This is a genomic window from Sulfurospirillum sp. E15m (assembly GCF_059415145.1).
The window spans coordinates 1-115,343 of the sequence record NZ_JCAHZS010000002.1 but is presented as its reverse complement, the minus strand read 5'-3'; the positions used below and the strand labels follow the sequence as shown (position 1 = coordinate 115,343).

Sequence of the window (115,343 nt, the reverse complement as noted above, 5' to 3'; positions counted from 1 at the left end):
ATGAGAAACATCTCTTTGCATAATGCCAGGAAAAAAGACAATAAACTCATCACCGCCATACCGTGCAAAGATATCACTTTCTCTTAATTGCCCGCGGACAAACTGGACAACATGCTGAAGGACATCATCACCCAAAATATGCCCATGCGAATCATTGATTTCTTTAAAGAAATCTATATCAATCATCATAATAGCAGAATACTTTTGATCGCAATCCATTCCTTGAAAACATGCTTGCACAATTTCTAAAAAATGTCTTCGATTGTAAATTTGAGTGAGGTCATCGTATTGGCTAAGCAATTTTAATTGCTTATTGTGTAACTTAAGGTTACCTATAATGTTTTTATAGTAAAAATATATCACTACAGTTGTTACCGTCAATAGCAAAATGATAACGAGCCATAGCACTTCTCTATCAATCATACACTTTAGCCAAAAATTTTATTTTTAATATTCACTATAGGGAATTTATAATTCATTCTAACCAGTATAAACTTAAATCATACTTCACTATAGGGAATACAATGCTAACATATAAAGAGTTTTCAGAGATAGAAATTCAAACTTTCTATCGACATATAGCGTATAATGTACAACGTATTCGTAAAATAAAAAAAGTAACACAATTAGATTTGGCACTTACCATTGGGCACAAATCTGTGAGTACCATAGCAAAGATTGAAGCGGGATTGGAAAACAAGCATTACAATATTGAACATCTCTACAAAATTGCAATAGCATTAGATGTAGATATCTGTGATTTTTTCAGACAGCCACACCTAAGCGATTAAAGTAACTCTTGGGTGTTATACTCTTTCAATAAAAGAGGTTTACCAAAATAATACCCTTGAGAATAATGCACCCCTAACGTTGTAAGAATATTAAAAATCACTTCATTTTCTACAAATTCCGCAATGGTCTTAATTTGATGCTCATTGGCAAAGCTGACAATGGTTTTTACAATAGAGATAGAGTAGTCATCACTTGCAATATTTTTAACTAAACTACCATCAATTTTAATAATATCCGGTTCATAGTCCAAAAGCCTTCCAAAATTCGAATAACCACTGCCAAAATCATCAATGGCAATGGAAACGCCTCGTGACTTAACCTCTTTAATAAACTGCTTAATCACTTCAAACTCTTTAATACTCGCATCTTCAAGCAACTCAAACGTGATGCGGTGTGCATGTTCTTTATGCATGTCTAAAAGACTCATTATCTTCCTGCGGGTTACATTTTCTTCTATATCCACAGCAGAAAGATTAATGCTAATGCCGGCATTGGTCTCATACAACGCTTTAAAAGAGTTATCTAAAACACGTTGCGTAATTTGTGTATAGTAACGTCCTTTTTTAGATATTTCCAAGAAGTCTGAGGGAAACCAGAGGTTGAGATGATCATCCACCAATCGAACCAAAGATTCAAATTTGACAATTTTTCGGGTTTTATTATCGACAATAGGCTGAAAGTAAGAGATAATCCCTGATGCGCTGAGTGCTTTTTTAACGGCGACAATAATGCCCATATTGACCTGTGCTTGTGCTTGCATCTCCAAAATCAAATCGGTGGCTAAAATAAAATTGATTTTTTTTCGTTCCGCTTTTTTCAAACCAAAATGAGCACTTTGATAGGGTTCTTTTCCACCATACGCCAAACTTGCTAAGAGAGAAACATTGTACTCAATTTCATTCAAATGAATGGTATCTGCTTCAATTTCTTTTAGAAGATGTTTGACTTTCTGCTTTAATGCATCCGCATCCAAAGGACACTTATTGATATCAAGCGCCAAGGCATATTCACCAAAGCCAAGGGCATAAATTTTTTCAAAAGGGCACTCTTTGGTAATAGTGTAAAATATCTTTTCTCCTAATTTTCGCTCCAACAACTCAACCAAATCGTTGCTATAAAATTCTTCAACCGTAGCAAAATCTTCAATTTTCAATAAAACAATGACGGTTTCTGGGGTACTGCTAATGTAATCAAAAAGCTGTTTTTTTGGATTCATAACTTCTGTAATATCATTGTGCAACGCGATATACTCTACAATTTCACCTTTACTATTTAATATAGGCTTAATGGCTGTCTTAGTGTAATAACTGCTACCAGTTTTACAACGATTTTTAATGATTCCTTGCCAAAGCTCACCTTGGGTAATCGTCTCCCACAACTCTTTGAAAAGTTCTGTTGGCATATCTTTATGGCGAATAATGGAGTAATTTTTGCCAATAATTTCATTACGGGCAAATCCTGAAATGGCACAAAAAGCATCATTGACATAAGTAATAATGCCATCTTTGTTTGTTTTAGAAACAATGGCACTTTTATTGGTAACTTCTAAGTATTGCGTTAATAAATCTTGTAATTTATCATGCTCGGCTTTAAGATGTATTTTTTCGATAATACTTCCTAAAACCTCCATAAACTGCCCTATTTCTATCGGCTTGAGTAAATATCCTGCTACACCTAAACGTATGCATTCCATAAAATAGTGTGTTTCATTGTAAGCTGAAAGAACAAGAACGGGTGTTTTTGGACTCAGATGGCGGATTTTTTCAGTCATTTCCAAACCATTCATTTTTGGCATATTGATATCTGTAATGACAAGATCAACATCGTTCTGTTTAAATTTTTCTAATGCATCTTCTCCATCGATGGCTTCAATAACATGTCCAAAAAATTCTTCGAAGATTAGCATAGAGCCTGCACGAGCTCCGATATTGTCTTCTACATATAAAAGTGTTAAATTACGTGCATCAGCAATACATTTTTTAAATACAGATTCCATCTCGTTCCCTTTATCCTAGTTCTAGTGTGTTCATCGTTGCAATATAATGGTAAAAACGGCACCATCAGCACTATTAGATGCTTTTATTATGCCACCACAATGCTCTTCAATAATTTTTTGACTCATATATAACCCTAAACCTGTTCCGTCTTTTTGCGTTTTCGTACTAAAGTAAGGATCAAAAATATGCGGAATAATTTCATCAGGTATCCCTCCTCCATTATCAGAAACTTCTAATATCAATGTTATGTCCGTTTTTCTTGTCATAATCTTTATCCAAGGATGTTGAACATGATTTTCTACGAGTATATCTTCGGCATTTTTAATTAAATTCAGTAACACTTGCATCAATTCATTAGAATAGGTTTTGAGAGGTTCATGGGATTGAAAGTTCATTTCAAGCCGAATGTTTTTATTTTCCAAGGTTACATTAATGATGCCAAGCACTTTTTCAATCACCTCTTCTAATGTCACCTCTTGTCGCTCTTTACTCGTTTTGAAAAATTGCCTAAAATCATCAATCGTTTGACTCAAATATTGAGAATAACGATTAACGTCATTGAGTTTTGCAGCAAAAAGTTCAGCGTCAAATTTATTCAAAGAGAGCTTTAAATCTAGCCCTTGAACGGTTGAGCTTATGGCACTGAGTGGTTGTCGCCATTGATGTGCGATCATACTAATCATTTCACCCATGGATGCCAAACGCGATTGTTGCACAAGCTGTTGATCTTTTTGTCTATTTTTTTCAACCTCATCAGCGATACGCTCCTCTAATGTAAGATTGAGTTCATGCAAGGCTTTTTGTGCCGCAAGTTTTTCATTTTCTCTTTTTTTATCCATACGTATAACGACGATTAAGATCATAAAAACTAACAATAAGAATGGAACCATCATTTGAAGAAAGGTTTCAAGCCCTTCCAAAGATGAGACCACTTTTTGGTAATGCTCTTTTGAAAAATCCAATGCCAACAAAGCAACATCGCCATTTTTTTGGACGATTGGAAATAAATACGTCGCCCATAACGCATCTACTTTATTGGCTTGGTAAATCACTTTTGGCGTACGTGTTTTTATCACTTCATTCCAAACGGTATCTTCTGGTTCGAAAAGCTCTTTAAAATTCAACTTGTTTTTTTTCTCTTTATCGCCATCAAGTAAAACTCGAAACCAGATAGAATTCATGTCTGGCTTATCAACAACGAAGATATTTTGAACTTTTTGGGTTTGAAACGTTGAGAGAAATCGTTCAAAAGCTTCTCGTTGCATACTATTCTCATTTAACGTGCTATACAACCCTTGCGATGGTTTTACATGTAAAAGATATTGGGCAATATTTGAAGCGATTTCATTGACTTCCTCAACGCCGGTTCTTTCAAAACTTGCCACAATATCTTTCTTGGTCTGTGAAAAGAAACTATAAAAAAGGATAATCCCTGCTAATAAAAAGACAGTGATAAATGTCAAGAAATGTGAAAAGGTTATTTTATTGAACATAACGTACCAACTCAGAAGGAAGAAAAATATTAAAATGCTCGCATCTGTCTTTATCAAAACGTAATTGAGGCCTGCCTTTACGCCAGTAAAAAGCACCTATTGTCTTCTCATCTTTTTGAAATACATCATAATTTGTCGTAAAGCGAGCAATTGCCTGACACTCTTTGGGCAGTGTTTCAAAGGTAGAGCCATAGATGATATCCGCATGAGTACATTGTGTGATAAGATTGTTAAAGGAACTGCCTTGTAATGAAATCGTCGGTTTTAACTCATAAATCAACAAAGGAATATCATTGATAGTAATCAGTTTAAACACTTTAGCGATAAGTTCTTGTTCGGGTGTTTGAGCAAAGGTAAGGCTACATACCCCTATGCATCCCATAAAATATCTTAAAAAAACCACTCGAAACCTAACATAATTTGTCGTTCTTGCACAGGGATGCTCAATGATTCCAAAGGTGAAAATGTTGAAAAATCAAACCGTGAGATGTACTGTTTTTCAGCATTGGCAAGAAGATTTTGACCTTTTAAAGAGATCACCAAGTTATCGCTGACGTTATAACGTATACCCAATGTTACATCAAATCCTGTATCATTATAATATTCACTGCGGGTGAAAAACAGCTCCTCAAAAAAGTCATACTTACGATAACGATTTTGATTGCGTAGTATGATTTGATGATTTCTATACTCCTTGTCATAGCCGGCATGATCAATCTGTTTATAACGATATGCCAGTAAAATTTTATTGAGCGTAGCATAATGATAGGTGTATTGGATATAAGAACTGAGGTGTTCCGTTGTCCCATCGGCAGTTTCAATACGTAAATTAGCATTGACATAGGGTGCATTTTGTATCCATGCATAACTCATAAAGAGTTCATAAAGTGATGGACCATCTTCAAACTTAAACTCTTGCGCCAATGAGTCAATAATTTGATTCTTAGGATACCCTGATGTCATATAAAAAGAACCGATAAGATAAGGCTCGACATAGCTTTCTGTATGGAAAGCAAAACTCTTGGAGGTCCAATGATCATTTGTATACGTTATCCCAGCGCGAGCCATTTGAACGTCATCATCACTATAACCACCATTATTATAGACTTGACTGGTTTGCACACCTAACGTTGCTACTAAAGTATCAGATAAAGCATAGCTGTCTTCCAAAAAGAGTGAGCCTATGGATTGCCTTGTTAGCCCACTGGTTGGCACATCACTTCCATTCATACGAACAAAATCAAAATTGATAACTTTATAACGAAGTTTTACACCTGTAATGAGATGATGGTCACCGAATTGAGTTGTATATTTCAGTTCAGAAGAGAGTGCTGAACTCGTGCTTTTGCTATCAATACTATTAATAGGGCTTCCTTTGTAGTAAAACAAAGGTGTATCGTTATAAGCAACATGGTCTTTTAACCCATCATAAGCAACTGAAAATTTCACATCTTCAAACGATTTTGAATATCCAACATGCGCATCTTCTGTAGTAATGGTAGATGCATCTAAGCTGGCATCAGCACTCAGACCTATCCATCCGCCTTTGTCCGTTTTAGAAGCATTAATCAAAAGACTTTGTGTTTCATCTCTCACGCTTGAAAAGACATTATAACGCTTTACATCACGGTTTAAATCATCTTTACTTGTCTCATATTCTTTGCGATTATCATTGGACGAGGAAAAGCGGGCAAGGTAATCTGTCTCATTCTCTTTCCCAATATATTGTACATTTTGCGTTGAGCCTTTTCGGCTTGTTACAATACCTTGAATACTCCCTCCGACATCTCTGTCTGCCTTTTTAGAAAAAATTCGTATTAAAACCGATGTTGGTTCACTGGAATACTCAAAAGAAGTAGAGAGGTTATAGACCTCAATATGATCAGCAAAGCCTAAATCAAGATCACCAAGGATAATGATACCGCTACCGTACATGGCCGTTGTAATTTCTTGATCGTCGATATAAACACGAATGAGACTTGAGGCAAAAGGGATAGGACCAAAAGAGAGAGGATCAGGTAATCCATAACGGCTCTCTCTGTACCCATCAAGCGTATACTTTAAAATATCACGCAAGTATTTCACTTGCATCATATCTAAATCTTGACGTGTATAGATAGTAGAAAAACCACTGTTTTCTAATTTTGTTTTTTCCGAAAGATCGTTTTTTTTCTCAATGGTACTTAAAAGGTTTTCAATGGAAGTATCTGCAAATAAATCTTGGCTCAACCACACTAACATAACACTGGCACAAACCAATTCTCGCATCCAAACTCCACATAAAGCTATTTTTTTCCAAATAATCCTATCATATTACCAATTAGTTAATAATTATATTATTAATTTTTATGAAAATAGTATGTTCTTATTACTGAACATTATATTTCTGAATCCAGCGCCTCAAATCTTTTAAACTCATAGGCTTGGCATATAAATAACCTTGTCCTTGTTCACAACCATATTCTGCTAAGAATTTTTCTTGCTCATGATGTTCTATGCCTTCTGCAAGCGTTGTAATTTTCATATTTTGCGCTAAATTGATAATGGAACGAACAATTGCACAGGCATCTTCTTGTTTGGGGATATCTTTGACAAATGACATATCTACTTTCAGTTTATTGATAGGCAATTTACGAAGATAACTCAGTGATGAATACCCTGTTCCAAAATCGTCAATAGCAATACTAATGCCAAGTTTTTGCATCTTTTTCAATAATGCAATCCATCGTTCTGGGTCATGCATAATGAAAGATTCTGTCACTTCCATTTCAATGACTGATGGTTCAATTTTGCTCTCTTCGATAACATCTTTGAGTGTTTTAATAAAATCACTAAATTCAATTTGAACACCGGAGATATTAATCGAAACAGTCCCTTCAAAAAGCCCTTCTTGATGCAAACTTACAATATCAAGGCAGGTCTGTTTTAGCACCCATGCACCCATTTCAATAATCAAGCGTGTCTCTTCCGCATAAGCGATAAAACGACTTGGAGGTAAAATACCTTCTAAAGGATGATTCCACCGTACAAGAGCCTCAAGTCCAATCAACGATTTTGTTTTTAAATCAATCTGAGGTTGATAATAGACTAAGAACTGCTGTTCTTTTATCGCATCTCGTAGGGCATTTTCCATACCGATACGCTCGTATGATGCGATGGTCATATCTAGAGTATAAAACGCATACGTATTTTTACCGGCATCTTTGGCTCGATACATTGCTGCGTCCGCATTTTTGATGAGCGTCTCGCCATCGGTTCCATGGTCAGGATAGATGCTAACCCCCATACTTGCAGAAAGAAAGAATTTTTGTTCTTTATTTACAAAGGGCTCTTCAAAAATGGCTTGTATTTTTTTGAGAATTATTTCAATTTCATGGCGCTCTTTGATATTTTCGACCAACAAAATAAACTCATCGCCACCAATACGTGAAAGCGTATCACAATGTCGAATTTTACTCTGAACACGCAAAGCAAATTGTTTTAAAATTTCATCACCATAACTATGGCCATAACTGTCATTGACTTTTTTAAAGTTATCTAAATCAATAAAACACACAGCAATCATCCCGCCTTGGCGCTTGCTGTTTTCAATTCCATGGGTAATGCGATCACCAAGTAATAAACGATTGGGCAATCCAGTTAATGCATCATTATGTGCTAAAAATTCCAACTCTTTTTCAGAAGCGATTAAACGGTCTTCATTTGCTTTTTTTTCGGTATTATCTCTTGCGGTGATAACATAAGCAATGGGTAAAGCATCTCCCTCATTCTCATAGTAAGGAAAATATTTTGCATGTAAAAAACGCTTGCCAAAGGCAGACAATGCCCAAAATTCACTTTCGAATGTCTCACCGCTCAGTGCGCGATCACTCATATGCTTGATATTTTCGACAAAATACTGTTCACCAAACAGCTCTGGCATAGCATGGCCTAAAACTTCTTCTTTTTCTTTATTAAAGAATTTCTGATACGCTTCACTAATTGCAAGATAAGTATAATTTCGATCAACCAATGCTAAAAAATCATCAGAGCTTGAAACAATCTTCTTATATTGTTCTAAATGTTTATTGCTCGATATCTTAGAGGATAACATAGCATTAGCATGTGCTGCTAAGTCCGTGAATTCTTTAAATTTTAAAGCCGATATGTCAATAAACTGATCATTATTCGCTAAGGAGTCAAAAAACGCAATAAACACTTGAAAGTCCTTGCGCATTCGGCGATTAAGGTACAGATATAAAAGACCTAGACAAACACCTATAAATACCATCCACGTTAAAATTGAATAAAACGTACGTTTTAAATCTGCATACATCTTATCTTCAAGCACTTTGATATTTCGATTCATATCTTCCACATAAATGCCAGCACCTATGTACCATTTCCAATCTTCATAGGAGCGAACGTAACTTAGTTTTTTTTGTGGCTTTTCATTTTTGAGATTTGGCATAACGTATTCTACATACCCGCCACCGTGTTGCGCCGTTTTAATCAACTCACGCACAAGGTATTTGCCATTTAAATCTTTTAAATCATACATATCTCTATTCTTTGCAGGATACGAAAGTGCAAACCCTCCCCATGTACCCATAAAAATATAACCATCGTGGTCTAAATCAAATTGTAATTCTTTTTCATCGTCGATAATCTCTTGTTGGACTTTTCGCTGCATATCATCGAGATAATACCCCGTTCCAATCAGCCATCCATAAGGCTCAAACAGTTTAATATAGGCTATCTTTTTATGGTTTTCATCTTCCACGGAGGGTTTGCTCCACGCATACTCATAGTACCCTTCTTTCGTTGCATTGGCAATATCAATCATCCCTTTAACAACACAACGCCCTTCATAATTTAGAAAATGAAGCATGTTGTGACCTTCCATTTCAGGATGATCGCTAAAAAGCATCTCGACACCATCAAGCCGTGTAATGAAATAATAGCCTTTGTTATCTTCATAGCGTAAAAGACGAAGTGTTTCAATAATCATAGATTGGATTTGTGAATCAGGAAGTTTACCTTTGTATTTTTCATACATCTTAGTAGCAAGGTCGTACGCTTCATAGACTCTTGTTCGCACTAATGCTTGTGTCGTTGCATAGGCCGCTTGGCGTTTTTGGTTGATATGTTCGATAAAATGATTGACTTCTTTTTCAAGAAGCGCTTTTTGAGATGCAACATACGTTTCTTGAAGCGTACGTACATCTTCGTTAAATTTCTGTTTTGCCTTGTAAACACTCAAACTAAAAAAAATAATAGCAAACGATATGAAAACCAAAAAAGCAATCAGATGGAAGTAATGAAAAAGACTGAGTTTTTTGTGTATCACGTAACGTTTCCTAATGAGTATTTTCGTTGGCTCTTCTTTCATAACGGGTAAATAAGAACATCAACACTTGAATTAAAACCATAATGACAATACCTTCAATGAGCGCTGCAACGATAAAAGAAGCATACTCATCGGTTCCAATAGCTCCATTTTTAGCCGCAATGGTTGCTACGGCAACTAAAAAAGTTAAAGGCATGGAACTGCTTAAGCTGAAGAAAATCGTATCTTTAAATTTGAGAGAGCTGTAATAGGCAATGAATGAACTAATCATTCGTACACCAACCATCGCAACGACAATCCACAAAGCATGACTCAAAATATGCTTCGTAAACACCAGGTTAAGATTGAGCGTCGTTCCGACAAAGACAAAAAACAGAGGAATTAAAAAGCCAAAACCAAAGAGTGATAATTGATGAGGCAGCTCTGTTTTATGCGCAAAAAAGTTGGAGATGAAAATACCTGCAATAAAAGCGCCTAGAACCATGTCGATGTCAAGCCATTGCATGGTTGCCAGTAGCACAAAAAAGAGTGCAATACTGATACGAAGGCTTTGCTGCATACTATCGTCATGTGGCATAATGAGCGATTTTAAGCCAGGATACCACCAAAAAAGAATCCGCAATAAACGAAATAAAATATAAGAAGAAAAAAACACTGTACACAACATCACAATATTTTTAAAAAAATACCAACCCAAACCATGCGTCATAGCACCGTCAAACACCACGAAAGAACCAATACTCAGCAGTTCACCAAAGGCACCAATCACGAGTGAAAATTCAAGCCACGGCAACTCTTTTCCGTATTGGTTTATAAGTGCCATCACCATACCCAATGAGATAATAGGAAGTGCTACGATATAGACAAATGGCAATTTAAAAACAACATAAATGAGAAAAGACAACCCATACAAGCAGATAAAATAAATAATCGTTTTTTTGAGAAATCGCTCTTTATAATGCAATAATCGTGGAATATCAATTTCAAGTCCTGCCAAAAACATCAAATAGAAAAATCCTATTTTTGCAATGTTTTTAAACACTTCATTATCGGTATGTAATAGACCGGCCCATGCGGCAAAAGAGCCCAGTAAGATTTCGACCACGGGCGTAGGAATGCGAAAAACTTTAGAAATCATTGGAGAGAGAACAATAAGAAGCACAACATGCGCTAAAAAGATTAAATTCTCCAAATAGATCCTTTTTTAGGCTTGTGACAAAAGGTACAGCGATAAGCCGGGTTCTGTCGTGGGTGATTATTTATCTACGCACTATTTTACAATAGGGCTCTAGCGAAGGGTTTATAAGACGTGAGACCAAAACCATCCCTTCTTGCTGCAGGTTGGGTTTACATAGCCGCTATGATTACTCAAAGCGCTGGTGGGCTCTTACCCCACCGTTTCACCTTTTCCATTAAACTGTCTTCTTGGTGACAAGCAAAGCTCATCACCAATTCATCTCACTAAAGCTATGCTCTCGCAAGAGTGACAAAATGGTAGTTTACTTTCTGTTGCACTATCCCTTAGGTTACCCTAGCCGTCCGTTAGACGGAACCATGTCTCACATGCAGCCCGGACTTTCCTCTTAAGCGTGAACTCTCAAGCAATCACCTACTGTACCTTTAGCTTTTATTGTATCAAACTTGCCCTTAAATATTAAAATTTAATAGCCTAAAAAGGAGGCAAATTAATATTTTTTTGATACTTTATATGCAAAGCTTACAATGCCATTTTGAGAAGCTCTTCAATAATAACCGTAGCGTAAGAGCCTTTGGGCAATGAAAAGTGCATTTCAAACCATGCTTCTTCTTCTTTATAAACGCCTTCAACATCTTCTGCAAAGCTCCACGCAAAACGCCTGCTTCCATTTATTTTTTCAAAGAACGATTCACTTTCACGAAACAGAGTTTTTTCAATGACACCTGCTTCATACTCCGCGCGAATATTTTTACCCCCAACAAGCCAACCTGCGATGGTGATGCCATGTTCTAAAAAACGGGGAAGCTCTTCTTCGACATTTTCACAAATGAACGCCTTGCCTGCTGGATAATGGTGTAAGACATCGCCATGCATAAGTTTAAAAAATTGAGGCTGTTTTTTCAACGTTTCTACCATCTCTTTATCAAGATTGGTTGCACGCACGGCATCACTAAGATTAAAATCTTCAATCAAACGGCTGATCTCGATACGCTTGGAAAGCCAATTGTTAAAAAGGTAGCTCTGATACGCATTAATATAAAACTCTTTCATTTTAGGATTACGCTCTTTGCGTGTCCCTTCTAAAATGGCCTTTCCTTTAGCGTAATTATCGCCATCAATGCCAAATCTTTGATAACCGAAAAAATTTGGAAATCCTTCCTTTGCGATTTTTTTCAATCCTTCTTGCAATTTTCTAGCATCAATGGGTGCCACTTTTTTAAGGCGAACAAAAAAACGATTGCCTTTAAGATGCCCCGTTCTGATTTTATTGTTATGGTAGGTCTTTTCTAAAATCTTAATTTTTTCATGTGAGAAATTTGCTAACTTAGGCTCAAAATTTTTATGCAATGAAATATATTGTGTGGTCATGCCATCTTTATCTTTGAGTCCTGCATAACCAAAATCACGAACTTTACAGCCTGTTACTTCACTAAGGTATTGCAACATATCCCATGTTGTCATATCTTTTTTTCTTACATGTAAAACCAGATGTTCACCCTCACCGCTAAAAGGATACAAAGGGATTTCATTGACCACAAAGTCGCTACTGTTTTTTGTAAAAGTCGCATTAATCGGTGAATGGGTTAGAAAAAATTGTCTGTTCATTATCGTCCTTAAGTCTGTTTCAATGCTCTATTTAACATCAAAATGGGTATGGTATAAATTAAAAGTGGTGTTCTTTACAGGGACAGCGAAATCGTTTACGCGCTACGGTTCCAATAATAGTAATTGGGGTACGCGTCTGTTTTGCGATGCGCTTAATTATACCTTTTTTACGGGCATCAAAGCTACAAAGCATTTCATACTCTTCACCGCTGCATAAAACTCGTTTGGGTAGTTTTGTTTTTACATGTAAACCTTTATTGCCACTCGATTCTAGCAGTCTTGAGAGGTCTTTTGAAAGGCCATCGGATATATCCATTCCTGCATGCAAATGCTTAGCCACTTTTTGCACAAATCTTGCTTTGAGTTCAGGAAGCATAAATCGTCTGCTTTTACCGATCATTCCACCACGCAATAAGCGCGTTAGCTCCTTATAGGAATTGCCAAGCTTACCTGTAAATGCTACCAAATCACCCACTTTGGCATTTTTACGGTATAACGCTTTCCCTTGCAAAGTAGCAACGATTGTAATTGAAATCATTAGTTTCTTGCCTGCGGTAGTATCACCGCCAATGATCTCGACACCATAAGCCTGAGCGACTTCCTTAAACCCATTTTGAAGCTCTTTTAATTCATGGTAATGAAAATTTTTAGGAATCACAATGCCTATTAATGCATATCGTGGTTTTGCATTCATAGCAATGGCATCCGAGAGATTGACTAGCATACTTTTTTTCGCTATCTGCTCTAAACTCATCCAAGCGCGCTTAAAATGGATATCTTCGCAAAAAAGGTCTTTTGAATAGACTGTTTTATCAATAACCGCTCCATCATCACCAATAAATTTACTGGAAAATCCAGAGATAAAAAACGCCTCTTTTGCCATGATGTCCCTTTGAAATTCTCATACATCTTTTTGTTCTTTATTGTATGATGAAGCGCATTAAGAAGTCATTAGACGAGTGAGCCCATCAAATCACTTTTAATTTGAATGTTCTCCTTAAGTATTCTTGCGATAAAATAAATCACTTATCTAAAAGGAGTCCCTAAATATGGAGTGTAAGCTCGAGCTGAGCGTCTTTCGCTTTGACGCTAAAACCGATTTTTTACCGTATTATAAAAAACATTTTTTGATGATTGATCCAAGCAAAAATGTGAATGAACTTTTAGCCACAATTCACGACGAAGACATAAGCTTTGATTATCCAAAAGGCCAGTACGCTGCTATAAAAATTAATGGCAAAGCCCTCTTCACTGACGTTAGCATTGATGGAATCATCCAAAGCATGGGAAAATCTCTTATACTAGAACCATTAAATACACGATGTGTTACAAAAGATATGATTGTCGATACCAATGATTTTTATAAAAAGTTTGATCTTCTCAATGCCTGTGTGGATTCAAAAGACAAACCACAGTTTGAGCAGTATATTATCTATCATTATGCCTCTAGCGTCCTTGACTTAGTCGATGGATTTCAAGGAGATGCCCTCTTTGCCTTTGCTTACGATATGATACAAAAATACCCTGAGCGCAAAGCTAAAATTATCAATGTGATTGCCAATGAACAAACAGGCATTTTTTTACATGTAAAACTATGCAAAAAAATCTACCCTTGCGGTGCAGATGTTGAGAAGAAGATTACGGCACTTAAAAATGAAGTAATCAAACACAGACCTTACGCAAATGCGTTAGTCGAAAAACTCTCCCATCGTGTCGATGCACTTTAAGGATTAAAAATGAAAAAATATTGTTTATATGACGCTCTTATTCAAAGCGAAAAAACATCTGCTATTGTATCTGCCACCAAAACACTGTTTGATTTTTTAAATCTTACTGTTGCGCCTTTAAAAGGGGCAAAAACAGATGTTGGAAGTGAATATTTAGGACTAGACCAACTCAAATTTTTGGAACGAAATGCGCATACTCTAACGCTTGCAGCCAAAGAAGAGTGTAGTATTGTGTGTTGCGAACAAAGCTCTTTTATCTCTTTGTCTCGCACAAAAGATTTATTACTCGAAGATGCATCCCTGCAAGACATAGTTGCCCAAAAACTTTTATCGCACAATCTTTCAATGAATCTTGACGTTGAAATTTTAAGCTTAGAGCAGTTTTTAATGGAAGCCGTTGGCATCGAAAAACTATCCAGTCTCGTGAAGCACCCTTTTGTAAACTTCTCAGCAGCACTTTTTAGAAGTAATAACTTTTGTCGCGCACGCAAATACAACGATCCTAAACAGTATGAAGCACTGCTTGAACTTATCAAACTTCCATTGGTGCGTCATGAGAGTGCATTTGAGAGCGATGGCTTTGAGATATACGATGCTTCAGCACGTACAGCCTATACCCTTGCGTCCAAAGCAATGCTTGATATGTTCGACAATGCAGCAGATTTCGTTGTCGTATGCGATGCCCGTAGCTTTATTATGTTTGATTTTTATCAAAAAGAGCTTGAGAAAGTTGCGGGGCGTGATATTGGACTGAGCATTCTAAGCCTACCTGAACTTTTAGCATTAGCCTTTGGGTTAAATGACAAAAAAGCACTAGGACTCACACTGCACAAAGTCGCTGTTTCTCTTATCTAAATATTACAAAGGGTGAACAAATCACCCTTTAATTACTTAAAAAAATATAAATAAGACATATTTAATCTCTTTTTTTCAGAGAGGTTTTGGTCACTGTGTCTTATCATTTCAAAATAAATATTAAACAAGGAGTTCGTATGCCAAAAATCAATCGTTACGTTGATATTGATACCGTTGAGAGAGAAGCTAAAAAAGATTATATCGATAGACATTCTCCGTTTATTACCTGTGCCGAGAGTGCAAAACAAAATGCACCGTTCAAAGTGACTGTTAAAGTCGGAAATCAGTACACTCACCCAGATGATTTTGATCATTACATTGCCAATATTCAGCTTTTCAATGGAGATGTTCTTTTAGCAAGAGCTGATTTCGTTGCGGGAACACTGGGTGGTCAAGATAAAAAAGGACAAGCAGAAGTAACATTTACCATTGTTCCAACCGGTAAAAAACTCAATCTTGTCGCACATAGCTACTGTACAAAACACGGTGTTTGGGAAAGCGATCCTGTCGAAGTTAGCGTAGCAGAATAAAGAGTTGCCCTTAGTGGGCACTCTTTAACAATCCATCTATCGATGTTTGTAATTTATCGATATGATGCGATACTAAAAATTTTTCCTCTTTTTTACTCATCTCCTCTTTATCTTTTATCATATAGCCGCCGCTTAATCCAAGCGTTATTTCATTAGCAACCATACGAAACGTATCGCGGTCAAAATCGACTCCCAAGAAAAGATACGCTTTATCGTTTCGGTATGTCTTTACAAATGGAGGAATCGCATAACCACCCATCGCTTCTGTCAGCCAATCCACAAAATCGGCATCACTGATAATAAAATTTTTATCTGGGACTGTACATCCCAGTGGCTTAAACAAGATAGGAAGCATTGGATTGAGAAGCTCTTTTTCGACACGGTGATACGTGTGTGTTTGCGAATGATACATATACACGATAAAACGGTCATATCCTGCCAAAATACGACTGACGCCTACAACTAAAAAGTGATCGACCTCTGCGTAAATTTTTAACAGAGAATCATCTAAATTTAAATCGACAATGTAATGAGGCATCAATGTTTTAATCCACTCATATACCGCTGGGATTGCATAAGGTTTCGACGTGAATATAAAGTTGGTCATCTGCTCGATATAAGGTCTTCCTTTACGCTGTTCCAAATTCATAGCCGCTCTTGAATACTCATACATCAGTCGTGGAGACATCGCACGACCCGAATTTAGGCTCAAAATCATTGAGTCACTGTCAAATGGAATTTGCGTTCCATCTTCTGTTTTAGTATCCTTAAATACGCCCATTCCTATAAAGGGAATGAGTGTACCGTTTTTGATTTGCAATTCAAGATCACTCTTCTTCACTCATTATCCTTCTTTGGCACATTAATTTTTGATTGAAAGCAGGTAAAAGAAGCAACATTTCATCAGCACTAATGCCATCTTCACTTCCCATCAAAACAATGCGCTCTACAGTATTTTCTAACTCCCTAACATTTCCAGGCCATGTATATTGACATAAAATATCCATCGCTTCATCGGTAATGACAACACGTTTTTTATGATTGCTGACTGATTTTTGCAAGAAAAAATTAACCAGTAAAGCTATATCATCTCCGCGCTCTCTGAGTGGAGGTAAGTCAATAGGTATCACATTCAAGCGATAATAAAGGTCTTCTCTAAAAGTGCCGTTTTTAACCATTTCTTCAAGGTTTCGGTTTGTTGCGGCTACCAATCGTACATTGACTTTTATCGTTTTAGAACCACCCACGCGCTCAAACTCTCGCTCTTGCAAAACACGCAGTAATTTAACCTGTGCCGATGCCGATATATCGCCTATTTCATCCAAGAAAAGTGTTCCACCGTCGGCCAATTCAAAACGACCTTTACGTGCCTCTTTTGCATCCGTAAAAGCACCTTTTTCATGTCCGAACAGTTCACTTTCAATGAGCGTATCGGTAATTGCGGCACAGTTTAGTTTGACAAACGGCTCATCTTTACGTTTAGAGCGTTTATGAATTGCTGCGGCAACAAGCTCTTTTCCTGTGCCCGTTTCGCCACGAACTAAAACGGTAACATTACTTTCAGCAATGCGTTCTACCACTTTATATACGGCTTTCATTTTTGGGCTTTCGCCAATGATGTCACCAAAATTATGAACTTTAGAGTCCCATTCCATTTTATAATAGAGTTTAAGCTCTTTTAAGCGCTCTTTCTCTTTAAGATTAATATCGTGTGCATGAATAGATTGTGCAAAAATAGAACTTAATATCGTTAAAACACGAATCGTACTTTCAAAGGTTAATGCTGTTGTTTTTGTTAAATTTGCACCTAAAACACCAATCACTTCTTGATCCACAAGCATTGGCACAGCAATATAAGAAATAGCATTTTGGTCACGATTGCCCGATTTATTTAAAAACATCATATCATTGTGTAAATTCTCAATCACAACGGGTTCTTTACTTTGTGCAGCATAGCCCGTTGCACCCTCACCTAGCTTATAAGTTGCAAGCTCTTTTTGGTGCTTACTAAAATCAATACATGCATAAACGCCTAAGAGATTTTCATCATTAAGTGTGTGTATAACACATTTTTCTAAATGCAGTCTATTTTTTAAAATCATCAATGCTTTTTCAAGCGATGCAACAAGATCTATAGAATTTGAGACAACCGTCGCTGTCTCATAGAGTGTCATTAGTTCTCTTGTAGTGAGACAATCCCCACATTTGGCATCAAATTGAACCATTATTCACTCCTTTAATCTTTAAAAAATTATACATGATTATGAACATTAACTGTTCATTTTTTATGTTTATATTTTAATCAGATAATTTTTTACATACCTCTTCTTTCGGAAGCTTTTTAGGCCCTGGTTGAATCCACCATGTCTCACCATTGCTTAAAAGCACTTCACCACCCCAATGTTCATCGGTACTAAATTCAATCTCTTTAATAGTCTCTTCCATATCTTTTTTTGCGATATAAAAACAGATTTCATTGCCCTCTTCTCGTAACATCACTTTTGCCATTGTCTCTCTCCTTAAGTTAATAATTTTTTTAATATGCCAGTAATCCATGAATCTTCATAAGAGACCTTGAAAAAGCCTTTTTGTAACTCTTTGACTAACACATGTTTTTCACCTTCTTTTGACGGGGTAGGAAAATCTTCTCGATGATGTGCTCCACGGCTTTCACGTCGATGCATAGCACCCAAAATAATCGCTTCTGAAAGCTCTAACGCATTCCGTAATTCTAAAATAGAGATCAGTTCCACATTATTGTGTCTACCTTTGTCAATACAATGCAACGTATTTGACTCTAAACGCAAGTATTTCATATAATCAAACGCCTCTTGCAATGTTGCTTCATTACGGAAAATTCCTGCTTTATCAAACATAATTTTTCCAACAGAAATACGCATAGCATTAAAGTTTTTGGTGCAGTCTCCCTCAAAGATACGCTGAATTAAATCCATATTTTTAATCACAACGTTATAGTCGATTGGCAAGAACTCTTTATTAAAAGCATGTTCTCTTGCTTTTTTACCTGCAAGTTCGCCAAAAACGGCACCTTCAAGTAATGAGTTACCGCCTAAACGATTGGCACCATGAACGCCTAATGAGGCACTTTCACCGCACACGAACAAGCCTTTTAGTCCACTTTGCGTCATGGAAGCTTCAATGCCACCCATGCTGTAATGCGCAACGGGTTTTATCTCTAATAGCTCCGTAGCAAGGTCTATACCTACTTGGTTATAAGCACTTTTGTATAAAGAAGGCACACGTGTCTCAAGAATGGATTGTGGGATATGACGCATATCCAAATAGACTTTTTTACCTGAACGGATTTGCTCAAAAATGGCTCTGGCTAAAACATCTCTGGTTCCCAATTCATTGACAAATCGTTCACCCTCTGAATTGACAAGATGTCCACCTTCTCCTCGAGCAGCTTCCGAGACGAGATAACTGGTTTTTGCAAACCCTGTCGGATGAAATTGAACAAATTCCATATCTTGAAGATTAAGCCCCGCTCGCAAAGCAACGCTTAAAAGGTCCCCCGTACAATCTTGGGCATTGGTACTAAAACCTCTGTAAATTCCAGCATACCCTCCACCGGCAAAAACGATTGATTTTGTAGGAAAAACGGTCACTGTGGAGTCAATCTTTTTTAAGACCACCACACCACTGACGTACTCTTCTATTTTTGTGATATCCATCACAAAATGATTGACTAAAAATTCAACACCTATCTCTCGTGCTTTTTTAATCAACGCTTGCGTAATTGCTGAACCCGTACTATCCCCAACAAAGCATGTACGTTTGGAGCTTCCGCCACCAAAACTACGCTGTAAAATTTTTCCATTTTCATCTCTATCAAATTCAACGCCATACTCAACTAATTTTTGAATAATATGTGGTGCTTGGTGGCACAAATAATTAATCGCTTTTTTATTCCCTAGCCCTTGCGCACTTTTAAGCGTATCATCGATATGTTTTTGGATTTCCACTTCATCATTGGGGTCTAAAACAGCGTTAATGCCACCACTCGCCACAGCACTGTTGGATTTAAAAATATTGCTTTTCGTAATAATCGCAACACTATTGGTTTCACTTTTTGCCTCAATAGCCGCCATCAGTCCTGCTATGCCTGAGCCTATGATTAACACATCGTATGTCATATTATCGCTCCACTTTATAAAGAAGATTGTATTTTGCTACATTGGTGGCATTGACTTTGGCAATACCAAGGTTATTATCGACATGTTCTGGAACCGTTGAGCTAAATAAAGAACTCACAATACCTCTCGTGGAACGTACAAATTGCAGTGCGAGTTGCACATCACTTTGTAGCTCCATTTTTGAGTCGAGCAAATAACCGATTTCAGGTTTAAAAGGTCTTCTAAAAAGATGCATTTGGAGCAATGACGCACTACTCATCACACCCAATCCTAACTTATAGGCTACTTGCAAAGGAGTGTAATATTTTCCATCACTCATTTTTTGATTGGCAACACTGTATGCATGCGTTTTTGCCATGTTAAAAGGCAATTGGATGTATTTAAAATGATGATTTTGACCACCAACACGATGCGCAATATCATAAATATCTTCAAGATTAATAAACTCTTCATTACCTTCTTCATAGGTAAAGGCATTCCAGACGGCGATTCCATAGGCTTTCATTTTGCCGCAGGCAACCATCTCTTCAAAAAAGGTAAAAATATCCTCTATTTTTGTTAGAAAATGTCGGTAACCTAGACGATGTAATTGTGTTTCAGGGTTATGCAAAAAATAGATATCTAAACATTTTAAGCGCAAGTTTTCCAAGGACTTTTCAAGACTATACTGTAAAAATTCGGGTGTCATACAATGCTGGTCAAGTTCGATATCTTCTTGAACGGCTAAGCCTTTTTCTAAAATATGTTCATTAATCCATACATAAGGATTTTCAGGGAATGGGAAATCCAAAGGAATAAATCCACCTTTGGAGCAAATAATCATCTCTTCACGTTTGATTGAATCACTTTCAAAAAGTTCTTCTAAAGCTTCACCAATTTCTCGCTCACTTTGTTGGTAACGATAGTTGATTGCCGTATCGATAACATTTATGCCTCCTGCAACGGCGCTTTTCAATGCGTCTTTATAGTCAAAAAGATAATTTTCCTCTTTATAAGGCTCTTTCTTAAACGTTCCAAATCCAAGTTTTGAAAAGATTAAATCATCAAATCTTGCATAAAAATCTTTGTAATGCGAAAAACGTTTAGCGAATTGATGTGTTGCTTCAGCCGTTGCATAAACTTTACGCATCTATCACCTCGTTTTTGCATTGTATATACAAGAAATGTTCCATAACGTTTTCCTCGCTGTATCAATAAAATAAAACCATTCCGTACATAATAGTGCCAAAATTATGCCTTTTAATAGAGATAATTCCTGCCTTAAAATTAAGCAATCAACGTGTTGTTTTTACATAATTCACTTCGTGGCATCGATAAAAAGTAACTCCATCGTTTTCATTATTGGATGTCTGCTATAATGGTGTTAAAAAATGAGGATGACGTGTGCGCTGTAAGCAAATGAGCTCTTTTATTGTTATGGATATCGTTAAAGAAGCTGAAAAATTAGATGATTGTATCCATTTTGAAATTGGACAACCCGACCTTCCGCCTTCACAAAAGGTCAAAGAATCATTACATGTAAATATTGATGCCAATAAATTTTCCTATACGCAAAGCCATGGTTTACCAGAACTGCGCGAAAAAATTGCACACCATTATGCTAAAACGTATGGTGTGCAAATAAACATCGACCAAATCTTTTTAACCCCAGGTACGAGTGGCGCTTTTCTCATCGCTTATGCGCTCACACTCCCCAAAAGTTCCACACTAGGGCTTAGTGATCCTTCTTATCCGTGTTATAAAAACTTTGCATATCTGCTTGATATTGAACCGCTCTTTATGCCTATCGGAAAAGAAGATAATTTTGAATTACATGTAAACGATTTAGAACCACATCACTTAAGCGCTTTACAGATCTCTTCTCCCGCAAATCCTACGGGAAACATCTATGATAAAGAGAATTTAAAAGCCTTAGTTGAGTATTGTGAAGCCTACAATATTGCTTTTATTTCCGATGAACTCTATCATGGACTGACCTATGAAAAAGAGGCACACTCTGCACTTGAATTTGGAAAGAATGTTTATGTCATTAATGGTTTTTCAAAATACTATTGCATGCCCGGACAACGCCTCGGTTGGGTCATTGTTCCAAAAGAGAAAGTGCGCCATGCCGAAATGGTTGCTCAAAACTTCTTTATCTCCGCGCCAACCCTGAGCCAATACGGTGCATTAGAAGCATTTGATGAAGCCTATTTAGCGCATATCAAAGATGAGTTTAAACAACGACGAGATTATCTTTTTAATGAACTCTCACAACTGTTTGACATCGATGCCAAACCTGAAGGGGCTTTTTATATCTGGGCTAACATCTCAAAGTATTCTCAGGACAGTTTTGCTTTTGCGAAAGAACTGTTAGAGAAGATTCATGTTGCGACCACCCCAGGCGTTGATTTTGGAAGTAATGGAACCAACCACTACCTCCGCTTTGCATACACGAGAAATATTGAGCATATGGAAGAAGGTATCCAACGATTAAAGAGCTATCTTCAATCGTTACTCTAAAACAGGAGGCGTTGCCTCCTTTCGTTTACTTAAGAAAGGCGGTTTTGCAAACCACACTAAGACAATCAATGCGAGAAAAGAATACGACGACATCAAAAAAATGTCATCACTTGCACGAAGACTCGCTTGCGAGACGATGGCTCTATCAAGCCACGCATAAGCAGAAATCCCAGCTTCTTTGATAACATTGAGCGTTAAAACAACTTGCGGATGAAAAATACTCACATTTTCGGTTAAATTGGCATAATGCAATGTCGTACGATGCTCCCACAATGCCATAGAAAGCGATGTTCCAAAACCACCCCCTAAAACACGTAAAAAGTTCACTAATCCCATGGCAGAAGCAATGCGATATGGCTCAACGCCTGCAAGTAAAATGGTTGTTAGAGGAATGAAATACATTGCCATACCCGCACCCAAAATCAGGCGTGGCATCGCTATCGTCATAAAATCAGCATCAGGCGTATAAAGCGAAGCCCAATAATACGAAATCGCAAAAATGGAAAACCCTGTTGTGACAATGAGGCGCAAATCAACTCGATGTAAATTTGCGCCAACAACAGGCGAGAGTAAAAAAGCAAAAATACCGACCAAAGCAGAAGCCGCCCCTGCCCAAAAAGCCGTATAGCCCATTTGTGTTTGCAACCACAAAGGAAAGACAACGCCGCCTCCTAAAAAAATGGCATAACCGAGGCTAATCGTAACGGTTCCCACCGTAAAATTGCGCTTGCTAAACAGGGTTAAATCAACCACAGGATGAGGATGAAACAACTCCCAAATCACAAAAAAGGTTAAAGCGATAACCGCAACGGCGGTTAGGATAATAATCGTAGAGGACTCAAACCAGTCAAGGTCATTGCCTTTATCAAGCATGATTTGCAAAGCACCCACGCCGACAATCAACAATGCCAAACCTAAGAGGTCAATAGGACGAATACGAATCACAGACTCATGTTCTCTTAGAAATCTCCAAACCAAAAATGAACCGATAATGCCAATAGGAAGGTTAATATAAAAAATCCACGGCCAATGGTAATTATCGGTAATGTAACCACCCAGTAAGGGTCCAGCAATCGGTGCTGTGGTCGCTGTCATCGACCAAAAGGCCAAGGCAAGCCCTTTTTTATGCTCAGGGTAAATGCTCAACAACAAACTTTGCGATAAAGGCATCATAGGAGCTGCTGCGACACCTTGCAAGATACGCGCTAAGACCAATAAAGGAAACGTTGGAGCAACTCCGCATAACCATGACGTTAAAGAGAAGAGAAGTGTTGAGGCGACAAAAAGCCTGACTTCTCCAAAACGACCTGCCAACCATCCTGTTAAAGGCATCGTAATGGCATTGGAGGCGGCAAAGGCGGTAATGACCCAAGTGCCTTGATTAGGACTGACCGCCAAATCACCCGCAATGGAAGGAATCGAAACATTGGCAATGGTGGTATCAAGCACTTGCATAAACGTTGATAATGCTAAAGCAAGCGTCAAAATGATAAGCACGCCCAGTGAAAACGTAGGGGGCGTGTGATGTTCTGCTTGACTCATTGATTACTAACGATAATATGATGAATTAACGCTTGCGCCTCTTCATGAACGTCTTCATACATACTGCTTTCAATGGAGCGTTCACCTTGTTCAGGAGTCAGCAATATCGAGCCAGAGCGATCATGCGTATCGACATCGATGACCATTGATAAACCGACCCGTAAAGGATGGTTTTGTATTTCTTGAGCATCAAGGCGTATGCGCACAGGCACACGTTGCACGATTTTAATCCAGTTGCCTGAAGCATTCTGCGCAGGGAGTAATGAAAATGAAGCCCCCGTTCCAGGCGACATTCCCTCAATGGTGCCGTGAAATGTTATCCCCTTGCCGTAAACGTCTGAATGAAGGGTTACGGGTTGGCCAATTCTTAGATTGGTTAATTGTGTCTCTTTAAAGTTGGCATCAACCCACATTTGTGTATGCGCAACAATCGCCATAATGGATTGACCCGAAGCTATTTTTTGCCCCGGTTGGACACTCTTTTTCGCTACAATGCCATCGCTTGGTGCTAGAATACGGCAGCGTTTATACGCCAATAGCGCTTCTTCCACATTAACGGCTGCCAATTTTACTGTTGGATTTTCTTCAATGGAAAGCCCTTGAATCGAACTTTCCAAAGAGGCTTTATGCTTTTCTTGTCCCATCAAAGAGTCTTTCGCTTTTTCCACACGTTGCACAACATGCTCATACTCTTCCTTAGAAATAGCTCCGCTTTGAATCAAAGAAGCCCTTCTGTGTAAATCTTGCTCTGCTTCATCTAACTCTTTTTGTGCAATTTTCAACATCGCTTTTGACTCTTCAACACGCTTATGGATACCAACCACTTCACGCACGTTTAACGCCAAAGTCTCTTTTGCTTTTTCGAGCGCGATTTTAGCATCACGGTCATCTAGCACGACAAGGGGGTCCGCTTTTTTGACACTTTGTGTCTCCTGAACAAAAACCTCTTGAACGACACCGGTGGTTTGAGGGGTTATCATAAACACTTCACCTTGCGTATAGGCATTGTCTGTTGTTTCATGGTATTCGCCAATGAAATAGTTGTAGGCAAACGTTCCGCCACCCGCTAAGGCAAAAACAAGCCCTGCTCCTAATAAAAATTTATTGCGTTTTTTATTGTTTTTTTCTTCACTGTGTGTCATTATTCTTTTCCTTCTACCATTTGTCCGCCAAGGGCGTGCATGATGTCAATATAGGCATTAATTTGTACAAAATGTGTTTCTAAAATAGTGCGTTTTGCTTCTAAAACATCCCATTGCTTTTGCAATACCAACCGCTTGTCACTGATGCCTTCATCAAACCTTTGTACGGCTAACGCCAAAAGGTGTTCTTTTGTTTTCATATCTTCTTGAGAGAGACTATTTTGATGCAAAACCGTTTTAAAGTTTTTCAATGCACTTAAGAGCGCATTCGCACTGGTAATGACCGCATCGTTATAATCATAAATAGCGGCTTCATGCGCATTTTGAGATGCTTTATACGCACCTTCCAAAGCTTTTCGGTCAAAAATAGGCAATGAAATACTGGCTTGTGCCATTGAGTTTATCGAATCGGTACGCAAAAGATTGCTCAGTCCTAAACTGGCAAAATTCGATAATGCACTTAGATTAACATTAGGATAAAACCCCGCTTTTGCCACATTGATTTGTGATGATGTTGCCTCCACCATCTCTTTTTTAGCGCGAATTTCTGGTTTATGAGCCAAAGCGTCTAGCATAATGGAAGGGGTCGTATCAAAGCTGTTGGAATAGATAAAGGCATGGGGTAAGAAAGGCTGAAGTGCTTCAGAAGAGAGTCCCGATAAATTTCCAAGTGCTTTTTCTGCCGCAATAAGCTGTGCACTCATTTGGCTGCGATAACGTTCAATTTCATTCAGGCGTGATTGTGCGTTAAGCCACGCACTTTTATCATCGAGCCCTGCCAAATACCGCTCATTTGCTAATGAGCTTAATGTCGTTAAAAGTTCTTTTTCATGATTTAATATCACTATTTTTTCTAAGGTATACCCGTAACGATAATACTCCGTACTCAAAGCAATGCTTAAAGCGATAACACGTGCTTCATACTCTGCTTCTTGTGCTTTAATGCTTCCTAGTTGTGCTTTGAGCTGTTCAGATAATTTATCCCAAAGGTCTAAATCATAAGTCAGTTGAACACCTAATCGCCCTGTTTCATAGGAATTAGGAACCAATGGCGGTGAAATAAGGTCATTTTTACTCGGATGGTTGGTATCGGCACTTCCAATGAGATTCAGTGAAGGCTCTGTTTGTGTGGATGAGCTATCGTATTGTGCATAAGCTTGTGCAATACGAGCTCTCATCGAAGCTAATGTCGGAGCATCGCTTAATGAATGGTCAATAAGGCTTTGCAACGGCGCATCATCAACCGTTTTCCACCAAACGTTAGAATGTGCTTGTGTCATTAAGGGCGTGCGCGTTTCAGCCACAATCTCTTTTTGATTGAGTGTAAGCGACTGCATAGCTGGCTCTTCAAAAGCTTTTGGTACGCATCCCGATAAAAACAGTGTTGTGCCAACAGACAAAAACAAAAAATGAGCTCTTCTTTTGTATAAAGACATCGATGAATCTTTGTAGTGGAATCGTTTATCACATGCAGTATTTTTATTCTCTAACATACAATAATGTGGTATTGTAACAAAATTTTTTAAATAATGTATAGTACATTACTCCTCATTCCATGTATTTTTTTATCACGCATCAAAAATATTGCACCTTTTACATGTAAAAACCGTACGGATATAATTGGCTTTTGAAGAAAACTTCACTACAATGCGCTTATTACAAATTGCCAAAGGAAACCTTATGAAAATCTCTAAAGATTGTGTTGTAACACTTGAATACACCATCACCGATACTGCTAAAAATCTGCTTGATTCAGGCGCTGATCCGCTTATTTACCTTCACGGTGGCTATAATGACATCTTCGCTAAAATCGAAAAAGAACTTGAAAATAAAGCCGTAGGCGATAGCATTACCGTGCAACTGACTCCAAAAGAGTCCTTTGGTGAATACGATGAATCTTTAGTAAGCATTGAAGAGCGTGGCGAATTTGATGATCAAATCTTTGTCGGAGAGCAATTTGTCGAGATTATTGAAGATGAAGATGATGCACTCGAAGATCAAAAAATTTCATATACTATCAAAGAGATTACAAAAGATAACGTCACTCTTGATGGAAATCACCCTCTTGCAGGTATTGATGTCATTTTTAATGCCAAAGTATTAGACATTCGTAAAGCAACAGCAAAAGAGATTAAAGAAGAACACGCAAGATAACCCGTTACATGTAAAAGAACAAGCTATCAAACTAAGCTCCTGTTTTGTGGAAAAATGATAAAGTCTTAAAATTAAATTAATTGTGAGGGTGTTTGTATACTATGGATGACTTTATTTTTTTAGGTCTGATTAATGGCTAATGTCAAAAATAAATTTGGGCAATATATGACACCAAAAGAGATTGCCCAATTTATGCTTTCTTTATCGACTATCGATTTTCAATCAAGGATTTTAGAGCCCTGTTGTGGAGAGGGCGTTTTTTTAGAGCTTTTTGACAAACAGGGCTATACAAATTATTTAGCTTACGAAATTGATAAAAAGATTATAAAACATCCTAGAAATGTTTTAAATCATAGCTTCATTTCTGCAAAAATAGATGAAAAATTTGACTTAATTATCGGCAATCCACCCTATATTCGCTGGAAAAATTTGGAACAAGACCTCAAAGATGAACTGGGTAAAAGTGATGTATGGGACAAATATTGCAATGCACTTTGCGATTATTCAAATATTTTTATTATTAAATCTATCGAACTTCTTAAAGAAGGCGGTGAGCTGATTTTCATTACCCCCGAATACTGGCTTAATACAATGCATTCAACAAAAATGCGTAATTATATGATGCAACATGGCTTTTTTGAAGCGATATATCACTTTAATGAAACACCCATATTTGAAAAAGCTACCGTATCTACCATGGTTTTTAAATACCGAAAATCTAAGAAACTCGCACCTAAAACTATTCAAGTCGCAAAATATTACTCAAACAAAAAACTGACCGATAGCATTCTTTATAAGTTAAGATATTGGGAACACCAAGACAATACTGACTATATCTTAGTCCCACAATTTCAAATCGATAAAAACTGGATTTTAGCTTCAAAAGACGTGATAGATGAATTAAATCTTTTTGAATATCAATGTAAAAAATATGATACAACCAATCTATTTTCTACTGAAAAGCTCTGCACTATCGGTGATGTTTGCGATATTGGGAATGGAATGGTCAGTGGGCTGGATAAAGCGTTTCAAGCAGAAAATGTCACACCTTTAACCAAAGAAGAGTTAGATTATTCTATACGTGTCATGAAGGCCAAAAATCTTTCTCCGTATTTTCATACCAATACAACACGCTATATTTTTATCAATGAACCCATCAGTGAAGACGAATTCAAGGAAAAATGTCCGAATTATTATCAACATTTATTTCCTTATATAAAACAATTAGATAAGAGATACCGATATAATCGAGACATACCCTATTGGGAATGGGTTTTTTTGAGAAATTATCACTTATTCAATCGGAAAAGTCCTAAAATCTTTGTCCCGTGTAAAGAAAGAATTTCCAATAAAAACTACTTTCGTTTTTCATACATTGAAGAGGGAATATTTCCGACGCAAGATGTGACGGCGCTTTGCAAAAAAGAGGGTGTCCAAGAGAGTTTGTTGTATATTTTAGCTTTACTCAATAGTCGGTATGTCTTTGACTGGCTACGGTTTAACGGTGTTGTTAAAGGCTCTATTGTGGAGTTTTCAGAAAAGCCAATTGCAAGTATTCCTTTTAGAAGAATTAATTTTAATAATGAAAATGAAGCAAATATACACCATCAAATCGTTTCTTTAACCAAGAACTATTTGAAGACAAAAAAAGAATATATCCTTAATGAGTTGAATAAAGCCATAGACGATTTGTTTATGATAAATGGAGAAAACGATGTTTGTGAATTACGAAGAGCTTAAAGAAAAAATCATAGGGTGTAGCGTTCCCAAACCGCTCTCAGGAACGCTATCGGGACATTCGGCAGGAGAGCCTTTTGATAAACACGCTTACGCTGAGATAAAAAAAGCATTTCCAACGCATACATTTAGACAATATGAGTATCTAAATTTCTTATTTACCAAGCATCTTGATGCAACTTCAAGAGTAGAGAGAGAAAAGCTTTTTAATTCGCCTACTGTCTTATTTTTATTAAGCAGAGGGAAAGATGCCACCGATAAATGGAGCATTGAAAACCCATTTGAAGAAAAACAAAACGATACTGCGGATATCTTAGTCGTGAAAGATGGTAAATACGAAATTATCGATATCAAAACTCGCAATGTCTCAAAATCTGCTCAATCACCTAATATCATCTCTGCTTATAAGTTAGCTCAATTATGTGCTAAGATGCTAGACAATGAGGAATTTGATACTTTTACTATTAATTATTTTGAAATTAACTGGGTTTTAGAAGATGATAAATTAGTCTGTAAAAATGCCTTTAATGCCAATCTTTTTAAATCAAATCCTGAAAATTTATACATTAACTGGGCAGCTGCAATGCAAGTTCAATTTCATGTATGTGACCTAGAACAAAGTTTTACGGGCGACATGAAACAATGGGCAAAAACTTACTTAAAGCATTTTGTCGCTCAAGCTAAAAAAAGAGCTGATGATATGATTGAAAGATTTGTGAAACCATTTGAAAAATATATCAAATAATAGAATATTGAGTGGTCTGTAAGGAGGAAATCCTCCTTACAGACTTGCTTATTTGAACTTATCGACCATTAATTCCGCAGGATGCACTGCTTTTACTTTAGAGCCTGATTTATCAAGACCGCCTTTTAGCTGAATCAAACAGCCCGGGCACTCCGCAGAGACAAATTCTGCACCTGTTTCTTCAATGTTTTGCAATTTTCGTTTAAGCATTTGCATTGATATTTCAGGTTGTTTAATGGTGTAAGAGCCACCCATGCCACAGCAGGTATCGCACTCATTCATCTCTTTGATTTCATATCCCGTTGCGCTTAGCGCAGAGCGAGGCTCTTTGAAAACACCCACATGGCGTTTTGCGTGACATGAATCGTGGTAGGTGAGCGTATGAAGCTCCATGCCCTCTTTTGGTGTAAGTCTTTTTTCTTTAATGAGCTTATCGACCAACTCCGTAAACATATAGGTTTTCTCAGCCACTTTGTTCGCTTGTGGAATAAGGGATTCTCGATGTTGCTCTTTCAATATTTTTGCCCACTCTTTTTTCAAAGCGGTAGTACAGCTCGCACAGCTCACCACAACGTAATCAGGATCACCTTCTAAAAGAGGTAGAATGTTTCGCTCTGCCGCGTCAGCTGCCATATCAAATGACCCACTTCCCCAGTGAGGAATACCACAGCACGATTGCGCTTCAGGGAAAAGCACTTCAATGCCCGCTTTGTTCAAAATCTTCACAATCGCCACACCTGCGTCTGGGTAGACAAAATCAAGCGCGCATCCTGCATAAAAAGAGGCTTTTTGTTCACATTTAGGTTGTTCGATGGTTTTGAAAATGTCACGAAATGGAACCGCAGCAACAGACGGCAAGCTTCGATACTCTGACAAACCTGAGAGGAACATCGGAAGATGGCGGATAAAGCCCTCTTTGACAAACGGTTTTTGAACCACAGAAGCAGCACGCAACATCGTATGGAACACCTTACGGTTATTGATGACTTGAAGCGCACTTTTGTAGATAAACGGTAACCCCTCTTTTTTTGCGGCACGACGGCGAATTTCAAGGATGAGTCCAGGAATATCAATCTTCGCGGCACATATCTCTTTACATTTATCGCATCCGATACAGAGTGCTTGTACCTCTTCAGCGGATTTGAGTTCATTGAACCATGCCGTTAAAATCGTACCGATACCACCGGTATAGATGTCACCAAACACGTGACCCGTGACCAAACGGTACACCGGACAGACGTTCAAACACGCCGCACAGCGGATACACTGAAGCGCTTCTTTAAATTTGGGGTCTTCTGCCATTTTCGTGCGGTTATTATCCATCAAAACGATATGCACCTCTTTCATCTCGCCATCATCATTAAGTGTCGGTGCTGAGATAAACGAAGCATAACTGGTGAGAAGCTGACTGGTTGCATTACGTGGAAGAGCTGCTAAAATAGGTGCGGCATCGGTATAGTTAGGAACCAGTTTTTCCAACCCCACTAGCGCAACGTGAATTTTTGGAAGCGTTGTAACAAGACGCGCATTTCCCTCATTGGTACAAATAACGATAGAGCCTGTCTCTGCTATGGCGATGTTTGCTCCTGAGATACCCATATCGGCTTCAAAGAATTTCTCACGAATCGCTTTTCGTGCCACTTTAACCAGTTTTTGAATGTCGTTATCCAAAGGTTGTTTGGTCTCTTCGGCAAATAAGTCTGAAATCTCTTCTTTTGTAAGGTGAAGTGCTGGCATAACCATGTGTGAAGGCGTTTGGTGCGCGAGCTGGCAAATCCACTCACCTAAATCCGTTTCATCCGATTGGATGCCAAACTCATCTAGAAAATGGTTGAGATGAATCTCTTCGGTTGCCATCGATTTTGATTTGACGATTTTTTTGACATCTTTTTCTTTGCACAAGTCTGCAATGTATTGTCGTGCTTCTTCCGCACTTTTAGCAATAAAAACTTTGATACCATTGGCTTCAGCATTTTTCTTAAAGGTCTGAGCGAGTTCATCAAGATGACCTGCGGCATCGCCTTTAATGTCTGCAATTTTGGTTCGCAGAGCCTCAAAATCAACGCCCTCAAACGCTTTAGCTCTGGTTGCTGGATAATTCCACCTATCTAAAATACCCGCCAAATTTTGATTTTCTAGGGCTTTGTGGATAGATGCTGACATATCTGCTTTCATGATGCTGCTCCTTCTAATTCTAAATCATCGACACACACTATAACGAGTCGCTCCGGTCCATGAACGCCCACGGCAAGTACGCGCTCGATATCTGCTGTTTTACTCGCACCCGTAATGAGCGTAATGTATTTGTCATCTTTTGGGTGCATTTTGGTCATGAGCGCTGGAATATCTGCAATAATCTTGGACGTAGGAAGAATCGCCACATGAATCCATGCCAATGCAGAAGCAAGACGTTGTTCCACATCGGTAGAGTCTTGTGCCATACTGCCTGTCTCCGCTAAGCCCCATTTTAACTGGGTGATTCCCACTTTTGCACCTTTGGCGAGTTCACGATTGACTTCAAAATGAAGACCTGAAAATTTTTCTGCCATCGCTTGATGGTCAAAGTGTTCTAATATGGGACTTTTCGCCCAAATAGCGTACGATCCGGTTTCGTCTTTTATCTCTTCTTTTTCAAGAAACGCTTCAATAAAACCAAGCGCCTCAGTGGTTGTTGCAAAACGCTTGACTTCAGTATTACCCGATGCCTCAGCTCTTGCTTTAAAATTTTCAAACATAGGTACGTCTCCTTTTAATATGAGCTAATCTTTTTTACATGTAAAGATAAAACTTAAATAAATATAAATTATAATATCTAAGATGGATACGTAAATATTCTATCGCATGAAAATGACGATTGTATGAGATTATGCAAATAATGAATAATTGTTCAAAGACGCTTTACTTTATCCTACACCTCTTTTGATGTTCGTGATATTTTTAAAAAAAAGAAACCGATGCGCTTTACGCTGGCTTGACTTTGTTATCGTAATAGCGTTATAATTTTATAAGTTAAACTTACAAGTTTTACGAATAAAAAGGAGCACTTATGGATAGCTTGGAGCTCTCTTCAACGTTGCAAAGAAGTATCACAGCACTGCATAAGGAGCTGCGCAAACATATCTCTTTAGTGAGCATCTATTCTATGACGGAGCTAGAAACGATTGGGCATCTCTCACGAAACCCTTCTTTATTGCCTTCGCAACTTGCAACATTAACCCGTGTCAAAACCCAGTCGATGTCACAAATACTCCATAAGCTCGAACATGACCGACTGATTCAACGAAAGCCCTGTTCTAAAGATAAACGTAAAATCTATATTTCACTGACCGACTATGGTACGCAAATGGTAGCCAAGATGAAAAAAGACAAAAGCGAATGGCTAAAAAGCAGTATTGAAGCCCTTTTAAATGAACAAGAAATTTCACTCTTAGAGCAAGCATTACCTATTTTGCACAAACTCATAGACCAACAAAGCTAAGGATACAGTATGATAACAGCCCTTAATACACGTACGGCACTCATTGTCATAGATATGCAACAAGGTATTGTGAATGTGCCACGCATTCATCCAAAAGAGACGCTACTGGCAAAAGTGAACAGTCTCATTGATGCATTTCATATGGCAACACTCCCCATTGTCATTATCAATGTTGATCCAACCAATGCCGCATGGACGAAATCACGCAAAGAAGGCACTGCACAAAAGACGACCTCATCTCTAAGTGCTGATTTTACAAAAATTGTCGATGAAATTCACGCCAAACCGAGTGATATTTTTATCACTAAACACACATGGAATGCCTTTTTCAATACCACCCTACACGAGACGCTTCAAAAGCAAAATATCACAGGCATTGTTTTAGCGGGAATTGCTACCAGTATTGGGGTGGAAGGAACAGCACGTGCTGCCAGTGAACTTGGCTATAACATTAGCTTTGCCATTGATGCGATGAGCGATTCGTTGTTAGAAGCGCATCAGCACAGCATTCACACTATTTTCCCGCGAATTGGCGAGATTGGAAGCAGTGCTGAAATTATTGAAAAATTATCTTATCGCCATTAAATTCATAATTCAAAAGATACATTAATATGAACCTTAATACCTTTAAAGCTTTCAAAAGTCGAAATTATCGACTCTTTTTTGCAGGACAATCCGTTTCGCTTATGGGAACATGGATGCAAAAAACGGCTATTTTTTGGGTCGTGTATATGCAAACACACTCCGCCTTTATGCTAGGACTTGTCGCTTTTGCGGCGCAATTTCCCTCTTTTTTGCTTTCATTGGTCGGAGGAACTATCGCGGATCGCTATAACCGTTATAAAGTGCTTTTAGCCACCCAAATTGCTTCCATGATTCAAGCGGTACTGCTTACCATTGTGATTGGATTTACCGACTATTCGGTCAATGAAATTTTAGTTTTAAGCATTCTTCTAGGAATCATTAACGCATTTGATGTTCCCGCCCGCCAATCCTTGGTGCATTTAATGGTGGAACGTAAAGAAGATGTGGGCAATGCCATCGCTCTAAATTCATCCATGGTCAATCTTGCTCGCCTCATTGGTCCTGCCATTTCAGGATTTATCCTAGAAGTTTGGGGTGCTAAAATTTGTTTTATGCTCAATGCCTTTAGCTTTGTAGCCGTCATAGGCTCTTTGTTATTGCTCAAATTGCCTGCGTATATTCCACAAATGCATACGAAAAAAATGCTCGAAGAGCTTAAAGATGGGTTGCACTATTTAAAACAATCTCCCTCTTTAGGGATGCTGTTACTCTTGCTTGCCCTCGTCAGTTTAACGGTTCTTCCTTTTATCACGCTCATGCCGATTATTGCAAAAGAGACGCTAGGAGGCAGTGCCGTAACGTATGGTTACCTCAATAGCTCTGTTGGTATCGGTGCTTTTTGCGGCGCTATGTTGCTGGCATCGCTTAAGACAAGTATTAATCTTCGAAAGGTACTGGTTCTAGCAACAACTGCGCTTGCCACGGGATTACTCTTATTATCCTATACACACACGCTTTTTCTGGCACTGATGTTCTCAAGCATCGCAGGCTGTGGGATGATGCTTCACTCGACGATTATCAACACACTTCTTCAAACCACCTCTTCTAGTGAGATGCGAGGACGTATCATTAGCTATTTTGCGATGGCTTTTTTTGGTATGCAACCCATTGGTGCGCTTTTGGTGGGAACCATCTCGCATTACCTTGGCGCTTCTGCAACGCTTTTACTGCAAGGAGGCATCGCGCTTCTTATCATCGCAGTCTTTGCGCCTTATCTTTGGAAAGTCGCTTTGAATGAAGCATCATGATACGCATTTAAGATGCCAGAGAAGGTTTGCGTATCTTTACATGTAAAAAGCCTCTCTCTTACGCTAACTAGGCTATAATCCTTCTATTACTTCCTAAAGGCACTACGATGAAAAATATCAATGAAGAAAAACGCATCGTTGTTTTGATAGATGCTGATAATGCCCAACAAAGCAAACTCGAATTTATCTTAGCCGAACTTTCGACCCACGGACATATCATTGTCAAACGTGCGTATGGTGACTGGTCGAGCAGTTATCTTAAAAACTGGAAAGAGAGCCTCAATGAACTCGCCATTCAGCCGATTCAACAATTTGCCTATACCACCGGAAAAAATTCAACCGATGCTTCGATGATTATTGACGCAATGGATTTACTCTATACGCAAAAATTTGATGCATTCGCACTGGTTTCAAGCGATAGTGACTTTACCAAACTTGCCTCTCGCCTTAAAGAGTCGGAAATTTACGTGTTCGGGTTTGGTGAGCATAAGACACCTATCTCTTTTCGTAATGCCTGCGATGATTTTATTTTTACAGAAAACCTTATTTTTAACACCGAAGTCCTAGAAGATATTCCTGAGCTAAAACCCTCTAAAACATCGGATGATGATAGCCTTAAAGAGTTAGTAAAACTTTTACATGTCGGTTGGGAAAAGACCCAAGATGATGAGGGATGGGCAAGTGTATCGGCTGCGGGGGCGTACATCAAACGACAGTCACCTGACTTTGACCCACGCACGTATGGTGCTAGTAAAATCACTTCACTGCTTGCTAAATTAAGTGAGCATTTTGAGATGAAACGCTATCCGGGAAAAGGAACGACAACCATTGTTGATTATCGCCCTACTCTTAAAAAAAGTGCCCCTAAAAGGCGCCGTTAGTTTTTAAGCTCCAACCCTAGACTTGGAGCAATAGCACGCATGGAAGCAATGACATCAACAATCAATTCATCGATGCTCACGCCAAGCATTTCTGCACCCTTAAGCATCACTTCTCTGCTCGCTCCTGCGGCAAAGCCTTTGTCTTTGAACTTCTTCTTTGCAGACGAAAGCTCTAAGTCCATTACCGAACGACTGGGGCGAACCAATGCACATGCCGTGATAAGACCGGTAAGTTCATCAATAGCATAGAGCGTTTGTTCCATTTTTGTGAGTGGCTCAACATCGGTACAGATACCCCATCCGTGTGACATAATCGCACGAATAATCTCTTCGGGATAGCCTTTCTCTTCTAAGATTTCTTTACTTTTATGGCAATGTTGTTCTGGGTATTTTTCATAGTCTAAATCATGCAACAACCCTACGATGCCCCATGTATTGGCATCTTCACCCGCTTTTTCTCCAAAATAGCGCATAGCACCTTCCACGGCAAGTCCATGCGTCACTAAAGCAGGTCCGTTATACGCTTTAAGCAATGCAAACGCCTCTTCTCTATTTGGCATTATTTATCCTTTACATGTAAAAATAGAATATTGTATCTTTTTACGAGGGAGAAAAAGAGAAAATGATGCCTAAAATATTTCATCACAGCGTGGAAAATTCAATTTTATTGTGCTAAAATACGCTACTTTAAAAAAGTCTTTAATATTAAAATTAAGATATTTTACTAAAAATAGCTAAGTGCGGCTGCTTAGCTGAAAGAGATTGTATGGTAAATCCTATCAATGTTTACCGCATCAATACGGGTTCATGTAACGGTTGTGATGTCGAGCTTCTTGCCAGTGTCCTTGTACCAAAGTTTGGCTTTGAAAGTTTACATTGCACCTATACCAATGTTCCAGAAGATGCTCAGATTGTTATTGTTACCGGCTCCATCACCACGCGTTCAAAACCCTTTTTGGAAGCGATGCTCAAACGCTTACCCGAAAATAAAATCATTATTGCTCTTGGCATCTGCCCGATTAGTTGCGGTGTATTTCGTGATAGTTACTCTATCGAAGGTCCGCTGGACCGTTTTGTTACTGTCGATGTCAATATTCCAGGGTGTCCTCCAGCACCAGCATCCATCGTTGAAGGGTTGATTCAAGCCTGTGAGATGCTAAAAGCGAGGCAAAATGCATGATTAATCATACCAAAACCAAAATCTTACTGCATGAGGATGAGTGTATTTTATGCCGTACATGCCAGTATGTCTGCCCTGCTGGAGCTATTAATATTGAAGCCAAAGATGCAACGCATTTTTCGTTTATTATCTGGCAAAATAGCTGTACGTTATGTGGTAACTGCACCTATTTTTGTCCTACAAAAGCCATCTATTCGGCACAAGATACCGCACCTATTAATCTTCAAGGCGATAAATACACAACCACAACCTCGAAAGAAGTGGCGTATCAAAAGTGTTCAAACTGCAATGCTTCGATGATTGTTATCCCTGATAGCGTAATTCAAAAAGGCTTTAATACATGCACTCCTGAACTGCGTGCACTCTTTAACCTGTGTCCCACGTGTCGCGCCAACCAAACTTTTAGCAAGCGAGCCTTTTAATGAAAGCATTACATGTAAAACTCAATGAAATCACGCAAGCACTGCATATTCCATGTTCTTTTAATGTATTAAAAGAGAGCCTTTGGGCAGAAATAGATGAAAAAGAGACGCTCCTACAACTCAGTGAAATTTTAGAAACGATGAATGCCCGTGTCTGTATGATAACGTGTTACACCAAAGAAGATGCGCATGAAATTGTCTATCATTTTGATTTAAATGGCATCATGCTTAATCTCAAACTTGCGATTACCGATAAGAGTGTTCCTTCCATCACGCCTTTTTTTAAAAGTGCGGATTGGACCGAGCGGGAGATGAGTGAACTTTATGGCATAGCGCTTCTCAATCATCCTAATCCCAAACGTCTTTTTTTAGATGAATCCATTAAAGAGAGCGTCGTGAAAGAGTATTTTTCACTCTCAACCGCCATGAGCGGCAAAGTCTCTGAAGAGCTTTGGAATAAAGTAAAAGCATCCCAAGAGGTACGTCATGGATAATACGAAAGTCATTTTAGGCCCTTTTGATGTGGCACTCGAAGAGCCTGTTTATTTTAAAATCGAACCTGCAAAAGACGGCAAGACCATCCAAAGTGTCGATATGATTAATGGGTTTGTCCACCGTGGCATGGAATCCATTGTCTTGCATAAAAATTTTCTTCAAAACCTTATCATCACTGAAAAAGTGTGTGGGCTTTGTTCCAACAATCACCCCTTTACGTACTGTATGGCTGTCGAAAAAATAGCAGATATCACTATACCCGAACGTAGCAAATACCTTCGTGTTGTTGCCGATGAGATCAAACGCATTGCCAGTCACCTCTTCAATCTGGGTATGCTCTCACACCTCATTCACAATACCCCTTTAATGCAAGCCTTTTTAGAAACCCGTGAAGATTTCCAAGATATTAAAGAGCGCATTTGGGGCAATCGTATGGATTTAAGTGCCAATACCATCGGTGGCGTTAAATACGACCTCGATGAAGCAACTATCGCTTTTGTGCTTGAAACGCTTACGAAAAGTAAACCTAAAATTGAGGCATTTATTGAGCGCTTTGAAAATGATGAGAGCATTAGCGCACATCTGAAAGGTGTGGGCGTTCTCAGCCATGAAGAAGCATTAAAGTTGGGCGTTGTTGGACCTGTGGCACGTGCCAGTGGCGTCAATAACGATGTGCGCAAACGCGCCCCTTATGCCGCTTACGCAAAGCTCTCTTTTGATGTGATTTTAAAACAAGACGGTGATGTTTTGAGTCGCGCATTGGTGCGTTTATATGAAATACTCGAATCCATGAAACTTTTGGTACAAGCTTTTGATAACTTACCCAAAGGCGACATTGCACTTCCTAATCGTACGGCTGTTCCAGAGGGTGAAGCGGTTTCACGCACAGAAGCACCCCGAGGAGAGTTGGTCTATTATCTCAAAACCAACGGCAGCACAAAACCTGAGCGAATGAAGTGGCGTGTACCAAGTTATATGAACTGGGAAGCACTTAAAGTGATGATGCCGGGCAATAGCATTGATGATGTTGCGCTTATCTTTAATAGCATCGATCCTTGTATCTCATGCAGCGAGCGTTAAAATGAGTCATAAATTAATTGTAGCAGATACGAAAAAATGTATCGGTTGTTTGAGTTGCGAATTAGCCTGTGCGGCGGCAAATGCCAAGATCAGTTTTGAAGAGGCATACACGACCAAATTGCCACTCGTTTCACGAAACCGTGTTGTCAAAGTAGATACAAAAACCGCGCCAATTCAATGCATGCATTGTGAAGACCCTTCTTGTGTCAAGCTCTGTCCCGTAGGGGCGTTGCGTTTTGATAGAGACACGATACAACTGAATGAGAAAATCTGTATCGGATGCAAAATGTGTATGATGGTTTGTCCTTTTGGTGCAATCAAGCTCGTCGAACATGAAGGACGCGTATTTGCTCAAAAATGTAATCTTTGCCTTGACCATCCCGAAGGTCCTTCGTGCATTCGCGTCTGTACCACCGATGCCATCTCCATAGTCGATTACGATACCTTTAAAGCAAAAATGGCTGAAAAAGAAAAGAGTTTACATGCATGAATATTCCATTGTCTCATCGTTAATTGATGTGTGTGAAAAAGAAGCGGAAAAAAACCATGCCAAAGCCATCAAATCGGTTGAACTCGATGTCGGAAGACTCAGTGGCATTGAGATTCATTTTTTAGAGCAGTGTTTTGACGTCTTTAAAGAGACAACCATCTGTAAGGATGCCGTATTGACAATCAACGTACTTGATGTCGTTTTAGAATGCCATCAGTGCCATCAGCACAGTACGGTTGTCGAAAACAATTTTGTCTGCCCGCTTTGCCACAGCGATGATGTAACGATGATCAGCGGACAAGAATTACATGTAAAAAGTATTGAGATTATTGAGGATACCCATGAGACGATATAAAAGTATAGCCAAAGCCTATCCTAGCAAACGTAATGCCATAGAACGCATCGAGGATTTTCACCCTATTTACTATAACTTTTCAGACACGGAAGCCAAAGCACAAGCCAGCCGTTGTTTACAATGTCCGATTGATTTATTGCGTGGACTTCAAAGTGAATTTAAATTTTGTCGCACAGGATGTCCTTTAAGCAACAACATCCCACGATGGCTTAAAAAGACCTATGAAGACGATACCGTAGGAGCGTTTGAACTCTCCAATGCGCGTTCACCTTTCCCTGAAATCTTAGGACGTGTGTGCCCTAAAAAGGGACTATGCGAAAGTTCATGTACCCTAGAAAAAACGGACTATCATGCTATCTCTATTGGCAATATCGAAGTATTTTTGAATGAAAAAGCCTATGAAAATGGCTCCATTCCCTACTATGGCAATAATCAAGCCCGCAAACATAAAGTAGCGATTGTGGGAAGTGGCCCTGCAAGTTTGAGTTGTGCAACTTTTTTACTCAGAGCCAACATCGGTGTTGAAATTTTTGAGAAAGAGAGTTATGTGGGTGGTCTTTTAACCTATGGCATTCCTAACTTCAAACTGCCCAAACATGTTATTTTGCGTCGTCTAGAATGGATGAAACAAGCAGGGCTTCACGTACATTACAATACCGAAGTGGGCACGGATATTAGTATCGCAGAGCTTCTTGGTAACTTTGATGCCATTTTTTTAGGCATGGGTGCGCCTGTTGGTAGAAGTGCAGGAATGGAAAATGAAGATGCCAGAGGGGTTCATCAAGTGATGGAAATCCTTGCAGAAACACAAAAAGAGCTCTTTAAACATGAATTTCACCAATCTATTTTTAAAGACAAAGAGGTCATCGTGATTGGTGGAGGCGATTCTGCGATGGATGCGCTTCGAACGGCAATCAGACATAAAGCAAAACGTGTCACGTGTGTGTATCGAAGGGACGAAGCCAGTATGCCAGGTAGTCGTGCGGAAGTCATTAACGCGAAAGAAGAAGGCGTAGAATTTATGTTCCACAGTCTTCCTAAAAAAGCATTGGTGGACGAAAACCATCATGTCACAGGCATTGAAATTGCGCGAACGTACATCAATGATGAAGGAAAATTGCAGACTGATGAGACTCAGCTCACAACGCTTAAAGCCGATAGCATTGTTTTAGCCCTTGGATTTGCCGCCAAACGGTTTGATTTTTATGACGCCTTAGCACTCAATGTGGGTAAATCTAACACTATTGTCGTGGATGAAAACCAAGAGACAAGTCACCCCAATGTTTACGCGGGAGGCGATGTGGTTAGAGGGGCTGATTTGGTAGTGCGCGCCGCACTTGATGGAAGAACTGCCGCCTTTGCCATTGCAAAACGATTAGGAGTTCCGCAAGAAACTTATTTTTACATGTAAAACTCTTTCAAAGCTTTTTTTTGGTACTTTGTGTTCATACAACACGAATGTAACAGATACACCATACAATACTATTAGAAATAGTATCTAAGGAGCAGGGATGCAAACCTCTTCAGCGTATGAATTACATGAAAAGCCAACGATTTTAGTGATTGACGATACAGCAGACAATCTAACGCTTATTGCAAATCTTCTCAAACCTTTTTACCGTGTTAAAGTAACGAACTCCGGTGAAAAGGGTCTCTCTTATATCCACGACAATACCCTGCCCGATTTGATTCTTTTAGATATTATGATGCCTGGTATTTCGGGCTATGACGTCATTTCTCGTCTCAAAGCCGATCAAACCACTCGCTTTATTCCTGTCATTTTTCTAACAGCGATGAGCTCTCCTGAAGATGAAAAAATAGGACTAGAACTAGGAGCGGTAGATTACATCACCAAGCCTATTTCTCCACCTATTCTTTTAGCGCGCATCAAAACACAACTTCAAAATAAAGCGATGGCTGAATTCTTACGTGACCGCAATACCTTTTTAGAAGATGAAGTCAAACGTCGTACGCAAGAAGTTTCAGCGATTCAAATTGTAACCATTCTCACCATGACCTCTTTAGCAGAAACACGCGATACCGATACAGGCAATCACATTACCCGCACACAATATTATGTCAAACTCTTAGCAAAACACCTGCAACGCCATCCTAGGTTTAGCTCCTTTTTAACCGATGCCATGGTGGAAACGCTGTTTCGCTCTGCTCCTTTGCATGACATTGGCAAGATTGGTATTCCTGATGCCATTTTGCTTAAAAAAGGCAAACTGACCCCTGAAGAATTTGAGATCATGAAAACACATGCGCTCTTAGGGTATAAAGCCATTCGTAAAGCCGAAGAGCAACTCGCAAGCGAAGTTGATTTTTTAAAAATTGCAAAAGAAATCGCCTACACTCACCATGAAAAATGGGACGGTACAGGTTATCCACAAGGATTACGTGGCGAAGAGATTCCAATTTCCGGGCGATTGATGGCCGTTGCCGATGTCTATGATGCGCTGATTAACCGTCGCGTTTATAAAGATAAAATTCCGCATCAAGAAGCCGTTAGCATTATGTTAGAAGGGCGTGGTACCCACTTTGATCCCGATATTATTGATGCTTTTATGGTGTTACAACCCGAATTTCAAGCCATAGCAATGCAATTTGCTTCATAGGATTGGTATATGAGACGATTCAAAACAGCTCTTTTATTCTTTTGCATCTGGCTCTTACCGACCACGCTTTTTGCTACACACGCGTTTATTCCACTTTCCCCCGAAGAAGAGCAATGGATTGAAAATCATCCGACTATTAGTGTTGCCAATGACCCTGCTTGGGCACCGTTTGATTTTACCAAAGAGGGAAAAGCACAAGGCTTGGGCATTGATTATATAGAACTGGTTGCCCATAAAGTCGGTTTGAATATTCAATATGTTCATGCACCATGGAGCGAGCTATTTGAGCGCTTTAAAGTACGCAATATTGATGTAGTTCACAATGTTTATAAAACAGCTGAACGTGAAAAATTTGCTCTTTTTACACAGCCATTTTATGAAAATGCCAATGCAATTGCGATGCGTAAAGGACTTCAAATCGCAACACTTCGCGACTTGGAGCACAAGCGCGTCGCGTTAATTAAAGGGCATGGTCTTTCAGAAACATTGCTTAAAGATGTACCTTCAATAGAGCCGATTGAAGTCAATGACCTAAAAGAGGCTCTCCATGCCGTTAGTTTTGATAAAGCAGACGCACTCATCAGTAGTCTAGGGGCAATTAGTTATATCGTGATGGAAGAAGCACTGCCAAATTTAGAAATAGAACCTTTTGATGCTTTAAATAAAGATATCAGCAGTCAGCTCTATTTTGCGACAACACCGAATCAGCCTATTTTGCGAGACATTCTGAACAAAGGACTGCAAGCCATCACGGCACAAGAGCAAACCGCCATTAAAAGCCGATGGCTTTTGCAAACCAATGCTGATGCTTCTTTAAGTACGCTTCACTTAACACCAGAAGAAAAACAGTGGCTACATGACCATCCTGTAATTCGCTACGGTGGACGCCTTGACTACTTACCGTATGAAGCATTTAAGCACGATGGTACCTATTTGGGCATTATGTCGGAGCATCTCTACGGCATTGAAAAAAAAGCTGGGATTCATTTTGATAAACAACCTAGTATTACACTGCACGAACTTGAAACCAAAATCAAAAATCATCAAGTAGACGTGTTTACCAGTTTTAAAGATGACCATACCTTTGATGCGACGCATCAGCAAATTGATACCGATATCAAAAGTCCTATTATTATTGTTGGGAAAAAACAGCACGATAACCGTTTTATTGCAAATCTTGGACTTTTACAAAATGAAAAAGTCGCCATTATTGATAACTACCCGTATGCTAAAATGATTCGTGAACAGTATCCGCATATTCACTATGTGAGTGTCAAAGACATGCAAAGCGCCTTTGAAGGCGTGGCTTCTGGCAAATATGCCTTTATGCTCAGCTCTTTGGCATTAGCGTCTCATAAACTCAATGATATCAATATGAACAATCTTCAAATTGTCGGCAACACGGGCTATACTTTGCAACTGTGTTTAAGTGTGCCCAAGGAATGGCCTCTTTTTGCAAGCGTTGTGAAAAAATTTTTTGAAATGCACCAACATGAGATAAATCTCGCGCATAATGATGGACTTTACCGTTGGGAAAACATCACCCTCAAACCTAAGACAGATTATACTTTTTTGTTGGAAATCGCCGGTATTTTTATAGCGCTACTTATTATTTTATTTTACTGGAATTACCTTCTTAAACGAAAAGTCACTCAAAAAACAGCACAATTTTTAACCTTACTCAAAACATTCGATACATATATTATCGCTTCTAAAACAGACTTAGAAGGCAATATCACCTATGTCAGTGATGCTTTGTGCGCCATTAGCGGCTACAAACGCGAGGCGTTAATCAGTCGTAAGCATCGCGTACTTAACCCTAACAATCCCGATAGTCTCTACAAAAATCTATGGGATACAATCACGCAAGGTCATACATGGCAAGGACGCATCAAAAATACCAAAAAGAATGGAGATATTTATTGGGTTGATAGCGTGGTTGAACAAGACAGAGATGTCAATCAATGTTACGGGATATATTTCCATTATGCGCGATGTCACAGCACAAATAGCCCTCGAAGAGCTCAGTACAAAATTAGAACAGCTTGTCCAAGAGAGAACGCAAGCATTAGCACAACTCAACCAAGAACAACAAGCTATTTTCGATACCGCTTCTGTGGGAATATTTTTACTCAAAAACCGCCAAATTTTAAACTGTAACCATCACCTCAATGCGATGTTTGGATACGAACAAGGTGAGCAAATAGGTCAATATACGCGAATTTGGTATAAAGACGAAGCCGATTGGATTGCAGGTGGCACGCCCGTATACGAAGCACTTCGTGTGAATGGCATTCAATCGCGCGAACAGATTGTTAAGCGTAAAGATGGAACGCTTTTTTGGACACGCATCACCCTTAAAGAGATTGACCCGGGGCATGACAAGGGCGTTGTGGGCGTTATCGAAGATATTACGTTTGAAAAAGCTGCCATTGAAGAGATTAAAAAAGCCAAAATAGCAGCTGAAAATGCGGCCAAAACCAAAAGTAACTTCTTAGCCAATATGAGCCATGAAATCAGAACACCGATGAATGCCATCATCGGTATGTCGCATTTAATGCTTCAAACATCTTTGGACACAAAACAACATAACTACTTAGAAAAAATTGATAACGCAGCGAAACATCTGTTGCATATCATCAACGATATTCTTGATTTTTCAAAAATCGAGTCGGGGAAAATGGGTTTTGAGACCATTGATTTTTACCTTGAAGATGTTATGGAGCAACTCAGCGACCTTTGTGTTGTGAAAGCGCAAGAAAAAGGGTTGGAAGTTCTTTTTGATATTGGTATCAATGTGCCAACGGCACTTAAGGGTGACCCGCTTCGTTTGGGACAAGTTCTAATTAACTTGGTCAATAATGCTATCAAATTTACAACCAAAGGTGAAATCAAAATCGCAATTCATCTCCAAAAACAAAGCGATACGCATGTCACGCTAGCCTTTGAAATCAGCGACACCGGTATTGGCATGAGTACGAACGAGCAAGAAAAATTATTTCAAGCTTTCAGCCAAGCCGACCTCTCTACCACACGTAAATATGGCGGTTCAGGTCTTGGGTTGGCTATTAGCAAACATTTAGTGGAGATGATGCAAGGTACTATTGGTGTTAAAAGTGATATAGGCAAAGGAAGTACTTTCTATTTTGATGCAACCTTCGGCCTTCAAAAAGAGCAAAAACATATCAAACTTAGTGACAAAGATATTCGCAATCTTCGTATTTTAATCGTCGATGACAATCAAAGTTCTCGCCTTATTTTAGAAAATATTCTCACATCTTTTAAATTTGAAGTCGATACCGTCAGTAGCGGTGCTGAAGCCATCACGTTTTTACAAACAGCTTACCGCAATCAAAAACCGTATGGTTTAGTGCTTATGGATTGGATGATGCCAGAGATGAATGGTATTGAAACCATCCAAAAAATTAGAGAAATTTCTGATATTTCTGAAACGCTAGCGTTTATTATGATTACATCGTACAGCAAAGAAGAGCTCAAACAAGAACTTGAAGACAATCACATCAAAGATATTCTCATCAAGCCGATTAATCCATCAACACTTCTAAACACCATTCTCAGCACCTTGGGCAAAGATATTGTCATTCGTTCGCGCAAACAAGATAAAAAAATTGTTTATGAAGAGGCCTTAAATAGCCTCAAAGGAGCTTCAATTCTCTTAGTAGAGGACAATCTCATTAACCAAGAGATGGCCGTTGAAATTTTAGAAAAAGTGGGGCTATACGTTGATATTGCCAATAACGGGTATGAAGCCGTTCTCAAAATCAGAGAAAAACACTATGATGGCGTTTTGATGGATTGCCAAATGCCCGTCATGGATGGTTTTGAAGCAACGCGCACCATTCGCCAAGATATAAAAAATCGTTCTTTGCCGATTTTAGCAATGACGGCCAATGCGATGAGTGGTGATAAAGAGCGTTGTCTGATTAGCGGTATGAATGACCATATCACCAAACCCATCGATATAGCGCAACTCTTTTTAACGATGGCAAGATACATCAAACCCTCTTTTCCGGACACAACGCCCTCCGCCCTTCCTCCAACACACGAAGAAAATGAAGAGGTGAGTATTCCTGAACTATTGGGTATCGACCAAAAAGAGGCACTCTCTCGCATGGGCAATAATACAAAGATGTTTTTAAAACTCCTCATCCGTTTTGCACAAACGCAAGAGACGGTCATAGAGCGCATCACACAAGCACTCAAAGATAAAGATTTTACCATTGCTATACGAGAAGCGCATACTTTAAAAGGATTAGCGGGTAATATTGGCGCACATATGCTGGTTGCCAAGGCTGAGCAGTTAGAACACTATTTGGTCGAACACGATGTTCAAAACTGCGACACTCTGTTTGATGAGACCAATCTCTTGGTACATCAAATATGTCAGAATATCATGGAAAAATGTATGGTTTCATCTTCCGAGCCTTTGGTAAATGATGCATTACAATACGCCCCCACCACACAAGAACTGTTAGAACAATGCCATACGCTCAAAGAGATGCTCAAAGATTTAGACCCAGATGCAACCGATTTTTTTGAAGCATTGGTGCCACAACTCAAAACCGTTATCGATGAGCAGGAGATTTTAGCTTTGCAACAACAAATCCATAATTTCAATTATGACGAAGCTAGAAAGATGGTAGAGATGGTGGAAAAGACCATACTGTCTTGATTGAGAGCGCTTTTACATGTAAAAGTGCTTGGCGTCTCTTTAACACTTACTTAACGCACTTACGTTATGCTAAGAAAGAAGGAGAAATGTATGCCAATGATTTTACTGCTTGAAGATGATTACCTCTTAGGTGAAACGCTTATTGCGCTTTTAAAAGAAGAAGGCTTTAGCGTTCTCCTTGCGCAAGATGGTGAAGAAGCGTTGAGCCTTAGCTATGAAAACACCTTTGATTTGTATCTTTTTGACATCAATGTTCCTCTCATCAATGGGATTGACCTTCTTAAAATGCTTCGAGAAAGTGGGGACAAAACGCCCGCATTTTTTATCAGCGCATACAAAGACATTCAAACCATCTCCAAAGCATTTGATAGCGCTTGTGATGATTACATCAAAAAACCGTTTGAGTTTGATGAGCTTATTGTACGAATCAAAGCGCATATTCACAAAAAAAATCCCCTCATTCATTACGGAAAAATGGACTATGACTTATTGGAAAAACGAATTTTTTGGGAAGGCAAAGAGGTTGATTTGGGATGTGTTGAAAAAGAGATACTCGATCTTTTGATGCGAAATCAACAACAAACCGTCTCGAAGGAGCGCTTTTACGATGTTATGGAAAAACCCAGCGACGTTGCGTTAAGAGTGCACCTTACCAAACTCAAACAACGCTTTTGCTTGCACCTCAATAACGTCAAAGGGATAGGATACCGCCTTGAAACACTATGAAAAAGAGGCGTTTATTAAAACGTTTAGTATCTTTTTTCTCTCACTGACACTTTTGACGAGTATTGTGGCTTATTTTTATTATGGCGAGCAAAAACACATCATGGAAGAGCAAATTTTCTCTGAAATGAAAGAATTTACGTACGATTTTCAATCTAAAAAATTTGATGTCGATGTCATCGCCTATCGTCACGATGTCGATAGGCTCAATCTTCAGCCATGCGTTGAGGGGATGTGTGCTTATTTTAGTATTCCAACGTCTAAAAACAATATGTTCAAAGTCATTTTATCGCATGAAAATTATCACGAAAAGAAAGATACTATCGTTTTTAAAGTCCTTGTCGTGTACAGCTTTATTCTTGGTTTTATTTTTTTGTTCGCATTGTTTTACTCTTTTTATGCGCTCTATCCACTCAAAAAGGCGCTCGATATTTTAGAGAGTTTTCTCAAAGACATGATTCACGATTTAAACACACCTGTCACCTCCATTTTACTCAATACCAAAGCGATGGCAAAATCACATGCATGCGATGCATTGGAGCGCATTGAACTTGCTGCGCAAACCATTGCTTCGCTGTACCGTAATTTGGAAGTTTTGCATCAAGGATTTATTCCGCATAAACACGATGTCGATTTAAAAGAGCTTTTACATGTAAGAGCAAAACTTTATCAAAAACTTTACCCGCACCTTAGCTTTGTCTTTAATACGCACGCTTACATCGTTTCGAGCGACAGTGATTCCATTGCCCGTATTTTTGACAACTTAATTTCCAATGCGTGTAAATATAACCAAAAAAAAGGCACAGTAACCCTTAGCAATCAAAACAACATCGTTACCATTAGCGATACAGGCGTGGGTATCAAGCAGTGTGAGCGTATTTTTGAACGTTATTATAAAGAGCATCCTAAAGGTTTGGGACTAGGACTCAACATCGTGCAGTCTTTGTGTCAATTGCTGGGTATTCGCATTAGCGTTACGAGCCAACTAGAGCAAGGAACCACTATTACGCTGGTTTTTCCGACAAAGGAGAACGCATGAAAATAGTTGCTTTTCTTCTGTTCTTCTGCCTACTTTATGCCAGCGATGAAGCTCAAATTGAAGAAGATATTACCAAAACGCAAAGCATAGATGAGCTGACCACAAAAATGCAATACGCTCCTAGACAATACCGCCATCGCTACATACAAGCCATTAAAGAACGTGCTATGCTAGAAAATCAGGCAAAGCGCCAACAACTGATGCAATCATTGAGCAATGAAGATGTCGCAACCCAACACATCAATGCCCTCTCCGGTAACCGCCAAGGCTCTAATGCTTCTGGAAACGGCTGTGGGTGTGGAGGCGGAAAAGGTGGTGGCGGTGGCAAAGGCGGAGGAAATCGCTAAAAAAATAAATTTTCAAAACAACTTCAATCATTAAATTATGCTTTAACAAATTAAAAAACATTAAAAATATCACAATATTGAGTATTTTAGTAACAATACAACTCATTACAAGATTATATGGCTAAATATGACCAGATTCCTCAGAAAAAGAGTATAGTGAAAGTAAGAAGCGTAACGATAAGTGTTGTATGTTATCAACATACCCTCGTATCCTCCTTCTATGCTTTCACAAAAAAACGCCGACTGGATAAAATTGGCCAAGGCAACATAGCTGTCTTGAGTTTAAAAGATGGCTATTTTACTACTAAGGCATATTCGAACGTGTCCTGAGAGGAAGAAACGTTCAATAACATTGTAAGCCCTGTGCATTTTCATAACAACATTCTACTCAATATCTACCAACCAAACTTCATTAAGGAACTATCATGTTTACAAATAAACCTAATACTAAAGACGACCACAAAAAAGATGCCATTCTTAGCCCAGAGCCTAAAAAAGATGACGTTAAAGTCACTGAGCCAAGTACACAAAGTCCTAAAGTAGATTCTAAAAAAGATGAAACCATTAAAATCTAAACCATAATGCGAACGATTGAGTGTAACGATAACGTTATTGCGTATTCATTGCACTCATCGTTACCATAAATTTTTTGCTTATACTTTCTCGGACACAACCCTACATCATTAAAATAGAGAAGGAATACCTTATGAATAACGATAAAGAACTTTACCAACAAAAAAAACAAACACAATTGAATGAATGGAAAACCATCATGCTTCACTGCAGAACACAATCTTTAGCAGCACGAACTAATGTACAAGTTGAATTAGGTAAGCACGTCAAACTTCTTGAAGGTAAGCTTGAAGAAGGAAAAACTGAACTAGCACAATTAACAAAAACCACCAATAGTAATTTTGAATCTGCAAAAAAAGGTTTTGAAATCATATGGGAATCCATCAATACAGCGGTTTTAGATACGGCTACAAAATTCAAACCCGCCGCATAAAATTTCATGTGTATTGGTTGATTTAACAATACTCTTTTCCAAACTAATTTTAAAGGATTTTTGATGAGTGACAAAACACTTTATGAACAAAAAATACAAGAACAATTCGATACCTGTAAAACTCAAATTGCAAAGTTTAAAGCTGAAGCCACACATGCTAGTGCTACGGCTCAAATCGAAATGCACAAACAAATCAAACAACTTGAAGACAAAGTCAGTGAAGGTCAGACCAAACTTGCGGAACTTAGAGTGGCAAGTGAAGAAAAATTTGACACACTAAGAAAAGGGGTTGAGTCCATTTGGCAATCGACTAAATCAACACTGCATCACGTTTCAAAACATTTTGGCAAGTAAACTAGCTTAACGTTACGAGTGTTTATAACCTTTTACATGTAAAAGGTTATAAACTACTTTTTCGAAGCGCTTCACGTGAGGCTCTATCGACAAGTGTAAAGTAATGATCCGCATCATCTTTCTGAGAGGTCAGCTTATGCCCTTTTACTTTTACCAAAGAGCACTTTTTCTTATCCATCACCTTATAAAACGCTTGGTACAATAGAGCATGTTCATGAATATTTTTGTGCTTTGTTGCATAATTATTGCGCTCAAACCGCTCTCTTCTGTTTGGTAGCGTGATGATATTTTGAGAATCGGTGTAAATTACAATCGCTTCTTCACTCTCTCCCACCTCGTCCAATGCCCACAGAAGCGTTTGAAGTTCAAGCGTGGTGGAAGAAGTCTGCCGAAACTCTTTCACCTTTACATGTAAAGACTCAAGAGCTTCCAAAGTGGCATTTTCAGGGACGATGACATAAGCACCAAAACCCACATGTGTCTTTGCATTGACACTGCCATCGCTAAAAAGCCGTATCACCTAGCCTTTTACCACAACAAAATCTTCTTTATCGCCCTTCCATCGCAAACTGTACAAATCATTACGGCGTGAGCGTAGATTGCGCACGCTACCTCGTTCTCTTAGCTCCTTTAACAAGCTCAAATCCAAATCAGCCACGAGGGTCATCTCGGTATTTGGCGTAGCTTCTGCAATGGTCGCATCGTGTGGAAACGCAAAATCTGAAGGGCTAAAGACGGCTGCTTGTGAGTACTGAATATCCATGTTTTCAACCCGTGGAAGTGTGCCGACACTGCCAGAAATAGCGACATAACACTCATTTTCAATCGCTCTAGCTTGTGCGCAACGACGCACGCGCAAGTAACTGTTTTTCGTGTCTGTCCAGTAAGGAACAAAGAGAATATCAATGCCTTGTTCTGCCAAAAGACGTGGAAGTTCAGGGTACTCAACATCGTAACAGACGAGAATGCCCACACGTCCGACATCAGTTTCAAATATGCAAAGCTTATCGCCGCCATGCATACCCCAATACGCCTCTTCATCGGGTGTGATATGCAGTTTTTTCTGCGAGTCTTTCGTACCATCACGACGGCACAAATAACTGGCGTTATAGAGCGTATTGCCATCGTATTCAGGCATACTGCCTGCAATGATGTTGATGTTGTAACGCACGGCAAACTGCCCTATTTTCTCGACCAAGGTGTCGGTGTAAGCTGCCACCGTACGAATAGCCGTTTCTTGGTTTTCATCACTGCGCAAAGCCATCAAAGGTGCGTTGAAAAATTCAGGAAACAACACAAAATCGGCATTGTAGCCTGCCATCGCGTCCACGAAAAATTCAACTTGGTCTAAAAACTCTTCCACGCTTTTAACACTGCGCATTTGCCACTGTACAATGCCCACACGCACAATGCCTCGATTGACCGTTGGGTTCGTATGCGGCTCTTCATAGTCCACATTGCTCCACTCCAAAAGCGTGGCGTACTCGCGCGATGCGGCATCTCCTTTAAGGTAGCCTTTTAACACACGCCTGACATGAAAATCATTTGAGAGCTGAAACCCTAAAACGTGGTCGCGTAGCTCTTTATCCTTAACCAGTTCGATGTATTTTTTAGGGGTCATTTCATGCGCATGTTCTGCATACCCAGGAATGCGCCCACCTGCGATGATACGCTTTAGATTGAGCCTGTAACACAGCTCTTTTCTAGCATCATAAAGCCTTCTGCCAAGGCGAAGTCCTCTGTAATCAGGATCGACAAAGATGTCTAATCCGTACAGCGTATTTCCTTTAGGGTCGTGCGTTGTAATCATGCCTTCACCCGTAATTTGATTGTACGTGTGTCTGTCGCCAAATTTATCATAATCCACGATTAAACTCTGTGCCGCCGCGATGACTTTGCCATCGTCTTCAATGCAGATTTGCCCTTCAGGAAAGGTGTTCAGTTGCGCGCTAAACTCTTCAAGCGTCCAACCTCCAAGCGTCGGATAAACTCTGTCCATAATTTTTTTAACGTGCTCGTAGTCTTCTAATTGTAGATTGCGAAGTATCAGTTTATTTGCAAATTTTGAATCGTCACTGTTTCCCATAAAAATTTCCTTTTCTATTGTACCCTGAGACTAAAAAGTATCAATGAAATCTTATCACAGTTTGTATTTACCGTTGGTTTGGAATGAAAGGAGAAAGAGAAGGAGAAAGAAGAAGAGCTTACGCTCTTCTCTTATCTCACACAGTCGAAGAAATAATCTGTTTTTGCGATACCTTTTGTCTCTTCATCCAACGCGTCTAGGACGGAGTTAGTGATCCAAGTTAAAAGGTTAAGCGCGCCTTCATAGCCACTGATTGAGTATCTATGGAGGTGGTGTCTATCAAAAATTGGGAAACCGATACGAATAAGTGGTATTTTTGTATCTCTGTACAACTCTTTACCATAAACATTACCGATCATGAAATCTACAGGTTCTGTGAAAAGTAGACTTCTTAAAGCCCACAAGTCTTTACCCGCCCAGATATTGCACTCTTCTTTGAAAGTACATTTATCAAGGATAGCTTGCATCTCTTTTTCCCAACCTTTACGTGGAGCATTGTGGCAAAGAACATGCGTTGGAACAGCACCCATTTCAACTAAGAAAGAGACAACACCTAACAAGAAGTCAGGGTCTCCCCAGATAGCGAATTTTTTGCCGTGCATATACGGATAACTGTCTTGCATAGCATCGACTAATTGACCACGTTGAACACTCAACTCTTTTGGCACTGGTTTACCCGTAAGTTCGCTGAGTTTCATCACAAACGCGTCTGTACCGCCAAGACCGATTGGATTACATGTAATGTACTCTTGTTTCCAATCATTTTTGACGGTTTTACCTGTTGCTTGTGTTGAATACTTTTGAAGTGAAATCGTCGCTCCTGCACTGCTTGCTGTTTTAGCAACAGAAAGTGGTGTACCACCTGCGAAGAGTTTATATTCGCCTGCTGGAGTATTCCATTGCTCTTCATGGTCACCAATCATAACGATTTTGTCGCTGAACATAGCAGCGATTTTTTTCACTTCTTTTAAGCTACCGAGGTATGGTTCAAAACCAGGAATGATGTTGATACGTTCAGCATCTTTCTCACCGCGTGCTTCAAAAGGGTTCAATTCTTGTAAGATAGCGTTCATCATATTGTCATAACCTGTAACGTGGCTACCGACAAATGAAGGCGTATGTGCCGCTGGGATTGGCGTATTGTCAAGTTCCCCTTCAGCATCTTTACGCGCACCGATAACAAACGCACCCAAGTCATCACCGATAACTTCTGCCATACATGTGGTAGAAACCGCAATCATATCTGGTTTGTAAAGGGCTTTACAGTTACGTAAACCCTCTTTCATGTTTGCAAGTCCACCAAAAACCGCCGCACTCTCACTCATAGAGTCAGATACACAAGGAGTTGGCTCTTTAAAGTGACGTGTAAAATAGCTTCTAAAGTAAGCCACACAACCGTGACTTCCATGAACATATGGCATAGTGTTTTCAAAACCAAGCGCAGCCATAACAGCTCCTAAAGGCTGACATGCTTTTGCTGGGTTAATCGTAATGTGCTCACGTGCTAAGTTTTTCTCACGGTATTCCCATGTGGTTGTCCACTTAGCGATTTCAACAACTTTCTCAGGATTGGTAGCACCTGCGTGACCTTCAAATTGTTGTTTGTTTTTGAAAACGTCTTGATACTCTGGTTTTAAAAAGAGCTTCTGCCCATTTACTATGTTTTCTACGTCTTGCATTGTGCTCTCCTTAGTTAGATTCCCATGGTGCTTTGGTGTGAGCCCATACTGGGGAGTTCAACGCCAAATCCATGTCTTTTGCAAAAATTGCAAAGGCATCGTATCCATGATACGGACCACTATAATCCCAAGAGTGCATTTGTCTAAATGGCAAGCCCATTTTTTGGAAGACATACTTCTCTTTAACACCGCTGGCTACTAAGTCTGGTTTGAGTCTTTTAACGAATTGCTCTAATTCATATTCGTTGGTATCATCGTAAATCAATGTTGTACCATTTAACTCATCTTTGGTTCGTTTGTAGTCATCACCGTGACCAAACTCGTAACCTGTACCAATAATTTTCATTCCTAAATCTTCGTAAGCACCGATAACGTGACGAGGGCGTAAACCACCAACGTAAAGCATTACGGTTTTGCCTTCTAACTTTGGTTTGTATTTTGCGATGACTTTATCGGTCATTGCAGTATATTTAGCAATCACTTCTTCTGTTTTTGCTTGGATACTCTCATCAAAGAATGCCGCAATTTTGCGTAAGCTTTCTGTTGTTTTGCTTGGTCCAAAGAAGTTATATTCCATCCAAGGCACACCAAATTCTTGCTCCATATGACGAACAACGTAGTTCATACTTCGGTAGCAGTGAAGAAGGTTGATTTTCGCTTTTGGAGCAATCGTCAATTCTTTATAGGTTGCATCACCACTCCATTGAGCGATAACACGAAGACCCATCTCTTCTAGTAAAATTCTTGAACTCCATGCATCTCCACCGATGTTATAGTCACCAATGATAGCGACATCATAGGGAGTTGATTCAAAATCTTTTTTATAAGAGTTATCAGGTAAGACCTCATCACGGATCATATCGTTCGCGATATGGTGACCTAGACTTTGAGAAACACCACGGAAGCCTTCACATGAAACAGCAATGGTAGGTTTGCCTGACTCTTTTTTATAGGCTTTAGCAACAGCTTGGATATCATCACCAATCAAACCGATTGGGCACTCACTTTGTACGGAAATACCGTTGTTAAGTGGGAAAAGCGTATCAATCTCAGCGAGTGCCGCTTTGAGTTTTTTATCGCCACCAAATACGATATCTTTTTCGTTGTAATCGGTTGAGAAGTTCATCGTTACATAGGTATCAACACCTGTTGTTCCGATGTAATAGTTTCTTCTACCTGCACGGCTGTATTGACCGCATCCGATAGGTCCATGGCTGATATGAATCATATCTTTCACAGGACCCCAAACAACGCCCTTACTTCCAGCGTACGCACAGCCTCGCTGAGACATAACACCTGGAACAGTTTGCTTATTGCTCTTCGTCGCGTCACAAGCACCTTTTACACCATCAGGCATATCAACACCAAGGTGTTTTTCCCTACTTTTTTTTGCCTTTTCAGGATAAGCTTCAAGCACTTCCGCGATTGCGGCTTGTTGCTGGCTTAGCAATGTTTCTGTTGTCATGGCTCTTTCCTTAATTTTTTGTAGCGCGATTAAGCAACTTTTACTCTGTAAAGAAGCATATCGTCAAGCTTTTTGCAAACATCTGCTGTTGCAGCACCATCGACTGCTTTCGAAATTTCGCTCATTTGATACTTGTTGGTATAGAAAATCATTTTGTATTCACCTTCGATGTCTGATTTTTTGTAGTAATCAGCCAATGCGGTGAAAAGGAATGATCCTTTTTCAACTCTTAAGTCTTCTTGTTTAACACCATCACGGTTTTCACTGATAAGAACTGCGTAACTAACATCTGAAAGATCGCCAACTTCTGCTGTGACTCTTTCGATAACTTGTTCATGACTAATTTTATTTCCCATTGTTGCTGGAAAGTGGTATCCGCAAATAAACATTGTGTGCTCCTTATGTATCTATAGTTAATTAAGCTGTTGCTTTTTTGCCGATAGCATCTGCTTCGACTTCTTCTTCCAAACCGTACTCCATCAATAACGCTTCAAGGTCATCCATTTCCAATGGTTTAGGAATAACTTTAAGGTCATTGTGAATGATTTTACGAGCAAGCTCTTTGTACTCAAACGCTTGGTCTGTTTTATCCGCAAACTCAACAACCGTCATACGGCGAAGCTCTGCACGTTGTACGTGGTTACTTCTTGGTACGAAGTGAATGAGTTGTGTTCCGATTTGTTCAGCCAAGTGTTTTGCAAGATCGTATTCACGGTCTGTCATACGAGCGTTACAAATAAGACCTGCTAGACGGACACCACCTGTATTTGCGTATTTTAAAATACCTTTAGAGATGTTGTTAGCCGCATACATAGCCATCATTTCACCTGACATAACGATGTAGATTTCTTGTGCTTTACCTTCACGAATTGGCATCGCAAATCCACCACAAACAACGTCACCGAGTACGTCGTAAGAGACGAAATCTAAATCTTGGTCATAAGCACCCTCTTCCTCAAGGAAGTTAATCGCTGTAATAACACCACGACCTGCACAACCAACGCCTGGTTCTGGTCCACCTGATTCTGCACACATGATAAAACCATCTGTAATATCTGTGTTATCTGGGTCAAACTCAGCCGCGCCTGGTTTACATACATCTTCAAGCTCTAAGTCTTCAACCGTACCTGCTTCACTTGCTAGTTGCATAATGGTACATTGTGCTTTTTCATGCAAGATAAGTCGTGTTGAGTCCGCTTTAGGGTCACATCCAACGATAAGGATTTTTTTACCGAAGTAGTGTGCCATTGCAGCCAGTGTATTTTGTGAAGTGGTAGATTTACCAATTCCGCCTTTGCCATAAAAAGCAATTTGTCGAAGCTCTGCCATTTTGTTCTCCTTGTGTGAGTTTTATTTCACAACACACTTTTGCATATAGTGTTCCATAGAAAAATATTTTGGAAAAAAAATTCAAACATAAAGCAAAATATTTACATGTAAAGTGTCAATATTCCTAAGTGAGTGTTTGGTTATAATCAACCGCTATATAATATGGAAAAGGAGAAAAGATGCAAGCACTTTTTGAGCATTATAAAACGATCATTCTATTTTTACATATCGTCTCAGCCGTAATTTGGGTGGGTGGAATGGTCGCTATCAAATTTGCTGTTCATCCCGTACTTCAAAGTATTGAAGAGCCAAAAATAAAGCTTGGAAAAACATTACACATCGTAGGTCGGTTGTTTAACCTTGTCATGCCTTTTATTGTCTTGATTGTCCTTTGCGGGTTTATCATCTTAAAAGGAACAGGCTTATCAGGAGCGGTGGTTCATATCAAAGAGACTCTTTGGACAATTATGACGCTCAATTATGTGTACATGTACATCAAGCGCACACACGCACAAACGCTTTTTGAACAAGGCAACTTTGCAGGCGCCAAAGAACACGTACGCTTGCTCCCTACGGTTTTACTGCCTCTGAATATTGTTTTGGGAATTGTCGCCATCTTCTTGGGGGTTATGCTCAGAGGTTAAGATGTTTTTTTATAAAATATCCTTTCCAAAAAATATACAAAGAATCCAAATGAAAACAGATAGATTAAGACTCAGAGCGTTAAATCAAGAAGATAGCCAAACGTTATATGAACTTATTTTTAGTGATAAAGATGTTATCAAATATACCTTCGGGAAAGATACTATTTTAGAGCAAAACGTCTATGAGTATGTAAAACAAATAGGCTTAAAGGTTTTAGAAAACAATACGACACATGAGATAATCGGTTTAGCAGGTGTTCTGCCTTGTTCTTATTTGCAAGAAGATGACTATGAATTTGGTTTTATCTTGGCAAAAAAATTTTGGGGACAAGGATATGCCAGCGAAATCGGCAAAGCCCAAATAGAATCAATCAAAAATGCTTTGCTCAAAAACAGAGCCGTCGCAACCGTTTATCCTGAAAACGTTGCCTCTATAAAATGCATAGAAAAACTTGGACTCAAATACGAAAAAACTATTTTGACAGAGAGAGGAGAAAGGCTAGTTTATCTGTTGAATTTTAAGTAGCTTTTTTTACTTCAATAAGCCATTAAAAGAGTCAAAGGAAATAGGCTATTTTTTAAATTTTTCACTTTACATGTAAAGGTTTTAATTTAAAGTATCTCCCCTTTTTGCCCTTTTATAGTTTATCTTAGAAAACACCCCTCAGTGCCCTATATTATGGACGAATAAAATCATTGACTTTGAATCAATTTTTATCTAGAATAGATTAACTAATTGCATATTTTTATATACAATTAACAACAAAGGGGGTGCGTGATGATATTTAAGTCAATTCAAACTAAGATTGTTGTAATAGCTGGGCTTTGCCTGATTTCAGCCGTTATCCTATTGGTGGGGTATGGGTTGTATTCATCTAAAAGCACACAAGATGCGGTTTCTAAGGAGGTTTCCTCTTTGCTGACTGAGCTCAACATGGAGAGACTGCAAAATTTAGCCGGCGAGCAAAGTGGTACCATTCAGGCTGAATTGGCGTTGGCTTTGGATGCTGCACGTACCATGGCTAACACCTTTGAAGTGAGTAAATTTAAATCTAAAGATGGTAAAGGTGCTCTGGACATTGGCCGCGATCAGCTCAATGCTATACTTCTTAATGTATTAAAACGTAACACAAGTTTTAATGGTACCTACTCCTGTTGGGAGCCAAATGCAATCGATGGGGCTGATGAGAACTTCCGTGTAAACAAAGACGGTAACAATCCAACTACCGGACGCTTTACCCCCTATTGGACGCGTGATGATAAAGGCAATATTGCCGTTCAACCTTTAGTAGAGTACGACACCTACGACAAACATCCTAACGGTGTTCTAAAAGGTGGCTGGTACATTACCCCTCGTGAGCAGAATAAAGAAAGTGTGCTTGGACCTTTACCCTATATCGTACAAGGTAAGCAAGTATTTCTCGCAACGATGTCTGTGCCTATTAACGTCAATGGTAAATTCTATGGTGTTGCAGGGGCGGATTATAACTTAGATTTTGTTCAGAAAATTGCCAAAAAAGTTGATGCGGAGTTGTTTGAAGCTCATGGACAGGTATCCATCATTGCTGACAATGGTCTGTTGGTAGCCCAAAGCGAAAATCCTTCTATGATCGGGGGTCATTTTAAACAAGTGATGCCTAAAGGTTGGGAAAAGATTTATGAAGCTATTCAAGCAGGTAAGGCGTTAGTTCGTATCAACGATGATAGTGGAATGATAGAAGCAGTTGCTCCAATCAAGCTTGGACAGACGGGTAAACCTTGGGCGGTTCTGATTCAAGTACCACGGGAAATTATATTGGCTAAAGCTTTGGTGCTTGATAAAGATATGAGCGATCGACTTTACAGTAATGCTTTATTGCAAATTGTCGTTGGTGTTATCGTTGCTTTACTGGCTATTATTGCAATCTATTTTCTTACCACCAGTATTATTGCCAAACCTCTTTTAAACCTTAAAGAAACTGCCCATGATTTGGCAACAGGTGATGGTGATTTAACCAAAAAATTAGCTATTAAAAATCAAGATGAAATTGGTGATGCTTCCCATGAGATTAACCAATTTATCGATAAAGTTCACTCAACCATCAAATTAGCAAAAGACACCAGTTCTGAAAATGCATCGATTGCGCATGAGCTCTCTGCGACAACCCTGCAAGTGGGCAAACGCGTGGAAGACTCTTCAAGCATCATTTCTCAAGCCACACACATGTCAAGCGAGACCAAACAAGAAATTGTCTCTTCCGTCAATGAAGCAAAAGCTTCAAAAGAAGAGATAGTTAAGGCAAATAATGAACTCCAAAGTGCTCGTAAGTTCCTTCAAAAACTAGGACAGCGTGTTCAAGAGAGCGCGCAAACAGAGCAAGAACTTGCACAAAAAATCCAACAACTTAACTCTGATGCCGACCAAGTTAAAAATGTTCTTACCGTCATCGGCGATATTGCTGATCAAACAAACCTTTTAGCACTCAATGCTGCCATCGAAGCTGCACGTGCAGGAGAGCATGGAAGAGGCTTTGCAGTCGTTGCCGATGAAGTACGCACCTTAGCAGAGCGCACCCAAAAAAGTTTAGTTGAAATCAACGCAACCATTAATGTCATTGTTCAAGCTATCACGGACAGCTCAGAGAGAATGAATGTTAATTCAGCACAAATCCAAGAATTAAACACGCTCGCGGGGGATGTAGAAAGCAAACTGGATAACACTGTTTCTATGATGAATGTTGCAACCAAACTCAATGAAAAAACGGTCAATGACTACATTCAAACAGGTGAAAAAATCGATACCATTGTTTCCAAAATCGAAGAGATCAATACGTTAGCAACGCAAAATACCAGAAGTGTGGAAGAAATCGCAGGGGCGAGTGAGCACCTCAATGAACTCACCACACAACTCAACGCCATCCTCAATAAATTCAGAACATAAGTTAAAGCCCTATTTTAGGGCTTTAATCACTTGGTTTTCGAGTGTTTACGAGGGGCAGGGCTAAATTTTTAGTCTTGGCAGAAAAATCACTTTTTAGAGTAAAGGATTAAAGGGGACAGGATTAAAGTAGCCTGTCCCCTTTTTTCCCTTTTTTCTGCTTTATTCAGCACTTAGGCGGGATATTTTTGAATAAATGGCTTCTAGCATTAGTACTTTCTTAATACCATAATGTAGTTCCCTATGACAATTTGGACATACTGCTATTGCATTATTAATAGTATCAGAACCCCCATCTGCCAATCTTCGTAAATGGTGGACTTCTAAAAAAAGGCTACCATCTTCTTTCTCAAATGGCGCATTACAATTGCAATTTTCACAAACACCATTGGCTTGATTTAAAATCCAAGCAACTACCTGAGGGTCACGATCATATTGGGTAGATTCTGTAGTTGATTTACCAGGATTTTTATTACCCTTCGGTTGAACTTGGTTTTCCTGCTTCCTTAAGCTTCTAACTGTTGATTCAAATTTAGCAATGGAATTTGTTTTTTGACCTTCAATTTTATTAATTAATGCTTCTAATTCTCCAACAATCCTTGAACCAACATTCTTTGCAGGTTTAAGACCAGACACCCAGCTTCTTCCCATAAGCGAATAGACATATGAAATATTTTGCATACGATAATCGTAAGATTTTTCACTTCTTCTAAATTGTTTTGCTAAAGCAGTATAGTATGCCTTTTTTGTGTACTTTACTCCATCCAGCTCTTTTTGTCGCATATCAACATACGCGATAACTGCTGCTTCAAGTTCAGCAGTTGTCCAGTTATCATTGTGATCATTTATGGTTGTACTATGTTTAAAAAGATCTTTTTGAAGTTTTTCTAGATTCATATACTTAATCGGATTTGCTTCTCCTCTTGTATAATATTGAGATACATCTTGCCCAATAAAATGTTGCATGTCGTCTGCAACTTTGCCTGTAAATTCAAGTCTAGTATTTAGTTTTGGATCATCCATATTGATTGTTCTTGTTTTGTATTTTGTTGTATTGGCATTATGCCATTTGTCAATTTTATATACACATTTTATAATTTCGTCATGTATTGCAAATGCATATTGCAAATCCTTGATTCTGTTTTTACTAATTCTCCAAATTCCACGAAATCCATCGTATAGTGTATCTTGACTTATATCATCAAATTTCGCTTCATTTAAATCCACATATGCCTTAATGAATACTACATTTTCCATCTCATATCCTTAATAGATAACTCTTTATTCAACTGAATTTAGATTTCAAAAATAAAGGGCTTGACTTTCAACTTTTTCTAATCCAATTTTATACAACCTCTAACACCCATCAAAAAATAATATCGCTTTCATTTTTAAAAGCAAACTATATCTTTTCCAAATCTTTACATGTAAAAGCATTTTTGCTTACTTATTGCACAGATGGCTAAGAAACCTTTTGATACAATGTCGTATTATTTTTTTTGGAGTCTGTAATGAGCAGTATTGTTTTTTTAAACGGAGATTTTTGTAAAGAGGAAGATGCGAAAGTATCTATTTTTGACCGTGGGTATCTTTTTGGCGATGGTATCTACGAAGTGGTACCTGTTATTAATGGCAAAGTAATCGACAAAGAGCCTTTCTTTGAACGTTTCAATAGCAGTATGAGCAAGATTGGTCTTAAAGCACCTTTTTGCAAAGAAGAAATCAACACCATCCTAGACACGTTGATCGCTAAAAACGACCTTGTTGAAGGTGGTATCTACATGCAAGTAACACGCGGTGTGGCACCTCGTGAATTTTATTTCCCTGAAAATACCCCAACCACATTTATGGCATTTACCTTTAAAAAAGAGATTATCAACCATCCTTTGGCTGAAAAAGGTATCAAAGTTCTTAGTTGTACCGACATTAGATGGAAGCGCCGTGACATCAAGTCTATCTCACTCTTGGGTCAAGTTTTAGCGAAAGAAGAAGTCCACCAAAAAGGTGCCTTTGAAGGTTGGATGGTTGAAGACGGTTATGTGACTGAGGGAACATCATCGGCTGCGTTTATCGTGAAAGACGGTGTTATCATCACACGTCCACTTTCTAATTCTATTTTGCCAAGTATTCGCAGAAAACTTCTCATGGAATACACAAAAGAGAACAACATCAAAGTGGAAGAGCGTCTTTTTACGATTGAAGAAGCATTGAAAGCAGATGAAGCGTTTATGGCAAGTGCAACGGTATTTGTTCTTCCGATTATCGAGATTGACGGTAAGCCTATCGGCAGTGGAAAACCAGGTCCAATGGTTAAAAAACTTCGCGCACTTTACGTTGAAGCAGCGCTCAAAGAAGCCAATGCCTAAATAACCAAAGAGGCTTTACATGTAAAGCCTCTTTCTACTTTTGACACATTTGCTCCATCAACTTCACACTGAGTAAATCCAACGCTTCTCCTCGTTCACACAATTTTTCTATCAATATTTCCCTGCGTTCTTGCGTTAGATTTTGTCCGACTTTCAGTTTTAAAGAGAGGGACTTTGGACGAAGCTGAACAATGCCAATCGTTTCTATGGCTTTTTTATACATAGGACTCTTCGCATCAATCACATCATACTTTCCTTCAGGCTGTAACTTTTGCATCAGCGCATTGAGGATGTTGCACTTTTGGGATGCATCGTCTATACACTCCACATGACCTGAAAAATGCGCAGAGAGAAACAGTTGCGTGGCAGGACAAGCAGAGCGGGTATTGCTAAAATACGAAGGAATTAAAGACAGAGGTTTTACGACACTAAAACTTGCGTTTGTATTTTTTGCCATTGCGTCCATCTTACGTCCTTCTTTTGAACCATGAAAGCAGATGCATCCATCGTGCCAAACAAAATTAAGCGGTACGCTGTAAGGTTCATCGCCGTCAATCAAACACAGCGTTCCATACTCACAGCTCGATAAAAGTTCTTCTAAGAGTTTTGGGTCGTTTACTTCAAATTCTGCTCGTCGCATACTCTCTCCTAAACCGTTTGAGTTGTTTCTGTAAGGTCGATTTCCAACACTGCTCTTGCCCACGGGTAGGTCTCTTTCATAGAAGCATACGCATCACCTTTTTGGATTATACGCGCATTGCCACGAAGTAAAAACCCTGTACCCATATGATGCAGCCCTTCAACCTCTTTACTGCCCACTGTTACCAAAACTCTATTATCACGTGTTAATGCCTCTTCGATACTGTGCATGCCACCCACAGGAATGATGAGGCTCTTCGTGGTAAGACGCACATACGAGTGCCATGTGTTTACCACGCAAGGAAAGTCTTTGCCTTGAGCGACAATGGCAACAACGCCCTCTTTTTGCATCACTTGTTTGAGTGTATCTGAAATCATACGAATTCCTTTTGATTTAATTTGTGGTATTATAATCCCAAACTGTACTGGTTACAAGAGCCAGTTTGTTAAAAATTTTAGGGGACAGTTATGTATGTGTTAGACAAAGAAAGCAATAAGCCGCTCTATTTGCAACTCTATGAAGCCATGAAACAAGAGATTGTAACGACGCTAAAATATGGCGATAAACTTCCCTCAATTAGAAACGTCGCTTCGCAATATTCCATTAGTAAAAACACTGTTGAGTTGGCGTACAAACAACTTTACACAGAAGGCTATATCGAAAGTGCGCCTCAAAGTGGGTATTTTGTTGCGGATATGCCTTTAGAACAAGACCCGCCAATCAAAACAATCTATATGCTCAACACAAAAACATCACCTTCGATACGTTATGATTTTATTCCCGCAAGACTGACACCTGATGCGTTTCCCTTAAAACTCTGGAAGCGGCTTTTTATCAAAGCGATGGGAGAGGAGCTTGATTTTGGAGCATACGGCGATAGACAAGGTGAAATCGGACTTCGTGAAGAGATAGCACGCTATTTGATGCAATCACGTGGCGTAAACTGCGATGCTGGACATGTCATTATTTGTGGCGGTTTTGCCGATTCGATGCACATTTTAGCGACTATCTTAAAAAGACAATGTAGCCATATTGCGATTGAACATCCGGGTTTTCCTATTGTCCGTTCTCTCTTTAATGATTATGGTTATACCACGGTGCCCATTCATGTCGATCAAGATGGTTTAGTCATCGATGAGCTTGAAGCATCACCTTCAAATCTGGTTTACATCACGCCCTCGCATCAATACCCAACGGGAGTGAGTATGCCCATTCGTAACCGCATACGACTTCTGAATTGGTCAAAACAAGTAGGAGGCATCATCATTGAAGATGATTACGACAGCGAACTGCGGTATCAAAATCGCCCGATTCCCTCGCTCCAAGGCTTAGATAAGGACGATAGAGTCATTTATGTCGGAACCTTTTCCAAGTCGCTCTCCCCTGCCCTTCGTGTCAGTTATCTAGTCCTTCCGCATCGGTATATAGGTAAGTATAAAACATTATTTCTTACCCGTCACCAACGCTGTTCCGTGTCGCTTTCAACGCAAAAAACCTTGGAACTTTTTATGGCGGGCGGACACTGGGAGAGGCACTTGCGCAAAATTCGTACGCTCAATCGCAAAAAACACGACGTGATGAAAGAAACCTTGCAAAAGACGTTTGGCTCGATGATTGAAATCATCAGCGAAGGCGGAGGACTAGCTATTTTGATGCGCCCCACGCACACAATTAATTTAAATGTTTTAAGACAAAACGCTTTAGAAAAAGGCATAAAACTCTATCTTGCGAGTGATTATTACGGAAACGATTGGGAAGCTATCTGCATGGGATTTGGAGGACTGAGCGAAACAGAAATCCGCGAAGGAGTCGCACTTTTAAAAGAAGTATGGATGAACACACTAGAAAAAAAAGGTCGAAATTAGGTTCTTAACTTTTTAGATGCGAAAACTCTTACATGTAAGAGTTTAGCAAGCACTAGTACCAGACAATGAAAGCTAAGGAAAGGGTCTAAAAGTTAAAAGTTTAACCCTGACCCCTTATTTCCCTTATTTCACGGAGATAAAATAATGTATGATTTTTTAGATAAAGTACAAGAACCCTATGTATTGGAAACAGATTTAACATCTGATGAATTTTTAGAACAAATGGTTACTATTTACGGAGAAAAAATAAAAGATAGTTTTTTTATTTTGGATGGAAATCGTATGAAAGATTGGAAAAAGTTGTTTGATGAATTTCAAAATATTATGGAGTTTCCCAATTATTTTGGGCACAATTTACCTGCTTTTAGTGAATGTATGCAAGATTTACATGATTGGTTAAATGTGGATGAATATGTTTTATTTATCAAAAATGCTAACAATATTTTAATAAATGAAAAAAATAGTCAAGAAAAAATAAATATTTTATTTAGAAGCCTTAATTTTATTGGCAAAGAATTATCAGTCCCAATACAATATGAAGACCCCAATAATGTGAATAATAGAAAAGCATATCCATTTCATGTGATATTTGAAAAGGTATAGCGTTAGTCTTTAGAATAACTCCAAATTTGAAAGCATAGGGGATAAAGTTAAACTTTTAACTTTTGAGCGTTGCTATATTTACATGTAAAGAACATTAAAAAAAGAAAAATGACGAGTTATGACGGCATTTTTTACTCAAAAGCTTTTTACATGTAACGCTATGTTCAATCTAAAAGTTAAAAATTTAACTCTGAGCCTTTTTTATTCATTCTATGCAAAAAATTATTAACTTTATTAGGTTATAATTTTTACATGATTACTTTAGCTAAAAAAATGCAATACTTTGTTGATCTTATTGTCGTGCAATCTCCTTCCAAGGACGATGAAGAACTTGTGCGATTGAACCATTATGTATGGACAACGCTGTTAATATTGCCTATTGCTTTTGTCACAAGTGCCTACAATGCGCATATTCATAACTATGTTTTAGCGTTTATCATTACATTTTTTTCTGTTTATCTTCTTATCACTCTGTTTTTGATTCCTAAAACAAAAGAGACCTATCTTCTCTATCATGGTGCAAATCTCATCTTTACATTTTTACTCATCTATATGGTCTACTATTCCGATGCGGATTTTTCACGCATTTTATGGGTTTATACGTACCCGTTAAGCACGATTTTTCTCTTTGGGAACCGTGTTGGTTTTTTATGGAGCTGTTTTTTACTCGGAGTTATCATCTCTATTTTTCTCTTAGTTCCTCAAAGTCATGCTCTTTATACGCTGCCTTTTCAAATTCGCTTTGTTGTTTCCTACCTTGCCATCGCTTTTATTACCAGTTGGATTGAGTACCATCGTTCTCGTTTTCAACACGAATCCATTCAAACCCACCAAACACTTTTTTTAGAACAAATGCACCTCAAAGAGGAAATTGAAAGGCGTAAGGTGCTTGAAGAAGAGTTGAAGTATCTCGCACAGACCGATACTCTGACAGGACTCTACAACCGACGTTATTTTTTAGAACAAGCCGAACAGGAGATTGCTCGTGCCAAACGCTACAATTTTTCCATCTGTTTTGCGCTCTTAGACATTGACTATTTTAAACAAATCAACGACACGTTAGGTCATCCTGCGGGAGATTATATGCTTGAGAAGTTGGGGATGTATTGTCACAAGTCTCTCCGCGATACCGACATTTTAGGGCGCCTTGGCGGTGAAGAATTTGCGTTACTTCTTTTACATGTCAATGAAGAAGAAGCCAGAGACAAAATGGAAAAACTACGCCAAGACATTCATGCCTTAGAGATTTCGTACGAGCAGACGAACTTACGTCTTAGCGTAAGCATCGGTATAGCAATGTTCAAAAAAGAAACGCAAAATTTTGATGAGCTCTATCTGCTGGCCGATAAAAAACTCTATGAAGCCAAAACAGAAGGTCGTAACTGCGTTCGCTAGGATGCAGAATTGTTTTTGAGTTTGGCGTTTTGCGCTCGCGTGTGCCCTTTGATATCAAATCCGTAACGATTATAGCCACCGACAAAGATTTTCTGAGCAGGGTCAAACGAAGCCGAACACGCTTCTTTATCGTATAAAACATCAAAAGACTTACTTTTATCTTCTACATGTAAAAGATAGATGACGCCCTTATCGACCATTGCGATTTTTGAAAAATCCTTACACTGCTTTTTGAGGTCATCTGGCAAAGAGTGGTGTTTGTACAACTCATCTAAAATCTGCTTTGATTGCGTCGTGGTTGCGTGAAAAAAGACTTGATTGCTTTGCGCAGACACTTTGGTGACGGTCAAACTCAGCTCTTTGTGTTTAAATGTTTGTGGCAAATTTCCCTCTAAACTTTTTGCCATCAACGAAGCAAACATTTCTGGCGTTAAAGCAAAAGGCGACAATGCTTTTTCAGATTGGGCATTGAGCGTGATTCCACAAAACAACATCAAGATACATATAATTTTACATAAATTCATTGATTTTTTTCCTAAAAACTATTTGTTGTATTGTAACTTATTTTCTATTTAGAGGCGGATATATTTCAAAGTTCATGCCATTTGCACTGTTAAAAATAAAAATGTGATAAAATATCACAAATCACACAAAGAGGAAAATCTATGGCAATCAGTGACTATTTTCCAAACTTCAAACGCCTCAAAATTCAAACAGAAGACGCTACGATTAACACCCTAGTAGGTGGCAGTGGCAAAGAAGTTTTGCTTCTCTTACACGGTCATCCCGAGACCTATCTGATTTGGCGCGATATTGCGCCTACGTTAGCACAAGACTACACCGTTGTTCTAACAGATTTGCGAGGTTATGGCGATAGTTCAAAACCTAGAGGCTTAATGGACCATTCAAACTACTCAAAGCGTGTTATGGCGTTAGACCAAGTGCGTGTTATGCAACAGCTTGGATTTGAGCAGTTTCACATCATCGGGCATGACAGAGGTGCTAGAGTGTGTCATCGTTTGATGCTCGACCATCCAGAAAAAGTCAAAACCTGCACGATGATGGACATACTCCCTACGTATGACATGTACGAACAAACCAACTGCGAATTTGCAACAAAATACTGGCACTGGTTTTTTTACATTCAGCCGTTTGATTTTCCAGAGCGTTTTTTAGGAGCTGACCCCGAATATTTTATTCGCAATAATTTGCTCAAAAAAGCCAATGACCCTGCAAAAAATTTTCCAGAAGAAATCTTGCAAGAGTACATCAAACACTACGCCAATCCCGCAACCGTTCATGGCATCAGCGAAGATTATAGAGCGTCAGCAAGCATTGATTTGGAACACGATAAATGTGACCGCGATAAAACCATTACAACGCCTTTATTGGTACTTTGGGGTGCGAATGGCGTCGTAGGAAAAATCTGGAATGTTTTAGAAGGATGGCAAAAATACGCAAGCGACGTTCAAGGTTTTGGTGTTCCAAACTGCGGGCATTTTGTACCAGAAGAACAACCGCAAATCGTTTTACAAGCGCTTCAAAAATTCTTAGCCGAAAAAACAGCCTCTTAACTTTTTGAGGGCATTGTGCCCTCTTCTTCTCTAAAATCCTCTACTCCATGGCTTTATCATATGCTATTACAGTGAAAAAGGGTACAATGACGCTTTGATTTTTTATGCCAAGCATAAGTTTAAAGGAAGTGTATGCACAAAAATACATTGAGTCGTGGTCTAAAGAATAGACACGTTCAACTCATTGCATTGGGCGGTGCTATCGGAACAGGTCTTTTCTTAGGCGTTTCCACTACCGTTCAAATGACAGGACCAGCTGTTATCTTAGGATATGCGCTTGGTGGGTTTATCGCATTTATGATTATGCGACAGCTCGGCGAAATGATCGTCGAAGAGCCAGTAGCAGGCTCTTTTAGCCATTTTGCGAACAAATACTGGCACCCATTTGCGGGTTTTGCTTCAGGATGGAACTACTGGATGCTCTACGTTTTAGTGGGCATGGCAGAACTTACGGCGATTGGTACATTTATCCATTTTTGGCTCCCCAATGTTCCCACATGGGCTTCGGCGGCATTTTTCTTTGTTCTCATCAACCTGGTCAATCTTGCCAATGTACGTTTGTATGGTGAATTTGAATTTTGGTTTGCCATCATCAAAGTTATCGCCATTGTCGCGATGATAGGCTTTGGTAGTTATCTGCTTATCAGCGGAAACGGTGGACCTGACGCACATTTGAGTAACCTTTGGGCACTAGAAGGCGGATTTTTACCACACGGCATTCAAGGCTTTTTAATGGCGATGGTTTTTATCATGTTCTCTTTTGGTGGATTAGAGCTTATCGGTATCGCCGCTGCTGAAACGGATGACCCAAGCCATACGATTCCAAGAGCAACCAATCAAGTCATCTACCGAATTTTGATTTTCTACATCGGCGCACTTGTTATCTTGCTTTCACTCATGCCATGGATGAAAATGACCAAAGAGGTCACACCGTTTGTAATGGTTTTCCAAAGCATGGATGAGAAAGTCATCGCGCACATCTTAAATGCTATCGTTTTAACCGCAGCGCTTTCTGTGTACAATAGCGGTGTTTATTCCAACTCGCGTATGCTCTTTGGTTTAGCGGCACAAGGCAACGCGCCAAAGCGCTTTATGAAAACTAACAGTCGTGGCGTTCCTGTCAATGCGGTATTCTTTTCAGCACTCATTACGGGTTCATGTGTTGCTATCAACTATTTTATGCCAGAAGATGCGTTTAAATACCTGATGGCACTTGTGGTTTCGGCGTTGGTACTCAACTGGTTCATGATAAGCTTTGCGCATCTAAAATTTCGCTACGCAAAGAATAAAGAACACGTCATCACCAAATTTAAAGCACTTTGGTTCCCTGTTGGCAATTACATTTGTCTTGCTTTTTTTGTAGGAATTTTAATTGTCATGCTTTTCATCGATGGTATCCGCACATCGGTTTATCTCATTCCGATATGGCTTAGTATTCTCGCTATTGGGTACAAATTCTTACGCAAATAAATCTTTTTTATTCTTACATGTAAAACATTTTACATGTAAGAATTTCATGTTTGAATGCTCCTATTCTCCAGACTTAAGAAAAAATTTGTCATACTTTACATGTCATGAAATTATCTCATTTTATAAAGTACACGACCATGCAACAAGACACTGTTTATTTTGACCAACTTTTTCAAGCGTTAAACCACTACGCTCCTCTTTCACACGATGACTTTTTACTGTTAAAACCTTACCTTGAACTCAAAAACGTTGCTAAAAGCGAACGGCTTCAGGACAATTATACGCCAGCCCATGCGCTTTATTTTATCGCCAAAGGGCTGCTTCGTACGTATTATTTGCATGAAGACGGTACGATTTACAACAAAAATCTTTTTATGGAAAACTACTTCTCCGCCTCGGTGGTTTCGCTCTTAAACGGTGAAAACTCGTACCTATGCATCGAAGCGCTTGAGCCTAGCATCGTTATTCAAATCGACTACAAAGGGTATCGTCATCTTATCGACACGCAGGAAGCTTTCAAAAACTTCTACATTCGTTACTTAGAAGCAAACTGGGTCATCGAAAAAGAACGCAATGAGATTTCACTCATCGTCGATAACGCAAGCGTTCGCTACCAAAACTTCATTGCACGTTACCCAGACATTGAACATCGCATCTCTCAACACCATATTGCCGCGCATCTTGGCATCACGCCCACGCAACTTAGTCGTATTCGCAAAAGTCTCAACCTATGTCAATGACACCGTCTTTGAAAAATACTATGATAAGCGTAAAAAAAACAAAGGCTTATCGTGAATAAAGAGACCATGGCACATTTACTGGTGCTACTCAATACCTTTTTAGTCGCAGGTTCGTTCATCGCGTCTCAAAAAATTGCGGGGTTGATTCACCCTATTTCGCTGACGTTATTTCGTTTTATTCTGGCTTCTTTGTTGCTCAGCCCTTTTATTCTTTTCAATCTCACAAAACGACAAAAAGTGCAAAAAACATTTCCAAAAGCGATGATGATTAGCCTTTTTTATTCGCTCTATTTCATCGCTTTTTTTAAAGCACTCGAATTAACAACCGCGCTTAATACCGGCACACTCTATACGCTCGTACCGTTGGTTACGGCTATTTTGTGTATCTTTTTCTTTAAAGAGCGCATTAGCCTTTTTCAGTTAGTCGTCTATTTTTGCGGAATTTTAGGAACCATCACCGTCATTTTTAAAGGTGAGCTGACGCTGTTGCTTCATTTTTCAATCAACAGAGGCGATTATATCTTCCTAAGTGCCGTTCTTTTTATGGCAATTTACTCAATTTTGACCAAATATTTGCACCGACAAGACGATGACGTACTGGTTTTGGTTTTTATGACGCTTGTGGGTGGAAGCGTGTGGATGTTTGGGGCATTGATGTTGATGGATATACCGCTTCAATGGGAGCTTATCACAGGCAATGCACTCTTTTATATGCTCTACCTTGTCATCGGAGCAACGCTGATGACCGTCTATCTGACGCAAAAAGCTTCCATCATCATCGGTCCTAAAAAGGTGATGGCGTATGTTTATATCAGCCCGGCGAGTATCGCTCTTTTGTTGTATTTGCTCGAAGGTGCCATCATTACGTGGGATATCGGCGTCGGCATCGGTATCTCTTCTCTAGCGACGCTTCTACTCCTAGGCAATCGGGCTAATCGTTAAGCGTCACGGAGCCTTTTAAATACTCCACGCAGTTACCCGAGATAAAAATACGCTCTTCGCTCACGCGACAGTAAAGCACACCCGAACGCTCGGACGCTTGCAAAGCAATGAGCTCAGTTTTACCCAAACGCTTCGCCCAAAACGGCGCAAGTCCCGCATGAATGGAACCTGTTACGGGGTCTTCAACCCCACCATTCGCTGGCCAAAAGTAGCGCGATGCAAAGTCATACGCCATACTTGGAGCAGTCACCACCACATCAAGAGGTCCAAGGGTTTTGAGCTTTTCAAGATCAGGCACAACCTTTTTAACATCGTCCTCACTGGCATACACGGCAAAGTACGCTTGTTGGTTTTTGTGATATTCAAGTGGCGTAATGGAAAGCCCCGTTTTTAACGCTTCTGGAACTTCGCTTAGTTTCTCAGGCGCACGATTGGGGAAACTCATCTCAATCAACCCATTATCACGCAAATTCACCTCAATAGTATTCACCGCTTTCGCCCAAAAACGAATCGTACCTTTTTCACCCAGATGGTTAAAAATGACATACGCACTCGCCAACGTCGCATGCCCACAAAAGGCTATCTCAGTCAGTGGCGAAAACCAACGGATTTCATAAATTCCTTCATCATTTTTAACAAAAAAAGCCGTTTCTGAAAGATTGTTTTCAGACGCAATACTTTGCATCATGATTTCAGATAACCAACTATCAAGCGGCATAACAGCGGCTTGGTTACCTTTGAACAGTTCGTTGGTGAAAGCATCTATGATGTAGATGGGGAATTGGGAGAGTTTCATGGTTGTGTCCTATATATTTAGTAGTAAAATTTTATTATAAATTCCAGACGTGTACGGTTTTTGCATCAAATATATGTACTTTACACTTAAATTTTGATTCAATTCTTTCAATATGTTTTTGATCACTTTCTGAATAAACACCAATGTAAATACTCCACAATTTATCTGCTACTGTTTTGCCATTTTTTGCGGCAATATTGATTGCTTTTATGATATGTTCATCATATTCACCAAAATTAAAACCAAATGTAATTAATGACCCTTCAATTTTAGAAAGGCTTTCATAGCAATAGGATAAGTAATAATTGTGCAAAATATGTTCTAATTTTTGTTCACTGGTTCCAGCAGTTACAAAAACAGGATATTCTTTCTGTTCCAATCTATTTTTTATTTTTTCCATAATGTAATGTTCAGAATCATATTCTTCTTTAATAATATTCACGCCAGTATCAAATAATGGTAATGCACCATGTAAATAATAAATTGTTTGCTTTTCTTTATGTTTTCCCCAACGTAGTTCTGAATATTCTATATCATCCACATAGTCAGCATCTTCTTCTTTATCTCTTCCAAAACCATCAATTGCATTAGGTATCTTATCTCTATTTCTCATTAACACCCAATAAAGTAAAACATCATAATTTGTTGTAAAAATCTTTCCATCTTTTTCCAAATAGCTATTTAAAAATGCCGCGCAAATATCACTTTTTTCTTCAGAGATTTTAAATACATGCTCTGGGTGTAAATCTTCGATTGCATCAATTAGGCTATTCTTTAACTTAGCACTTGCTTCTTTGACTTTATTCTTTAAGGCTTCATCAGAACCAAAGATATCAACTAATTCACTAAAATTATCTAATTGTTTCATTACAAGTTCAAAGTTTTTTGTATTAATAATTTCAAAAAGTTTAGAAAGAAGGTCATTGTCGAGTTTGTCAATAAATTGGTGCAGAGCATTATACGAGAATATTTTTGCATCATACGCCATGCTAAAACCATTCCCTAAAAGTAGGTGCTTTGTTCTTTTACTTTTAGTTAAATGGGCTATAACTTCATCATAAGTTTCGAGTTTCAGCTCCATATCAATTGCTCCTTTCTTCTCTCTATTATTTTTACATGTAAACTTAATACAATTTCCCAAACAAATCCAAATGCGTCAGATACAATCTCACATCAAACTCCAACTGATGATAACTCGGCTCCATTTTTTCGCACAGGGCGTAAAAGGCTTTGTTGTGCTCTTTTTCTTTGAGATGGGCGAGTTCATGGACGCAGATCATTTTTAAAAAAGATTCGGGGGTGTTTTTAAACAGTGTTGCTACGCGGATTTCGCTTTTACTGCGAAGTCTGCCGCCGTGGTTTTTGATGGTAACGCGATGAAGCCCAAGCGCATCGTTGATGTCGCTGATTTTACCGTCGTAAAGCACTTTAGTGATGGGCTCGCTTTTGCGAAGAAACTCCGCTCTTAGTTCCATCACGTATGCGTACAGTGCTTTATCGCTTGTGATGGCGTGTGTCTTTGGGTACTTTAACAGCAAATAACGCCCTAGTTTTTCCTCTTCAACCAAGGTTTTGATTTGGCTTTTAAGATGCTCAGGGTAATGTTCTATATAGGTAAGTTGTGGCATTTAACTCTTTTTACATGTAATAATATAATGCAATTTTTCGTGCAATTTTTCAATGCTTTTTTTATCTGATTTTTTGATGCATTCACATTTGTCTTCCAATAGCTCTTGTTCTAGCAGTGCAATGATTTGTTCTAAAAAAGCACTTTTATTGGTATTGTGTTCTCTAATACGCGCTATTTGTGTGTTTTTATCTTGGACATGTCCAAACGCTGTTTGTATCGGTTTGAAACTCTTTGCAAACGCTTTTAATTGTAGCGCATCACATGTATAACGAAGCTTTTTATAGTGAAGTCTTAGCTTGTGAAATTGCTCATTGGGAGAGTCTAGGTCGATTTTTTGAGAAATTTTAGCGATTTTTTTGAAACGTTTTTCTAAAATTTTTTGAACATGAACAAACAATTTTCCCTCGGATTTTGGAAGGCACAACTTTTCATCGTGAAGCAAAGCTGCCATAGCGGTGACATCTTCTTGGTTCTCGGCGTATTTTTCACAAAACTGTGCGTATGCGACCTTTTTTTCATGCAACAGTGCTTTTTCGATACGCTTAAACTCGCTCGCACACGCTTCATCTACCTTGGTTTTATACGTCTCGATGCATTCGATAAAAACATCAATGTCGCGCATCTCATTGGTCTCTTGTTGCAAAACTTTGAGCCTATCATCCAGAACTTTTTTACGGTTTTTTTCCATAAACGTACTAAATTCTTTGCAGATAGAACGCGCCATGCGTATATTGACACGGTACTGATGCAAACTCTCCGCCTCTTTGGTTCGTAAAAAATCTTCCAGATACTGCGTGATATTGCGGATTGCTTCTAAAAGTGTTTCTTTGAGCAAATCTTTAACGCTGTGTGCTTCTAAACAAATTTTTTTTGACATAGATTTGACCTTGCAGGTTTAAAAGAAAATTGTAGTATAAAAACGCTTCATCGTATCTCCATTTGATAACAAAGCTATAACAAATGAAGATACGTTGTAAAACTTACTCTATTGGCTTATAAACATAGCATGCGATACCTTCATCGGTATAAGGCGGATTTCCATTGGCAAATTCTGATTTGTCCAGTGTATAAAAATGGTCCATTTTTTTATCATGCACGAAAAGACATCGATATAAAGGAACGAGGTTTTTATCTGTTTGATTGGATGCAAACACGTACCCACAAATTCCCTCAAAGACATAACCAATTTTTCCATTTTGCAATTCATTCCAATTTGTTGTATAGATATGGTCTTTATTGCTCTCGCTATAATACCGATATAATGGAACACTGCCTTCAACTTTAAGGTCATACATGCGACATTCAATGCGCTCAAAGCTGTAATTACCATTGCCATATTTCAACTCATCCCAATTCATGGTGTAAAAATGGTCATCCATCGTTGGGCAATAGTAACGGTAAAATGGCTTGGGATGATCCACCAAATTAAATTCATTATCACTTAAATATTTATCCACCGCTTTTGAAAATTCTTCTTTTTTACTCTTATATTCCGAATCGTCTGGAATTAAATCAACAATAGGAATCAGTGAACCTTTTTCCATATCGACAAGCGTCATATTTGTGTCATCAAGACTATCCCTCCATGCAGAAAAATCACTTTTAAGATCAATATTTGCTTTTGCATAATCAAATGAAACATTCATACATTTAAAAGGATCGCCACCAATGGTTTCGATATTGACTTGAAGTTCTTTGTTGTTTTTGACTAAACTTTCATCATATGCTACCTTAAGATCAGCCGTTACGATTTTGTTATAGGACGCTTTAATACCTGCCTCAACACTTTTTTCTTTTTCCGTATTTTCAATAATAGAACGGCACAAAACTTCTAAACGGCCACCAAGCACAATATGCGTCATAAGATGCGTGCCATAAAGTCGAATGAGTGTTGAACACGGTTTTGATTTAATATCTTTTAAAAATTGTACACTTAGATAGGGTTGTAGATCACTTGCATCAGCAATTAAAGCAACACTTACTTTACGCATAATACTAAAGTAACTAGCAAAAGAGTACTTAGAGGAGCAACTGTTTTTATAGTCAAATTTTAGAGACAAGGAACCAGAAAATAATTTTTTATACTTTACATCTACACCTAAGTTTGCAGTTAGTTTTGTGCAATATTTCATTGCATTTTCAGCAGTAACTGCTTTAGTATCAGAACTACTCCCGACTTTTCGCTCATACCGTCCCGCATCAACTTCATTTTCCAAAAAACGATGCATATCAATCACATGCGCACGCACACCGCTCGGATGACAATACAACCCTGTAACATCGTAACCATAGCCCAGAAAACCAGTATCAGAAAGTGTTGAAGCTTGCGGCAAAACCATATCTCTACTAGCAATTGTATTGGTAGGTAGACTCATTTTCTCTCCTTAGCTCAAGTTTTTATGACTTTTTTGTTTGTCTAATGTTGAAAATGTGTTGAGTGATAATATGAAAAATTGTAGTCTTTTATTATTAATAGAAGCTAAAAAGAACTCAATTTTGTTGATTTGTTTAACAACTGTATAAAAAGCTAGGTTATAATAGTACACGATAGAAATTAACAAAGGCTTTTACATGCAAGAAAATATGAATGAAATCCTCAAAGATTTGAGTGCGCTAGAATCAAAAGAGAAAAATTGCTTTGCGGTTTATTTTAAAATTATCGCGTTACCTTTTTTGGCGTATCTCTACTTTTTACTGGGCTTTTTAGGTGTAATTCATTTTCAAGTGGGTTTGCATAGCATCCTTTTGATTGGTCTTATTTTTCTCGTATCGCTTCTTTTTGCTAAACATAACGGCGAGTTTGGCTCATGTATCTTTAGGCGTTACTCCAAAGAGTTTAAAGACGAACTCAACGAATATGTCACAAAAAACCTTATGCGTATTGGCGATGTCGAAAAATCCAATGCATCGTTTGACAATTTTATCGAAGCTTACGCTAAACGCATCCGTAACGACAACTATGCTTCCGTTGCTGCGGGCGTCTTTCCTACCATGGGTATTTTGGGTACATTTATCTCTATCGCTTTAACGTTACCTGATTTTTCATCGCAAACAGCAGGCGCGTTGGAGCATGAAATATCACTTCTTTTAAGCGGTGTTGGTACAGCGTTTTATGTTTCCATTTATGGTATCTTGCTCTCATTATGGTGGATATTCTTTGAGAAAAGAGGCCTAAGCCATTTCGATAGCGATGTTGAACTCATCCGCGAAGCGACTTCACAACTGTTCTGGACCAAAGAAGAGATTGAGCAAGCTTATTTAAAAGAGAACTTACAACACTTTGAAAAAATCGGAAAGATGTTTGAACGTCTAAGCTCCAATGACTTTTTTGAACGATTGGGTCGTACGATTGAGAGTAAATTTGGGCTTTTTGATGAGATGCTAAAACTTGAAAGTGAAGCGGTGAAAAAAAGTGCTGAACACCTTAAAACGGGTATGGACACGCTCTCACGCTCGCAAGAAAAGCAACGTGAGCTCTCCCTCATTTACGATGAAATGCTGACAAAGATGAACGCGTTTAATGAAAATACAACCGCTTTACATGTAAAACTCAATACCACCAATGAAGCCATGTTAGAAGCCAATCAAGAATTGTTGCATACGCTCAGAGAAACGCTGCCCAATGTGCCAGAGACCAGTAATGCTGAAAATGAAGAGGTTGAGTCGCTCAAAGAGAGTTTGAAAATCATCGACGCTGAAACCGAAGAGATCATCCAAAAAATGGATGCGTTAAAATAATGCGCTACCGTCAATCAAAAAGCAGTGACCAAAACTTTTGGGTCTCGTATGCGGATTTGATGGCAGGATTGTTGTTTGTTTTTATCTTGCTCATCGGCGCGATTATCATCAAGTACACTTATGTGCAAACGGATTTGATGGCGATAAAAACAGACCTTGAAGAGCAAAAACGTGTCCTTGCCATCAGCGAACAAGACCTGGCGCAAAAGAAACGTGATGTGGCGAGTGTCACCGATAAGCTTATCTTAGCACAGCAACAAAACTTAGACTTAACAACGATGCAAGCTAAACTCCAAGATGAACTCGCAAAACTTAAAACCGATGCCAATGCTACCGAGCAGTCCTTACTCGCCGCGCGTGCGCTCTTAGCTGAAAAAGGCAAAGCACTGGATGATAATAACGCAAAATTGGAACTAACCGCCAAAGAGGTCGAAAGTCTTAAAAAACTGTTGCTTGATGTTGAAGGCGAACGTGATGAAACCAAAGGTGAGTTACTCATGAGCCAAAAAGAGCTGAGTGATGCGAGCAATACACTCAAACTTAAGCAAGGGGAATTAGCCCTGATGTCTCAAAAATTATTAGAGACCACTTCGGCACACCAACAGCTCATTGAAGACCTCAATATCACCAAAGCGCGCATCAAAAATCTAACAGGTATTCGCATCAAAGTGGTGCAAGAGCTCAAACAAAAACTTGGTCGAAAAATCAATATTGACCCCAATAGCGGAGCCATCCGTTTGCCTTCTGCTGTTTTGTTTGACGTGGGTTCGTATGAAATCAAACCCGAAGCCAAAAAACAGCTTCAAGAGACGCTTAAGCCTTATCTAAATGCGTTACTCAGTGATGCATCCATTCGCGACAATATCGACCATATCATCATTGAAGGGCACACGGATTCTGATGGCACGTACATGCACAATCTTGACCTTTCTCAAAAACGTGCGTATTCGGTTATGGCATTCATTTACTCTTGGGATGAAAACCAAAATCCGCTGTTGCAAAAATACTTAAGCGCCATTGGTAGGTCTTATAGTGACCCTATCTTAAAAAATGGTGTGGAAGATAAAGATGCGTCACGCCGCATCGAGATTAAATTTACGCTTTCCAATAAAAAAGCAATTGAAGAAATCGAAACATTTTTAGAACGCAAGGAGTAAAGAAGGCTTAGCGCCTTCTTTCTTCATCTCTATATTCATCGTCACGGTATTTTCTAGGATCACCTTGGTAACCTTGGGGAATATAAATCTCTTCTCTTTTGATGATAATTCCTCTATCATCACGATGATCATAACGCCTGCTGTCGTAATGGTAGTCATCTCGTAAATCATGCTGATGTCTGAGCGCATTAAACTCCGAAGAATCAACACGAATGCCTAAAAGTCTTGCGATTTCTAGCCATGAAGCATAGCGATTTTGTCGATAGACGGTTAAAACATAATCATAGGGCTTTTCACTCAATTCGGCTAAACGAAAAATCATATAGGCATCGGAAGGCTCTCGTACCTCTCTTAAAATACCAATGACCCGCGACTCAGGAAGTCTAAAGCGTTGTGACAAATCGTAGCGGTATGCGTATGGGTCTGCTTGAAAACGATTGTTAAGACCCAAACGCCATTCAAAATCAACATCAGCGCTTAATGGCGCAAGAAATACACCCAAAGCAAGCAATGAAAATAGACTCTTTTTCAATTTCATGGTTTCTCCTTCATCCCACAATGACATTGAAAATCTTACTCTAATCGCCCTTTAATCTTATACATTTTTTCTAATCACGATTAAGAAGGTTATAAATTATGTTATGATTATTTACTATGACAGATAGGAGATTCTTTTGGCAATTCTTCAAAAAAATATCTGGATGATTTTTTACATCCTTTTGGTCGGCGCCCTTGTTTTTTTAGGCCTTATCTCTTATGTCAAATGGAATAGTATTCACGAAAAATACGCAACCGATCAGATGAACCTTGTTAAGCTGGTTTCCAATGCAACCCACTCGCTTTTTCTAACTCAAGAAATGATGCTAAATATTTTAGGAAAGCAAATTGTTAAAGATAAAAACTCCCGTATTTTAGATGACCTGCTCATACTCAATCCTTCCGTGGTTGCTTTTGGATTTGCCGATATTGAGGGAAATTACCTCTACGCCAGTTCTAATTTTGACATATCCAAACGTCCCAACTTAAGAATGCAAGCGGTGACACGAGACTCCTTTGACTATACTTTGACCCAAAAAAAAATGGTTTTAGGAAGAACCTATTTCATCGCAGGTAGCGGACGTTGGGGTATTCCCATTCGAAAAACCGTCTTCGATGATTTAAATCAACCCATAGGCGTTATGACCGCAGGCCTTGGCATCGAAGGGGCATTTAAGCTCTATACAGAAGATGTCGCGCTAGGAGACTACAATACCGTCACGCTCATTCGCGACCATGACCATTTTGTTCAGTTTCGTTCTTCAAACCAAGAAACGCCTAAATATCTTTACGAGAACCCTTTACCCAGCTATTTTCTACAAACCATCTTAGCAAGCATCCAGCAAAAGTACGCTGTTTCGCTGGAAGACATTAAACAAAAAAATGCTATCTATGATGTTGAGACCTCTTTTAGCGATGGCAAGCATGAACAAATATCTATCAAATACGACTCACGTTATGAGCTATGGATACTCTCGCAAATAGACCACGCTCAGATTATGCGCGATTTTATTCAAAGCTTTCTCTCTTATACTTTGATGCTGATTGTAGTACATTCTATTTTATTTCTCCTCTTTAAAATGATTGCCAATGCTGAAAATAAGCGACGAAAAGATTTGGTTTTTCAAGCAACCCATGATGCACTGACTTTTCTTCCCAATCGTGCCTATTTTCAACAATGTATGAAGGAATGGATTTATGAGGGTGCGCCTTCATTTAGCCTCTATTATCTTGATTTGGACCACTTTAAAAACATTAATGACAGCTTCGGGCACCACTTTGGAGATATGGTACTCATGGAGTTTTCAAGACGCCTCTTACAAGTTGCTCCCAAAGAGAGCATTGTGATTCGACAAGGAGGCGATGAGTTTATTATTTTAAGTTACTTAACAAACGATGATGAACTTTTAGCTCATGCACAAACCATCATGAATGAGATTGCAAAACCGTATCACATTAAACAGTTCAGTTTTGTCATTGGTGCGAGTGTGGGCATCGCCAAGTACCCAGACCATGGCGATACCTTAGACATGCTTTTACGCGCATCTGACATTGCCATGTACGAAGCCAAAAAGTATAAAAACAGTGTTCGCCTCTTTGTGCCTTTCATGCAAGAAGGCTATCTAAACCGTGTCAATGTTGAACAGACGTTACGCAAAGCACTGGCGAAAAATGAGCTTTACATGGTTTACCAACCACAGATGGATCACGAGGGAAACATCTATGGGGTTGAAGCGCTTGTGCGATGGCAAAGTGAAGAGTTAGGACTCGTACCTCCCGATAAATTCATCCCTATCGCTGAAGCATCAGGGCTTATGCCTGAACTAGGGCATTTTATTATTCACACAACCCTAAAAGAGATGAAAGCCTTGCAACATAGTCTTGGCGTTACGTTTCAAACCTCCATCAACATTTCGATTAAACAATTTATGGAAGAGAATTTTTTAGAAAAACTTACCCGCGAAATAGAAAACACCAAGCTTATGCATGTGGCATTATGTTTAGAAATTACAGAGAGTCTGTTTATTGAAGATATAGACTATATCTTACCGCTGTTACAAACAATTCATGACATGGGACTGCATATTTCGATGGACGATTTTGGGACAGGGTACTCATCTTTGAGCATCTTGCGTAAACTTCCTATTGACGAACTAAAAATCGATAAGAGCTTTGTAGATGCCATTTTAAACGATATTACCGCTGAGAAAATGGTTCAAAACATCATTTCCATTGGCAAAAATTTAGACCTCGCCATTGTCGCGGAAGGAGTAGAAACGAAGGAGCAAGATGCATTGTTAAAAACCTTGGGCTGCGATAGGTTTCAAGGCTATCTTTATGCCAAGCCTTTAACCGCTGATGCACTCAAAGCCTTTGTAGAGAAACATAAACATCTTTACATCTAAAAATAGTTTACTCGATGATGCCCTTTGCCTTAAGCGCATCCAGGGTAATAAGCTTGCGCAGTGGTAATTCATCCGAAGAAGGTGTGACAAGATTGGTTGCAAAAAAGTAAACGCCTTTAGCACTCTCAACATAGCCCACATACCAGCCATGATGTTCTGCGCCTTTAGGAACCGCCCAACCTGTTTTGGCACGAACTGTGTAGTTTGCTCCTTGCTCGTCTATCATGATTTTTTTCAGAAAATCAAGATGTTTTTGCTGAAACGGTAAATCGTTTGTGTAAAGTTTTTTCAAAAATGCTATCTGCTCATAAGCGCTGATGCGAAGCTTTCCATCGAGCCAAAAACGCTCAACATTATCGCCTGTTTTTGCATTGCCATAGTGAAGTTTTTTAAGGTACGCATTGTAGCTTTCAAGCCCAATGTGACGCGCAAAGTTTTGATAGCACCAGACACAGGACGTTTTAAAAGCGCTCTCTAACGTTTGATCTTGATTCCAAGCAGGGATGCTACGCTCAATTTTATCCCAAACGATAAGACTCTTTTCATTCACCACGCCTTGCTCAAGCGCGATAAGCGTGTTGGGAATTTTAAACGTTGAAGCAGGAAGTAACGGCATTTTGGCACGCACTTCATTATACACAAACTGCTCTTTGCCATCAAGCGATTCGATAAGCATCGTTCCTTTAACACCACAATCATCAAAAAGTTTGGCAAGGGTTGCATCATCGTTGGCAAAAAGTGACAACACACAAACAAAAATCAGCACAAATCCTCTCATGACAAAACTCCTTTTTGCCGCATTATAACCAAAAGTAAACGATGAATTTCTTTTTTCTTTACATGTAATTTTCTTTCATTATGTTACTATGTACCGACTTTTACATGTAAGGAATACCATGAAACCTTTTATCAGTATGATTAGCCTTGGCGTGAACGATTTGAAAGCTTCTATTGCTTTTTATCAAACAGGGCTGGGATTTCCACGAATGGAACCGTATGAAGACAACATCGCTTTCTTTACACTCAAAGGAACGTGGCTTGCGCTCTATGAGAAAAAAGCACTTGCAGAAGATGCCAATGTCACGTTTGATGAAAGTACCTTTCATGGTGTTACCCTCGCACATATGCTTGGCAGTGAAGCTGAGGTCGATGCGCTTTTTGAAGAAGCCCTAAAAGCAGGTGCAACCCCTACTAAGCAACCGCAAAAAGTTTTCTGGGGCGGATACAGCGGCTACTTTAAGGACTTTGATGGTCATTTGTGGGAAATCGCGTACAACCCTTTTATGACGGTGGGAGTGGGAGATTAAAAAGTAGCCTGCCTTCTTTAATTTAAAGATTGTGTGGCTTTACATATAAAACTGAATTGATATAATTTTGTAGAAAACATTTCAAGAACACGAGATAGTAAAAACAACCCATAAAAATAAAATATGATAAGATTTGAAAGTAATAATCTTTGTAATACCCCATTCCTAAGAGAGCTATAAAAATTAAAAAGGATATATAATGATTGAACAACTAGCATCAGCTATTGATATAGCAGAAAAGGCTCCTCCAGCAATTGATTATTTTTATTTACCTCCTCGTCCACAATGGGTTCCTCATGAAGTATTAAAAAAAACACAACAAAATGAAGAATTCTGGTTGTCTATCATTGGGAGCGTTAGAAATTCTGTGTCAATCTGGTAGTATTTCAAATACAAAAGGATTGAACGATGGAATTTCAGATAGATACAGAGGCAATATTACAACATATTCGTGAGGGTAAAGCCCTTGGCGGAAAAGATGGAGCACTTGCTCCACTTATCAAACAACTCACAGAAGCAGCACTTCAAGCAGAGATAGAATCACATCTCACTCAAGATTTAGCTAAAAACCGTAAAAATGGCATTAGTTCAAAAACTATGAAGAGTGAAATGGGCAGTTTTGAATTGGATGTTCCACGTGATCGAGCAGGTACATTTGAACCTCAAATTGTTAAAAAAAATCAAACCCATATGTCTGATCAGATTGAGCAAAAGATATTATCCCTCTATGCTCTTGGAAACAGTTATAGCCAAATAAGCGAACATATTGAAGAAATATACGGTGTTGGCTTCTCTAAAGCCACTATAAGTGCAGTAACGGATAAAATCCTCCCCATGTTACAAGAGTGGCGAGTACGCCCTTTGGAAGAACTCTATCCTTTTATATTCTTGGATGCTATTCACTATAAAGTCAAAGATGAAGGTAAATATATCTCTAAAGCCTTTTATACCGTCCTTGGTGTTAAAACAGATGGCAAAAAAGAAATTCTTGGACTTTATTTGGGTGAGAATGAAGGAGCAAAGTTCTGGTTACAGGTTTTAACTGACCTTCAAAACCGTGGGGTTAAAGATATACTTATCGCCTCAGTCGATGGACTCAAAGGATTTCCTGAAGCGATTACTTCAGTATTTCCTAATACAGAGGTACAACTGTGTATCGTGCATCAAATACGCAATTCCCTTAGATTTGTAGGCTCTTCCAATCAAAAGCAATTTGCCAGTGAGCTAAAGGCTGTATATCAAGCTTTTACTAAAGATGAGGCTGAAAATGAATTGGATAAACTTGAAGAAAAATGGGGTAAAAAATACCCTATCGTCTTTACTTCTTGGCGCAACAAATGGGATAATCTCTCACTGTACTTTCAGTATCCAGAAGACATCAGACGGGTTATTTATACCACTAATATAATTGAATCGGTACATCGCCAGTTTAGAACACTCACAAAGACCAAAGGCGCTTTTCCTAATGATGATAGCTTATTGAAATTGCTCTTTATGGGGATTCAAAATGCGCAGAAAAAATGGACAATGCCGATACGAAACTGGAGTCTAACCCTCTCACAACTCTCAATTTATTTCGAGGGCAGACTCAACAAGGCTTTAAATTTATGATACAATTTTAGGAACTACAAGGTGCTGACACAGATTTCTGAACACTCCCTTTGTATTCCAAAACTAAGGAATAAAATTAATAGAAATATCTTTAATTACAAAAGTATTCCTACCAAACCGCATCTTGAAAATAGTTCAAAATCTTCTCATCTTTCGTTAAAAGTTTACTTTCCTGACTCATAGCATGTGCGACAATAATGCGATCAAATGGGTCGCGTGTCCAGTCGATAAGCATTGCTTTTTGAATGACTTCGCTAAAACTTCTATCGTCTATTTTAAGCCCTATCATCGCACCCAAATCTCCTAAAATATTGTAGGGAGTCTCTGAAATACGTCCAATTTCATGTAAAAATTTTAGTTCCAATTCAACCATTGGAGAGACAAAAAGCTGCCCTGCCTGCTCAATGGCTTCGAGTGCTTTGGGTGAGAATTTTTCTAGCTCTTTTTGCCTCAGCCACACGACGATGTGCGTGTCTAAATAAAGGGCTTCCATTTGTCCTCCCATGATGTGTTGATGAGTTCATCATCGCTTGCGGTGGTAATCTTTTTAGCAATGATTTTATCAAGACGAGAAGGACGCTGTTCAGGTACAATACGCAATATTTTACCTTTGCGAGAAATTTCAAGAAGCTCACCTTTTTCAATGACACTATCTAAAAGATTGTAAAGATTTTCACGAAGTTTTGAGGGAGTGACAACCATCTTTGCTCCTTATAGTAAATTAAGAGCATTATACAACTACGTACGTTATAAGTCAAATAGCGTACGCAAATAATTTATTTTATCTTTACATGTAAAGTCTAAAATCACCCTTCGGTAGGATTTTTAGGGCCATCCAGTTGAAGTTCGTAAAAGGCTAAGTCGAGCCATTGAGCAAATTTGTAGCCTGCTTTGTGGACAATCCCCGAAAGCACAAAACCGAATTTTTCGTGCAGATGAATGCTCTTGGTGTTGGCAGCGTCGATGCCTGCGACGATGGTGGCGTACCCTTTGGCATTGGCATCGTCGATGATGGTTTCAAGCAATGCCTTTCCAAAACCGTGCTTGCGAAAATCTTTGTGAACGTACACCGAATGCTCAATCGTGTATTTGTAAGCGGGACTGCTCCTAAAAGAGCCATACGTGGCGTACCCGACAACCTTTCCGTCGTGTTCATACACCCACAAAGGATAGCCCTCTTTTTGTTTAGTCTGAAACCACAACTCTCTATCTTCTAAAGTTTTAGCTTTGTAGGTATAAACGGCAGTGGTGTTTAAAATAGCATCATTGTAAATCGCTAAAATTGCTTCCAAATCATTTTCAGTCGCATAACGAATCATGGTATCTTCTTTGTAGAAATAAAATAAAATGCGTGTTTAGCCTACGAGCTGACACGCAAAACAGTTGGTTTGATCTTTACATGTAAAACATGCAGGCGCTACCAAACCCACGGAATCGTAGATAAATTTTTTCCAAAGTTTATCGGCAGGTTTTAACGCTGCGAGGTCGGGGAAATGACACTTCATATACTTTCCCATTTGTACGCGATTGTTAAATCCCATATCTTGATAAAGGTGATTTTCTTTCAGTGACATTGCTGCAATATGCGGGGCAATAACGTATTTTGAGTAGCGATTTTTTGCATAGCTTTGCAAAAAAACCGTTACATCCCGCTCCATTTTTAACATCGCTTCTTTACTGTATACGTTTGAGCTATTCGTTTGTGTGCTCATGCTTGTACCTTATATATTTTTTTACGTTCTTTTGAGGATGCTACATTCATCAATTTTCGGTATTTGGTAATGGTACGTCTGACCATTTTGATACGAAAACGCTTTTCAATGAGCACCAATAAATCATCATCCGTCAGTGGCTCTTCTTTATTTTCATACTCAATTTGTTGGTTGATAAAGTTCTTAATCTCCGAAGAAGAAAGCTCTTTGGTTGCAACCGCATTGGTGAAAAATGACTTTAAGGGTAACACCCCTTGTTTTGATTCAATGTATTTATTTGAAATTGCTCTTGAAATGGTTGATTCAGCGAATGAGAGTTCATCCGCAAGATGGCTCATATTGAGTGGTTTTAATTCACCGCCCACAAAAAAAGAGAGCTGTTTTTCAACAATTAAAAGAACAATTTTATAGAGCGTTGTTTTACGCAACTCTAAAAGATTAACGATATCACGCGCCTCTTTAAGCTTATCTTTAATGCTTTCATTTTTACTGGAAAATGGGTCTTGAATTAAGATATCTGGGTAGTAGTCGTTATTGATGCGAAGTTTAATATCGTCTTCGACTTCAACGTAAAAATCAGGAATTATCTGCTTCGGTGTCGCTTGATACTCTAGTGCTGGCGGATTGGAAAATTTTTTGATGATGGAACGCGCTTCTTCAAAACGGTGATGCTTTGAAAATTTATCGACTCGGCTCATCTGCTCAATCATCTTCAAAACGAGATTGTAGAGTTCATCGTCTATGTCATCACTTAGGGCATCGAGTTGGAAAACAAACGACTCATGGCTTTCACGTGAACCAACGCCATAAGGCTCTAACTTAGAAAACCGTTGGCGAATACGCTCAACATAGTCGCTGTAAACACCGCATGTCTGCGCAATCGCTTCGATATCGCCGTCAAAATAGCCCTCTTCATTGATGTCGCACAAAATTTCATGAGCGACTTTTTGAGAAATAGGTGTCGGAAAAAGCGGTGGAATAATCTGTTCTATAATTTTTTCATGCAACGACTCTTGTCCCAAAACCAACTCTTCAACCATTCCATGGCTGGAGCCTAGATTTTGTTCAAAAGGACGTTTGACTTCTAAAAAGGGATTTTCATACGATAAAGTTTCAAGGTGTGTGCTTAACTCTTGGAGTGGAAGCTGTAACAATGGGAGCCAAAGTTTCAAAGAGAGGTTCAAGCTCTGCTTTTGTTTGAATTCTAAATTTATACTTCTCATGCGTAAATTATGCCCAAAGCCATGGTGGTTTTAGGCACATTTACTGCTTAATTTTTAACCTATTTTAGTATTTAATTCTAACAACACCGTTTGGTTTGTCAATCTTCATTTGACAAGAAAGACGGGTATTTGGTGTACACGTTCCAAAGCAAATTTCTTTCAATACTTTGACTTCTTTGTCCGTTTTTGGTGATAAAAATTCCATACCTTGTACAATTTCAACAGCACATGTGCCACATTGTCCGTCACGGCATCCAAAAGGAAGCGCACTACCACTTGCTTCAACAACATCTTGAATGGTTGCACCTGGCTTGACGTTAATCGCCAAAAAGTCATTGATAATTTCTACTCTTGTTGTCATCGTTGATCCTTTACTTTTTAAATGGTTTAATGAGTACGTCGCCCTTAATCATCATCATTGAAGCGATGCGAACTTTAGGACTAACGGTAAATTGTTGGCAAATATCTGCATCTTCTTGGCTAATAGCTCCCAGTTCTACAAGCTTTTCAAGCTCTTCATCTTCCATATAACTTGTAGGCTCTTCTTCACTAATATTCTCAACACTGATTAAGCATTTGCTTAAATCATGAGAATCAAAAGGAATGGGTATCCCTTTTTCTTTAGCCAGACGAACAACAGGTTCACCTATTTTAGCATCATAGATGCCATCTTTTGTCTCATCAAAATGCATGAAAATCACTTTAGCCATGACTTCTCCTCCTTACTAAGATTGTTTTTTTAACGTTCTTTCGGAACTCTTTACGACAGCTACAAAGTAATGATGGTACTTGGTAGCAAGATTATTGCTTGTTTTTATAATGATTCATCATCCATTCGACTTCTTCGGCTTCGATATCACGATAAGGCTCCATAGCCTCAAGTTCATGCTCTCGGCACCCGATGACCTCAACAACCGCTTCAGCATCTAAAAAGTGGACTTCATAGACTCGAATGACTTGCAAAAATTCACCCATACCACGAATGTAACCGATTGAGTCTTTTTTAATCATCACCTCGCCAATTTTGAGATACGGATAGGTACCATCATTTTTGACATCTTCCAAAAGTTTCACTTTTTGACCTAAAAAAAACTTCGCTTTTGGTTCATCTCTTCCTGATAATTTTGCTGTCACGCTGTCATGCAAGACAACTTCTTCACTAGCATGCACAATTGCCTCCTTCAGTCGATAGACTACATGCCAAACATCCTTTGGCTTTACCGTCTTCTAACATTCCCCACACTTCTGCCGCACTGGGTGAATGCCCATGTTTATAGTCCATATAAACGCGAATCAAAGCAAATTTTAAAAAGTCCATGAGGTATTTTTCATTTCCGTTGAAATTTTCAAACCCTTTTTTGATGAGTACGCCATACTCTTTCATGATATGAAAACGCTTGACCTCAACAATATGCTTGTCATACGCAATACCAAAAAACTCAAAAAAATCTTCTGCATTTTTTAGCTTATAATATTGATCCAACGTTTTCATTTTTTATCCTTTATGTAATTAATCTAGCTCGCTTTTTAGCTGCTCAATCCATTGTTCGATACGCTCTTGTGTTTTCTCTTTTTCGTTAATATTATCAATGGCTAAACCACAAAACTTACCGTCTACAACCGCTAAAGAAGCGTCATAGGCGTATCCGTCTGTCTCTGTAAAACCGACAATTTTAGCGCCTGTTTTGGAGAAGATTTGATAAAATTTACCCAAAGCACTGCAAAAATGCTCGCCATGCGTTTTAGAATCACCCGCGCCAAAAAACGCCATTGTTTTGCCGTCAAAGCGAATATTTTCTGAAGTGATTTCAAACAAAGCATCGACCCAACTAAAGTGAACATCGCCTTGTCCCCATGTTGAACTTCCGAAGAAAAGAACATCATAGTCTTCAAACTGTTCAACACTGTCAAAATCATCTTCCATTAAAATACAATCATCATCTTCAACTTCAAACGCCTCTTTTAACGCCTCCGCGACTAATGTTGTATTGCCACCTGCACTTGCGTAAAATATACCAACCTTTGCCATGTTTAATCCTACTTATTTTTTATACGTTTCGTAAATGTCGATGGCATCTTTGAGCATCTTGCCACCCTCTTTTACCAAATCATCATATGACCTAAAACTGTAACGATGTGCGTCTTTAAAAAATTTGTTCGTAATAACGATTTTTTCAGCCAACACAACCGCTCGACCAAAACCTTCATGGCTCATTTCCATCACCACCGAACACATAATGCCCGTTTTAAGTTCAAACGCCAAAGCGATGGATTGGAAAATGAGACGAATGTCTTGAATCTGCATCTCATCAATGTCTGCGATAATGGGAATGTTTTTAAGAGCTTCTTTGCTTTTAATATATTTATCACTTAAAAGCTCTTCATCACTTTTTTTTGCCCATGTTCCAAACTGGTCAAGCGCTCGCAGTTGAGAAATGAGAGTTTCTATAAACAGCTTTTCAAGTTCATTCATCGCTCTATCCTCGTGCTTCTAAGATTTTTTTGATAAACGGTGGAGGATTGGTTGCCATCATCACGGAGAGCTTTTCAAGCTCATCAGCGATGCTCACCACTTCTTTATATTTGATAGGGAAAATTTTGCTATTGACCACTTTTGCCGCAGCCGCAGGTCCAATTTCAACGCAATAAAGGATGTCTACGTGTTCATCTTGTAGCATCTCCACTCTGCCATCGGTTCTCTCGTCGCCCGTTTCTACAACATGCGCTAAACTGTATGTGTTGGCACCCACATCGTACACTGCAAATTGGCTTGCTGAACCAAAATGAGCATCAATGTTTTTTAAATCGTTTGTAAAAAACGCTACCTTGACCATGTGTGTATCCTCCTATCCTAAACTTATGCATCTATTTACAAAAAGTGTTCCGTAGGTGAGCTGTGAAACATAAAATTACAAAATGATTTCATTGTCCATTTTATGGTAGTATTTTCGAAAGTAAATTGCGAAGGAGTCACTTATGAAACGAGATAAAAGTATAGAGCTGCTCAATTGTGCTATCGCGGATGAACTATCCGCTGTCCATCAATACATGTTTTTTCATTTTCATTGTGATGACCAAGGCTATGACCTGCTTTCAACGCTGTTTAAACGCATTGCGATTGCAGAGATGCTACACATTGAGAAGCTCGCCGATAGAGTGCTTTTTTTAAAAGGTACGATTGAGATGAAAGCTTCTGAGCCTGTGAAACAAATTATTGACGTTAAAGAGATGATTGAATTTGCACGCCAAAGTGAAGAAGATGCCATCACGCTTTATAACAATTTTGCGATTGAATGTAGTAACCATGCCGATAGTGTTTCCAAAAAACTCTTTGAAGAGTTGGTCATAGATGAAGAAGGACATTACGCAGAGTTTGACGATGAGATGGAAAACATGCTCAAATTTGGAGAGCAATACCTAGTGCTTCAATCCATGGAGCGCAGTAAGAAAAAATCAACCATGATGGCCGCTGCTGCCGCAAACGCAAAAAATAACGAACCTGCCTAAACTACAAGCCAAGAGAACGTTTTACATGTAAAAACTTTTTACATGTAAAACGGTTTTATTATTGTTTGTTGAGATTGTATTGTAAATAAACGACTTTGGTTTGTAAGAACTCTTCTAGCCCATGCTTACCATCGGCTCCACCGATACCAGACTTACGCCATCCCGCATGAAATCCTTGCATTGCTTCAAAATTTTCACGATTGATATACGTTTCCCCAAATTTAATCTCTTTGCATGCACGCATCGCTACATCGATATTTTGTGTGTAAATGGAAGATGTCAGACCGTATTGGCAGTCATTGGCTAAAGAGATAGCTTCATCAAGCGTATCAAAACGCATAATCGGAAGCACAGGACCAAAAATCTCTTCTTGAATCACACCCATCTCTTGCTTCACGTCAATCAAGACGCTAGGCTCATAATAAAAACCATCGTTTCTAGAGGCTCTTTTACCGCCTGTGGTGAGTTTTGCGCCAGCTTTAAGCGCACTATCGACCAAGCTTTGTACGTGCGTGATTGCCGCTTCATTGATGAGTGGTCCCATATCAACATGTTCGGTTAAAGGGTTACCATACGTTGTTGCCGCCATGGCTTTAGTAATTTTGTCGGTAAACTCTTGCGCAACACTTTTATGCACGTACACCCGCTCCGCACAATTGCACACTTGTCCGTTGTTAATGACACGCGAATTTTTAATCGCTTCAACCGCCAAATCAATATCGGCATCGCCCATCACGATAGCAGGAGCTTTACCGCCGAGTTCCAAAGAGACTTTAGTTACATTTTTTGCGGCAGCTTCCATGATTTTCACACCCGCTTCCACGCTTCCTGTAAAACTAACGATACCTACTTTTTCATGCCCCGCAAGACTATGACCCACGACAGAGCCTGAACCCGATACCAGATTGAACACGCCCTTTGGAAGCCCTATTTCATCGACCAATTTTGCAAATTCAAACGCATTGTTGGGTGTATCGGAACTTGGTTTTATGACAATGGTATTGCCTGTTAAGAGTGCGGGTGCTAATTTTCGTGCGATGAGAAAGAAAGGAAAGTTCCACGGCAAAATTCCAGCGGCGACACCAATAGGCAGTTTAAATAAAAAGATGTTTTCATTGGCTCTATCACTTTGGATAATCTCTCCCTCATACCGTCTTGCCCATTCCGCAACATAGTCCATATAATCGGCTGTAAAATTCACTTCGACCATGGCAAGCCCCATCACTTTGCCCTGCTCTTCGGTAATGGTCTTGGCAAGAAACGCAGCATTTTCTCGAATCTTCTGAGCAATTTTCTTCAAATACCCTGCTCTTTCAATGGCAGGAAGTTTCTCCCAAGAGTGCTGTGCAATATTTGCATATTTCACTGCCGCATCAACATCATCGGCTGTTCCCTTGGGGATATAGGAGATGACCTGTTTGTTGGAAGGATTAATGACGGGGATCGTCTCTTTCGAATCGATAAACGCACCATTGATGTACATCTGATAGACTTGAGGTTCTGCCATGGTATTCTCCTTAAATTAGATTTCATATATGATTCATTTTACTTCTAAATGGTAAATGAAGACCAAAAAAAAAATTTCTTCTATTTTTTTAACATTGGATGTAAAGAAAAGAAACAAAATCGTTATATTTTAATTGTTCAAGAAGCATGCATTAAGACGCTCATTGCTTTATCTTTTGCACAATAATGTTGCGTGAACCGTAGCATTTCATTTACATGTAAATGATACAATTCTTCAGAATATGCTTTAATCATTGAAGGTATAATTCGCTTTTAAGAACGACGGTTCGTCTTTCTTTGCTATTCAACGTTGGAGAATTTAAATGATGATGCGTGCCCTCAAAATCGTGACCCTATTAGTTCTATTGGTGTCACAAAGTGTTTTTGCCGATGACCAAAACACCTCTTTAATCAATGCAGACAAATCTGTCTATGTTAATCTTCTTAAGACACTCAAAGAATCTAAAGTATCCAATGATGAGATAGCTTTACAAAAAGTCTTGCTTGAAAAGCTGATCAATACAACGCCCGCATCCACTGCTCCAGCGGCAGTGAATTCACCTGAAACGCTTGACGATTACAGTGCTCTTTTTAATCATTATGTCGATGATGTCATAAAAAAAGACTCACTCGCTAAAAAAATCAAATCCATTACCAATAAAATCAAATCCCTAACCAAAGAGATCAAAGGCTTAGACAGCAATGCCACTTCAGAGCGCACACTGCAACTGCAAAGTGCTTTGTACACCAAATCATTGCAAGATTTTAAAGACCAAAGCAATATGATTGCAGAGGAGATGCTCGCCATAGAGAAGCTATTAACCGAATCTTTGAAAAAGATTCCTTTTGATGTCGAAAACCAAGCAAAAAAAACTGCCTCCGCACAAGATGATGCTTCCAAATTACGCGCGACGATTGATAGTTTGTTGGTGAAGAAAGAGCGTTTTGAACTTTTAGGCGATACGCGAGATAGAGGCGTATCCGCTACGGCAATTTCCCTCAAAGAAGATGCGTACAATAAAGCACTCAGAAACACACTGACATCGTTGTTCTTAGAGTTTTCCAATGCCTTAAAATCCAAAGATGAAAAAGCATTTGCATTGGAGAAAACTATACTGGATAGCATTGCTATTTTTGACAATACCAACGCGATAAAAGAGCCGATGGCCTCTCTTTTACATGTAATGGAAAAAAGTTATTTTGGGACTATCAACACCATCACAGGTTCTACCACGCAAGAATTCAAAAATATTCTGGTCTCCATTTGGCATATGCTGGGTGAGCCTATTTTTACGGTCAATGGCACACCTATTACTACGTGGAAGCTTATCATCGCTGTTTTTATTTTTATCATCGGTGTGTTAGGCGGTGGATTTTACAAAACCAGTATTAAGCGCATTGCCAGCAATAGCAAATCCATCAACTTAGCGACACGCACCATTCTCACCAATATTGGGTATTATATTATTATCATCACCGCTTTTTTTATCGCTTTGAATGTTTTAGGCATAGACCTCTCTTCCATTGCACTGGTTGCAGGTGCTCTTTCAGTGGGCATTGGTTTTGGCTTACAAAATATCGTCTCAAACTTTGTTTCTGGCATTATTTTAATGTTTGAGCGAAGCATCAAAATTGGTGACTTTGTTGAACTTTCAGATACTTTGCGTGGACATGTCTTTGATATTCGTATGCGTTCAACGACACTCAATACTAATGGCAACATTGACGTTATTGTCCCCAATCGTAATTTCATTGAAAACAACGTGATTAATTGGACCATGCACGATAAATTAAAGCGCTTTGACATCCCTTTTGGTGTTGCGTATGGCACAAAACCTGAACATGTCATTGACATTATCGTCAATGCCGTCAATCAATGTGCCTATAAAGATGTCATCACGACCCCTGAAAAATACACCAGTGTCCTGATGACAGGCATGGGCAGTAACAGCGTTGATTTTGTGCTCCAAGTGTGGATACACGGTGAAGAAATTTTAGCTCCGAGAAAAACGACTTCACGCTTTTTGATTCTGATTTACAACACACTCAATGCTCATGGTATCGAAATTCCATTTCCACAGCATGACTTGCATATCAAAAGTGTGGATAAAAATGTCCATCTTTCCCTTTTTCCAGAGAGCAAAAAGGAAGAGACGGAAACGAACCTTTAAATACTTTTGAGCGTATCTTTTTCAAGCAATAAATAGCGTTCTATTTTCATCGGGTCAAGTACGGAGAGCATTTCTGCTTTTTCTTGCCCAATGTCGGCTTTAATAATCGCTTTGGTTAAAGTGTGTTGTCCCATCATCGCTTGATTGGTCGCATCAATACAGCGCAAAGGAACTTCAGGGCTGTCTTGCACCATATCAATCACCAAACCAAACGGATGATCATCATTGCCTTTTAGCACGATAATGTGATTCGTCTCTTTGTCATATGCCAATTCTTGATGAAAATACTTCGCAAGTGACGCTACGGGAATGGTTTGATTGTTCCAAGTAATCATACCGACATAAATGGCATCACACCCAATCACTTTGGTGATGTCTTGCCCTTCTAATGCGGCATAGATTTGCTGGCTTTCAATGGCAAACAGTGTTCCATACACCCAAAATGTTGAAAGGTCCACAGTCTTTTCACCTGCTGTAACTTTAGGATAGAGATAATGTTTAACAACCTGCTTTTCACTCATTTTTAAAGCGGCTTCCTTATGGGCAATTTTAATGCACACTATCGCCGTTACATCATTGACATATCCGTCTGTGCATTTATACTCTCGATACCCCTCTGATTTTGCTTTTCCGATGATGTAATAATCATCATGAATCAAAACGATATTTTCAGCCAAGTCACAATATGAACAGCGCTCGCCTATGGAGACCAAAGGCGATGTGGAGGCGATAATCGTATGCGTATTATTCTCCACAAACAGTGCAAATGAGCGTTCATCTTCGCCCATAACATCTTTGAGCATCGCTTCAAACTGCGTATAGGCATCAAAAACGATACCAATTCCTCCTTGCGCCTCTTTGACCTCAGGGATAAAAATAGGCGCACTGTAAATATACGTATGCCGCCCATCGTACAATTCACTGCTCTCAAAAGCACTCACTACGTACTCTTTAGAACTCTTTAGCGCTAAAGATTGTGCGATGTAAGGAGCACCAATGCGTTTTCCGATAAGATGTGCGTATTTTTCTTGACTTGTGGCAATCACGTAACCTTGCGAATCGTAGATAAAAAGATTGGTATAGACCGTGTATAAAGCATTAATCGCACTAAGCACTTCGCTGATTTCATGTCCAAACTCTTTACGAATCGTCGAAAAGTCTTTGTATTTGGCATTAAACGCTTTGATAAAAACAGGACTCAGCGCCCACCAACGGCAATCATTGGCACGCTCATACAGGTTCCTATCCATAATGTCTATCGCCAATTTTGCACGAAACGCCGCATCATTAATAAACGAGGCAACCACCGTCCAATTTAAATTTCCAATCGACTCTTCAAACGTCTTCTTCGTCTGTGCACCTGTGCGTGAAATCTCGTTAAGAAGAGATTTTGAAAACGAATTGTCGCCACTTTTTTGATTGGCGATTTGAACATTACCGTTCCAAATCGTCATGTCCAGTTTGCGTTGAATGGCTTCTGCTTTGCTTGGTATGTTCGTAAATTCTTCTGAAAAAAGCGATGAGTTTTTAATGATTTTACTCTGTTCTTCCGTGAAAGGTATGTGTGCTTGTTTTTGCCCAAACGCAAAATTTAAAGGCATCAAAGAGTGAGCCTGCCATCCTAGCCCAAAAAAGCCTTGATACCCTTTTGTCATCTTCGTACAAGCAACATACTCTTGTCCTGCAAAAGGGACAACATTAAAACAATTTAAGACCATTTTTTGCGGCGCGCTTAAAGGATAGTGAAAAACATCACTGCTGTAAATCGTTCGATTTTTTGCATCAAGCAGTAAAATATCTGTCCACATTTCATTCTCAATCAGATTGGAAATAATCACTTCCATCTCGTCTTGAAATTTAAACACTAACGCTAAAACTGCAAGAGGTGTTGCGCTGCTGTCACAGACGCGGTAGCTGTACAATAAGCTCTCTTTATCGCTGATAAGAGGAAAAATATCGAAACTCTCTACATACTCTTTTGAGGTGTTAATCGCTTCATAAATAAACCCTTTGTCTATCTTTTTGCCTATTTTGGCATCGTCGGTTGATGCGATGAGCGTACCGTCCAAATCAAACAACAACACGTCACTGTAAACACTGTATTTTTCGATGTATTCGCAAAAACGTTCCTGCAAAGAGGCAAGCTCTTTTGCCTGCTCTTCCTGACTGTGGGACGCAAATTGACATAAGATGGTATCCATGGCTAAAAAGCCGATATCAGCAGTTCTTTCAAATAAATTGCGTATTAAAATATCAATCGCTACTTGTGCTTTCGCACTGAGTTCTGTGGAGAGTTTTTTCACCGTCTCTTCGCAAAGGCGACCTAAAAGTTGTTCGGAAAGATTGCTAAAGGCTTGTCTGGTTTCGGAAATATCCATTCCGATGTTACTCATTTGCCCAAGAAGTGAAAGAAGATTCCACCTCTCAGAGAGTTGGTCAAGTGCTTTTTGGTAAGCGACTACCTCGGGGATAAAGGCGTTGTATCGTGTCGAGTTTGGCGTGGAAGACATGCGTAAAAACCCCTTTTTGGTTAAATATTATTTAGGATGACTGCTTTGATGGTGAACTAATAAATTGGCAACTTCACATAGAAAAAGCGAACTGCCTTCGTATAAAATGTTGTGTCTTAAACCGATACCCACTTGCTCATAATTTGGGAAACCACGAATAAGCAGTGCTTTGTGATGATGGTGTGCTAAACGTTCGCCGTGAAAATTGGCAATCAGCATGTCACAATGAGGCAATACGCACTCCACATCTTCAAAATCCCCCACACGAACATTACATGTAAATGCTTCGCTAATCTCGCTGCGTTGGGAGATGAAGTTCTCACACTGCGCTCCTGCTTCGCTCAAAGCTTTACTCATTCCATAAGCACTATCAGGTTCATCGGCAATAATAATCTTGGCACGCCCTAACATAAAATGGGTATCTAAAAGGACATCTTGCAAACGAGCACGCCAGCGCTTTATCACATTAGGAACGCTCTTAGCGCCCGTGTACGCCAACAGCTGTGTATAAAAATCATCACTTGCTTCAAGACCTATCAAGCTGTCAAAGTGCAAATGCGTCGTCTGCGGATTTTTTTCGCAAAAAAGTTCACCGCATTTTTTAACCGAACGACCAATGCTCATAACAAGTCCTGCATTGCCTAATTTTTCAATATCGCGCACTTCAATCCCACCGCCACTGAGTGCGCCTTGTTTGACGCCTAAGTGCCCATCGAGCGAATCGCTTAAATCAGGAAGCGCATACACTTCCAAATCCAACAGTTCTAAAGCTTCTTTGAGTTTTTCTACTTCTATTGGACTCATATTGACATTGGGAATAAGAACGACTTTATCTTTTTTGATGTGTGTTGCAGGTTCGACGAGTTGTACAATGATATTTTGCACGCTGAGCGCCCATCCACTCTCTAAGCCGCCTTCAAAATCAGGCGTATGAACATACACAATTTTCTGCTTTTCTTGGAGAAGTAAACTCGCTCCCTTGATGTCATCGCCCTTGGTTTCTGTCATACCCGTCGTAAAAAGTCCCACCAAATCGGGGGTCACTTTTTTAGTGATGTTTTCTATCGCCTCTGAAATGCCACGCTCGCCACCATCAATCACCGCGGTTATATCATTGACCGCCGTGGTTTGAATCGCGATGGGGTCATTAAAATGGCGTGTAAAAAGCACTTTGGTAAAAGAAGCGCAGCCTTGCGCGCCATGCATTAAGGGCATACAATTTTTGATGCCTAAAAAAGCAAGCGTCGCACCCATAGGCTGCGAGAGTTTAAGAGGGTTTACATGTAATGGTTTCATGCTCGTTTGTTTGATATCTTTTAAATAAGTGTTAGTACTCATGTTTCCCTCCTGAATCGTTTTTATGCTGCTTCCCACGGTGCGCGTTTTCCAACCAATTTGAACACAGGGTTGGAGAGTGCTGCACACACATCAATCGCAAGGTTTTCAAGCCCACCGTATGCGCCATAACTCACTTTTTTCTCTTGATTGACATCCACAAAGGCGATGCGTTTTTTAATCGCGGTATAAAGGCTTCGTCCACCTGCCAACAAAATATCAATGTTGTGTTCATCGATGAGTTTTGCTTGCTCCGTCGCAGGATTTTGAATCAAAATCGGCACATACTCTTTGGCAATCGCGATATCTTCTTCGGTGGCTTTACGAATGGAAGTGGCGACCACTTCAATACCAATATCTTGTAGTGCAGAAGCGATTGACCACGATTTATTGCCGCCGGTATTTAAAATCGCTTTTTTATTTTTGAGCATCAAAGCATACGGACGCAACCTCTCTTCCAGCTGTGCCTCTTCTTCTGCGATAATGGCTTCTGCTTTGGCACTTAGTTCTTCATCGCCAAAGGCATTGACGATGGAGCGAATGGCATTGGATGTATCGCGTTTGCCGTAAAATGAAACACTCACATAAGGGATGTTGTAGCGCTCTTGCATTTTACGACACAAAGTAACAAGGGACTTAGCACACACAATGACATTGAGCTTTGCCGTATGCGCTGTTTGTATCGCTTCTATTCTGCCATCGCCTGAAAGGGTTGCAACTACTTTAATGCCAATACGCTCAAGGATAGGCTTATACTGCCACATATCGCCCGTTACGTTGTAATCGCCGATTAAGTTGATACCAAAAGGATGCACACTCTCAGGCTCACGCGTACCGATAAGCGCATCTAGCACTGCTTCACCTGCCAAACGAGACCCTAAGTTTTTACTTCCCACGAAACCGGGTGAATGCACAGGGACGATGGGAATGTGAAACTGCTCTTCTGCGGTTTTACATGTAAAGTCTATGTTGTCGCCAATCATCGCTGTCACGCACGTTTCATAGACAAAAATCGCCTTAGGCTTTTTATGTTCTACAATATACGCAATCGCATCACTGAGCTTTTTATCACCGCCAAAAATAATATCTTGGGTGGTGACATTGGTGCAGTATCCTAACGGCGTATTGTTTTCACCTTCATAGCTTGTAAGTGTAGCTCTGGTTTCCCACGAAGCGCCAAGACAAGTGTCGGGGCCATGCACCAAGTGTACGGCATCCGCATAAGGAAAGAGTGATATTTGCGCTCCCTCGTAAGCACACCCTCCGCTCGTCGCTCCAGGTTTGGGTTTATCACAGCTGCTCTTTTTGGTTTTGTTATGAGAACAAGCACTCTCGTTTAACAAATCCTTGATGAGTTTTTTGTTTACCATAATAGGGAATTTGCATAATCTATTCCTTTACGTTAATGGTAGGATTTTTAGACGCAGCCACTTCTCACGTATACTTTATTCAAGACTTTACTTTTTAAAAAGTAAAAGAGGTATAAAACCATCTTAAAGGAACACCTTATGCATCGTAGGAAGTGTGTACCTTTAAAAACCCTTACTCAACGAGTCCACGATGGGATTATGCCCTTTTCTCATCGTGGTCCTTTCCGCAAGGCTTTTTAGAGTGACTCACACTTATTTATTCCACTAAAAAGGATTTCCCATGGCAGTAAAAATCACAGACTTATGTATCAATTGTGACAGTTGTATCGACGAATGTCCAGCAACCGCTATCGTTAGCGCATCTGATTCACCCGTAAACGGTGATACAACCTATGTTAAACCTGAAAAATGTATTGAATGTTCTGATGGCACTATGCCAAAATGCGCCGATGCCTGTCCAACAGAAGGTGCCATTGTATGGGATATGCCTTATACTGCTGAGTTTAATGACTACTATGTTTCAGGACATACAAGCGGTTTGTACAACATCCGTGAACACAAAAAGAATGGCATTATGTTCCCAGAGGTTTCTCCAAAACCGTATCGTGAAGCCATCTCTATTGCAGACCGCCAAGCGCATACACCTGTAAACGCATAAGGAATGACCATGAAGATAGCATTTGCATCAACAGACAATATTCATGCCAATGATCATTTTGGTTGGTGTAAATGTTTCTATCTTTATGAATTAAAAGAAGATAGTTTTGTCTTTTTAAAAGAGTTGCCCTCTCCCAATGAACACAGTGAAGAAGGCGATAAGCTCACCTATAAAATTGAATGCCTTGAAGATGCCAATATCTTATGTGCCTCACACATTGGTCCGCGAGCATCGTTAATGGTAAAAGGTTCTGGCATTTTTGTCTTAAAAACAGAAAAAGAGAATGAACGCATCGATACGCTTTTAACCTCTCTTTTAACAATGAAAAACAGCAACCCTCCACTTTGGATGCAAAGGTTTTTACATGCATCAAATGCCTCATAAAATAGCAGATAACATCTACTTTATAGGTGTTTTTGACCCAGATATTCGCACCTTTGACATTGTGATGAAAACGGCCAATGGGTCAAGTTACAATGCCTATCTTATTCAAACCAATGATGGCGTTATCATTGTCGATACGGTTAAAAAAGAGTTTCAGGAGCTTTTTTTTAACCACATCGAAACACTATGCCAGTATATTGATATAAAATACGTCATTGTACATCACATTGAGCCAGACCATTCAGGGGCATTGCCTGAACTCATCAAACGAGCACCACAAGCAAAAGTACTCATTTCTCCTCAAGCAACGACGATGCTTAAAGCCTTAACCGGAAGCGAGAATATCAACTTCGAGACTATCTGGACCAATAAACAACTTGTACTTGGCGGAAAAACCATCTCATTTTTAACGACGCCTTATTTGCACTGGCCAGAAACCATGAGCAGTTATGTGCATGAAGCCAAACTACTTTTTAGTGGCGATGTCTTTGGCGCTCACTACTACGACCAACGTCTCTTTGACGATAAAGTCGGTGATTTTTCCTATGCGTTTCAGTACTATTATGACCATATTATGCGCCCGTTTCAAGGTTATGTTAAAAATGCACTGAAACTGTACGAGCGTTTTGAAATTGAGATCATTGCACCCTTGCATGGTCCTATTTTGCGAGACAATCCAAGCCAGTATATTGAGCGTTATTCCAAATGGAGTCATCATCTTGAGCATACAAAAGCAGGAAAACGCATTCTCTCTATTTTTTATCTTACCAGTTATAAAAATACTCAAGAGATGGCACAGGCTATTTACGATGGATGTGAAAGTGTGGAAGGTATTGTCACAAATATTTACGATTTAGCCTCGTTGGAAGAGCAAAATATGATTCGCATTTTAGAAGAGAGTGATGGTTTTTTAATTGGTACACCGACCATTAATGCCGATGCACCTAAACCGGTGTGGGATTTATTGTCATGCTTTATGTTTTTGGATAAACAAGGAAAATGCGCAGGAGCATTTGGCTCTTACGGTTGGAGCGGGGAAGCGGTGGATCATATTATCGCCAGACTCAAATCGCTTAAACTGCGTGTTCCGCCACTGGCTCCTTTAAAAATCAAACTGATTCCCAGTCAAGTGGAACTCAAAGAGTGTTTTGCCTTTGGCGTAGAATTTGCGGAAATCCTCAATGGAAAACTAGTCGAAATTGACCTTTAGACACGCCTTTCCACACACGTATGGTAAATCTGTGCAAACAGCTCATCAATGTCAAATGGTTTTACAAGATACTTATGCACACTTAATTCATTTGCTCTGTGATAATGAGATGGTAAACTATGGGCTGATGTGATAATAATAGGGATATGTTGATTTTCAACGCGAATGCGTTCAACCATTCTAAACCCGCCCATAAAAGGCATTTCCAAATCCGTAATGATGATGTCTGGCAAATCTTTGTAGTAGCGATACAACCCCTCTTCTCCATTACGCGCCGTATAAAAAACGTCGAAAACGGTATTGAAAATAGAGAACAAAGAACTTAAAACATCCTTTTCATCTTCGACAATTAAAGGCCGAATGCTTTTTAGCAACTGCAAATCCACTACGCTAACCCTCGCAATCTAATCTCAAAGCGCGCACCCTCAGATGTATTTTCAACATGAATAGTGCCATGCATATGATCTTCAATAATCATTTTTGTCATATAAAGCCCAAGCCCTGTTCCATGCTTCGCCCCTTTGGTGGAGAAGTAAGGTTGGAAAATTTGCGGCATCAAGGCATCATCAATTCCGCCACCATTATCTTCAATACTCACACAAATCATCTCTGCATCTCGTTTCGCCTCAATGCAAATCTGCTTTGCTTTGGTGATATTTCTTTCAATGAGAACGTCTTTGGCATTGTTGAGAATGTTGATGAGGGATTGTCCAAATTCATTTGGAAAGCTCTCAATTTTCAACCCATCTTCAAATGAACATGCAAACTCAATTCCATGTGTCGCATAAAGAGGTCGCACCATTTCAATCGCATATTCAAGTTGCTGTTTAATGTCAAAAATCTTCATGGATTTATCAGGTTTGAAGAAATCTCTAAAGTCATCAATCGTTTTTGACATTTGCAAAATTTGACGCATTGAATCAGATTTGAACTCTTCCATGATTTTATCGTCTAATTTTTGCTGTTTGTACTTAAAGGCAATATTTTGGGCTAAAAGAGAGAGGACATTTAAAGGTTGCCTCCATTGATGAGCAATCATACTAATCATCTCACCCATTTGAGCATGGCGTGATTGATGAAATAGCATCGCTTCTTGCTGTCGGTTCGTATGGATTTGATTTTGTACTTGGAGTTCTAGGTTTTCATTTAACGCTTGCAAGGCATATTGCGCCTCTTTTAGCTCACTGACATCAATGACGGCAGAAAGACGTAAGCTTTTATTTAGACCAACCATCGAACCTCGAACGAGTGCAGAAAAAGAGACTCCGTTGCGGCGCAAAAGAACACATTCATACATCATAGTATCATGCAACAATTTGGATTGAACGAGGGTTAATGATTCAGGTGCTATAAAATCCATGATTGTTTTTCCCACCACGTCACTCTCTTGTTCAAAACCAAAGATTTTCAGTGCTTGCTGGTTGCATTGAAGAATGCGCCCTTGTTTATTAGAAAGAATCATGCCCTCAATGGTTAAATCAATCAGTAAGGAGAGCTGCTGTTTTTCGCGCAATAAGCTATAAATTAAAAAAAGCGCTAATGCAACGGATGCACCTAAGATAAAGACTAAGATATGTGGTGTTATTGCCATAAAAGTTCCTGCTGAGGCTCACCGATAAAATATCCTTGAAACTCGTCGATCCCTAGAGGATAAAGAATATCAAATACCTGTTGGTTATGGACAAATTCTGCAATGGTTTTAATATTTAACGCTTTTGCAAACGAGACTATACCTTGCACCAACATCAACGATTTTTCATCGGTATCAACATTTTTAATTAAACTACCATCAATTTTAACATAAGCAGGTTGCAATTCTATAACATGAGAAAAATTGGAGTATCCTGTGCCAAAATCATCAATGGCAATGGGGGCATTTTCGTATTTGATATATTTTAAAAAGCTTTTAATGGCATTTAAGTCGGTTACTTTTTCACTTTCCACAACTTCAAAAACAAGGTTAAACGGTATATTTTTTTCTTGAAAGAGAAGCACTTTTGCACGAATCATGTCACGTATCTCTTTATTGAGCATATCGCGAAAACTAAGATTAATAGAAAATGTCATCAAAGGATACGCCTCAGCGACATCCAATACTTTTTCAATCATACGGTAACTTAAAGTATCGTACTGTTTTGTACGGCGCGCGATATCTAGGAAATAGTAAGGCGAGACATATTGTTCATGCCCCAATCTATCTTTGGTGCGAATGCGAATTAATGCCTCATACTTAATGATTTTGCAATCATCATTCCAAATAGGCTGAAAAAAAGGAACAACATTGTCTTGATTTAGCGTATCTGCAATCACATCTTGCCAATAAAAATCATTGGAAAGAGACTCCGTTTCATCTAAATTACTGGTATAAACAACAAATGATTTTCCCATTTGTTTTGCAAAATCTAAAGCGGTAAAGGCTTTATTGAAAAGATTTTCTTGATCAAACGTCACACCCATCGAAATATTAATTAAAATTTTTTCATTGAGGTCTTGAATTTTTATCTCCAAACCATTGAGCGCATCAAGAGCTTGCGTAATATCTTCATAAATTTTTTCCGGGTCAAGATGCGTATCAATATGCAACATGACAAATTCATTGGATGAAATTCTAAAAGCATCAAAACAAAGCTTCTCGGCAACTCTTTTAAGCGAAAGTGAAAACTCTTTTAATATTTCATTACCAATGTCAATGCCATAGAGTTTATTGTAATTTTTAAAATTATCAATATTGATTAAAAACAAAGAGGGAACTTCTGTCGGGGAGATATGACTTAAGATAGTGTCTAATGTGTTTTTATTGGGAAGCTTCGTTAAAGCGTCCGTATGCAATTGTTCTTCAAGAGCAAATTGTTGCATCGCTATGGTCTGTTTCAAATCATTGGTATAGGCTTTGGATTCATTTTTAAGCCTTATAGTCTCAACCGTCGATAAAAGCGATTCCAAAAGTTGGTCTAGTTCAATCGGTTTTAAAATATAACCATTCACACCCAAGCGAATCGTTTCAATAAAATACTCGCTATCGCTATGAGCCGATGTAACGATAATAGCGCTCTCTTTGCACAATTTACGAATACGAGCGATTAAAGAAAGCCCATCCATAACGGGCATTTGAAGGTCTGTAATAATAAGATCGTAATTTTGTATTTGAAAATTATCGGTAGATTCTAAAGAAGGGAGTGCCATTTCGGCATCAAGAAATTTATCGTAAGCCTCTTGTCCATTGCTAGCAACATCAACATAATCACAAAATTCACTTAAAATTGACTGCGTATATTTTCGTGTTATTTCATCATCTTCAACGTATAAAATTTTAAGGTTTTTACAATGAGATTTTAAGCTCTCTAAAGCTGAATTGTCCATTACTTTCCTAAATAACTGTGGATCGGGTTTGTATTATACTTTACAAAACTCAATCTATTATCAGCTCTTTACGAGGATTATAAGGAAAGAGGCCTTATTATAACACCAATCGATACCCCGTTCCATACTCTGTCATAATATAACGTGGCTTTTTTGGGTCATCGCCAAGCTTTTTACGAATATTTTGAATATGATAATTTAGCGATTGCGGTGAGCTCAAAGAAGAGAGATGAATCGCTAAAACATTACGATAAACCACCCTATTTTTATTCTCTATGAGGAAAGAAAGGATTTTATATTCAATGGCGGTTAATGAAAGTGGCTTTTGATTGAGTAAGATCGTTTGATTATTATAATCTATTGCCAAATTATTTTTATTGTAATCTAATTTAATCATAGAACAACGTTTTAAAATCGCCCAAATACGAACTTCTAGCTCTTCTAAAATAAAAGGCTTTGATAAATAATCATCAACACCAAATCGAAATGCTTGGATTTTTGCTTCAATATTTGTATGAGAGCTCAAAATAATAATAGGAATATTACTTTGATTATTAATCTGTTTAATTACTTCAAATCCACTAAAATCAGGAAGGCTCAAATCTAAGAGCAACAGTTCGTAAGGTTGTGATGAAAGTTTTAATAATCCGTCTACAGCCGTTTCTGAAATATCAACTTCAAATCCGACACTTTCTAAGAATTGTGCAACTTGACTTGCTGCATCATAATCATCTTCGATCAAAAGAATTTTAATTTTTTTCTGCATGATATCTAAGACTCCAAACCGTTATAATGAAGTATTATACATAAAAGGCTCACTTTTTTGCCAACAACAATGCTATAATAGCTCAACTTATCTTTAAAATTAAAGAGATGCAATGTACCCAGCAGAAAAACAACTGGCTATTTTGTTAGAATTCGGTAAAGTCATCAATAAGACAAAAAGTCTCAATGATGTCTTATCGTCTATGGCATCTTTTGCACGTGATCTCCTTCATGCAGATCGCTGTTCCATTTTCGTTTATGATAAAGAAAAAAACGAATTATGGTCTAAAGTTGCACATAATATCGAACCTATTCGAATTAGCTGTGAAAAAGGCGTGGCTGCATATGCTGCTTTGTCAAAAGAGACACAAATTGTCGTGGATGCCTACAATGACTATCGTTTCAATCCAGACATTGATAAAGCGACAGGTTACCTCACTCACACCATTTTGTCTGTTCCTCTTTTAGATAATCATGAAAATACGATTGGTGTTTTTCAAGCACTCAATAAAAAAAACAGCATGTTTACTAATGTGGATGCTGAACTACTTTTACTTATTTCCAATTATGCTGCCTCAGCCATTGAAAATGCTATGTTGTATGATAAATTACGCGATACGCAAACAAAAATCATCAATAAACTCTCATCAGCGGCAGAATTTAAAGACCAAGAGACCTCAAAACATACCAAACGTGTAGGACTATACAGCGCCCTCTTGGCAGAAAAATACGGTTTAAGCAAAGATGCTATCTACACCATTGAACTTGCAGCACCGATGCACGATACAGGTAAAATCGGCATACCCGATAAAATTTTGCTAAAGCCTGAAAAGCTCACTTCAGAAGAGTTTGAGATTATGAAGACGCATACGCAATTAGGACACGATCTTTTAATCGACAACGATAACGAATACCTAAAGGCCGCAGCGTTAATCGCACTTGAACATCATGAAAAATGGGATGGGAGTGGTTATCCTCATGGCAAAAAGGGCGAAGAAATCTCTATTTTTGGTCGCATCGTTGCAATTGCTGACGTCTTTGATGCCTTAATCTCAATCAGACCGTATAAAATTGCTTGGAGTTTTGATGAGGCGCATTCTCTTTTGAAAAAAAGCAGTGGCACGCACTTTGACCCTCAATTGATTCAACTCTTTAATGAAAATATCGAAAAAATCCACTCCATTTATGAAGAACTCAAAGATTAAACGCTAGCGATACTTTTTTTACGGTAAGGAACACTTTGTGCACTTTTTCTGACAAAGAAAACAAAAGGATCGCACATGAGTTGTTCTTGCACATCATCCACCAACACCCAAAATGAACTTCATGCCAGCATCTTGCAAAAAATTAACAACCACCCTTGTTATTCGCAAGACGCCCACCAACATTATGCGCGCATCCATGTAGCGGTTGCTCCAGCGTGCAATATTCAGTGTAATTACTGTAACCGAAAATACGACTGTTCTAACGAAAGTCGCCCAGGAGTTACCAGTTACAAGCTCACACCCGAAGAGGCAGTCAAAAAAGTTTTACATGTAGGCGGTCTTATCCAACAACTCAGTGTTGTAGGAATTGCAGGACCAGGGGATGGACTTGCCAATCCAAAGCAAACATTTGAAACCTTTGCGCTTCTGAAAAAGTATGCTCCTGATATCAAGCTGTGTTTATCTACCAATGGCTTAATGATTCATAAGCATATTGATGAGATTGCAAAATACACGATTGAACACGTCACTGTTACCCTGAACTCTGTAGATGAAACAGGTGAAATTGGTTCTAAAATTTATCCATGGGTCTTTTACGAACATAAAAAACACCGAGGCGTTGAAGGGGCTAAATTACTGCTTGAAAAACAGCTTCTTGGTATAAAAATGCTTGTTGAGCGAGGCATTCTTGTAAAAGTCAATTCTGTCTTAATTCCAGGAATCAATGATGAACATCTTCCTTTAGTCGCTAAAAAAGTGAAAGAGCTCGGTGTTTTTATTCAAAATGTTATGCCGCTCATTTCAAAACCTGAATTTGGTACTAAATTTGGCTTAGATGGTATCCCAAGTGCCAGCCACAAACAACTGATGAAAGCGCAAGAAGCGTGTGATGTCAATGTCAAGATGATGCGTCACTGCCGCCAATGCCGTGCAGATGCCGTGGGACTTTTGGGCGAAGATAGAAGCGATGAATTTTTTAAAGAGAGTTTTTCAGATAAAAGCTTTGAAGAGCTTTCGCATCATTACAATTTAAATTCTCGTATGAAAACACATGAAAACATTGAGACATGGAGACGTGCCCTTCGCTCTGCCAATGGCAAAGTTTTACAAGAAGAAGCCTTGGATAAAAATGAACTTAGCTCCACGGGTGAAACCAAGCTTGTGGCAGTCACTACCAGAGGCAATGGCTTGATTAACGACCATTTTGGCAGTGCCAAAGAATTTTTGATTTATGAAGCAGGAGATAAAGCAATTAAATTTATCATGCACCGTAAAGTCGAAAAAGCCTACTGTATGGGAAAAGAAGGCTGCGATGGGTCATATCCTATTGATGAAATCAAAGCTGCACTTGCTGATTGCCATCTTTTACTAACACAAAAAATCGGCGAATGCCCACAAAAAGAGTTAGAGAGCATTCATCTTACCAGTGATGAGAGTTACGCGGATGAACCTATTGAGATTTCTGTGCTCAAAAGTGTTAAAAAACACTTTTTCCAAACAGCGTCTTAAAAAACTTAAAAAAAGTGATGCACCTTTCGTGCTCTTTTTCATCTCGCAAATAGATAGTTTGCGAGATGCATAGAAGGAGATTGGCAATGATTATCAACGATACCACACTCAGAGATGGCGAACAGGCCCCTTATGTTGCCTTTAATACTCAAGAAAAAATTGACATAGCAACAGCACTGTATCATTCAGGTGCCGATGAACTTGAAGTGGGTATTCCTGCGATGGGAGCAAAAGAGCAAGCTGATATTAAAGAGATTTTAGCGCTCAATCTTCCTTTGCGTATCATGAGTTGGAATCGTGCAACGATGAGTGATCTTGACGCTTCTTTATCCTGTGGGCTTCAAGCCGTTGATCTCTCCATCCCGGTATCAGATATTCTGATTGAGGCAAAATTTGGGGGCGATAAAACACGCCTTTTGAAAAACTTGGAAACGGTTTTACATGTAGCAACGCAAGAAGGACTTTTTTGCTGTATTGGCGGTGAAGATAGCTCGCGTGCTGATTTAGGATTTATAAAAGAAGTCATGGAATTAGGAGCGAGTTTTGGGGCTCATCGTTTTCGGTACTGCGATACCGTTGGCATTATGCGTCCACACCAAATTTACAGCCACATCTCGTACCTCTCTTCGTTAAATCTTTTAGAGATTGAAATGCATACACATAACGATTTTGGTATGGCAACAGCCAATGCGATTAGCGGTCTAGAAGCTGGTGCTATCAGCGTGAACACGACGGTGATAGGATTGGGAGAACGTGCGGGCAATGCAAGTTTTGAGCAAGTACTCATGAGCCTTGTACATCTTTTTGACGAAGCACGAACTATCAATTCCGATGCACTGAAACATGTCGTTCAACTCGTTGAAAAAGCGTCAAAACAAACTATTTCGGCGACCATGCCCATTGTAGGAAAAAATATCTTTTCGCACGAATCTGGCATTCATGTCAATGGAATGATTAAGCATGAAAAAGCATATGAAGCCTTTTCACCGCAAAGCGTTGGAATGAAACGCAGCTATCCTATTGGTAAGCATTCAGGAAGTTCAACACTGCTCTATCATTTACGAGCGATGGGCGTTGAACCTGAAAATGAAATCATCAATCAAATCTTGCCTACTGTGCGAGAAATTGTTACTGAGCGTAAAAAAGTTCTGAACAAAAAGGAGCTTAAAGCGCTTTACAACGCTTCAAAAGCGGGATAAAACATTATGGACGAATACGCTTCAAAAATCATTTGTGAATGTGGTCAAAAGACAATACAAGAAGCTATTGAAATCTTCCGTTCAACAACACTCCCCTATAAAAAAGCTAAAAAATTGGTTACAGGGTGCAACCAAACGTGTTGCAGAAGACCTTTGATGGCTCTTTTTAATATGGTAGAATTTGGTGAAATTGATTACGAAGAGATTGCTTTTCTCATCGACCAAAAAAATAGCAGGTTTGAACAAGGAGAAAATGATGAGTGAACGCATTCGTGATTTTGCGGCATGGATTAAATCCATTGGCTTAGAACATACGCTTCCTCGTGATTTGGCAAAATTAGAGACACTCAGCACACTCGATTTAAGTCGAAAAAAAATTAAAAGTCTTCCTGAAAGTATCGGAGCACTTCAAAATCTCACGGTATTAAAACTCTCTGGTAATAGACTCACCTCTTTGCCCAACGCTCTTTGCACACTTAAAAATTTACGTAATTTGCAGTGCGAAAACAATCTTTTGGAAAGTCTGCCCGAAAATTTTGGAAATTTGAGCGCTTTGGTCATTTTAAATCTCAATGGTAACCAACTAAGCTTCTTGCCTCAAAGTTTTTACGAACTGACCAATCTAACGCGTCTTACCCTTGCCGTCAATCGTCTAAACCATTTAGATGAAGCATTTAAAAACCTCAAAAAACTTTTACATGTAAGTTTAGATACCAACTATTTTTCAACGCTTCCCGATGTGTTTGGCTCGATGCAATCTCTTTATTTTTTAGACGTATCGTTCAATAAGCTTACCACGCTTCCTAAATCACTCGGTACCATAAAAGAGCTAGAAACACTCATTTTAGAGGGAAATCTTCTTCAAAATCTCCCTTCACTCGAAGCTCATGATATGCTCGTTAAACTCAATCTCAGTTCCAATCATCTTAAAAGTATCGACTTTGACATTTCAAAACTAGAAGATTTGCAGATTCTCTCTTTAGAAAACAACCAGCTTGAAGCTATTCCAGATGCATTATGCCAACTCTCAAAACTCACCTCTCTTGATCTAAGCGCCAATCGCTTGCAAAGTCTTCCTGAATGCATCGGAAATCTAACAAAACTGTATGAGCTCGATGTAGAAGATAACTGCTTGAAGACGCTTCCTAAAGCCATAGAGAATCTTAAAAATCTTAAAAATCTTTTCATCGCCAACAATCAAAATCTTCAAAAGCCAAACCTTCCAACATTGGAGTACTGTGATATAGAATAAGGATATTTTAACTCCTCCTTAGCTACCATATAAGAATGACTCAGATTGAAAAAATACGACTTTTAAAACTTTTATACCAATACCGAGCTATGGGGTTTGAATACTTCCAAGAATATCGTCCTCTTGGAATGGAAAAACAGCCCACACTTTCGCTCAACTTGGAAGAACTAAAACACGAAGTGGCACAATGCCATTTGTGTGCGCTCTCAAAAAGTCGTAAAAATGTTATCTTCGGCGCAGGCAACCTGAAAGCCAAAGTAATGTTTATAGGCGATAATCCTGGTGTCAGTGAAGATGAAACAGGCATGCTTTTTACAGGTAAAAGTGGTGAATTGCTTGCTAAAATGATCGAAAATGTGTTGTTGATACCTAAAGAAGACGTGTACGTTACAACGATACTCAAGTGTAAAACACCTGATAATCGTGTACCGACTCCTGAAGAAGTCGCGTGCTGTAAACCCTATGTGATGCAACAAATCCAGACGATAAAACCTAAAATTATTGTCGCGTTGGGTTCGACGAGCTTTCATCATCTCACAGGTGAATACGACACACCCATAGATCAAATACGAGGCTCGGTGCTTAATTTTGGTGAAGCCAAATTGATTCCGACGTTTCACCCCAATTTTTTATTGCGTAATCCTAGTGCCAAGAAAGAGGTTTATGCAGATTTGTTAAAAGTAAGGAGTATGTTATGAGATTTTGGCTCTCTTTTGTCGTCATTTTAGCTTTATTCACGGGTTGTACCACCACAACTCCTGAGCCTTATAAACCAACTACATACAATGTCTCATCCAAAACACGTAATGTGAATCAAAAAAGTACAGCAACCTACCCTGGTTCTGGTAGTTCTACCATTCAATCCAAAGTCATTCAACAGCCAACAACGCAGCCGACGCAACCAGCCAACACGCCTTTAATCGATACAACGATTACTTCAACGACATTGGCAATGGCAACCCCAACACCGAGTACCAGTGTTGAACCCACAATGCCACAGCAAGAAGGCGAACAAGTGGGGCAAAGCGAGGGTGTAATGAACATCGTATCACCTATGCCAAAACCACTGAATGATGATAGCACGATGATTAAAATTGCCGTTTTGATTCCTCAAAAAACTATCAAAAAGTACGCCATTAGCACCGTAAACTCCGTTATGTCGTATTTGCTGTATAAAAACTACTATTTCGACCTCAATGTTTTTAATTCAGGCGATGAAAAAGAAGACTCAATTGTGGCAGAGCTGGATAAAATTAAGGCGGGAGGATACCAATACATTATCGCACCTATGACCAATGAAGGTGCTATGGTTGTAGCAAACCATGTTCAAGACACCTTGGTGTTCATCCCAACACTTCACCGCTCAGCACTTCCATCAACAGGGAGTAACATTATTTTTGGCGGTATTGATTACGACCAACAAATCGCCCTTTTAGCGGAAAAAGCCAACGAGAGAGTCGGAACATTTGAAGACGGGAGTAGTTTAAGCTATCAACTAAATGGCATGATTAAACAACACAGCAACAGAGTCTTTTATGAAAAACGTGTTGAAAGCTCCAAAGCAAACTTTAGAGGTATGTTTAGAGGCAACACCTCTTTAAACAATGCATCACTATACCTCAATACACCATTAGTCACCACCAGCCTTATCGCTTCACAACTGAGAGCCAACGACATTATGGCAAATGCGCTTCTTTCAACGCAAATCAATTACAATCCTCTGCTTTTAACCCTCACGCAATACGAAGATAGAAGCCATATGTATATCGCAAACTCTATTCAAAAAGCGCCCACAGGTTTAGAAGAGATTAATGCGATGTTTGGACATGACATCATCTACGACTGGGTGAATTATTCTACCTCTATTGGAGCGGATTACTTGTGTTCAAATTTCTTCGAAGGACAAGTACCGCGTATCTTCAAAGAGTCCGTTCTCAGTAATCAAGTTATTTATAACACCTCTTTATATCAACCAGGACGTAATGAATTTATACGTGTCATGCCTTAAGGAAAAAGGCTTAGAAAAAAAGCCTTTGTATCTGCATCTATACGCGATGGCTTTCCCTCTTTAACATAAGCAAGAGTGGAAGTCATCGAAAAGAGTAGCTCTTCTTCTTTGTAAATCTCTTGCTTCAAAATCAACGATGCTTTTTTTAACTCAATCAATTCATTTTTCACTTCAATCATATCACCCAGTTTAGCAGGCTTCATAAAATCTGCCTCTAAGCGTCGTACAACAAAATGTCCCCCATCAATAGCGGGGCTTCTGCCATGCTCATAAAAGATGTCGCTGCGTGCACGTTCACAAAATTTGAGGTAATTCGCGTGGTAAACAACACCACCTGCATCGGTATCATCATAATAGATACGTGTTTTCATTCAATATTCCTTAATCTATCATAAGTAACTCTTAGATTTTACAAAACTCTATCTTTTACTCTACTTTACCTTCAAAATCATCGTCACACAATTGGACCTATGTTATTAACATAGAGTGCTGTCCAATAATTTTTTGTTTTTGACTGAGGACATTGATGACTTCTTTATAAAGTATTGGATACTGAATTATTTTTTCTTTGAAGTAATCGAACGGAATAATAAGAATATCGCCTGGAGAAAAAAATTTAATAGTCTCAAAATAACGTATATTGGCAAAATTAGCATAAGCTCCTATTAACTCACCTCCAATACAATCAATGACGTGCTGTGTATCTTTATAAACTTTTAATTGCCCGGAAAGAAAGATATAAAGGTTATGGGGAGCGTCACCCTTTTGGTAGAGGGTTTCATTATAGGTATAGTGTCTGATAGAAGAATTTTGTGCAAGATTCTCACACAATATATTTTCAAGATTAATACAATAAGAATCCAAATAATGTTTAAGCATTGTAATATACCTTAAAGTAGAGATAACGCTATCTTAAAAAAAGATAGCGTCATTGATACACTTAGTGAACTTCTTTCCAGATTTTGACTTTCCAAGCGAAAGCTAAGAGCGTAAAGATAGCCATAAAAGCGATCAGTTTATAGCCAAGGCCTTCTCTTTCAGCTTTTTTGCGATCACCCACTTTTT

116 protein-coding genes and 1 other RNA gene (1 of these 117 running past the window's edge) are annotated in these 115,343 nt (G+C 39.0%); 57 read left to right on the top strand and 60 right to left on the bottom strand.

Annotated elements, in window-relative coordinates; genetic code table 11:
- Positions 1 to 423, bottom strand: the 5' portion of a protein-coding gene (locus AC5SLP_RS04705) for a GGDEF domain-containing protein (RefSeq protein ID WP_495253992.1). The gene continues 186 nt to the left of window position 1, outside the view; only the first 423 of its 609 coding nucleotides appear in the window; its start codon is at positions 421 to 423; its stop codon lies beyond the left edge, outside the window.
- Between the two features lie 101 nt (positions 424 to 524).
- Here AC5SLP_RS04705 and AC5SLP_RS04700 point away from each other — a divergent pair, with 101 nt between their 5' ends.
- A complete protein-coding gene (locus tag AC5SLP_RS04700; protein ID WP_495253991.1) occupies positions 525 to 791 on the top strand; it encodes a helix-turn-helix domain-containing protein in 267 nt (88 codons plus the stop codon).
- Here AC5SLP_RS04700 and AC5SLP_RS04695 read toward each other — a convergent pair.
- The 9 genes from AC5SLP_RS04695 to AC5SLP_RS04655 all read right to left on the bottom strand — a co-directional run bounded on the left by AC5SLP_RS04695 (position 788) and on the right by AC5SLP_RS04655 (position 13,297).
- Entirely contained in the window at positions 788 to 2,788 is a 2,001-nt protein-coding gene (locus tag AC5SLP_RS04695; RefSeq protein ID WP_495253990.1) for an EAL domain-containing protein, read from the bottom strand. The two genes, AC5SLP_RS04700 and AC5SLP_RS04695, sit on opposite strands and share 4 nt — an antisense overlap.
- 30 nt (positions 2,789 to 2,818) lie before the next feature.
- Positions 2,819 to 4,174: a sensor histidine kinase gene (locus tag AC5SLP_RS04690; protein ID WP_495253989.1), complete on the bottom strand. Its 1,356-nt coding sequence runs from the start codon at positions 4,172 to 4,174 to the stop codon at positions 2,819 to 2,821.
- Positions 4,175 to 4,271: 97 nt separating this feature from the next.
- Positions 4,272 to 4,664, bottom strand: a complete 393-nt coding sequence (locus tag AC5SLP_RS04685; protein ID WP_495253988.1) for a hypothetical protein — start codon at positions 4,662 to 4,664, stop codon at positions 4,272 to 4,274.
- Positions 4,665 to 4,672: 8 nt separating this feature from the next.
- Complete coding sequence (locus tag AC5SLP_RS04680) at positions 4,673 to 6,550, bottom strand: TonB-dependent receptor (RefSeq protein ID WP_495253987.1); 1,878 nt, start codon at positions 6,548 to 6,550, stop codon at positions 4,673 to 4,675.
- 100 nt (positions 6,551 to 6,650) lie between these two features.
- Entirely contained in the window at positions 6,651 to 9,611 is a 2,961-nt protein-coding gene (locus AC5SLP_RS04675; RefSeq protein WP_495253986.1) for a cache domain-containing protein, read from the bottom strand.
- A 10-nt stretch (positions 9,612 to 9,621) separates the two neighbouring features.
- On the bottom strand, positions 9,622 to 10,803 hold the full coding sequence (locus tag AC5SLP_RS04670) for a cation:proton antiporter (RefSeq protein ID WP_495253985.1): 1,182 nt from the start codon (positions 10,801 to 10,803) through the stop codon (positions 9,622 to 9,624).
- Positions 10,804 to 10,826: 23 nt separating this feature from the next.
- Positions 10,827 to 11,232: RNase P RNA component class A (gene rnpB, locus AC5SLP_RS04665), an RNA gene on the bottom strand.
- 96 nt (positions 11,233 to 11,328) lie between these two features.
- On the bottom strand, positions 11,329 to 12,414 hold the full coding sequence (truD, locus tag AC5SLP_RS04660) for a tRNA pseudouridine(13) synthase TruD (protein ID WP_495253984.1): 1,086 nt from the start codon (positions 12,412 to 12,414) through the stop codon (positions 11,329 to 11,331).
- A 58-nt stretch (positions 12,415 to 12,472) separates the two neighbouring features.
- Positions 12,473 to 13,297: a thiamine-phosphate kinase gene (locus AC5SLP_RS04655; protein WP_495253983.1), complete on the bottom strand. Its 825-nt coding sequence runs from the start codon at positions 13,295 to 13,297 to the stop codon at positions 12,473 to 12,475.
- Positions 13,298 to 13,463: 166 nt separating this feature from the next.
- On the opposite strand from AC5SLP_RS04655, the gene AC5SLP_RS04650 reads away from it, so the two are divergent.
- From AC5SLP_RS04650 to AC5SLP_RS04640, 3 genes are all read left to right on the top strand, one after another.
- A complete protein-coding gene (locus AC5SLP_RS04650; RefSeq protein ID WP_495253982.1) occupies positions 13,464 to 14,141 on the top strand; it encodes a DUF5644 domain-containing protein in 678 nt (225 codons plus the stop codon).
- 9 nt (positions 14,142 to 14,150) lie between these two features.
- Positions 14,151 to 14,996, top strand: a complete 846-nt coding sequence (locus AC5SLP_RS04645) for an HdrB C-terminal domain-containing protein (protein WP_495253981.1) — start codon at positions 14,151 to 14,153, stop codon at positions 14,994 to 14,996.
- A gap of 137 nt (positions 14,997 to 15,133) precedes the next feature.
- Positions 15,134 to 15,526, top strand: coding sequence for a class II SORL domain-containing protein (locus AC5SLP_RS04640; RefSeq protein WP_495253980.1), 393 nt, complete (start codon positions 15,134 to 15,136; stop codon positions 15,524 to 15,526).
- 10 nt (positions 15,527 to 15,536) lie between these two features.
- On the opposite strand, the gene AC5SLP_RS04635 is transcribed toward AC5SLP_RS04640, so the two are convergent.
- The 5 genes from AC5SLP_RS04635 to AC5SLP_RS04615 form a co-directional block, all read right to left on the bottom strand.
- On the bottom strand, positions 15,537 to 16,367 hold the full coding sequence (locus AC5SLP_RS04635; protein ID WP_495253979.1) for an SIR2 family protein: 831 nt from the start codon (positions 16,365 to 16,367) through the stop codon (positions 15,537 to 15,539).
- Entirely contained in the window at positions 16,354 to 17,751 is a 1,398-nt protein-coding gene (locus AC5SLP_RS04630; protein WP_495253978.1) for a sigma 54-interacting transcriptional regulator, read from the bottom strand. Before AC5SLP_RS04630 ends, AC5SLP_RS04635 begins: the two co-directional genes overlap by 14 nt.
- A gap of 73 nt (positions 17,752 to 17,824) precedes the next feature.
- Entirely contained in the window at positions 17,825 to 18,034 is a 210-nt protein-coding gene (gene nifT, locus AC5SLP_RS04625; RefSeq protein ID WP_495253977.1) for a putative nitrogen fixation protein NifT, read from the bottom strand.
- An 11-nt stretch (positions 18,035 to 18,045) separates the two neighbouring features.
- Entirely contained in the window at positions 18,046 to 19,683 is a 1,638-nt protein-coding gene (locus tag AC5SLP_RS04620; RefSeq protein ID WP_495253976.1) for an L-aspartate oxidase, read from the bottom strand.
- 1 nt (position 19,684) lies between these two features.
- A complete protein-coding gene (locus AC5SLP_RS04615) occupies positions 19,685 to 20,812 on the bottom strand; it encodes an aldo/keto reductase (RefSeq protein ID WP_495253975.1) in 1,128 nt (375 codons plus the stop codon).
- A 254-nt stretch (positions 20,813 to 21,066) separates the two neighbouring features.
- Between AC5SLP_RS04615 and AC5SLP_RS04610 the strand changes: the two genes are divergently transcribed.
- Positions 21,067 to 22,185 carry a pyridoxal phosphate-dependent aminotransferase gene (locus tag AC5SLP_RS04610; protein WP_495253974.1) on the top strand — a complete coding sequence of 373 codons (1,119 nt, stop codon included), beginning with the start codon at positions 21,067 to 21,069 and terminating at the stop codon, positions 22,183 to 22,185.
- Here AC5SLP_RS04610 and AC5SLP_RS04605 read toward each other — a convergent pair.
- The 3 genes from AC5SLP_RS04605 to AC5SLP_RS04595 are packed head-to-tail and all read right to left on the bottom strand — an operon-like array spanning position 22,177 to position 26,305.
- Positions 22,177 to 23,727: a DHA2 family efflux MFS transporter permease subunit gene (locus AC5SLP_RS04605; RefSeq protein ID WP_495253973.1), complete on the bottom strand. Its 1,551-nt coding sequence runs from the start codon at positions 23,725 to 23,727 to the stop codon at positions 22,177 to 22,179. The genes AC5SLP_RS04610 and AC5SLP_RS04605 overlap by 9 nt on opposite strands.
- Positions 23,724 to 24,869 carry an HlyD family secretion protein gene (locus tag AC5SLP_RS04600; RefSeq protein ID WP_495253972.1) on the bottom strand — a complete coding sequence of 382 codons (1,146 nt, stop codon included), beginning with the start codon at positions 24,867 to 24,869 and terminating at the stop codon, positions 23,724 to 23,726. The genes AC5SLP_RS04605 and AC5SLP_RS04600 overlap by 4 nt, the downstream gene beginning before the upstream one ends.
- Complete coding sequence (locus tag AC5SLP_RS04595; protein ID WP_495253971.1) at positions 24,869 to 26,305, bottom strand: TolC family protein; 1,437 nt, start codon at positions 26,303 to 26,305, stop codon at positions 24,869 to 24,871. Before AC5SLP_RS04595 ends, AC5SLP_RS04600 begins: the two co-directional genes overlap by 1 nt.
- Before the next feature lie 244 nt (positions 26,306 to 26,549).
- On the opposite strand from AC5SLP_RS04595, the gene AC5SLP_RS04590 reads away from it, so the two are divergent.
- From AC5SLP_RS04590 to AC5SLP_RS04580, 3 genes are all read left to right on the top strand, one after another.
- Complete coding sequence (locus tag AC5SLP_RS04590; RefSeq protein WP_495253970.1) at positions 26,550 to 27,023, top strand: FKBP-type peptidyl-prolyl cis-trans isomerase; 474 nt, start codon at positions 26,550 to 26,552, stop codon at positions 27,021 to 27,023.
- Between the two features lie 132 nt (positions 27,024 to 27,155).
- Complete coding sequence (locus tag AC5SLP_RS04585) at positions 27,156 to 28,763, top strand: Eco57I restriction-modification methylase domain-containing protein (RefSeq protein WP_495253969.1); 1,608 nt, start codon at positions 27,156 to 27,158, stop codon at positions 28,761 to 28,763.
- Positions 28,738 to 29,505: a HincII family type II restriction endonuclease gene (locus AC5SLP_RS04580; RefSeq protein ID WP_495253968.1), complete on the top strand. Its 768-nt coding sequence runs from the start codon at positions 28,738 to 28,740 to the stop codon at positions 29,503 to 29,505. The genes AC5SLP_RS04585 and AC5SLP_RS04580 overlap by 26 nt, the downstream gene beginning before the upstream one ends.
- A 48-nt stretch (positions 29,506 to 29,553) precedes the next feature.
- On the opposite strand, the gene ldhH is transcribed toward AC5SLP_RS04580, so the two are convergent.
- Both ldhH and AC5SLP_RS04570 read right to left on the bottom strand, forming a co-directional pair.
- Positions 29,554 to 31,680 carry an L-lactate dehydrogenase (quinone) large subunit LdhH gene (gene ldhH / locus AC5SLP_RS04575; protein ID WP_495253967.1) on the bottom strand — a complete coding sequence of 709 codons (2,127 nt, stop codon included), beginning with the start codon at positions 31,678 to 31,680 and terminating at the stop codon, positions 29,554 to 29,556.
- Complete coding sequence (locus tag AC5SLP_RS04570; RefSeq protein WP_495253966.1) at positions 31,677 to 32,240, bottom strand: LutC/YkgG family protein; 564 nt, start codon at positions 32,238 to 32,240, stop codon at positions 31,677 to 31,679. Before AC5SLP_RS04570 ends, ldhH begins: the two co-directional genes overlap by 4 nt.
- Before the next feature lie 311 nt (positions 32,241 to 32,551).
- Between AC5SLP_RS04570 and AC5SLP_RS04565 the strand changes: the two genes are divergently transcribed.
- The 4 genes from AC5SLP_RS04565 (at position 32,552) to AC5SLP_RS04550 (ending at position 35,696) form a co-directional block, all read left to right on the top strand.
- Positions 32,552 to 32,983: a MarR family winged helix-turn-helix transcriptional regulator gene (locus tag AC5SLP_RS04565; RefSeq protein WP_495253965.1), complete on the top strand. Its 432-nt coding sequence runs from the start codon at positions 32,552 to 32,554 to the stop codon at positions 32,981 to 32,983.
- Between the two features lie 9 nt (positions 32,984 to 32,992).
- On the top strand, positions 32,993 to 33,568 hold the full coding sequence (locus tag AC5SLP_RS04560; protein ID WP_495253964.1) for an isochorismatase family protein: 576 nt from the start codon (positions 32,993 to 32,995) through the stop codon (positions 33,566 to 33,568).
- Between the two features lie 26 nt (positions 33,569 to 33,594).
- Positions 33,595 to 34,815: an MFS transporter gene (locus AC5SLP_RS04555; RefSeq protein WP_495253963.1), complete on the top strand. Its 1,221-nt coding sequence runs from the start codon at positions 33,595 to 33,597 to the stop codon at positions 34,813 to 34,815.
- A 107-nt stretch (positions 34,816 to 34,922) separates the two neighbouring features.
- Positions 34,923 to 35,696 (top strand): NYN domain-containing protein, encoded by a 774-nt coding sequence (locus AC5SLP_RS04550; RefSeq protein WP_495253962.1) that lies wholly within the window; start codon positions 34,923 to 34,925, stop codon positions 35,694 to 35,696.
- On the opposite strand, the gene AC5SLP_RS04545 is transcribed toward AC5SLP_RS04550, so the two are convergent.
- The gene (locus tag AC5SLP_RS04545; RefSeq protein WP_495253961.1) at positions 35,693 to 36,256 is read right to left on the bottom strand and encodes an HD domain-containing protein; all 564 of its coding nucleotides are present in this window, start codon (positions 36,254 to 36,256) and stop codon (positions 35,693 to 35,695) included. The two genes, AC5SLP_RS04550 and AC5SLP_RS04545, sit on opposite strands and share 4 nt — an antisense overlap.
- A gap of 206 nt (positions 36,257 to 36,462) precedes the next feature.
- On the opposite strand from AC5SLP_RS04545, the gene AC5SLP_RS04540 reads away from it, so the two are divergent.
- From AC5SLP_RS04540 to AC5SLP_RS04465, 16 genes are all read left to right on the top strand, one after another.
- Positions 36,463 to 36,876, top strand: coding sequence for an NADH-quinone oxidoreductase subunit B family protein (locus AC5SLP_RS04540; RefSeq protein WP_495253960.1), 414 nt, complete (start codon positions 36,463 to 36,465; stop codon positions 36,874 to 36,876).
- On the top strand, positions 36,873 to 37,298 hold the full coding sequence (locus tag AC5SLP_RS04535; RefSeq protein WP_495253959.1) for a 4Fe-4S binding protein: 426 nt from the start codon (positions 36,873 to 36,875) through the stop codon (positions 37,296 to 37,298). Before AC5SLP_RS04540 ends, AC5SLP_RS04535 begins: the two co-directional genes overlap by 4 nt.
- Positions 37,298 to 37,792 carry an NADH-quinone oxidoreductase subunit C gene (locus AC5SLP_RS04530; protein ID WP_495253958.1) on the top strand — a complete coding sequence of 165 codons (495 nt, stop codon included), beginning with the start codon at positions 37,298 to 37,300 and terminating at the stop codon, positions 37,790 to 37,792. The genes AC5SLP_RS04535 and AC5SLP_RS04530 overlap by 1 nt, the downstream gene beginning before the upstream one ends.
- A complete protein-coding gene (locus tag AC5SLP_RS04525) occupies positions 37,785 to 38,873 on the top strand; it encodes a hydrogenase large subunit (protein WP_495253957.1) in 1,089 nt (362 codons plus the stop codon). Before AC5SLP_RS04530 ends, AC5SLP_RS04525 begins: the two co-directional genes overlap by 8 nt.
- Before the next feature lies 1 nt (position 38,874).
- The gene (locus tag AC5SLP_RS04520; RefSeq protein WP_495253956.1) at positions 38,875 to 39,363 is read left to right on the top strand and encodes a 4Fe-4S dicluster domain-containing protein; all 489 of its coding nucleotides are present in this window, start codon (positions 38,875 to 38,877) and stop codon (positions 39,361 to 39,363) included.
- Positions 39,356 to 39,718, top strand: a complete 363-nt coding sequence (gene hypA, locus AC5SLP_RS04515; RefSeq protein WP_495253955.1) for a hydrogenase maturation nickel metallochaperone HypA — start codon at positions 39,356 to 39,358, stop codon at positions 39,716 to 39,718. Before AC5SLP_RS04520 ends, hypA begins: the two co-directional genes overlap by 8 nt.
- On the top strand, positions 39,705 to 41,129 hold the full coding sequence (locus AC5SLP_RS04510; RefSeq protein ID WP_495253954.1) for an FAD-dependent oxidoreductase: 1,425 nt from the start codon (positions 39,705 to 39,707) through the stop codon (positions 41,127 to 41,129). Before hypA ends, AC5SLP_RS04510 begins: the two co-directional genes overlap by 14 nt.
- A 100-nt stretch (positions 41,130 to 41,229) precedes the next feature.
- Entirely contained in the window at positions 41,230 to 42,336 is a 1,107-nt protein-coding gene (locus AC5SLP_RS04505; protein ID WP_495253953.1) for an HD domain-containing phosphohydrolase, read from the top strand.
- A 9-nt stretch (positions 42,337 to 42,345) separates the two neighbouring features.
- Positions 42,346 to 44,496 (top strand): transporter substrate-binding domain-containing protein, encoded by a 2,151-nt coding sequence (locus tag AC5SLP_RS04500; RefSeq protein WP_495253952.1) that lies wholly within the window; start codon positions 42,346 to 42,348, stop codon positions 44,494 to 44,496.
- Entirely contained in the window at positions 44,453 to 47,029 is a 2,577-nt protein-coding gene (locus tag AC5SLP_RS04495; protein WP_495254142.1) for a response regulator, read from the top strand. Before AC5SLP_RS04500 ends, AC5SLP_RS04495 begins: the two co-directional genes overlap by 44 nt.
- A 90-nt stretch (positions 47,030 to 47,119) precedes the next feature.
- Entirely contained in the window at positions 47,120 to 47,755 is a 636-nt protein-coding gene (locus AC5SLP_RS04490; RefSeq protein ID WP_495253951.1) for a response regulator transcription factor, read from the top strand.
- The gene (locus tag AC5SLP_RS04485; RefSeq protein ID WP_495253950.1) at positions 47,742 to 48,791 is read left to right on the top strand and encodes a sensor histidine kinase; all 1,050 of its coding nucleotides are present in this window, start codon (positions 47,742 to 47,744) and stop codon (positions 48,789 to 48,791) included. The genes AC5SLP_RS04490 and AC5SLP_RS04485 overlap by 14 nt, the downstream gene beginning before the upstream one ends.
- Positions 48,788 to 49,138 (top strand): hypothetical protein, encoded by a 351-nt coding sequence (locus AC5SLP_RS04480; RefSeq protein WP_495253949.1) that lies wholly within the window; start codon positions 48,788 to 48,790, stop codon positions 49,136 to 49,138. Before AC5SLP_RS04485 ends, AC5SLP_RS04480 begins: the two co-directional genes overlap by 4 nt.
- Positions 49,139 to 49,563: 425 nt before the next feature.
- Positions 49,564 to 49,713 carry a hypothetical protein gene (locus AC5SLP_RS04475; protein WP_495253948.1) on the top strand — a complete coding sequence of 50 codons (150 nt, stop codon included), beginning with the start codon at positions 49,564 to 49,566 and terminating at the stop codon, positions 49,711 to 49,713.
- A 131-nt stretch (positions 49,714 to 49,844) separates the two neighbouring features.
- Complete coding sequence (locus tag AC5SLP_RS04470; protein ID WP_495253947.1) at positions 49,845 to 50,144, top strand: sll1863 family stress response protein; 300 nt, start codon at positions 49,845 to 49,847, stop codon at positions 50,142 to 50,144.
- A gap of 63 nt (positions 50,145 to 50,207) precedes the next feature.
- On the top strand, positions 50,208 to 50,498 hold the full coding sequence (locus AC5SLP_RS04465; RefSeq protein ID WP_495253946.1) for a sll1863 family stress response protein: 291 nt from the start codon (positions 50,208 to 50,210) through the stop codon (positions 50,496 to 50,498).
- A 46-nt stretch (positions 50,499 to 50,544) separates the two neighbouring features.
- On the opposite strand, the gene AC5SLP_RS04460 is transcribed toward AC5SLP_RS04465, so the two are convergent.
- The 6 genes from AC5SLP_RS04460 to nifH all read right to left on the bottom strand — a co-directional run bounded on the left by AC5SLP_RS04460 (position 50,545) and on the right by nifH (position 57,057).
- On the bottom strand, positions 50,545 to 51,018 hold the full coding sequence (locus AC5SLP_RS04460; RefSeq protein ID WP_495253945.1) for a ribonuclease HI: 474 nt from the start codon (positions 51,016 to 51,018) through the stop codon (positions 50,545 to 50,547).
- Entirely contained in the window at positions 51,019 to 52,584 is a 1,566-nt protein-coding gene (locus tag AC5SLP_RS04455) for a GNAT family N-acetyltransferase (protein WP_495253944.1), read from the bottom strand.
- A gap of 131 nt (positions 52,585 to 52,715) precedes the next feature.
- Positions 52,716 to 54,263: a nitrogenase molybdenum-iron protein subunit beta gene (nifK, locus tag AC5SLP_RS04450; protein WP_495253943.1), complete on the bottom strand. Its 1,548-nt coding sequence runs from the start codon at positions 54,261 to 54,263 to the stop codon at positions 52,716 to 52,718.
- Positions 54,264 to 54,273: 10 nt separating this feature from the next.
- Positions 54,274 to 55,728 carry a nitrogenase molybdenum-iron protein alpha chain gene (gene nifD / locus AC5SLP_RS04445; protein WP_495253942.1) on the bottom strand — a complete coding sequence of 485 codons (1,455 nt, stop codon included), beginning with the start codon at positions 55,726 to 55,728 and terminating at the stop codon, positions 54,274 to 54,276.
- 29 nt (positions 55,729 to 55,757) lie between these two features.
- Positions 55,758 to 56,117, bottom strand: a complete 360-nt coding sequence (locus AC5SLP_RS04440; protein WP_495253941.1) for a hypothetical protein — start codon at positions 56,115 to 56,117, stop codon at positions 55,758 to 55,760.
- Positions 56,118 to 56,145: 28 nt separating this feature from the next.
- Positions 56,146 to 57,057 carry a nitrogenase iron protein gene (gene nifH / locus AC5SLP_RS04435; RefSeq protein WP_495253940.1) on the bottom strand — a complete coding sequence of 304 codons (912 nt, stop codon included), beginning with the start codon at positions 57,055 to 57,057 and terminating at the stop codon, positions 56,146 to 56,148.
- A gap of 179 nt (positions 57,058 to 57,236) precedes the next feature.
- On the opposite strand from nifH, the gene AC5SLP_RS04430 reads away from it, so the two are divergent.
- From AC5SLP_RS04430 to AC5SLP_RS04420, 3 genes are all read left to right on the top strand, one after another.
- Positions 57,237 to 57,701 (top strand): hypothetical protein, encoded by a 465-nt coding sequence (locus AC5SLP_RS04430; protein WP_495253939.1) that lies wholly within the window; start codon positions 57,237 to 57,239, stop codon positions 57,699 to 57,701.
- 49 nt (positions 57,702 to 57,750) lie between these two features.
- Positions 57,751 to 58,227: a GNAT family N-acetyltransferase gene (locus AC5SLP_RS04425; RefSeq protein WP_495253938.1), complete on the top strand. Its 477-nt coding sequence runs from the start codon at positions 57,751 to 57,753 to the stop codon at positions 58,225 to 58,227.
- 252 nt (positions 58,228 to 58,479) lie between these two features.
- Complete coding sequence (locus AC5SLP_RS04420) at positions 58,480 to 60,621, top strand: methyl-accepting chemotaxis protein (RefSeq protein ID WP_495253937.1); 2,142 nt, start codon at positions 58,480 to 58,482, stop codon at positions 60,619 to 60,621.
- 159 nt (positions 60,622 to 60,780) lie between these two features.
- Here AC5SLP_RS04420 and AC5SLP_RS04415 read toward each other — a convergent pair whose 3' ends face one another.
- The gene (locus AC5SLP_RS04415; RefSeq protein WP_495253936.1) at positions 60,781 to 61,875 is read right to left on the bottom strand and encodes an HNH endonuclease; all 1,095 of its coding nucleotides are present in this window, start codon (positions 61,873 to 61,875) and stop codon (positions 60,781 to 60,783) included.
- Between the two features lie 254 nt (positions 61,876 to 62,129).
- Between AC5SLP_RS04415 and dat the strand changes: the two genes are divergently transcribed.
- The gene (dat, locus tag AC5SLP_RS04410; RefSeq protein WP_495253935.1) at positions 62,130 to 62,984 is read left to right on the top strand and encodes a D-amino-acid transaminase; all 855 of its coding nucleotides are present in this window, start codon (positions 62,130 to 62,132) and stop codon (positions 62,982 to 62,984) included.
- 34 nt (positions 62,985 to 63,018) lie between these two features.
- Here dat and AC5SLP_RS04405 read toward each other — a convergent pair whose 3' ends face one another.
- Together AC5SLP_RS04405 and AC5SLP_RS04400 are read right to left on the bottom strand one after the other, a co-directional pair.
- Positions 63,019 to 63,624 (bottom strand): pyridoxamine 5'-phosphate oxidase family protein, encoded by a 606-nt coding sequence (locus AC5SLP_RS04405; protein WP_495253934.1) that lies wholly within the window; start codon positions 63,622 to 63,624, stop codon positions 63,019 to 63,021.
- Positions 63,625 to 63,632: 8 nt separating this feature from the next.
- A complete protein-coding gene (locus AC5SLP_RS04400) occupies positions 63,633 to 64,001 on the bottom strand; it encodes an FMN-binding protein (protein WP_495253933.1) in 369 nt (122 codons plus the stop codon).
- 90 nt (positions 64,002 to 64,091) lie between these two features.
- Between AC5SLP_RS04400 and pdxR the strand changes: the two genes are divergently transcribed.
- The 3 genes from pdxR (at position 64,092) to AC5SLP_RS04385 (ending at position 67,487) form a co-directional block, all read left to right on the top strand.
- Positions 64,092 to 65,489, top strand: coding sequence for a MocR-like pyridoxine biosynthesis transcription factor PdxR (gene pdxR / locus AC5SLP_RS04395; protein ID WP_495253931.1), 1,398 nt, complete (start codon positions 64,092 to 64,094; stop codon positions 65,487 to 65,489).
- Between the two features lie 144 nt (positions 65,490 to 65,633).
- Positions 65,634 to 66,092, top strand: a complete 459-nt coding sequence (locus AC5SLP_RS04390; RefSeq protein ID WP_495253930.1) for a barstar family protein — start codon at positions 65,634 to 65,636, stop codon at positions 66,090 to 66,092.
- A gap of 252 nt (positions 66,093 to 66,344) precedes the next feature.
- A complete protein-coding gene (locus tag AC5SLP_RS04385; RefSeq protein ID WP_495253929.1) occupies positions 66,345 to 67,487 on the top strand; it encodes a GGDEF domain-containing protein in 1,143 nt (380 codons plus the stop codon).
- On the opposite strand, the gene AC5SLP_RS04380 is transcribed toward AC5SLP_RS04385, so the two are convergent.
- The gene (locus AC5SLP_RS04380) at positions 67,484 to 68,011 is read right to left on the bottom strand and encodes a hypothetical protein (RefSeq protein WP_495253928.1); all 528 of its coding nucleotides are present in this window, start codon (positions 68,009 to 68,011) and stop codon (positions 67,484 to 67,486) included. The genes AC5SLP_RS04385 and AC5SLP_RS04380 overlap by 4 nt on opposite strands.
- 141 nt (positions 68,012 to 68,152) lie before the next feature.
- On the opposite strand from AC5SLP_RS04380, the gene AC5SLP_RS04375 reads away from it, so the two are divergent.
- From AC5SLP_RS04375 to AC5SLP_RS04360, 4 genes are all read left to right on the top strand, one after another.
- Positions 68,153 to 69,061, top strand: a complete 909-nt coding sequence (locus AC5SLP_RS04375; RefSeq protein ID WP_495253927.1) for an alpha/beta fold hydrolase — start codon at positions 68,153 to 68,155, stop codon at positions 69,059 to 69,061.
- A gap of 132 nt (positions 69,062 to 69,193) precedes the next feature.
- A complete protein-coding gene (locus AC5SLP_RS04370) occupies positions 69,194 to 70,531 on the top strand; it encodes an amino acid permease (protein ID WP_495253926.1) in 1,338 nt (445 codons plus the stop codon).
- 137 nt (positions 70,532 to 70,668) lie between these two features.
- Positions 70,669 to 71,271, top strand: a complete 603-nt coding sequence (locus AC5SLP_RS04365; RefSeq protein ID WP_495253925.1) for a Crp/Fnr family transcriptional regulator — start codon at positions 70,669 to 70,671, stop codon at positions 71,269 to 71,271.
- A gap of 51 nt (positions 71,272 to 71,322) precedes the next feature.
- Positions 71,323 to 72,213, top strand: a complete 891-nt coding sequence (locus AC5SLP_RS04360) for a DMT family transporter (RefSeq protein WP_495253924.1) — start codon at positions 71,323 to 71,325, stop codon at positions 72,211 to 72,213.
- On the opposite strand, the gene AC5SLP_RS04355 is transcribed toward AC5SLP_RS04360, so the two are convergent.
- The 5 genes from AC5SLP_RS04355 to AC5SLP_RS04335 form a co-directional block, all read right to left on the bottom strand.
- Positions 72,203 to 73,009 carry a PhzF family phenazine biosynthesis protein gene (locus tag AC5SLP_RS04355; protein ID WP_495253923.1) on the bottom strand — a complete coding sequence of 269 codons (807 nt, stop codon included), beginning with the start codon at positions 73,007 to 73,009 and terminating at the stop codon, positions 72,203 to 72,205. The genes AC5SLP_RS04360 and AC5SLP_RS04355 overlap by 11 nt on opposite strands.
- Before the next feature lie 34 nt (positions 73,010 to 73,043).
- Positions 73,044 to 74,090, bottom strand: coding sequence for a DUF4917 family protein (locus tag AC5SLP_RS04350; RefSeq protein WP_495253922.1), 1,047 nt, complete (start codon positions 74,088 to 74,090; stop codon positions 73,044 to 73,046).
- 43 nt (positions 74,091 to 74,133) lie between these two features.
- A complete protein-coding gene (locus tag AC5SLP_RS04345) occupies positions 74,134 to 74,637 on the bottom strand; it encodes a M48 metallopeptidase family protein (RefSeq protein ID WP_495253921.1) in 504 nt (167 codons plus the stop codon).
- On the bottom strand, positions 74,638 to 75,516 hold the full coding sequence (locus AC5SLP_RS04340) for a CHAD domain-containing protein (RefSeq protein WP_495253920.1): 879 nt from the start codon (positions 75,514 to 75,516) through the stop codon (positions 74,638 to 74,640).
- Between the two features lie 103 nt (positions 75,517 to 75,619).
- Positions 75,620 to 77,014, bottom strand: a complete 1,395-nt coding sequence (locus AC5SLP_RS04335; RefSeq protein ID WP_495253919.1) for an MAC/perforin domain-containing protein — start codon at positions 77,012 to 77,014, stop codon at positions 75,620 to 75,622.
- A 196-nt stretch (positions 77,015 to 77,210) separates the two neighbouring features.
- Here AC5SLP_RS04335 and AC5SLP_RS04330 point away from each other — a divergent pair, with 196 nt between their 5' ends.
- Positions 77,211 to 78,377 (top strand): MotA/TolQ/ExbB proton channel family protein, encoded by a 1,167-nt coding sequence (locus AC5SLP_RS04330; protein WP_495253918.1) that lies wholly within the window; start codon positions 77,211 to 77,213, stop codon positions 78,375 to 78,377.
- Positions 78,377 to 79,534 carry an OmpA family protein gene (locus AC5SLP_RS04325; RefSeq protein WP_495253917.1) on the top strand — a complete coding sequence of 386 codons (1,158 nt, stop codon included), beginning with the start codon at positions 78,377 to 78,379 and terminating at the stop codon, positions 79,532 to 79,534. Before AC5SLP_RS04330 ends, AC5SLP_RS04325 begins: the two co-directional genes overlap by 1 nt.
- A 7-nt stretch (positions 79,535 to 79,541) precedes the next feature.
- Here AC5SLP_RS04325 and AC5SLP_RS04320 read toward each other — a convergent pair whose 3' ends face one another.
- On the bottom strand, positions 79,542 to 80,072 hold the full coding sequence (locus AC5SLP_RS04320) for a hypothetical protein (RefSeq protein ID WP_495253916.1): 531 nt from the start codon (positions 80,070 to 80,072) through the stop codon (positions 79,542 to 79,544).
- 136 nt (positions 80,073 to 80,208) lie between these two features.
- Between AC5SLP_RS04320 and AC5SLP_RS04315 the strand changes: the two genes are divergently transcribed.
- A complete protein-coding gene (locus AC5SLP_RS04315; RefSeq protein WP_495253915.1) occupies positions 80,209 to 82,476 on the top strand; it encodes a bifunctional diguanylate cyclase/phosphodiesterase in 2,268 nt (755 codons plus the stop codon).
- 7 nt (positions 82,477 to 82,483) lie between these two features.
- Here AC5SLP_RS04315 and blaOXA read toward each other — a convergent pair whose 3' ends face one another.
- Complete coding sequence (blaOXA, locus tag AC5SLP_RS04310) at positions 82,484 to 83,254, bottom strand: class D beta-lactamase (RefSeq protein WP_495253914.1); 771 nt, start codon at positions 83,252 to 83,254, stop codon at positions 82,484 to 82,486.
- A gap of 118 nt (positions 83,255 to 83,372) precedes the next feature.
- Between blaOXA and AC5SLP_RS04305 the strand changes: the two genes are divergently transcribed.
- From AC5SLP_RS04305 to AC5SLP_RS04295, 3 genes are all read left to right on the top strand, one after another.
- On the top strand, positions 83,373 to 83,783 hold the full coding sequence (locus tag AC5SLP_RS04305; protein ID WP_495253913.1) for a VOC family protein: 411 nt from the start codon (positions 83,373 to 83,375) through the stop codon (positions 83,781 to 83,783).
- Positions 83,784 to 83,982: 199 nt separating this feature from the next.
- Positions 83,983 to 84,165, top strand: coding sequence for a hypothetical protein (locus AC5SLP_RS04300; RefSeq protein WP_495253912.1), 183 nt, complete (start codon positions 83,983 to 83,985; stop codon positions 84,163 to 84,165).
- Between the two features lie 26 nt (positions 84,166 to 84,191).
- The gene (locus AC5SLP_RS04295; RefSeq protein ID WP_495253911.1) at positions 84,192 to 85,394 is read left to right on the top strand and encodes an IS256 family transposase; all 1,203 of its coding nucleotides are present in this window, start codon (positions 84,192 to 84,194) and stop codon (positions 85,392 to 85,394) included.
- A 109-nt stretch (positions 85,395 to 85,503) separates the two neighbouring features.
- On the opposite strand, the gene AC5SLP_RS04290 is transcribed toward AC5SLP_RS04295, so the two are convergent.
- The 12 genes from AC5SLP_RS04290 to AC5SLP_RS04235 all read right to left on the bottom strand — a co-directional run bounded on the left by AC5SLP_RS04290 (position 85,504) and on the right by AC5SLP_RS04235 (position 91,163).
- A complete protein-coding gene (locus AC5SLP_RS04290) occupies positions 85,504 to 85,887 on the bottom strand; it encodes a type II toxin-antitoxin system VapC family toxin (RefSeq protein ID WP_495253910.1) in 384 nt (127 codons plus the stop codon).
- Positions 85,869 to 86,096, bottom strand: a complete 228-nt coding sequence (locus tag AC5SLP_RS04285) for a hypothetical protein (protein ID WP_495253909.1) — start codon at positions 86,094 to 86,096, stop codon at positions 85,869 to 85,871. The genes AC5SLP_RS04290 and AC5SLP_RS04285 overlap by 19 nt, the downstream gene beginning before the upstream one ends.
- A 104-nt stretch (positions 86,097 to 86,200) precedes the next feature.
- The gene (locus tag AC5SLP_RS04280; RefSeq protein ID WP_495253908.1) at positions 86,201 to 86,713 is read right to left on the bottom strand and encodes a GNAT family N-acetyltransferase; all 513 of its coding nucleotides are present in this window, start codon (positions 86,711 to 86,713) and stop codon (positions 86,201 to 86,203) included.
- Between the two features lie 36 nt (positions 86,714 to 86,749).
- On the bottom strand, positions 86,750 to 87,106 hold the full coding sequence (locus AC5SLP_RS04275; protein WP_495253907.1) for a nitrogen fixation protein NifQ: 357 nt from the start codon (positions 87,104 to 87,106) through the stop codon (positions 86,750 to 86,752).
- Complete coding sequence (locus AC5SLP_RS04270) at positions 87,103 to 88,329, bottom strand: RNA polymerase factor sigma-54 (protein WP_495253906.1); 1,227 nt, start codon at positions 88,327 to 88,329, stop codon at positions 87,103 to 87,105. The genes AC5SLP_RS04275 and AC5SLP_RS04270 overlap by 4 nt, the downstream gene beginning before the upstream one ends.
- Before the next feature lie 64 nt (positions 88,330 to 88,393).
- On the bottom strand, positions 88,394 to 88,690 hold the full coding sequence (locus AC5SLP_RS04265; protein WP_495253905.1) for a 2Fe-2S iron-sulfur cluster-binding protein: 297 nt from the start codon (positions 88,688 to 88,690) through the stop codon (positions 88,394 to 88,396).
- 10 nt (positions 88,691 to 88,700) lie between these two features.
- Positions 88,701 to 89,039: a hypothetical protein gene (locus AC5SLP_RS04260; RefSeq protein WP_495253904.1), complete on the bottom strand. Its 339-nt coding sequence runs from the start codon at positions 89,037 to 89,039 to the stop codon at positions 88,701 to 88,703.
- Positions 89,040 to 89,130: 91 nt separating this feature from the next.
- Entirely contained in the window at positions 89,131 to 89,499 is a 369-nt protein-coding gene (locus AC5SLP_RS04255; protein ID WP_495253903.1) for a nitrogen fixation protein NifZ, read from the bottom strand.
- Positions 89,489 to 89,821: a nitrogenase-stabilizing/protective protein NifW gene (locus AC5SLP_RS04250; RefSeq protein ID WP_495253902.1), complete on the bottom strand. Its 333-nt coding sequence runs from the start codon at positions 89,819 to 89,821 to the stop codon at positions 89,489 to 89,491. The genes AC5SLP_RS04255 and AC5SLP_RS04250 overlap by 11 nt, the downstream gene beginning before the upstream one ends.
- A gap of 18 nt (positions 89,822 to 89,839) precedes the next feature.
- The gene (locus AC5SLP_RS04245) at positions 89,840 to 90,358 is read right to left on the bottom strand and encodes a flavodoxin (RefSeq protein ID WP_495253901.1); all 519 of its coding nucleotides are present in this window, start codon (positions 90,356 to 90,358) and stop codon (positions 89,840 to 89,842) included.
- 12 nt (positions 90,359 to 90,370) lie between these two features.
- Positions 90,371 to 90,802: a NifX-associated nitrogen fixation protein gene (locus tag AC5SLP_RS04240; protein ID WP_495253900.1), complete on the bottom strand. Its 432-nt coding sequence runs from the start codon at positions 90,800 to 90,802 to the stop codon at positions 90,371 to 90,373.
- 4 nt (positions 90,803 to 90,806) lie between these two features.
- A complete protein-coding gene (locus AC5SLP_RS04235; protein WP_495253899.1) occupies positions 90,807 to 91,163 on the bottom strand; it encodes a NifB/NifX family molybdenum-iron cluster-binding protein in 357 nt (118 codons plus the stop codon).
- 142 nt (positions 91,164 to 91,305) lie between these two features.
- Here AC5SLP_RS04235 and AC5SLP_RS04230 point away from each other — a divergent pair, with 142 nt between their 5' ends.
- Positions 91,306 to 91,836: a ferritin-like domain-containing protein gene (locus AC5SLP_RS04230; RefSeq protein ID WP_495253898.1), complete on the top strand. Its 531-nt coding sequence runs from the start codon at positions 91,306 to 91,308 to the stop codon at positions 91,834 to 91,836.
- Between the two features lie 58 nt (positions 91,837 to 91,894).
- Here the strand turns inward: AC5SLP_RS04230 and aldA are convergent, their stop codons facing one another.
- Positions 91,895 to 93,343, bottom strand: coding sequence for an aldehyde dehydrogenase (gene aldA / locus AC5SLP_RS04225; RefSeq protein ID WP_495253897.1), 1,449 nt, complete (start codon positions 93,341 to 93,343; stop codon positions 91,895 to 91,897).
- Between the two features lie 322 nt (positions 93,344 to 93,665).
- Here aldA and AC5SLP_RS04220 point away from each other — a divergent pair, with 322 nt between their 5' ends.
- Positions 93,666 to 95,513, top strand: coding sequence for a mechanosensitive ion channel family protein (locus tag AC5SLP_RS04220; protein WP_495253896.1), 1,848 nt, complete (start codon positions 93,666 to 93,668; stop codon positions 95,511 to 95,513).
- Here the strand turns inward: AC5SLP_RS04220 and AC5SLP_RS04215 are convergent.
- From AC5SLP_RS04215 to AC5SLP_RS04205, 3 genes are read right to left on the bottom strand one after another with little or no spacing between them, the layout of a single operon-like run.
- Positions 95,510 to 98,023, bottom strand: a complete 2,514-nt coding sequence (locus AC5SLP_RS04215) for a chemotaxis protein CheW (protein WP_495253895.1) — start codon at positions 98,021 to 98,023, stop codon at positions 95,510 to 95,512. The genes AC5SLP_RS04220 and AC5SLP_RS04215 overlap by 4 nt on opposite strands.
- A gap of 27 nt (positions 98,024 to 98,050) precedes the next feature.
- Positions 98,051 to 99,361 (bottom strand): nitrogenase iron-molybdenum cofactor biosynthesis protein NifN, encoded by a 1,311-nt coding sequence (gene nifN, locus AC5SLP_RS04210; RefSeq protein ID WP_495253894.1) that lies wholly within the window; start codon positions 99,359 to 99,361, stop codon positions 98,051 to 98,053.
- A gap of 20 nt (positions 99,362 to 99,381) precedes the next feature.
- Positions 99,382 to 100,701, bottom strand: coding sequence for a nitrogenase component 1 (locus tag AC5SLP_RS04205; protein WP_495253893.1), 1,320 nt, complete (start codon positions 100,699 to 100,701; stop codon positions 99,382 to 99,384).
- 307 nt (positions 100,702 to 101,008) lie between these two features.
- On the opposite strand from AC5SLP_RS04205, the gene AC5SLP_RS04200 reads away from it, so the two are divergent.
- From AC5SLP_RS04200 to AC5SLP_RS04190, 3 genes are read left to right on the top strand one after another with little or no spacing between them, the layout of a single operon-like run.
- Positions 101,009 to 101,386, top strand: a complete 378-nt coding sequence (locus AC5SLP_RS04200; RefSeq protein ID WP_495253892.1) for a DUF362 domain-containing protein — start codon at positions 101,009 to 101,011, stop codon at positions 101,384 to 101,386.
- A 9-nt stretch (positions 101,387 to 101,395) separates the two neighbouring features.
- A complete protein-coding gene (locus tag AC5SLP_RS04195) occupies positions 101,396 to 101,770 on the top strand; it encodes a NifB/NifX family molybdenum-iron cluster-binding protein (protein WP_495253891.1) in 375 nt (124 codons plus the stop codon).
- Positions 101,751 to 102,980, top strand: a complete 1,230-nt coding sequence (locus AC5SLP_RS04190) for an FprA family A-type flavoprotein (protein ID WP_495253890.1) — start codon at positions 101,751 to 101,753, stop codon at positions 102,978 to 102,980. The genes AC5SLP_RS04195 and AC5SLP_RS04190 overlap by 20 nt, the downstream gene beginning before the upstream one ends.
- On the opposite strand, the gene AC5SLP_RS04185 is transcribed toward AC5SLP_RS04190, so the two are convergent.
- The 4 genes from AC5SLP_RS04185 to AC5SLP_RS04170 all read right to left on the bottom strand — a co-directional run bounded on the left by AC5SLP_RS04185 (position 102,977) and on the right by AC5SLP_RS04170 (position 107,106).
- Positions 102,977 to 103,366 carry a response regulator transcription factor gene (locus AC5SLP_RS04185; RefSeq protein WP_495253889.1) on the bottom strand — a complete coding sequence of 130 codons (390 nt, stop codon included), beginning with the start codon at positions 103,364 to 103,366 and terminating at the stop codon, positions 102,977 to 102,979. The genes AC5SLP_RS04190 and AC5SLP_RS04185 overlap by 4 nt on opposite strands.
- Positions 103,366 to 104,571: a sensor histidine kinase gene (locus AC5SLP_RS04180; RefSeq protein ID WP_495253888.1), complete on the bottom strand. Its 1,206-nt coding sequence runs from the start codon at positions 104,569 to 104,571 to the stop codon at positions 103,366 to 103,368. Before AC5SLP_RS04180 ends, AC5SLP_RS04185 begins: the two co-directional genes overlap by 1 nt.
- Positions 104,562 to 106,340 carry an EAL domain-containing response regulator gene (locus AC5SLP_RS04175; protein ID WP_495253887.1) on the bottom strand — a complete coding sequence of 593 codons (1,779 nt, stop codon included), beginning with the start codon at positions 106,338 to 106,340 and terminating at the stop codon, positions 104,562 to 104,564. The genes AC5SLP_RS04180 and AC5SLP_RS04175 overlap by 10 nt, the downstream gene beginning before the upstream one ends.
- Before the next feature lie 97 nt (positions 106,341 to 106,437).
- Positions 106,438 to 107,106: a response regulator transcription factor gene (locus tag AC5SLP_RS04170; RefSeq protein WP_495253886.1), complete on the bottom strand. Its 669-nt coding sequence runs from the start codon at positions 107,104 to 107,106 to the stop codon at positions 106,438 to 106,440.
- 112 nt (positions 107,107 to 107,218) lie between these two features.
- Between AC5SLP_RS04170 and AC5SLP_RS04165 the strand changes: the two genes are divergently transcribed.
- The 7 genes from AC5SLP_RS04165 (at position 107,219) to AC5SLP_RS04135 (ending at position 114,278) form a co-directional block, all read left to right on the top strand.
- On the top strand, positions 107,219 to 108,310 hold the full coding sequence (locus AC5SLP_RS04165; RefSeq protein WP_495253885.1) for an HD domain-containing phosphohydrolase: 1,092 nt from the start codon (positions 107,219 to 107,221) through the stop codon (positions 108,308 to 108,310).
- 75 nt (positions 108,311 to 108,385) lie between these two features.
- A complete protein-coding gene (gene nifB, locus AC5SLP_RS04160) occupies positions 108,386 to 109,819 on the top strand; it encodes a nitrogenase cofactor biosynthesis protein NifB (RefSeq protein ID WP_495253884.1) in 1,434 nt (477 codons plus the stop codon).
- An 86-nt stretch (positions 109,820 to 109,905) separates the two neighbouring features.
- Positions 109,906 to 111,018 (top strand): homocitrate synthase, encoded by a 1,113-nt coding sequence (nifV, locus tag AC5SLP_RS04155; protein ID WP_495253883.1) that lies wholly within the window; start codon positions 109,906 to 109,908, stop codon positions 111,016 to 111,018.
- A 6-nt stretch (positions 111,019 to 111,024) separates the two neighbouring features.
- The gene (locus AC5SLP_RS04150; protein ID WP_495253882.1) at positions 111,025 to 111,282 is read left to right on the top strand and encodes a hypothetical protein; all 258 of its coding nucleotides are present in this window, start codon (positions 111,025 to 111,027) and stop codon (positions 111,280 to 111,282) included.
- Entirely contained in the window at positions 111,275 to 112,270 is a 996-nt protein-coding gene (locus tag AC5SLP_RS04145; protein ID WP_495253881.1) for a leucine-rich repeat domain-containing protein, read from the top strand. Before AC5SLP_RS04150 ends, AC5SLP_RS04145 begins: the two co-directional genes overlap by 8 nt.
- Before the next feature lie 35 nt (positions 112,271 to 112,305).
- A complete protein-coding gene (locus AC5SLP_RS04140; RefSeq protein WP_495253880.1) occupies positions 112,306 to 112,968 on the top strand; it encodes a uracil-DNA glycosylase in 663 nt (220 codons plus the stop codon).
- The gene (locus AC5SLP_RS04135; protein ID WP_495253879.1) at positions 112,965 to 114,278 is read left to right on the top strand and encodes a hypothetical protein; all 1,314 of its coding nucleotides are present in this window, start codon (positions 112,965 to 112,967) and stop codon (positions 114,276 to 114,278) included. The genes AC5SLP_RS04140 and AC5SLP_RS04135 overlap by 4 nt, the downstream gene beginning before the upstream one ends.
- Here AC5SLP_RS04135 and AC5SLP_RS04130 read toward each other — a convergent pair.
- Positions 114,275 to 114,649, bottom strand: a complete 375-nt coding sequence (locus AC5SLP_RS04130) for a YbgC/FadM family acyl-CoA thioesterase (RefSeq protein ID WP_495253878.1) — start codon at positions 114,647 to 114,649, stop codon at positions 114,275 to 114,277. The two genes, AC5SLP_RS04135 and AC5SLP_RS04130, sit on opposite strands and share 4 nt — an antisense overlap.
- Positions 114,650 to 114,746: 97 nt before the next feature.
- Complete coding sequence (locus tag AC5SLP_RS04125) at positions 114,747 to 115,157, bottom strand: Crp/Fnr family transcriptional regulator (RefSeq protein ID WP_495253877.1); 411 nt, start codon at positions 115,155 to 115,157, stop codon at positions 114,747 to 114,749.
- Positions 115,158 to 115,343 lie beyond the last annotated feature (186 nt).

Bases quoted from the DNA above. Each gene is read 5' to 3' on its own strand.
- AC5SLP_RS04700 (WP_495253991.1), top strand. From the start codon at position 525: ATGCTAACATATAAAGAGTTTTCAGAGATAGAAATTCAAACTTTCTAT.
- AC5SLP_RS04695 (WP_495253990.1), bottom strand. From the start codon at position 2,788: ATGGAATCTGTATTTAAAAAATGTATTGCTGATGCACGTAATTTAACA.
- AC5SLP_RS04685 (WP_495253988.1), bottom strand. From the start codon at position 4,664: ATGGGATGCATAGGGGTATGTAGCCTTACCTTTGCTCAAACACCCGAA.
- AC5SLP_RS04680 (WP_495253987.1), bottom strand. From the start codon at position 6,550: ATGCGAGAATTGGTTTGTGCCAGTGTTATGTTAGTGTGGTTGAGCCAA.
- truD (WP_495253984.1), bottom strand. From the start codon at position 12,414: ATGAACAGACAATTTTTTCTAACCCATTCACCGATTAATGCGACTTTT.
- AC5SLP_RS04655 (WP_495253983.1), bottom strand. From the start codon at position 13,297: ATGGCAAAAGAGGCGTTTTTTATCTCTGGATTTTCCAGTAAATTTATT.
- AC5SLP_RS04650 (WP_495253982.1), top strand. From the start codon at position 13,464: ATGGAGTGTAAGCTCGAGCTGAGCGTCTTTCGCTTTGACGCTAAAACC.
- AC5SLP_RS04645 (WP_495253981.1), top strand. From the start codon at position 14,151: ATGAAAAAATATTGTTTATATGACGCTCTTATTCAAAGCGAAAAAACA.
- AC5SLP_RS04640 (WP_495253980.1), top strand. From the start codon at position 15,134: ATGCCAAAAATCAATCGTTACGTTGATATTGATACCGTTGAGAGAGAA.
- AC5SLP_RS04630 (WP_495253978.1), bottom strand. From the start codon at position 17,751: ATGGTTCAATTTGATGCCAAATGTGGGGATTGTCTCACTACAAGAGAA.
- nifT (WP_495253977.1), bottom strand. From the start codon at position 18,034: ATGGCAAAAGTGATGTTACGAGAAGAGGGCAATGAAATCTGTTTTTAT.
- AC5SLP_RS04620 (WP_495253976.1), bottom strand. From the start codon at position 19,683: ATGACATACGATGTGTTAATCATAGGCTCAGGCATAGCAGGACTGATG.
- AC5SLP_RS04615 (WP_495253975.1), bottom strand. From the start codon at position 20,812: ATGCGTAAAGTTTATGCAACGGCTGAAGCAACACATCAATTCGCTAAA.
- AC5SLP_RS04605 (WP_495253973.1), bottom strand. From the start codon at position 23,727: ATGAGTCAAGCAGAACATCACACGCCCCCTACGTTTTCACTGGGCGTG.
- AC5SLP_RS04600 (WP_495253972.1), bottom strand. From the start codon at position 24,869: ATGACACACAGTGAAGAAAAAAACAATAAAAAACGCAATAAATTTTTA.
- AC5SLP_RS04595 (WP_495253971.1), bottom strand. From the start codon at position 26,305: ATGTCTTTATACAAAAGAAGAGCTCATTTTTTGTTTTTGTCTGTTGGC.
- AC5SLP_RS04590 (WP_495253970.1), top strand. From the start codon at position 26,550: ATGAAAATCTCTAAAGATTGTGTTGTAACACTTGAATACACCATCACC.
- AC5SLP_RS04585 (WP_495253969.1), top strand. From the start codon at position 27,156: ATGGCTAATGTCAAAAATAAATTTGGGCAATATATGACACCAAAAGAG.
- AC5SLP_RS04580 (WP_495253968.1), top strand. From the start codon at position 28,738: ATGTTTGTGAATTACGAAGAGCTTAAAGAAAAAATCATAGGGTGTAGC.
- ldhH (WP_495253967.1), bottom strand. From the start codon at position 31,680: ATGAAAGCAGATATGTCAGCATCTATCCACAAAGCCCTAGAAAATCAA.
- AC5SLP_RS04570 (WP_495253966.1), bottom strand. From the start codon at position 32,240: ATGTTTGAAAATTTTAAAGCAAGAGCTGAGGCATCGGGTAATACTGAA.
- AC5SLP_RS04565 (WP_495253965.1), top strand. From the start codon at position 32,552: ATGGATAGCTTGGAGCTCTCTTCAACGTTGCAAAGAAGTATCACAGCA.
- AC5SLP_RS04560 (WP_495253964.1), top strand. From the start codon at position 32,993: ATGATAACAGCCCTTAATACACGTACGGCACTCATTGTCATAGATATG.
- AC5SLP_RS04555 (WP_495253963.1), top strand. From the start codon at position 33,595: ATGAACCTTAATACCTTTAAAGCTTTCAAAAGTCGAAATTATCGACTC.
- AC5SLP_RS04550 (WP_495253962.1), top strand. From the start codon at position 34,923: ATGAAAAATATCAATGAAGAAAAACGCATCGTTGTTTTGATAGATGCT.
- AC5SLP_RS04545 (WP_495253961.1), bottom strand. From the start codon at position 36,256: ATGCCAAATAGAGAAGAGGCGTTTGCATTGCTTAAAGCGTATAACGGA.
- AC5SLP_RS04540 (WP_495253960.1), top strand. From the start codon at position 36,463: ATGGTAAATCCTATCAATGTTTACCGCATCAATACGGGTTCATGTAAC.
- AC5SLP_RS04535 (WP_495253959.1), top strand. From the start codon at position 36,873: ATGATTAATCATACCAAAACCAAAATCTTACTGCATGAGGATGAGTGT.
- AC5SLP_RS04530 (WP_495253958.1), top strand. From the start codon at position 37,298: ATGAAAGCATTACATGTAAAACTCAATGAAATCACGCAAGCACTGCAT.
- AC5SLP_RS04525 (WP_495253957.1), top strand. From the start codon at position 37,785: ATGGATAATACGAAAGTCATTTTAGGCCCTTTTGATGTGGCACTCGAA.
- AC5SLP_RS04520 (WP_495253956.1), top strand. From the start codon at position 38,875: ATGAGTCATAAATTAATTGTAGCAGATACGAAAAAATGTATCGGTTGT.
- hypA (WP_495253955.1), top strand. From the start codon at position 39,356: ATGCATGAATATTCCATTGTCTCATCGTTAATTGATGTGTGTGAAAAA.
- AC5SLP_RS04510 (WP_495253954.1), top strand. From the start codon at position 39,705: ATGAGACGATATAAAAGTATAGCCAAAGCCTATCCTAGCAAACGTAAT.
- AC5SLP_RS04505 (WP_495253953.1), top strand. From the start codon at position 41,230: ATGCAAACCTCTTCAGCGTATGAATTACATGAAAAGCCAACGATTTTA.
- AC5SLP_RS04500 (WP_495253952.1), top strand. From the start codon at position 42,346: ATGAGACGATTCAAAACAGCTCTTTTATTCTTTTGCATCTGGCTCTTA.
- AC5SLP_RS04490 (WP_495253951.1), top strand. From the start codon at position 47,120: ATGCCAATGATTTTACTGCTTGAAGATGATTACCTCTTAGGTGAAACG.
- AC5SLP_RS04480 (WP_495253949.1), top strand. From the start codon at position 48,788: ATGAAAATAGTTGCTTTTCTTCTGTTCTTCTGCCTACTTTATGCCAGC.
- AC5SLP_RS04475 (WP_495253948.1), top strand. From the start codon at position 49,564: ATGTTTACAAATAAACCTAATACTAAAGACGACCACAAAAAAGATGCC.
- AC5SLP_RS04470 (WP_495253947.1), top strand. From the start codon at position 49,845: ATGAATAACGATAAAGAACTTTACCAACAAAAAAAACAAACACAATTG.
- AC5SLP_RS04465 (WP_495253946.1), top strand. From the start codon at position 50,208: ATGAGTGACAAAACACTTTATGAACAAAAAATACAAGAACAATTCGAT.
- AC5SLP_RS04455 (WP_495253944.1), bottom strand. From the start codon at position 52,584: ATGGGAAACAGTGACGATTCAAAATTTGCAAATAAACTGATACTTCGC.
- nifK (WP_495253943.1), bottom strand. From the start codon at position 54,263: ATGCAAGACGTAGAAAACATAGTAAATGGGCAGAAGCTCTTTTTAAAA.
- nifD (WP_495253942.1), bottom strand. From the start codon at position 55,728: ATGACAACAGAAACATTGCTAAGCCAGCAACAAGCCGCAATCGCGGAA.
- AC5SLP_RS04440 (WP_495253941.1), bottom strand. From the start codon at position 56,117: ATGTTTATTTGCGGATACCACTTTCCAGCAACAATGGGAAATAAAATT.
- nifH (WP_495253940.1), bottom strand. From the start codon at position 57,057: ATGGCAGAGCTTCGACAAATTGCTTTTTATGGCAAAGGCGGAATTGGT.
- AC5SLP_RS04430 (WP_495253939.1), top strand. From the start codon at position 57,237: ATGCAAGCACTTTTTGAGCATTATAAAACGATCATTCTATTTTTACAT.
- AC5SLP_RS04425 (WP_495253938.1), top strand. From the start codon at position 57,751: ATGAAAACAGATAGATTAAGACTCAGAGCGTTAAATCAAGAAGATAGC.
- AC5SLP_RS04420 (WP_495253937.1), top strand. From the start codon at position 58,480: ATGATATTTAAGTCAATTCAAACTAAGATTGTTGTAATAGCTGGGCTT.
- AC5SLP_RS04415 (WP_495253936.1), bottom strand. From the start codon at position 61,875: ATGGAAAATGTAGTATTCATTAAGGCATATGTGGATTTAAATGAAGCG.
- dat (WP_495253935.1), top strand. From the start codon at position 62,130: ATGAGCAGTATTGTTTTTTTAAACGGAGATTTTTGTAAAGAGGAAGAT.
- AC5SLP_RS04405 (WP_495253934.1), bottom strand. From the start codon at position 63,624: ATGCGACGAGCAGAATTTGAAGTAAACGACCCAAAACTCTTAGAAGAA.
- AC5SLP_RS04400 (WP_495253933.1), bottom strand. From the start codon at position 64,001: ATGATTTCAGATACACTCAAACAAGTGATGCAAAAAGAGGGCGTTGTT.
- pdxR (WP_495253931.1), top strand. From the start codon at position 64,092: ATGTATGTGTTAGACAAAGAAAGCAATAAGCCGCTCTATTTGCAACTC.
- AC5SLP_RS04390 (WP_495253930.1), top strand. From the start codon at position 65,634: ATGTATGATTTTTTAGATAAAGTACAAGAACCCTATGTATTGGAAACA.
- AC5SLP_RS04385 (WP_495253929.1), top strand. From the start codon at position 66,345: ATGATTACTTTAGCTAAAAAAATGCAATACTTTGTTGATCTTATTGTC.
- AC5SLP_RS04380 (WP_495253928.1), bottom strand. From the start codon at position 68,011: ATGAATTTATGTAAAATTATATGTATCTTGATGTTGTTTTGTGGAATC.
- AC5SLP_RS04375 (WP_495253927.1), top strand. From the start codon at position 68,153: ATGGCAATCAGTGACTATTTTCCAAACTTCAAACGCCTCAAAATTCAA.
- AC5SLP_RS04370 (WP_495253926.1), top strand. From the start codon at position 69,194: ATGCACAAAAATACATTGAGTCGTGGTCTAAAGAATAGACACGTTCAA.
- AC5SLP_RS04365 (WP_495253925.1), top strand. From the start codon at position 70,669: ATGCAACAAGACACTGTTTATTTTGACCAACTTTTTCAAGCGTTAAAC.
- AC5SLP_RS04355 (WP_495253923.1), bottom strand. From the start codon at position 73,009: ATGAAACTCTCCCAATTCCCCATCTACATCATAGATGCTTTCACCAAC.
- AC5SLP_RS04350 (WP_495253922.1), bottom strand. From the start codon at position 74,090: ATGGAGCTGAAACTCGAAACTTATGATGAAGTTATAGCCCATTTAACT.
- AC5SLP_RS04345 (WP_495253921.1), bottom strand. From the start codon at position 74,637: ATGCCACAACTTACCTATATAGAACATTACCCTGAGCATCTTAAAAGC.
- AC5SLP_RS04340 (WP_495253920.1), bottom strand. From the start codon at position 75,516: ATGTCAAAAAAAATTTGTTTAGAAGCACACAGCGTTAAAGATTTGCTC.
- AC5SLP_RS04335 (WP_495253919.1), bottom strand. From the start codon at position 77,014: ATGAGTCTACCTACCAATACAATTGCTAGTAGAGATATGGTTTTGCCG.
- AC5SLP_RS04330 (WP_495253918.1), top strand. From the start codon at position 77,211: ATGCAAGAAAATATGAATGAAATCCTCAAAGATTTGAGTGCGCTAGAA.
- AC5SLP_RS04325 (WP_495253917.1), top strand. From the start codon at position 78,377: ATGCGCTACCGTCAATCAAAAAGCAGTGACCAAAACTTTTGGGTCTCG.
- AC5SLP_RS04320 (WP_495253916.1), bottom strand. From the start codon at position 80,072: ATGAAATTGAAAAAGAGTCTATTTTCATTGCTTGCTTTGGGTGTATTT.
- blaOXA (WP_495253914.1), bottom strand. From the start codon at position 83,254: ATGAGAGGATTTGTGCTGATTTTTGTTTGTGTGTTGTCACTTTTTGCC.
- AC5SLP_RS04305 (WP_495253913.1), top strand. From the start codon at position 83,373: ATGAAACCTTTTATCAGTATGATTAGCCTTGGCGTGAACGATTTGAAA.
- AC5SLP_RS04300 (WP_495253912.1), top strand. From the start codon at position 83,983: ATGATTGAACAACTAGCATCAGCTATTGATATAGCAGAAAAGGCTCCT.
- AC5SLP_RS04295 (WP_495253911.1), top strand. From the start codon at position 84,192: ATGGAATTTCAGATAGATACAGAGGCAATATTACAACATATTCGTGAG.
- AC5SLP_RS04290 (WP_495253910.1), bottom strand. From the start codon at position 85,887: ATGGAAGCCCTTTATTTAGACACGCACATCGTCGTGTGGCTGAGGCAA.
- AC5SLP_RS04285 (WP_495253909.1), bottom strand. From the start codon at position 86,096: ATGGTTGTCACTCCCTCAAAACTTCGTGAAAATCTTTACAATCTTTTA.
- AC5SLP_RS04280 (WP_495253908.1), bottom strand. From the start codon at position 86,713: ATGATTCGTTATGCGACTGAAAATGATTTGGAAGCAATTTTAGCGATT.
- AC5SLP_RS04275 (WP_495253907.1), bottom strand. From the start codon at position 87,106: ATGAGCACACAAACGAATAGCTCAAACGTATACAGTAAAGAAGCGATG.
- AC5SLP_RS04270 (WP_495253906.1), bottom strand. From the start codon at position 88,329: ATGAGAAGTATAAATTTAGAATTCAAACAAAAGCAGAGCTTGAACCTC.
- AC5SLP_RS04265 (WP_495253905.1), bottom strand. From the start codon at position 88,690: ATGACAACAAGAGTAGAAATTATCAATGACTTTTTGGCGATTAACGTC.
- AC5SLP_RS04260 (WP_495253904.1), bottom strand. From the start codon at position 89,039: ATGGCTAAAGTGATTTTCATGCATTTTGATGAGACAAAAGATGGCATC.
- AC5SLP_RS04250 (WP_495253902.1), bottom strand. From the start codon at position 89,821: ATGAAAACGTTGGATCAATATTATAAGCTAAAAAATGCAGAAGATTTT.
- AC5SLP_RS04245 (WP_495253901.1), bottom strand. From the start codon at position 90,358: ATGGCAAAGGTTGGTATATTTTACGCAAGTGCAGGTGGCAATACAACA.
- AC5SLP_RS04240 (WP_495253900.1), bottom strand. From the start codon at position 90,802: ATGAATGAACTTGAAAAGCTGTTTATAGAAACTCTCATTTCTCAACTG.
- AC5SLP_RS04235 (WP_495253899.1), bottom strand. From the start codon at position 91,163: ATGGTCAAGGTAGCGTTTTTTACAAACGATTTAAAAAACATTGATGCT.
- AC5SLP_RS04230 (WP_495253898.1), top strand. From the start codon at position 91,306: ATGAAACGAGATAAAAGTATAGAGCTGCTCAATTGTGCTATCGCGGAT.
- aldA (WP_495253897.1), bottom strand. From the start codon at position 93,343: ATGGCAGAACCTCAAGTCTATCAGATGTACATCAATGGTGCGTTTATC.
- AC5SLP_RS04220 (WP_495253896.1), top strand. From the start codon at position 93,666: ATGATGATGCGTGCCCTCAAAATCGTGACCCTATTAGTTCTATTGGTG.
- AC5SLP_RS04215 (WP_495253895.1), bottom strand. From the start codon at position 98,023: ATGTCTTCCACGCCAAACTCGACACGATACAACGCCTTTATCCCCGAG.
- nifN (WP_495253894.1), bottom strand. From the start codon at position 99,361: ATGAGTACTAACACTTATTTAAAAGATATCAAACAAACGAGCATGAAA.
- AC5SLP_RS04200 (WP_495253892.1), top strand. From the start codon at position 101,009: ATGGCAGTAAAAATCACAGACTTATGTATCAATTGTGACAGTTGTATC.
- AC5SLP_RS04195 (WP_495253891.1), top strand. From the start codon at position 101,396: ATGAAGATAGCATTTGCATCAACAGACAATATTCATGCCAATGATCAT.
- AC5SLP_RS04190 (WP_495253890.1), top strand. From the start codon at position 101,751: ATGCATCAAATGCCTCATAAAATAGCAGATAACATCTACTTTATAGGT.
- AC5SLP_RS04180 (WP_495253888.1), bottom strand. From the start codon at position 104,571: ATGGCAATAACACCACATATCTTAGTCTTTATCTTAGGTGCATCCGTT.
- AC5SLP_RS04175 (WP_495253887.1), bottom strand. From the start codon at position 106,340: ATGGACAATTCAGCTTTAGAGAGCTTAAAATCTCATTGTAAAAACCTT.
- AC5SLP_RS04170 (WP_495253886.1), bottom strand. From the start codon at position 107,106: ATGCAGAAAAAAATTAAAATTCTTTTGATCGAAGATGATTATGATGCA.
- AC5SLP_RS04165 (WP_495253885.1), top strand. From the start codon at position 107,219: ATGTACCCAGCAGAAAAACAACTGGCTATTTTGTTAGAATTCGGTAAA.
- nifB (WP_495253884.1), top strand. From the start codon at position 108,386: ATGAGTTGTTCTTGCACATCATCCACCAACACCCAAAATGAACTTCAT.
- nifV (WP_495253883.1), top strand. From the start codon at position 109,906: ATGATTATCAACGATACCACACTCAGAGATGGCGAACAGGCCCCTTAT.
- AC5SLP_RS04150 (WP_495253882.1), top strand. From the start codon at position 111,025: ATGGACGAATACGCTTCAAAAATCATTTGTGAATGTGGTCAAAAGACA.
- AC5SLP_RS04145 (WP_495253881.1), top strand. From the start codon at position 111,275: ATGAGTGAACGCATTCGTGATTTTGCGGCATGGATTAAATCCATTGGC.
- AC5SLP_RS04140 (WP_495253880.1), top strand. From the start codon at position 112,306: ATGACTCAGATTGAAAAAATACGACTTTTAAAACTTTTATACCAATAC.
- AC5SLP_RS04135 (WP_495253879.1), top strand. From the start codon at position 112,965: ATGAGATTTTGGCTCTCTTTTGTCGTCATTTTAGCTTTATTCACGGGT.
- AC5SLP_RS04130 (WP_495253878.1), bottom strand. From the start codon at position 114,649: ATGAAAACACGTATCTATTATGATGATACCGATGCAGGTGGTGTTGTT.
- AC5SLP_RS04125 (WP_495253877.1), bottom strand. From the start codon at position 115,157: ATGCTTAAACATTATTTGGATTCTTATTGTATTAATCTTGAAAATATA.